118 protein-coding genes, 1 tRNA gene and 3 pseudogenes are annotated in these 103,800 nt (G+C 58.4%); 68 read left to right on the forward strand and 54 right to left on the reverse strand.

Annotated elements, in window-relative coordinates:
• Together AC2FD8_RS17515 and AC2FD8_RS17520 are read left to right on the forward strand one after the other, a co-directional pair.
• Nucleotides 1-77: transfer RNA gene (locus AC2FD8_RS17515), tRNA-Met, on the forward strand.
• 235 nt (nucleotides 78-312) lie between these two features.
• Nucleotides 313-546 carry a hypothetical protein gene (locus AC2FD8_RS17520; protein WP_496874325.1) on the forward strand — a complete coding sequence of 78 codons (234 nt, stop codon included), beginning with the start codon at nucleotides 313-315 and terminating at the stop codon, nucleotides 544-546.
• A 54-nt stretch (nucleotides 547-600) separates the two neighbouring features.
• On the opposite strand, the pseudogene AC2FD8_RS17525 reads toward AC2FD8_RS17520, so the two are convergent.
• The 5 genes and pseudogenes from AC2FD8_RS17525 to AC2FD8_RS17545 all read right to left on the reverse strand — a co-directional run.
• Nucleotides 601-1,620, reverse strand: a pseudogene (locus AC2FD8_RS17525) (recombinase family protein); the annotation flags it as partial.
• 187 nt (nucleotides 1,621-1,807) lie between these two features.
• Entirely contained in the window at nucleotides 1,808-2,650 is an 843-nt protein-coding gene (locus AC2FD8_RS17530) for a tyrosine-type recombinase/integrase (RefSeq protein WP_496874326.1), read from the reverse strand.
• A gap of 232 nt (nucleotides 2,651-2,882) precedes the next feature.
• Nucleotides 2,883-4,562, reverse strand: coding sequence for a tyrosine-type recombinase/integrase (locus AC2FD8_RS17535; RefSeq protein WP_496858253.1), 1,680 nt, complete (start codon nucleotides 4,560-4,562; stop codon nucleotides 2,883-2,885).
• 168 nt (nucleotides 4,563-4,730) lie between these two features.
• Nucleotides 4,731-4,943, reverse strand: coding sequence for a helix-turn-helix domain-containing protein (locus AC2FD8_RS17540; protein ID WP_170429661.1), 213 nt, complete (start codon nucleotides 4,941-4,943; stop codon nucleotides 4,731-4,733).
• Between the two features lie 635 nt (nucleotides 4,944-5,578).
• Nucleotides 5,579-6,076 (reverse strand): hypothetical protein, encoded by a 498-nt coding sequence (locus AC2FD8_RS17545; RefSeq protein ID WP_496858255.1) that lies wholly within the window; start codon nucleotides 6,074-6,076, stop codon nucleotides 5,579-5,581.
• A gap of 136 nt (nucleotides 6,077-6,212) precedes the next feature.
• Here AC2FD8_RS17545 and AC2FD8_RS17550 point away from each other — a divergent pair, with 136 nt between their 5' ends.
• The 3 genes from AC2FD8_RS17550 to AC2FD8_RS17560 all read left to right on the forward strand — a co-directional run bounded on the left by AC2FD8_RS17550 (nucleotide 6,213) and on the right by AC2FD8_RS17560 (nucleotide 9,480).
• A complete protein-coding gene (locus AC2FD8_RS17550) occupies nucleotides 6,213-6,467 on the forward strand; it encodes a helix-turn-helix domain-containing protein (protein WP_496858256.1) in 255 nt (84 codons plus the stop codon).
• A gap of 200 nt (nucleotides 6,468-6,667) precedes the next feature.
• On the forward strand, nucleotides 6,668-7,726 hold the full coding sequence (locus tag AC2FD8_RS17555; RefSeq protein ID WP_496858258.1) for an ATP-binding protein: 1,059 nt from the start codon (nucleotides 6,668-6,670) through the stop codon (nucleotides 7,724-7,726).
• A 143-nt stretch (nucleotides 7,727-7,869) separates the two neighbouring features.
• Complete coding sequence (locus AC2FD8_RS17560; protein WP_496858260.1) at nucleotides 7,870-9,480, forward strand: AAA family ATPase; 1,611 nt, start codon at nucleotides 7,870-7,872, stop codon at nucleotides 9,478-9,480.
• Between the two features lie 338 nt (nucleotides 9,481-9,818).
• Here AC2FD8_RS17560 and AC2FD8_RS17565 read toward each other — a convergent pair whose 3' ends face one another.
• Both AC2FD8_RS17565 and AC2FD8_RS17570 read right to left on the reverse strand, forming a co-directional pair.
• Nucleotides 9,819-10,997: a M14 family metallopeptidase gene (locus AC2FD8_RS17565; RefSeq protein WP_496858262.1), complete on the reverse strand. Its 1,179-nt coding sequence runs from the start codon at nucleotides 10,995-10,997 to the stop codon at nucleotides 9,819-9,821.
• 111 nt (nucleotides 10,998-11,108) lie between these two features.
• Nucleotides 11,109-12,014 carry a LysR family transcriptional regulator gene (locus tag AC2FD8_RS17570; protein WP_496858264.1) on the reverse strand — a complete coding sequence of 302 codons (906 nt, stop codon included), beginning with the start codon at nucleotides 12,012-12,014 and terminating at the stop codon, nucleotides 11,109-11,111.
• 206 nt (nucleotides 12,015-12,220) lie between these two features.
• Between AC2FD8_RS17570 and AC2FD8_RS17575 the strand changes: the two genes are divergently transcribed.
• The 6 genes from AC2FD8_RS17575 to AC2FD8_RS17600 all read left to right on the forward strand — a co-directional run bounded on the left by AC2FD8_RS17575 (nucleotide 12,221) and on the right by AC2FD8_RS17600 (nucleotide 18,190).
• The gene (locus AC2FD8_RS17575; protein ID WP_496858266.1) at nucleotides 12,221-13,270 is read left to right on the forward strand and encodes an ABC transporter substrate-binding protein; all 1,050 of its coding nucleotides are present in this window, start codon (nucleotides 12,221-12,223) and stop codon (nucleotides 13,268-13,270) included.
• 87 nt (nucleotides 13,271-13,357) lie between these two features.
• Nucleotides 13,358-14,407 carry an ABC transporter ATP-binding protein gene (locus AC2FD8_RS17580; protein ID WP_496858268.1) on the forward strand — a complete coding sequence of 350 codons (1,050 nt, stop codon included), beginning with the start codon at nucleotides 13,358-13,360 and terminating at the stop codon, nucleotides 14,405-14,407.
• Nucleotides 14,404-15,246 carry an ABC transporter permease gene (locus AC2FD8_RS17585; RefSeq protein WP_496858270.1) on the forward strand — a complete coding sequence of 281 codons (843 nt, stop codon included), beginning with the start codon at nucleotides 14,404-14,406 and terminating at the stop codon, nucleotides 15,244-15,246. Before AC2FD8_RS17580 ends, AC2FD8_RS17585 begins: the two co-directional genes overlap by 4 nt.
• On the forward strand, nucleotides 15,243-16,034 hold the full coding sequence (locus AC2FD8_RS17590) for an ABC transporter permease (RefSeq protein ID WP_496858272.1): 792 nt from the start codon (nucleotides 15,243-15,245) through the stop codon (nucleotides 16,032-16,034). Before AC2FD8_RS17585 ends, AC2FD8_RS17590 begins: the two co-directional genes overlap by 4 nt.
• Nucleotides 16,035-16,050: 16 nt before the next feature.
• Nucleotides 16,051-17,172, forward strand: a complete 1,122-nt coding sequence (locus AC2FD8_RS17595) for an S-methyl thiohydantoin desulfurase family protein (protein WP_496858273.1) — start codon at nucleotides 16,051-16,053, stop codon at nucleotides 17,170-17,172.
• 16 nt (nucleotides 17,173-17,188) lie between these two features.
• Nucleotides 17,189-18,190: a zinc-dependent alcohol dehydrogenase family protein gene (locus AC2FD8_RS17600; RefSeq protein ID WP_496858275.1), complete on the forward strand. Its 1,002-nt coding sequence runs from the start codon at nucleotides 17,189-17,191 to the stop codon at nucleotides 18,188-18,190.
• A gap of 18 nt (nucleotides 18,191-18,208) precedes the next feature.
• On the opposite strand, the pseudogene AC2FD8_RS17605 reads toward AC2FD8_RS17600, so the two are convergent.
• The 3 genes and pseudogenes from AC2FD8_RS17605 to AC2FD8_RS17615 all read right to left on the reverse strand — a co-directional run.
• Nucleotides 18,209-18,649 (reverse strand): annotated as a pseudogene (locus tag AC2FD8_RS17605) (arginase family protein); the annotation flags it as partial.
• 50 nt (nucleotides 18,650-18,699) lie between these two features.
• A complete protein-coding gene (locus AC2FD8_RS17610; RefSeq protein ID WP_496858277.1) occupies nucleotides 18,700-19,161 on the reverse strand; it encodes a hypothetical protein in 462 nt (153 codons plus the stop codon).
• A gap of 1,086 nt (nucleotides 19,162-20,247) precedes the next feature.
• Complete coding sequence (locus tag AC2FD8_RS17615; RefSeq protein ID WP_496858279.1) at nucleotides 20,248-21,639, reverse strand: aminotransferase family protein; 1,392 nt, start codon at nucleotides 21,637-21,639, stop codon at nucleotides 20,248-20,250.
• A 222-nt stretch (nucleotides 21,640-21,861) separates the two neighbouring features.
• On the opposite strand from AC2FD8_RS17615, the gene AC2FD8_RS17620 reads away from it, so the two are divergent.
• Nucleotides 21,862-23,490, forward strand: a complete 1,629-nt coding sequence (locus AC2FD8_RS17620; protein WP_496858281.1) for an acyl-CoA synthetase — start codon at nucleotides 21,862-21,864, stop codon at nucleotides 23,488-23,490.
• Between the two features lie 6 nt (nucleotides 23,491-23,496).
• Here the strand turns inward: AC2FD8_RS17620 and AC2FD8_RS17625 are convergent, their stop codons facing one another.
• The 3 genes from AC2FD8_RS17625 to hmgA form a co-directional block, all read right to left on the reverse strand.
• Nucleotides 23,497-23,832, reverse strand: a complete 336-nt coding sequence (locus tag AC2FD8_RS17625) for a DOPA 4,5-dioxygenase family protein (protein WP_496858283.1) — start codon at nucleotides 23,830-23,832, stop codon at nucleotides 23,497-23,499.
• 88 nt (nucleotides 23,833-23,920) lie between these two features.
• Nucleotides 23,921-25,177 (reverse strand): fumarylacetoacetase, encoded by a 1,257-nt coding sequence (fahA, locus tag AC2FD8_RS17630; RefSeq protein WP_496858284.1) that lies wholly within the window; start codon nucleotides 25,175-25,177, stop codon nucleotides 23,921-23,923.
• 222 nt (nucleotides 25,178-25,399) lie between these two features.
• Nucleotides 25,400-26,755, reverse strand: coding sequence for a homogentisate 1,2-dioxygenase (gene hmgA / locus AC2FD8_RS17635; RefSeq protein ID WP_496858286.1), 1,356 nt, complete (start codon nucleotides 26,753-26,755; stop codon nucleotides 25,400-25,402).
• Nucleotides 26,756-26,812: 57 nt separating this feature from the next.
• On the opposite strand from hmgA, the gene AC2FD8_RS17640 reads away from it, so the two are divergent.
• The 3 genes from AC2FD8_RS17640 (at nucleotide 26,813) to AC2FD8_RS17650 (ending at nucleotide 29,988) form a co-directional block, all read left to right on the forward strand.
• A complete protein-coding gene (locus tag AC2FD8_RS17640) occupies nucleotides 26,813-27,253 on the forward strand; it encodes a MarR family winged helix-turn-helix transcriptional regulator (RefSeq protein WP_496858288.1) in 441 nt (146 codons plus the stop codon).
• Between the two features lie 59 nt (nucleotides 27,254-27,312).
• Nucleotides 27,313-28,569 carry an adenylate/guanylate cyclase domain-containing protein gene (locus AC2FD8_RS17645; protein ID WP_496858290.1) on the forward strand — a complete coding sequence of 419 codons (1,257 nt, stop codon included), beginning with the start codon at nucleotides 27,313-27,315 and terminating at the stop codon, nucleotides 28,567-28,569.
• A gap of 81 nt (nucleotides 28,570-28,650) precedes the next feature.
• Nucleotides 28,651-29,988: a serine hydrolase domain-containing protein gene (locus AC2FD8_RS17650; protein WP_496858292.1), complete on the forward strand. Its 1,338-nt coding sequence runs from the start codon at nucleotides 28,651-28,653 to the stop codon at nucleotides 29,986-29,988.
• Between the two features lie 3 nt (nucleotides 29,989-29,991).
• Here the strand turns inward: AC2FD8_RS17650 and AC2FD8_RS17655 are convergent, their stop codons facing one another.
• The gene (locus AC2FD8_RS17655; RefSeq protein WP_496858294.1) at nucleotides 29,992-30,801 is read right to left on the reverse strand and encodes a division plane positioning ATPase MipZ; all 810 of its coding nucleotides are present in this window, start codon (nucleotides 30,799-30,801) and stop codon (nucleotides 29,992-29,994) included.
• Nucleotides 30,802-31,181: 380 nt separating this feature from the next.
• On the opposite strand from AC2FD8_RS17655, the gene AC2FD8_RS17660 reads away from it, so the two are divergent.
• Entirely contained in the window at nucleotides 31,182-31,553 is a 372-nt protein-coding gene (locus tag AC2FD8_RS17660) for a VOC family protein (protein WP_496858296.1), read from the forward strand.
• A 71-nt stretch (nucleotides 31,554-31,624) separates the two neighbouring features.
• On the opposite strand, the gene rpmE is transcribed toward AC2FD8_RS17660, so the two are convergent.
• The gene (rpmE, locus tag AC2FD8_RS17665; RefSeq protein ID WP_420586214.1) at nucleotides 31,625-31,846 is read right to left on the reverse strand and encodes a 50S ribosomal protein L31; all 222 of its coding nucleotides are present in this window, start codon (nucleotides 31,844-31,846) and stop codon (nucleotides 31,625-31,627) included.
• A gap of 11 nt (nucleotides 31,847-31,857) precedes the next feature.
• Nucleotides 31,858-32,241, reverse strand: a complete 384-nt coding sequence (gene rplS, locus AC2FD8_RS17670; RefSeq protein WP_039541573.1) for a 50S ribosomal protein L19 — start codon at nucleotides 32,239-32,241, stop codon at nucleotides 31,858-31,860.
• A 365-nt stretch (nucleotides 32,242-32,606) separates the two neighbouring features.
• Here rplS and AC2FD8_RS17675 point away from each other — a divergent pair, with 365 nt between their 5' ends.
• Entirely contained in the window at nucleotides 32,607-33,413 is an 807-nt protein-coding gene (locus AC2FD8_RS17675; RefSeq protein WP_496858298.1) for a glycoside hydrolase family 25 protein, read from the forward strand.
• Between the two features lie 5 nt (nucleotides 33,414-33,418).
• On the opposite strand, the gene trmD is transcribed toward AC2FD8_RS17675, so the two are convergent.
• From trmD to AC2FD8_RS17725, 10 genes are all read right to left on the reverse strand, one after another.
• Nucleotides 33,419-34,219: a tRNA (guanosine(37)-N1)-methyltransferase TrmD gene (trmD, locus tag AC2FD8_RS17680; protein WP_496858300.1), complete on the reverse strand. Its 801-nt coding sequence runs from the start codon at nucleotides 34,217-34,219 to the stop codon at nucleotides 33,419-33,421.
• Nucleotides 34,216-35,031, reverse strand: coding sequence for a hypothetical protein (locus tag AC2FD8_RS17685; RefSeq protein ID WP_496858302.1), 816 nt, complete (start codon nucleotides 35,029-35,031; stop codon nucleotides 34,216-34,218). Before AC2FD8_RS17685 ends, trmD begins: the two co-directional genes overlap by 4 nt.
• On the reverse strand, nucleotides 35,031-35,534 hold the full coding sequence (gene rimM, locus AC2FD8_RS17690; protein ID WP_496858304.1) for a ribosome maturation factor RimM: 504 nt from the start codon (nucleotides 35,532-35,534) through the stop codon (nucleotides 35,031-35,033). The genes AC2FD8_RS17685 and rimM overlap by 1 nt, the downstream gene beginning before the upstream one ends.
• Nucleotides 35,527-35,673 carry a hypothetical protein gene (locus AC2FD8_RS17695; RefSeq protein WP_496858306.1) on the reverse strand — a complete coding sequence of 49 codons (147 nt, stop codon included), beginning with the start codon at nucleotides 35,671-35,673 and terminating at the stop codon, nucleotides 35,527-35,529. The genes rimM and AC2FD8_RS17695 overlap by 8 nt, the downstream gene beginning before the upstream one ends.
• Before the next feature lie 2 nt (nucleotides 35,674-35,675).
• On the reverse strand, nucleotides 35,676-36,311 hold the full coding sequence (gene bluB, locus AC2FD8_RS17700; protein ID WP_496858308.1) for a 5,6-dimethylbenzimidazole synthase: 636 nt from the start codon (nucleotides 36,309-36,311) through the stop codon (nucleotides 35,676-35,678).
• A 12-nt stretch (nucleotides 36,312-36,323) separates the two neighbouring features.
• Entirely contained in the window at nucleotides 36,324-36,713 is a 390-nt protein-coding gene (gene rpsP / locus AC2FD8_RS17705) for a 30S ribosomal protein S16 (RefSeq protein WP_496858310.1), read from the reverse strand.
• Between the two features lie 71 nt (nucleotides 36,714-36,784).
• Nucleotides 36,785-37,081: a chorismate mutase gene (locus AC2FD8_RS17710; RefSeq protein WP_496858312.1), complete on the reverse strand. Its 297-nt coding sequence runs from the start codon at nucleotides 37,079-37,081 to the stop codon at nucleotides 36,785-36,787.
• Nucleotides 37,078-37,632: a GNAT family N-acetyltransferase gene (locus AC2FD8_RS17715; protein WP_496858314.1), complete on the reverse strand. Its 555-nt coding sequence runs from the start codon at nucleotides 37,630-37,632 to the stop codon at nucleotides 37,078-37,080. The genes AC2FD8_RS17710 and AC2FD8_RS17715 overlap by 4 nt, the downstream gene beginning before the upstream one ends.
• Complete coding sequence (gene ffh / locus AC2FD8_RS17720) at nucleotides 37,629-39,137, reverse strand: signal recognition particle protein (protein WP_496858316.1); 1,509 nt, start codon at nucleotides 39,135-39,137, stop codon at nucleotides 37,629-37,631. The genes AC2FD8_RS17715 and ffh overlap by 4 nt, the downstream gene beginning before the upstream one ends.
• Nucleotides 39,138-39,344: 207 nt before the next feature.
• Complete coding sequence (locus AC2FD8_RS17725) at nucleotides 39,345-39,863, reverse strand: hypothetical protein (RefSeq protein WP_496858318.1); 519 nt, start codon at nucleotides 39,861-39,863, stop codon at nucleotides 39,345-39,347.
• A gap of 88 nt (nucleotides 39,864-39,951) precedes the next feature.
• On the opposite strand from AC2FD8_RS17725, the gene AC2FD8_RS17730 reads away from it, so the two are divergent.
• On the forward strand, nucleotides 39,952-40,479 hold the full coding sequence (locus tag AC2FD8_RS17730) for a prolyl-tRNA synthetase associated domain-containing protein (RefSeq protein WP_496858320.1): 528 nt from the start codon (nucleotides 39,952-39,954) through the stop codon (nucleotides 40,477-40,479).
• Nucleotides 40,480-40,630: 151 nt separating this feature from the next.
• On the opposite strand, the gene AC2FD8_RS17735 is transcribed toward AC2FD8_RS17730, so the two are convergent.
• Entirely contained in the window at nucleotides 40,631-41,212 is a 582-nt protein-coding gene (locus tag AC2FD8_RS17735) for an FMN-dependent NADH-azoreductase (RefSeq protein ID WP_496858321.1), read from the reverse strand.
• A gap of 112 nt (nucleotides 41,213-41,324) precedes the next feature.
• Between AC2FD8_RS17735 and AC2FD8_RS17740 the strand changes: the two genes are divergently transcribed.
• The 4 genes from AC2FD8_RS17740 to AC2FD8_RS17755 all read left to right on the forward strand — a co-directional run bounded on the left by AC2FD8_RS17740 (nucleotide 41,325) and on the right by AC2FD8_RS17755 (nucleotide 43,938).
• Nucleotides 41,325-42,203, forward strand: coding sequence for a LysR family transcriptional regulator (locus AC2FD8_RS17740; RefSeq protein ID WP_496858323.1), 879 nt, complete (start codon nucleotides 41,325-41,327; stop codon nucleotides 42,201-42,203).
• Nucleotides 42,200-43,105: a DMT family transporter gene (locus AC2FD8_RS17745; protein WP_496858325.1), complete on the forward strand. Its 906-nt coding sequence runs from the start codon at nucleotides 42,200-42,202 to the stop codon at nucleotides 43,103-43,105. The genes AC2FD8_RS17740 and AC2FD8_RS17745 overlap by 4 nt, the downstream gene beginning before the upstream one ends.
• Before the next feature lie 59 nt (nucleotides 43,106-43,164).
• Nucleotides 43,165-43,440 (forward strand): hypothetical protein, encoded by a 276-nt coding sequence (locus AC2FD8_RS17750; protein ID WP_496858327.1) that lies wholly within the window; start codon nucleotides 43,165-43,167, stop codon nucleotides 43,438-43,440.
• Nucleotides 43,441-43,524: 84 nt separating this feature from the next.
• On the forward strand, nucleotides 43,525-43,938 hold the full coding sequence (locus tag AC2FD8_RS17755) for a universal stress protein (protein WP_496858329.1): 414 nt from the start codon (nucleotides 43,525-43,527) through the stop codon (nucleotides 43,936-43,938).
• A gap of 1 nt (nucleotide 43,939) precedes the next feature.
• On the opposite strand, the gene AC2FD8_RS17760 is transcribed toward AC2FD8_RS17755, so the two are convergent.
• Nucleotides 43,940-44,275 carry a metalloregulator ArsR/SmtB family transcription factor gene (locus AC2FD8_RS17760; protein WP_170463173.1) on the reverse strand — a complete coding sequence of 112 codons (336 nt, stop codon included), beginning with the start codon at nucleotides 44,273-44,275 and terminating at the stop codon, nucleotides 43,940-43,942.
• A gap of 84 nt (nucleotides 44,276-44,359) precedes the next feature.
• Here AC2FD8_RS17760 and AC2FD8_RS17765 point away from each other — a divergent pair, with 84 nt between their 5' ends.
• From AC2FD8_RS17765 to AC2FD8_RS17805, 9 genes are all read left to right on the forward strand, one after another.
• Nucleotides 44,360-45,271, forward strand: a complete 912-nt coding sequence (locus tag AC2FD8_RS17765) for a DMT family transporter (RefSeq protein ID WP_496858453.1) — start codon at nucleotides 44,360-44,362, stop codon at nucleotides 45,269-45,271.
• 185 nt (nucleotides 45,272-45,456) lie between these two features.
• Complete coding sequence (locus AC2FD8_RS17770) at nucleotides 45,457-45,789, forward strand: AtpZ/AtpI family protein (RefSeq protein ID WP_496858331.1); 333 nt, start codon at nucleotides 45,457-45,459, stop codon at nucleotides 45,787-45,789.
• A gap of 2 nt (nucleotides 45,790-45,791) precedes the next feature.
• Nucleotides 45,792-46,550: a F0F1 ATP synthase subunit A gene (locus AC2FD8_RS17775; RefSeq protein WP_496858332.1), complete on the forward strand. Its 759-nt coding sequence runs from the start codon at nucleotides 45,792-45,794 to the stop codon at nucleotides 46,548-46,550.
• Between the two features lie 48 nt (nucleotides 46,551-46,598).
• Nucleotides 46,599-46,823, forward strand: a complete 225-nt coding sequence (locus tag AC2FD8_RS17780) for a F0F1 ATP synthase subunit C (protein WP_005981269.1) — start codon at nucleotides 46,599-46,601, stop codon at nucleotides 46,821-46,823.
• A gap of 86 nt (nucleotides 46,824-46,909) precedes the next feature.
• Entirely contained in the window at nucleotides 46,910-47,461 is a 552-nt protein-coding gene (locus AC2FD8_RS17785; protein ID WP_496858334.1) for a F0F1 ATP synthase subunit B', read from the forward strand.
• Nucleotides 47,462-47,466: 5 nt separating this feature from the next.
• Nucleotides 47,467-48,027 (forward strand): F0F1 ATP synthase subunit B, encoded by a 561-nt coding sequence (locus tag AC2FD8_RS17790; protein ID WP_496858336.1) that lies wholly within the window; start codon nucleotides 47,467-47,469, stop codon nucleotides 48,025-48,027.
• A gap of 88 nt (nucleotides 48,028-48,115) precedes the next feature.
• Nucleotides 48,116-48,931 (forward strand): glycosyltransferase family A protein, encoded by an 816-nt coding sequence (locus AC2FD8_RS17795; protein ID WP_496858338.1) that lies wholly within the window; start codon nucleotides 48,116-48,118, stop codon nucleotides 48,929-48,931.
• Between the two features lie 88 nt (nucleotides 48,932-49,019).
• Nucleotides 49,020-49,871: a glycosyltransferase family 2 protein gene (locus AC2FD8_RS17800; protein WP_496858340.1), complete on the forward strand. Its 852-nt coding sequence runs from the start codon at nucleotides 49,020-49,022 to the stop codon at nucleotides 49,869-49,871.
• A 77-nt stretch (nucleotides 49,872-49,948) separates the two neighbouring features.
• The gene (locus tag AC2FD8_RS17805; protein ID WP_496858342.1) at nucleotides 49,949-50,731 is read left to right on the forward strand and encodes a class I SAM-dependent methyltransferase; all 783 of its coding nucleotides are present in this window, start codon (nucleotides 49,949-49,951) and stop codon (nucleotides 50,729-50,731) included.
• A gap of 4 nt (nucleotides 50,732-50,735) precedes the next feature.
• Here the strand turns inward: AC2FD8_RS17805 and AC2FD8_RS17810 are convergent, their stop codons facing one another.
• Nucleotides 50,736-51,506 (reverse strand): FadR/GntR family transcriptional regulator, encoded by a 771-nt coding sequence (locus tag AC2FD8_RS17810; RefSeq protein ID WP_496858344.1) that lies wholly within the window; start codon nucleotides 51,504-51,506, stop codon nucleotides 50,736-50,738.
• 149 nt (nucleotides 51,507-51,655) lie between these two features.
• Here AC2FD8_RS17810 and AC2FD8_RS17815 point away from each other — a divergent pair, with 149 nt between their 5' ends.
• From AC2FD8_RS17815 to AC2FD8_RS17830, 4 genes are all read left to right on the forward strand, one after another.
• Nucleotides 51,656-52,864, forward strand: coding sequence for an aminotransferase-like domain-containing protein (locus tag AC2FD8_RS17815; protein WP_496858346.1), 1,209 nt, complete (start codon nucleotides 51,656-51,658; stop codon nucleotides 52,862-52,864).
• 35 nt (nucleotides 52,865-52,899) lie between these two features.
• The gene (locus AC2FD8_RS17820) at nucleotides 52,900-53,295 is read left to right on the forward strand and encodes a hypothetical protein (RefSeq protein WP_496858348.1); all 396 of its coding nucleotides are present in this window, start codon (nucleotides 52,900-52,902) and stop codon (nucleotides 53,293-53,295) included.
• A 141-nt stretch (nucleotides 53,296-53,436) separates the two neighbouring features.
• A complete protein-coding gene (locus AC2FD8_RS17825; RefSeq protein ID WP_496858350.1) occupies nucleotides 53,437-56,892 on the forward strand; it encodes a chromosome segregation SMC family protein in 3,456 nt (1,151 codons plus the stop codon).
• 56 nt (nucleotides 56,893-56,948) lie between these two features.
• On the forward strand, nucleotides 56,949-57,299 hold the full coding sequence (locus tag AC2FD8_RS17830; RefSeq protein WP_496858351.1) for a hypothetical protein: 351 nt from the start codon (nucleotides 56,949-56,951) through the stop codon (nucleotides 57,297-57,299).
• Between the two features lie 217 nt (nucleotides 57,300-57,516).
• Here the strand turns inward: AC2FD8_RS17830 and AC2FD8_RS17835 are convergent, their stop codons facing one another.
• Complete coding sequence (locus AC2FD8_RS17835; protein ID WP_496858352.1) at nucleotides 57,517-57,861, reverse strand: hypothetical protein; 345 nt, start codon at nucleotides 57,859-57,861, stop codon at nucleotides 57,517-57,519.
• Between the two features lie 320 nt (nucleotides 57,862-58,181).
• Between AC2FD8_RS17835 and AC2FD8_RS17840 the strand changes: the two genes are divergently transcribed.
• Together AC2FD8_RS17840 and AC2FD8_RS17845 are read left to right on the forward strand one after the other, a co-directional pair.
• Entirely contained in the window at nucleotides 58,182-59,276 is a 1,095-nt protein-coding gene (locus AC2FD8_RS17840; protein ID WP_496874327.1) for a tetratricopeptide repeat protein, read from the forward strand.
• A gap of 9 nt (nucleotides 59,277-59,285) precedes the next feature.
• Nucleotides 59,286-59,735: a hypothetical protein gene (locus tag AC2FD8_RS17845; protein WP_496858355.1), complete on the forward strand. Its 450-nt coding sequence runs from the start codon at nucleotides 59,286-59,288 to the stop codon at nucleotides 59,733-59,735.
• Nucleotides 59,736-59,847: 112 nt separating this feature from the next.
• Here AC2FD8_RS17845 and AC2FD8_RS17850 read toward each other — a convergent pair whose 3' ends face one another.
• From AC2FD8_RS17850 to AC2FD8_RS17860, 3 genes are read right to left on the reverse strand one after another with little or no spacing between them, the layout of a single operon-like run.
• Nucleotides 59,848-61,011 (reverse strand): lytic murein transglycosylase, encoded by a 1,164-nt coding sequence (locus AC2FD8_RS17850; RefSeq protein ID WP_496858357.1) that lies wholly within the window; start codon nucleotides 61,009-61,011, stop codon nucleotides 59,848-59,850.
• Between the two features lie 10 nt (nucleotides 61,012-61,021).
• Nucleotides 61,022-61,942 carry an adenosylcobinamide-phosphate synthase CbiB gene (gene cbiB, locus AC2FD8_RS17855; protein WP_496858359.1) on the reverse strand — a complete coding sequence of 307 codons (921 nt, stop codon included), beginning with the start codon at nucleotides 61,940-61,942 and terminating at the stop codon, nucleotides 61,022-61,024.
• Entirely contained in the window at nucleotides 61,939-62,898 is a 960-nt protein-coding gene (locus AC2FD8_RS17860; RefSeq protein ID WP_496858361.1) for a threonine-phosphate decarboxylase, read from the reverse strand. The genes cbiB and AC2FD8_RS17860 overlap by 4 nt, the downstream gene beginning before the upstream one ends.
• A 181-nt stretch (nucleotides 62,899-63,079) precedes the next feature.
• On the opposite strand from AC2FD8_RS17860, the gene AC2FD8_RS17865 reads away from it, so the two are divergent.
• Nucleotides 63,080-63,442, forward strand: coding sequence for a response regulator transcription factor (locus AC2FD8_RS17865; RefSeq protein ID WP_496858363.1), 363 nt, complete (start codon nucleotides 63,080-63,082; stop codon nucleotides 63,440-63,442).
• On the opposite strand, the gene AC2FD8_RS17870 is transcribed toward AC2FD8_RS17865, so the two are convergent.
• Nucleotides 63,424-64,413, reverse strand: a complete 990-nt coding sequence (locus AC2FD8_RS17870; RefSeq protein WP_496858365.1) for a glutathione S-transferase family protein — start codon at nucleotides 64,411-64,413, stop codon at nucleotides 63,424-63,426. The two genes, AC2FD8_RS17865 and AC2FD8_RS17870, sit on opposite strands and share 19 nt — an antisense overlap.
• Before the next feature lie 213 nt (nucleotides 64,414-64,626).
• Between AC2FD8_RS17870 and AC2FD8_RS17875 the strand changes: the two genes are divergently transcribed.
• Entirely contained in the window at nucleotides 64,627-64,980 is a 354-nt protein-coding gene (locus AC2FD8_RS17875) for a hypothetical protein (protein WP_496858367.1), read from the forward strand.
• A gap of 89 nt (nucleotides 64,981-65,069) precedes the next feature.
• Here the strand turns inward: AC2FD8_RS17875 and AC2FD8_RS17880 are convergent, their stop codons facing one another.
• Both AC2FD8_RS17880 and AC2FD8_RS17885 read right to left on the reverse strand, forming a co-directional pair.
• The gene (locus AC2FD8_RS17880; RefSeq protein WP_496858369.1) at nucleotides 65,070-65,597 is read right to left on the reverse strand and encodes a L,D-transpeptidase family protein; all 528 of its coding nucleotides are present in this window, start codon (nucleotides 65,595-65,597) and stop codon (nucleotides 65,070-65,072) included.
• Nucleotides 65,598-65,600: 3 nt separating this feature from the next.
• Nucleotides 65,601-66,773 (reverse strand): MalY/PatB family protein, encoded by a 1,173-nt coding sequence (locus AC2FD8_RS17885; RefSeq protein ID WP_496858371.1) that lies wholly within the window; start codon nucleotides 66,771-66,773, stop codon nucleotides 65,601-65,603.
• Nucleotides 66,774-66,867: 94 nt separating this feature from the next.
• On the opposite strand from AC2FD8_RS17885, the gene def (AC2FD8_RS17890) reads away from it, so the two are divergent.
• From def (AC2FD8_RS17890) to speB, 6 genes are read left to right on the forward strand one after another with little or no spacing between them, the layout of a single operon-like run.
• Nucleotides 66,868-67,386, forward strand: coding sequence for a peptide deformylase (gene def / locus AC2FD8_RS17890; protein WP_496858373.1), 519 nt, complete (start codon nucleotides 66,868-66,870; stop codon nucleotides 67,384-67,386).
• Nucleotides 67,383-67,877, forward strand: coding sequence for a peptide deformylase (def, locus tag AC2FD8_RS17895; protein WP_496858375.1), 495 nt, complete (start codon nucleotides 67,383-67,385; stop codon nucleotides 67,875-67,877). Before def (AC2FD8_RS17890) ends, def (AC2FD8_RS17895) begins: the two co-directional genes overlap by 4 nt.
• Before the next feature lie 44 nt (nucleotides 67,878-67,921).
• On the forward strand, nucleotides 67,922-68,836 hold the full coding sequence (gene fmt, locus AC2FD8_RS17900; RefSeq protein ID WP_496858377.1) for a methionyl-tRNA formyltransferase: 915 nt from the start codon (nucleotides 67,922-67,924) through the stop codon (nucleotides 68,834-68,836).
• Between the two features lie 6 nt (nucleotides 68,837-68,842).
• Entirely contained in the window at nucleotides 68,843-69,079 is a 237-nt protein-coding gene (locus AC2FD8_RS17905; RefSeq protein ID WP_496858378.1) for a hypothetical protein, read from the forward strand.
• Between the two features lies 1 nt (nucleotide 69,080).
• Nucleotides 69,081-69,317, forward strand: a complete 237-nt coding sequence (locus AC2FD8_RS17910; RefSeq protein ID WP_496858380.1) for a GlsB/YeaQ/YmgE family stress response membrane protein — start codon at nucleotides 69,081-69,083, stop codon at nucleotides 69,315-69,317.
• A gap of 59 nt (nucleotides 69,318-69,376) precedes the next feature.
• A complete protein-coding gene (gene speB, locus AC2FD8_RS17915; RefSeq protein WP_496858382.1) occupies nucleotides 69,377-70,198 on the forward strand; it encodes an agmatinase in 822 nt (273 codons plus the stop codon).
• A 2-nt stretch (nucleotides 70,199-70,200) separates the two neighbouring features.
• Here the strand turns inward: speB and AC2FD8_RS17920 are convergent, their stop codons facing one another.
• The 7 genes from AC2FD8_RS17920 to AC2FD8_RS17950 form a co-directional block, all read right to left on the reverse strand.
• Nucleotides 70,201-70,836, reverse strand: coding sequence for a COG3904 family protein (locus AC2FD8_RS17920; RefSeq protein ID WP_496858383.1), 636 nt, complete (start codon nucleotides 70,834-70,836; stop codon nucleotides 70,201-70,203).
• A gap of 3 nt (nucleotides 70,837-70,839) precedes the next feature.
• The gene (locus tag AC2FD8_RS17925) at nucleotides 70,840-71,463 is read right to left on the reverse strand and encodes a trimeric intracellular cation channel family protein (RefSeq protein ID WP_496858385.1); all 624 of its coding nucleotides are present in this window, start codon (nucleotides 71,461-71,463) and stop codon (nucleotides 70,840-70,842) included.
• Complete coding sequence (gene rnhA, locus AC2FD8_RS17930) at nucleotides 71,460-71,927, reverse strand: ribonuclease HI (RefSeq protein WP_170494091.1); 468 nt, start codon at nucleotides 71,925-71,927, stop codon at nucleotides 71,460-71,462. The genes AC2FD8_RS17925 and rnhA overlap by 4 nt, the downstream gene beginning before the upstream one ends.
• Complete coding sequence (locus tag AC2FD8_RS17935; RefSeq protein WP_496858388.1) at nucleotides 71,920-72,513, reverse strand: class I SAM-dependent DNA methyltransferase; 594 nt, start codon at nucleotides 72,511-72,513, stop codon at nucleotides 71,920-71,922. The genes rnhA and AC2FD8_RS17935 overlap by 8 nt, the downstream gene beginning before the upstream one ends.
• Nucleotides 72,510-72,962, reverse strand: coding sequence for a DUF3429 domain-containing protein (locus AC2FD8_RS17940; protein WP_496858390.1), 453 nt, complete (start codon nucleotides 72,960-72,962; stop codon nucleotides 72,510-72,512). Before AC2FD8_RS17940 ends, AC2FD8_RS17935 begins: the two co-directional genes overlap by 4 nt.
• Nucleotides 72,959-73,909 carry a 4-hydroxy-3-methylbut-2-enyl diphosphate reductase gene (gene ispH, locus AC2FD8_RS17945; RefSeq protein WP_496858391.1) on the reverse strand — a complete coding sequence of 317 codons (951 nt, stop codon included), beginning with the start codon at nucleotides 73,907-73,909 and terminating at the stop codon, nucleotides 72,959-72,961. The genes AC2FD8_RS17940 and ispH overlap by 4 nt, the downstream gene beginning before the upstream one ends.
• A gap of 187 nt (nucleotides 73,910-74,096) precedes the next feature.
• A complete protein-coding gene (locus AC2FD8_RS17950) occupies nucleotides 74,097-74,672 on the reverse strand; it encodes a LabA-like NYN domain-containing protein (protein ID WP_496858393.1) in 576 nt (191 codons plus the stop codon).
• 138 nt (nucleotides 74,673-74,810) lie between these two features.
• Between AC2FD8_RS17950 and folK the strand changes: the two genes are divergently transcribed.
• The 9 genes from folK to rnc all read left to right on the forward strand — a co-directional run bounded on the left by folK (nucleotide 74,811) and on the right by rnc (nucleotide 81,959).
• Complete coding sequence (gene folK, locus AC2FD8_RS17955) at nucleotides 74,811-75,380, forward strand: 2-amino-4-hydroxy-6-hydroxymethyldihydropteridine diphosphokinase (RefSeq protein ID WP_496858395.1); 570 nt, start codon at nucleotides 74,811-74,813, stop codon at nucleotides 75,378-75,380.
• Between the two features lie 96 nt (nucleotides 75,381-75,476).
• A complete protein-coding gene (rpoZ, locus tag AC2FD8_RS17960; RefSeq protein WP_496858397.1) occupies nucleotides 75,477-75,830 on the forward strand; it encodes a DNA-directed RNA polymerase subunit omega in 354 nt (117 codons plus the stop codon).
• A gap of 26 nt (nucleotides 75,831-75,856) precedes the next feature.
• Complete coding sequence (locus AC2FD8_RS17965; protein WP_496858399.1) at nucleotides 75,857-77,989, forward strand: RelA/SpoT family protein; 2,133 nt, start codon at nucleotides 75,857-75,859, stop codon at nucleotides 77,987-77,989.
• 15 nt (nucleotides 77,990-78,004) lie between these two features.
• The gene (locus AC2FD8_RS17970; RefSeq protein WP_496858401.1) at nucleotides 78,005-78,703 is read left to right on the forward strand and encodes a DUF2062 domain-containing protein; all 699 of its coding nucleotides are present in this window, start codon (nucleotides 78,005-78,007) and stop codon (nucleotides 78,701-78,703) included.
• The gene (locus AC2FD8_RS17975; protein WP_496858402.1) at nucleotides 78,696-79,442 is read left to right on the forward strand and encodes a pyridoxine 5'-phosphate synthase; all 747 of its coding nucleotides are present in this window, start codon (nucleotides 78,696-78,698) and stop codon (nucleotides 79,440-79,442) included. The genes AC2FD8_RS17970 and AC2FD8_RS17975 overlap by 8 nt, the downstream gene beginning before the upstream one ends.
• A gap of 56 nt (nucleotides 79,443-79,498) precedes the next feature.
• Entirely contained in the window at nucleotides 79,499-79,963 is a 465-nt protein-coding gene (locus AC2FD8_RS17980) for an ABZJ_00895 family protein (protein ID WP_496858455.1), read from the forward strand.
• A gap of 3 nt (nucleotides 79,964-79,966) precedes the next feature.
• Nucleotides 79,967-80,386 (forward strand): holo-ACP synthase, encoded by a 420-nt coding sequence (acpS, locus tag AC2FD8_RS17985; RefSeq protein WP_496858404.1) that lies wholly within the window; start codon nucleotides 79,967-79,969, stop codon nucleotides 80,384-80,386.
• Nucleotides 80,387-80,442: 56 nt separating this feature from the next.
• Nucleotides 80,443-81,282 carry a signal peptidase I gene (gene lepB / locus AC2FD8_RS17990; RefSeq protein ID WP_496858406.1) on the forward strand — a complete coding sequence of 280 codons (840 nt, stop codon included), beginning with the start codon at nucleotides 80,443-80,445 and terminating at the stop codon, nucleotides 81,280-81,282.
• Nucleotides 81,279-81,959, forward strand: a complete 681-nt coding sequence (rnc, locus tag AC2FD8_RS17995; protein WP_496858408.1) for a ribonuclease III — start codon at nucleotides 81,279-81,281, stop codon at nucleotides 81,957-81,959. The genes lepB and rnc overlap by 4 nt, the downstream gene beginning before the upstream one ends.
• 234 nt (nucleotides 81,960-82,193) lie before the next feature.
• Here rnc and AC2FD8_RS18000 read toward each other — a convergent pair whose 3' ends face one another.
• Nucleotides 82,194-83,570, reverse strand: a complete 1,377-nt coding sequence (locus tag AC2FD8_RS18000) for a multicopper oxidase family protein (protein WP_496858410.1) — start codon at nucleotides 83,568-83,570, stop codon at nucleotides 82,194-82,196.
• A 158-nt stretch (nucleotides 83,571-83,728) separates the two neighbouring features.
• Between AC2FD8_RS18000 and era the strand changes: the two genes are divergently transcribed.
• The 3 genes from era to AC2FD8_RS18015 are packed head-to-tail and all read left to right on the forward strand — an operon-like array spanning nucleotide 83,729 to nucleotide 85,391.
• Complete coding sequence (gene era / locus AC2FD8_RS18005; protein ID WP_496858412.1) at nucleotides 83,729-84,637, forward strand: GTPase Era; 909 nt, start codon at nucleotides 83,729-83,731, stop codon at nucleotides 84,635-84,637.
• Nucleotides 84,634-84,963 (forward strand): DUF1491 family protein, encoded by a 330-nt coding sequence (locus tag AC2FD8_RS18010; RefSeq protein WP_496858414.1) that lies wholly within the window; start codon nucleotides 84,634-84,636, stop codon nucleotides 84,961-84,963. The genes era and AC2FD8_RS18010 overlap by 4 nt, the downstream gene beginning before the upstream one ends.
• A gap of 11 nt (nucleotides 84,964-84,974) precedes the next feature.
• The gene (locus AC2FD8_RS18015; RefSeq protein WP_496858416.1) at nucleotides 84,975-85,391 is read left to right on the forward strand and encodes a SemiSWEET transporter; all 417 of its coding nucleotides are present in this window, start codon (nucleotides 84,975-84,977) and stop codon (nucleotides 85,389-85,391) included.
• 7 nt (nucleotides 85,392-85,398) lie between these two features.
• Here AC2FD8_RS18015 and trhA read toward each other — a convergent pair whose 3' ends face one another.
• Nucleotides 85,399-86,067, reverse strand: a complete 669-nt coding sequence (gene trhA, locus AC2FD8_RS18020) for a PAQR family membrane homeostasis protein TrhA (RefSeq protein WP_496858418.1) — start codon at nucleotides 86,065-86,067, stop codon at nucleotides 85,399-85,401.
• A 123-nt stretch (nucleotides 86,068-86,190) separates the two neighbouring features.
• The gene (locus AC2FD8_RS18025) at nucleotides 86,191-88,476 is read right to left on the reverse strand and encodes a fatty acid cis/trans isomerase (RefSeq protein ID WP_496858420.1); all 2,286 of its coding nucleotides are present in this window, start codon (nucleotides 88,474-88,476) and stop codon (nucleotides 86,191-86,193) included.
• 141 nt (nucleotides 88,477-88,617) lie between these two features.
• Here AC2FD8_RS18025 and recO point away from each other — a divergent pair, with 141 nt between their 5' ends.
• Nucleotides 88,618-89,343: a DNA repair protein RecO gene (recO, locus tag AC2FD8_RS18030; RefSeq protein WP_496858422.1), complete on the forward strand. Its 726-nt coding sequence runs from the start codon at nucleotides 88,618-88,620 to the stop codon at nucleotides 89,341-89,343.
• Here recO and AC2FD8_RS18035 read toward each other — a convergent pair.
• The 3 genes from AC2FD8_RS18035 to AC2FD8_RS18045 form a co-directional block, all read right to left on the reverse strand.
• Nucleotides 89,327-89,719, reverse strand: a complete 393-nt coding sequence (locus AC2FD8_RS18035) for an META domain-containing protein (protein ID WP_496858424.1) — start codon at nucleotides 89,717-89,719, stop codon at nucleotides 89,327-89,329. The two genes, recO and AC2FD8_RS18035, sit on opposite strands and share 17 nt — an antisense overlap.
• Nucleotides 89,720-89,762: 43 nt before the next feature.
• Nucleotides 89,763-90,311 carry a hypothetical protein gene (locus AC2FD8_RS18040; protein ID WP_496858426.1) on the reverse strand — a complete coding sequence of 183 codons (549 nt, stop codon included), beginning with the start codon at nucleotides 90,309-90,311 and terminating at the stop codon, nucleotides 89,763-89,765.
• Nucleotides 90,312-90,519: 208 nt separating this feature from the next.
• Nucleotides 90,520-92,211 (reverse strand): acyl-CoA dehydrogenase family protein, encoded by a 1,692-nt coding sequence (locus AC2FD8_RS18045; protein WP_496858428.1) that lies wholly within the window; start codon nucleotides 92,209-92,211, stop codon nucleotides 90,520-90,522.
• Nucleotides 92,212-92,356: 145 nt separating this feature from the next.
• Here AC2FD8_RS18045 and AC2FD8_RS18050 point away from each other — a divergent pair, with 145 nt between their 5' ends.
• Complete coding sequence (locus AC2FD8_RS18050) at nucleotides 92,357-93,121, forward strand: sulfite exporter TauE/SafE family protein (protein WP_496858430.1); 765 nt, start codon at nucleotides 92,357-92,359, stop codon at nucleotides 93,119-93,121.
• 4 nt (nucleotides 93,122-93,125) lie between these two features.
• On the opposite strand, the gene AC2FD8_RS18055 is transcribed toward AC2FD8_RS18050, so the two are convergent.
• The 3 genes from AC2FD8_RS18055 to AC2FD8_RS18065 form a co-directional block, all read right to left on the reverse strand.
• The gene (locus AC2FD8_RS18055) at nucleotides 93,126-93,590 is read right to left on the reverse strand and encodes a hypothetical protein (protein WP_496858432.1); all 465 of its coding nucleotides are present in this window, start codon (nucleotides 93,588-93,590) and stop codon (nucleotides 93,126-93,128) included.
• 111 nt (nucleotides 93,591-93,701) lie between these two features.
• Entirely contained in the window at nucleotides 93,702-93,995 is a 294-nt protein-coding gene (locus AC2FD8_RS18060) for a hypothetical protein (RefSeq protein WP_496858434.1), read from the reverse strand.
• 353 nt (nucleotides 93,996-94,348) lie between these two features.
• Entirely contained in the window at nucleotides 94,349-95,947 is a 1,599-nt protein-coding gene (locus AC2FD8_RS18065) for a phosphoenolpyruvate carboxykinase (protein WP_496858435.1), read from the reverse strand.
• 61 nt (nucleotides 95,948-96,008) lie between these two features.
• Between AC2FD8_RS18065 and AC2FD8_RS18070 the strand changes: the two genes are divergently transcribed.
• From AC2FD8_RS18070 to AC2FD8_RS18105, 8 genes are all read left to right on the forward strand, one after another.
• Nucleotides 96,009-96,275, forward strand: coding sequence for a hypothetical protein (locus tag AC2FD8_RS18070; protein WP_496858437.1), 267 nt, complete (start codon nucleotides 96,009-96,011; stop codon nucleotides 96,273-96,275).
• 21 nt (nucleotides 96,276-96,296) lie between these two features.
• On the forward strand, nucleotides 96,297-97,001 hold the full coding sequence (locus AC2FD8_RS18075; RefSeq protein ID WP_496858439.1) for a response regulator transcription factor: 705 nt from the start codon (nucleotides 96,297-96,299) through the stop codon (nucleotides 96,999-97,001).
• A gap of 32 nt (nucleotides 97,002-97,033) precedes the next feature.
• The gene (locus tag AC2FD8_RS18080; RefSeq protein WP_496858441.1) at nucleotides 97,034-98,752 is read left to right on the forward strand and encodes an ATP-binding protein; all 1,719 of its coding nucleotides are present in this window, start codon (nucleotides 97,034-97,036) and stop codon (nucleotides 98,750-98,752) included.
• 93 nt (nucleotides 98,753-98,845) lie between these two features.
• On the forward strand, nucleotides 98,846-99,226 hold the full coding sequence (locus AC2FD8_RS18085) for an HPr kinase/phosphorylase (protein ID WP_496858457.1): 381 nt from the start codon (nucleotides 98,846-98,848) through the stop codon (nucleotides 99,224-99,226).
• Nucleotides 99,223-100,104, forward strand: coding sequence for an RNase adapter RapZ (gene rapZ, locus AC2FD8_RS18090; protein WP_496858443.1), 882 nt, complete (start codon nucleotides 99,223-99,225; stop codon nucleotides 100,102-100,104). The genes AC2FD8_RS18085 and rapZ overlap by 4 nt, the downstream gene beginning before the upstream one ends.
• Nucleotides 100,101-100,493 (forward strand): PTS sugar transporter subunit IIA, encoded by a 393-nt coding sequence (locus tag AC2FD8_RS18095; protein WP_496858444.1) that lies wholly within the window; start codon nucleotides 100,101-100,103, stop codon nucleotides 100,491-100,493. Before rapZ ends, AC2FD8_RS18095 begins: the two co-directional genes overlap by 4 nt.
• A 16-nt stretch (nucleotides 100,494-100,509) precedes the next feature.
• The gene (locus AC2FD8_RS18100; protein WP_170380425.1) at nucleotides 100,510-100,779 is read left to right on the forward strand and encodes an HPr family phosphocarrier protein; all 270 of its coding nucleotides are present in this window, start codon (nucleotides 100,510-100,512) and stop codon (nucleotides 100,777-100,779) included.
• 41 nt (nucleotides 100,780-100,820) lie between these two features.
• Nucleotides 100,821-101,720, forward strand: a complete 900-nt coding sequence (locus AC2FD8_RS18105; protein ID WP_496858447.1) for a lysophospholipid acyltransferase family protein — start codon at nucleotides 100,821-100,823, stop codon at nucleotides 101,718-101,720.
• A 75-nt stretch (nucleotides 101,721-101,795) separates the two neighbouring features.
• Here the strand turns inward: AC2FD8_RS18105 and AC2FD8_RS18110 are convergent, their stop codons facing one another.
• Nucleotides 101,796-102,671 (reverse strand): 3-hydroxybutyryl-CoA dehydrogenase, encoded by an 876-nt coding sequence (locus AC2FD8_RS18110; protein WP_496858449.1) that lies wholly within the window; start codon nucleotides 102,669-102,671, stop codon nucleotides 101,796-101,798.
• A gap of 173 nt (nucleotides 102,672-102,844) precedes the next feature.
• On the opposite strand from AC2FD8_RS18110, the gene AC2FD8_RS18115 reads away from it, so the two are divergent.
• Complete coding sequence (locus AC2FD8_RS18115) at nucleotides 102,845-103,672, forward strand: DUF6473 family protein (protein ID WP_496858451.1); 828 nt, start codon at nucleotides 102,845-102,847, stop codon at nucleotides 103,670-103,672.
• A 60-nt stretch (nucleotides 103,673-103,732) separates the two neighbouring features.
• On the opposite strand, the pseudogene AC2FD8_RS18120 reads toward AC2FD8_RS18115, so the two are convergent.
• Nucleotides 103,733-103,800 (reverse strand): annotated as a pseudogene (locus AC2FD8_RS18120) (electron transfer flavoprotein subunit alpha); the annotation flags it as partial.

Here is a 103,800-nt window from a genome sequence, read left to right on the forward strand (position 1 = left end):
CGCGGGATGGAGCAGCCCGGTAGCTCGTCAGGCTCATAACCTGAAGGTCGTAGGTTCAAATCCTACTCCCGCAACCAGCGTCATAGAACCGCCCGTAGCACCAACGCTGCGGGCGTTCTGCTTTGTGCCAAGCGCCAAAAGACCGGCCAAATCCCCAACGAGTTCTATGGTAAGCTGTCCGTCATTGGGCAGCAGTCGAATCTCGGATAACAATCCTCGAATGATGGATGTCGCTTCAGTCTTCGTTGCGGGGTTGTTCAACGCACCGCTCAAGTCCTCCACCTTTTCTTTATAGATGCCAGCGAGACCGGGATGCAAAAGAACGGGTCGCTCATGAGACGAAGCGGACAGTTCTGCTTCCAACTCTTCCTTGCGGGCTTCGAGTTCGTCCATCTTCGCCTTCAAACTGGGATGGAACATACCTTCCGCGATAGCATCAACGATCTTTTTGATTTGCTTGGTGGTCTTGGCCAGTTGTTGTTCGGTTTTGGTTTTGCTCTTGGAAATCTCGACAGTCAGACGATTGAACTCTGTTTGGTACGCTGACACAAACTCGGAGATGAGGTCCGGATGCAGCAGTTGGTCCTTGAGACCCGTGAGCACACGGGTCTCCAAATCTTCCCGCTTTATGGTCAGCCGGTTGTCGCAAGTGCCTTTGTTGCGAGAGTTGGCGCAACCAAAATGGGATTTGCCAACAATGGTGTAGCCCCCGCCGCACTCACCACACTTCAAGAGCCTTGAAAACAGATGTTTGGCGCGGTGTGCGCGTTCTGGGCGGTTGACGCCGCTGCTGATGACAGCACTGCGGGTGGCTGTTTGACGGTCTTTGACTTGGGACCACAGGTTGTCCGAGACAATGCGAAGATCAGGTACTTCTTCAATGACCCATTCTTCGGGAGGGTTTGGTCGCGCTTGTCGCTTACCGGTGTTTGGGTCCTTCACAAAGCGTTGGCGGTTCCAGACGAGGCGACCAATGTAGAGTTCGTTATTGAGTAAGCCGGTGCCCCGACGCCAGTTCCCGTAGATTGTGGACGCGCCCCAGCCTGCACTCCGAGGGCCAGAAACACCCTCATTGTTCAACGCTCCTGCAATGGCGCGAGGGCTGCTACCATTCGCGTAATCCTCAAATACGCGGCGAACAATGGCGGCTTCCTCTTCATTGATGATCCTTTCGCCAGTGGACATCTGACCATCTGGAGTGAAGTTGCGCACGACATCATAGCCGTATGTGATACCACCGGCTGATTTACCTTTGCGCACACGTCCCTCAAGTCCGCGATGGGTCTTTTGAGCCAGGTCTTTCAGGAAAAGGCTGCTCATGGTCCCCTTGAGACCGATATGGAGTTCGGAAATCTCTCCTTCAGCCACAGTAACAATCGGGATGCCCTGAAACCGCATCTGCTTGAAGAAGGCCGCGATATGTTCCTGATCCCGGCTGATCCGGTCGAGACCTTCGGCCACAACAACATCGAACTGGTTGTGGCGCGCATCGTCCAACAGTCTCTGGTAGCCGGGACGCAGATGTGATGCTCCGCTGAGCCCCCGGTCGGAATAGGTCTCCGCTTCCTGCCAGCCATTGCCATTGATCAGACGGAGGCAGAGCCGATGCTGGTCCTCAATGGAGGCATCACTTTGAAGATCGGTGGAGTAACGGGCGTAGATGGCGGCGCGCATGTGTTGGGCCTTTTGGACTGAGAAACGAGTTGGCCCAACCCATTATAGGCATGGATTGGGCTGTGTCTTCCACTTTCGATTGCAACCCGTTGCAATAAAAAATGCACCGATCATAGTTATTTGACCGAACCCACTAGCGCCGTTTGGGCGCGATGGCCGACCGTTTGCCGCCCAAGGTCTTCATCTTTGCCTGCAGGAGAGACTGATAATCGTCACAGGCCGACAGACCAGTGGCACGATTGTAGTGTTTCTGAGACATGTCCATCGTGGCGTGCCCGAGAATATCCCGGATGATGTTGACATGTTCCGGGTCTTTCTCGGCGATTGTGGTCGCTGCAATGTGCCGAAACTTGTGTGTGCGCAATTCTACTCCAAGCAGACGTTTAACTACTTTGGGAAACTCACGCGACAGGCCATCGGGGGTAATCGGGTCTCCATATTGGCTGATCCACAGCGCGTTGGATGTCTTGGGTCCGAGCAGGATCGGGCGATGGACATCCAAATAAGACTTCATCGGTTCCGCCAGAAACTTGGGCAGAGGAAACCACCGCGCTTTTTTGTCTTTGGTGTCTTCCGCCGAAAGGTGAACCTCGAACCCTTCGGCGTTATTGCGCAGATGCTGGTCCGTTGTCAGCGCCAGCAACGTGCGACGACGTACGGGCCGCGAGATCAGAAAGGCGATCATCAAACCCGCGCGAAAGTGAATTGCACGCTTGGTGTCAGTGAGAGACGGATCATTCTCCACGTCTTCGAGCCGCTGCAAACTTTTGTTAAGAATGTCTGCCGCTGAGAGGGCGATTGGCTTCGGCAGGCTTTTCCGGTCCGCCAAATGTATCAGGCGGTTGGACAGTTTGTTCAACCAGTCCCAATTTCCTGCCGGGTGCATAGCCTTTGCAATTACATAGTGATCGCAGATCATGTTCTTGAGAGTCATTGCGTTCACACGCGCCTCAGCTTCTTCCAGAAATCCACGCACGGCATCTTTGGTAATGCGATCCGTCGGGGATTGATCCAAAAGGGCAGGCTGATGACGCGTGACCCACGACAGCCAGTATCCATAGCTCTGGCGCCGCTTCGTGCGGCTGCCTTTAGACCAACTCGCACAAGGGCCTGTGCCGTCAAAAATGTCACCTTCCGCGAACAGGGCCTCCCAGGCGGTTTTGTCCGCCTGGGGCCAGTTTTGATAAAGAAGAACAAGCGGAATGGGATTAGTCATTGGACGTCCCCCGGATCTTCGAAAGTACCACCTCGTCGTAGTGATCATGCGCCCACTGGTTGCTAAGCGAGGCATAAAAATCCATCGTCGTCTGAAGCCGTTTATGTTTGAGCAGGCGGCGGACGGTCTCGAAGTCACCGGGGCGTTCTTCAAGGTACAGCTTGGCTGCGATGTGCCGGAACAGATGCGGGTTAACCTTTAGGCCGGTCTCTCGATAGACCCGCTGGGTGAGTTCACCACCAAAGTTGCTGGGCGCACGAGGCTTTCCATCGCTGCTGCGTGGGAACAGAGCGCGCCCACCCGCTTGCGACACCTGCGGACGGAATTGCATGATATAGCGGTGCAGAAGTTTGGAACTGCGGGTGTTCAGTTTGACCTCAATCGGCTCCCCATTCTTAACCTCGATCCCTTCGATACGGATAGAATAATAGGTGTGTGTCCCCGAGCGGGCAGGGATCAAATGCTTGTCCAAATCAAGGTTCGCGAGGTTTTTGACGCGCATGGGACAGCTCAGGAGGATCGTCAGTGCCGCCGCATGCATCGCCGCCAATGCGCTGTCACGGCGGGTCGGTTTGTCATCCGCCCGTGCCATCAGCGTGTCCGGCAGGCTCAACAACAAGGCCACGTTCTCCCAATCATTGAACTGGGCGAGGCGTTCCGCATTCTTGTTGCTCATACCACGAGGGGTCGCTGCAACTTTCTTGTGAATGTCTTTGAGCGCCTTGATGGCGTCTTCCGGTGCGTTCAGGTGGTGCCGTGCAATGGCGATACGAGTTGCTGCAACATTACTCAGCCCAGACGGCAGACCGTCGGTTCCGCGCCGGTCGATGATCGTCCGGAAGGCCGTTTTGAGATTAGGCACCGTGACCAGTTCCGACAGGCTAACGAAGTGTTCCGGGCTCTGCCCGGCAGACACCAGCGCGTCCAGCATCTGCCGCAGATGGGCTTCGGTGTTGCGTAGACTGGTCTGACGCAGCGGTTTGTCGGGCCCGTCATCGCTGAACAGATCACGTTGCGCCAAGCGGTCGATATAGGCTTTGATCTCTGCTTGCAGGCTTTCCGGGTAGTCCGTCAGCGGGCGGGCCACATAGCGGTCCGACGACAAGCGGTCCAGCCGGGGTAGATCGAGACCGTGTTTGTCAATCACGTGGTTCCATGTATCGATCATGGACTGAATGTACTTGGCCGGTTCACTCTTCAGCAGCGCAGCGTCGAGGACCGTCTGAAACGCCTGAACCACTTCGCTACTAATGTCCTTGGGCGAAATCGACCGGGCACTGCAATATCGTACAAAACGCATCAAACCCCAAACCTGATGGGTGGATTGCACAGTCGTCAGAAACGTGTCCCACTCCGGGGTCAGTTCAGATTTGGCTTCAAAATCCTGCAACACCCCGACTGCACGCAACGCGCTTGCTAGATCGCTTTTGGTGGTGCTGAGGGTGTTGGGCTTCACCCCGCAGGCGGCGGGATGCAACGTTGCCAGCAGTTTGCGCAGTTGCGGGATGTCTGTCGGAATGTCCGACGGAGGACGGTTCATGTATGTACTGATGCGCGAGATCGCGGACAGCTTGGACTGTTGGCGTTTCTTGTCGGGGTCTGGATTGGACGTCAAAACGTCCAGAACCTCGGCCAGCGTTGTTGGTAGTTGGATCTCTTGGTGATGTGTCATGATAAACCTCTTCAGTTTTGAGATTGGGTGCAAAAGGGGACATTTGAGGACATGCAGACCCACGGCGGCGCTCTTGTGGACATTCGGGAAACCAAGGGCGTGAATTTATATCCGAAATCCATGACCCCGTTTTCCCGAACGCCGAAAAAACCGATTTTTATGAAAGCTTTAGAGAACATGGGCCGCTGCCTGATTGCCGCGTTGCTTGGCAAGGGCATGCAAATCACTGCGGGCAACACGCCAATCGCGACCCAGCCGGGTTGCAGGCAGATCACCGGATTTGATCCAGCGGCGAACGGTCTTGGTACTGATGCGGAACAGCGCGGCGACATCGCGCACACTGAGATAGGCGGCATCCTCTGTGATCGGCAGATCAACCATGATCCACCTCCGGGCCTTTGCCGTTGCAACGGGTTGCAAAATTGGACCGCGCAGCCTCGCGCGCCAAAAGGCGAACAAGGCTGACCAGAGGTTCAGGGATCTCGAGTTTGGGCAGGTTGCCCGTGGGAGCAGAAGACGAACACGTCATCGATACGTTCCTTTTTAAGGAACCGCTCGAGACAATAATCGCGGTGTTCTGGCTTAGGAGTGCAGTCCAGACGACAAAACACTGACCTCAAAAGAGATCAGGATCATTGCCATCGAGTGCGTCGAGAACGTAGAGCCGTTCTCTCCAATCCCAATATTGGCGGCCCAGCCATCACGGCTGGTAAGTTGAATGTCCTAGAAGCGTAAGGGCAGTTGCTTGCCTGCCAAGGACGCACGGCGTGGTTACCTCACGGTTACCAATACTGAGATCAGGCTTGACTTCTACATGTTTAACTCAATGAAATTATTTAAATTTTATCTGTTTTGACTTTGGGTGGTTATCCGGACGTGATAGTCTCAAGCGCAAGGGTGCCGGGTGAGTGCCCGGATACCTCCTCTCTCTGACACGCGACGAGGCCACTCCAGTCGGCTAACGCCGATATGTGTCTACCCGGCACCCGATCTCTTCAGCGCAAGTGGTAACAAGATCAATCCCAACCTCGCTTGACCGCGCCGGATAAGGTGACCGTGATCTTCTCAGCGATCATATGGTCTGGGTAGTTTTTGAACATATAAACCTTGCTGAATCCGCACCGTGTTCCAAGGCCGCGACTGTGCTGGATGCGGTAGCCTTGGCTTACGCGTTCGCGGACTTCTCTAACCATGTCGTGGTCATTGATCTTCAAATCGCGGATTGCGTCGTCCTTCAACCGACGTTCACCTAATCGACCATCCAAGCTGGTGGGGCGACGGAAATACTCTGATATCTGAAGCAAGATTTGGTTCGCCCGTGGTCGCAAATGTGACGGCAGGTGACCAACACAGTGCAGGTACGCAGCGCGATCTCGGATGTCATCGCGTAGCTTTTGACAATTGGTCAAATCTACAAAAAACCGCCCGTAGAGTTGAGGCTTGTCCACCGGTGGGGTTCGCTTGCGTGGCACAATATCGAAGGGCGGTTTGGGTGCGCGCGGGTCAAAGGTCATATCAGTCTCCGTTCGTGCAAAATTACAAAAAAACTGCGAATAATCATGGGTGTAGCAGGCAGTGATCACTCCCAATTTGGGGTTAACCCCATAACAGGGGTAGCTGCTTGTGTCTACACGTTAAAGGTCATGAGCAGTGGCAGGTGCCGTAAGAACAGAGGCCTATCAATTCCTGCTGAGCGAACTCGTCAGGCTCAGGCAGGAAGCCGGGCTATCGCAAGCCGGTTTGGCCAAACTGTTGGGCAAGCCTCCGTCTTACGTGGGCAAATATGAATTGGCGGAGCGTCGTTTGGACATCGTGGAAACGATTGTCATACTGAAGGCTCTGAAAGCTGATGTGTCGGCAATCACCTCGACAGTTTCTGACATGGCTCCTGTCAGTTTACGGTGACAAGACAACCGCTGGCTGACATGTCGCTTAGATGCGGTTTGCGCAGAAATCGGACTTTGTAATTTTTGGTGAACGAGCCAAAGCGGTAGCCCCTTTGTATTCTGGATTTCGTTGTGCCGTCCGTTGAAGGAGACATTCAACAATTGTACTTAGAAGTCATAGTCCTCATGAAGAGATTTTAAAGGTTAGGAAATTTGCAGATGAGTTTTGCGTCATGGAAAAAATGTGATTTTCAGCTGCACACGCCTCGCGACCCTAATTGGCAGGGCGAGCGACCTGTCGGGCTAGGAGACGAAACTGAGAGCGGACCTGCAACGCAAGAGCAAGTGGATACTATGCGCCTAGACTGGGCGCGAATGTTCGTTGACCGCTGCGTTGCACGTGGTTTGGAAGCAATCGCCATCACTGATCACCATGAGATGGTGATGTTCTCATACGTCAAACAAGAAATAGCACAACGCAAAGGACGCGATACTAGTTTCAACCTTTGGCTTTTCCCAGGAATGGAACTTACCTGCCGAAACGGCGTGCAGTGTTTGATCCTCTTTGATGCCGACCTTTCCGGTGAATGGCTTCGTGATGCGCAAACTAAATTGGGGATTTCAATAACGAGCTTGAATGAGACGGCAAAGCAAGGGCCGCCTGTGACACAGCTCGAGTATTCGTACCCAAAGATTGCGGCCCGCCTAGATAGTACTCCGGAACTAAAGGGGCGCTACATTGTTCTGCCAAATGTATCACAAGGGGGCCGCCATTCTTGCTTGGTAGAGGGTGGCCATGCAGATTTTAAGGCAATGACATATATAGGCGGGTATCTCGACAGCGGCCAAAACCAAGACAACATTAAAGGCAAAAACAAACGTAGGTTGTCTGGCAAAGAAGAGAAGTGGAGCGACAGGTTCATCTATCCTCTTCCGACATCCGACAGTCGGTCATCTGACCTTTCGAAACTCGGAACTAACGGTTGCTGGATCAAGCTAGGCGAGCCGACTGCTGAAGCTATTAGGCAGGCATTCTTAGGATATCGGTCTAGAATTGCTATCACCGCTCCAAACGTAGCGAAGTTAAGTGTTCGATCCGTCAAGATCGACGGGTCAGCAATCTTGTCTGACGGCCAAACTAACCTAAGCCCAGAACTAAATTCATTTATTGGAGGACGTGGAAGCGGCAAGAGCACACTTTTAGAGTACATCGCGTTTGGTCTTGGAAAGAGCTGTTATGATATTGAAAAAAGGACTACTCAGGTGCAAACAGACTGAAAGATCTCGTCTTAGAAACTTTGACATCTAAGGGAGCCACGCTCGAACTCGAGGTTCTTCAGGACGGCGCACCCTTCGTTGTCCGCCGAGGCGGGGGGAACAGCTACCAGCCTGAACTAATGTACCCAGACAGCAGCAAGCAGATGCTTACAACAAAAGAACTGCGCGACCAGTTTTCTTCTGTGGTCTATAGTCAAGGGGAGTTGTCTGAGATCGGGAAACAAGCTGGTAAACGGGCGGAACTGTCGGATTTGTTGCAATTTGTTGACCCGGAATTCAAAAGAGAAGATGAGCGTCTTTCATCAGACATCGAGGCAGCCCAACTTCTGGTTCGTCAAACTGTTCAAAAACTTGCGATGGCATGGAACCAACAAGCTAAGATAAACAAACTCTCAAAGAGCAAAGCCGCACTTGAACTTCGCATAGGAGCGTTGCAAAGAACACTTCCGGCGCTTTCCGAGGCCAACCAACAAACTGTCGCGCGTTACGAAGGCCTTGTTGCACTGGACGCGAAGCGCGTAAAAGCGACGACCCAGGTGGCTACCGTAGTGGAGGAAGTCACGCAGCTTTGGCATACGTCCCGTGCACCAGTTGACTTGGTTTCTGACTTCCCAGAAGGCCAAGAATTGCAAACGGCATATGCTGCCTTTAACGCTGCCTTTGCAAAAGATATTGAAGCACTTGGTGTGAAGTTGGGTAAGGAGCGCGACGCGCTTAACGAGGCGGGTGACAACCTGACGGAATCTCTCGAACAGGCAAAAGAAGCCCGTGACGCGGTGATGTCTAAATTGACAGAGCATAAATCAGTTACTGGCCAGATTTCCAATTTGCAGTCGGAACTGAAAGAAGTATCGAACCAACTTGGTGAACTGGAGGTCAACCCTATCTCTGTGGATGATGCTTTCTCTTCCTACCAAGCTCATACGGTTGCTTTAAAATCGGCCATTACCCTGCGAGGCGACAAAACGAAGGAATGGGCGGATAAGATCGAAGCCCTATCCAGCGAACGCATTGAGGCGACGCTAAATCGCGACAGTAACTGGTCGGAAATACATGATGCCCTTTCCACTTTAACCGCTAAGTCAGGATCTTCAGAGGCTAAGCGGAGGCAGTGTACCGAAGAACTGCTCGAAGAAAGAGGCGTTTGGGAGGCTCTTGACGCTCTACGGGCTGACGCACTCGCTGCACTGCGCACGAAAGTGATTTCTCAGTTGGATAGCGGAGAGCAACCGTCGCTAGAAACGCTCCGACAAGCTGCGGGCGCTACTGATCGCATTTTGACCCAAACAATAGAATTGATTGATTTGCAACGGGTTGAAGCAATTGCTTCAGCAGTGCCCAGACCAGACATTTCGCTGCACTATCGGGATGGTGAGCGGAAAATCTCATTTGAAAAGGCATCCGAAGGTCAACGCGCAGCGGCGCTGCTCTTTATGCTACTAGAGCAGCCTGGCGGCCCTCTTCTAGTGGACCAGCCAGAAGGTGATCTAGACAACAAAATCGTCTCTGATCTTGCGACTAAACTCCATGATGCCAAACAACGCCGCCAAATCATTTTCGCAAGTCACAATGCGAACATCGTTGTAAACGGATCGTCCGAACTAGTAGCCGGGCTCGATGTCACTGAGGATGCAAAGCGTGCAGTTGTCTGCCAAGGAGCCATCGATACAAGTGCCGTTTGCGACAAAATCACTGAAACCATGGAAGGTGGCGAACAAGCATTCCGAGACCGAAAAGACAAGTACGGGTATTAACCGGCAATAACCGAGCAGAATCAGTTTTGTGCGTACCCTGGAATCTGCAAAGTCTAGATTTAAATGTCAGGCATGGGCTGCTTCCAGTCATAGACACTGGAGGCAGCGAAGGTCGACTACGAGCCCGACTCGGTCAATGTTATTTTGTGCTGCGCGCGCACGCAGCACGAAAATCGCTGCGACCGCATCTTTCTCAGTGTCGCCATGCGCCGCGGAAAACGGCCATTCGTTGTGAGTGCATCAATGGAGTAAGACTGAACTCATAGAACGCAGAAATAACGTCGAAAATCCGCTAGTTGGTCAAGTTTTTCGTTTCTCTTGCCTTTGCTGGCGGCGAGCTAGAGATCGACGTCAGTAAGTGCCGCGATGGTTGCGTTACCAAGTGCCTTGCTTCGTTTAGCGTTCCAGCCCTCGCGAGGATCGGGTTTGGCCTTGTGGTCAAGGAAGGGCAGTTCCAACGTCAGCGAGGTGCATCCGAATTCTTGTGCCACCTTGTTTGCTGCGATCTTCAGATCGGCTGTGCCAGGTGCGTCTGGCTCGTAGCCGTTCTGGATTGAGAAATCATCCGTACGACGTGCAAGGGCTGCACGGAAGGCGCGGTCCCGGTCCAGAATTTCCGGAGTCATGGCCGGTACACCTTCACAACCTGCGGCGAAAGGGAATGCAGTGTCTTCGTCCCCGTGAATGTCCAGAAACAGATCGACCCCGGTGTGCTGCATTTGCCTCAGAACAAATGCGACCTCGGGCGCAGTTTCCGGGTCGGTTGAGCCCCAGGCCCGGTTCAGGTCTACCCCGGCGGCGTTACAGCGCAGATTGCCGAGAATTGAGCCATCAGGGTTGGCGTTGGGGACCAAATACAGACGACAGGTGGTGAGCAGTGCATCGTTTTTGGCGGATCCGGCAATCAGCGCATCAATGACCCCTTCCATGAACCACTCTGCCATGGTTTCGGCTGGGTGTTGGCGGGCGATGATCCAGATGGGTTTGGCCTGCACATCCGTGCTGCCAACGCAAAGCACTTCGACTGGGCGACCCTGATATGACGCGCCAATGGCGGCGAGCGAGAATGCCGAATGGGAAAGCGCGCGTGCAATCAGATCCTGATGACGTTCGTATGAATACGGGCGGTGCAGTGCAACCCAGGTTACAGGACCGTCGGGATGGATTTCAAACAGCAAGGACCCGTTCTGGTATCGTGTGTCGATCCGACGCCAGTTTTCCCGGTCAGATGAGACAACCAGTGTGCAACCGGGCCACGCTTCGGGAAAACTGCTGTCAGAAGCGTTGGTGATTTCGAACCGTATAGGATCATTGCCTGTGGCGATGGCACGAAAGTGGAACCATTGCATGTGATCCGAACCCGTATCGGGCCGGATGCGAAGTTTAATGGCTTTCCGGTCGGAAGCATCATCAACAATGATGTTGCCGCCATCGAAATTGTCGTCAATCCAGAGGCCAGTCGACCCTCCGCACAACAATGAACTGTACGGGGACGAGGTATTGAGTTCAGCACGCATTTTTTCGGGAATGTTCCCAAAGTCGATCAAAGCAAGGCCTGTCTAAATGGAAACGTCGACCAAGAGTATCCCGATCACCCAATGAAAGCATCGGCTCGGATCAATGCTTGCCTAACGCGCTGCTAGCAATGCATCCCTGAATGCGGCGACGGCAGGTTTCAGCGGCTTGTCCTGAAGGCGCACAGCCTGAATCTCCGAGACCACGCGATACGTATCAGGAGCGATCGACACCATGTCGCCCTGCGCAACCCAATGGGCTGCATAATGATGCGGCATCAGCCCAACATGTGACCCGGCCAGAACAAGATGTGCGGTGCTTTCGATATGGCTTTGCGACACTTCTGCCTCTTCATCCATCAGGCGCATATCCAGCGCACCACCAAGAGGATCAAGCACAAAGCTTTGCGCGGAAACGCGCGATTTTTTCAGCGCCTTTTCAATCTCTTGAAGATCATTGGCCTGTGCGCAGGGGTGATCCGCGGCACAGTACAGCCCGCTGACTTCATCATAAAGATGATCGGCATCCAGATCCTCTGCCAACCTTTCTTCAAGGCCAAGAATGACAATATCCAATCGTCCGGCACGCAGCTCGGTCAGACAGTCCAGGTAGTCGTAGATGCCTAGCCGAACGCGCGCCGAACTGAGCTGCGTTTGCGTCTGGCGAATTGCCCGATGGACCGGGCAGGCAGGGTCTGTGACAAGGCAATCAATGACTCCCACCCGAATGACCTGCGTGCTGGTCTCACCGATCTCGTTCAGGCGCTGGGTGTAGCGATCCATGTAGGCCAGCAGCCTGTTGGTTTCGTCCAGAACCTCGCTGCCTGCATCTGTAAGGGAAAATCCTTTTGGGCCGCGATTGCACAGCCGTACGTTCAGGCGGCGTTCAAGGTTGGCGATGTGAGAACTGATCGTAGGTTGGTTGATGCCAAGTATGGGCTGCGCCCTGACGATTCCCCCTGCTTCAGCGACTGATTTGAAAACGCGTAGCAGACGCAGGTCGATGTCGGATAACCGCATTGGCGCCTCTCTTTCCCTAGCACAAGGCTGAAATTATAGGGTTTTAGCCGCTTCGCAAGCGTCAAGTTCCTACACCGAGAACGTGGGTATTGCTTTTTATTGAGGGGGCGGTTAGGCCTACTTGCGATCAAGCACGCATTTTCTCTGGACTGTTCCGGTCGAATTCGAACGGAGCACTATACCTGTTTCTACTAGGGAGAGAGAAAATGAAAACGATCCTGACCGCATCCGCCGTGGCGGCTGCGATGACCCTCACCACCAGTTTTGCCCAGGCCGAGGAAATCACCGTTAGCGCCTGGGGTGGCTTTTTCGAAGAAACCCTGCGCGATGTCATCTATCCCGGTTTCACCGCAGAAACCGGCATCGAAGTGAAATCCATCGCCCAACCGGTGGACGAGGCCTGGTTGACGCAGTTGACGAACGCGGCACGCGCAAAAACCGCACCGGCCGATCTGTCACTGGTCGCAGATGAAGTGCTGGCGCGCGGTCAATCCATCGGCCTATGGGCCAATCTGGACAGTGCCGCGATGCCAAACATCGAGAACCTGCGGGATGGCTTTGTTCGGGCGGACGATGAGGGCAATACCTACGCTGTCGGTGCGCTGACCTGGTATACGACCTTCGTCACCAATACTGATTTCGCCGGTGACGCGCCCACAAGCTGGCGCGATCTATGGGAAAAGGACTGGGACGGCAAGATCGGTATCGTATCGTTGCCGAACTCGGGTCTGCTGGAGGCGACAGCTGTTACCTTCTTTGACGGCTATGAGATCATGGAAACGCGTGAAGGGCTTGAGAAAGTGATCGCGAAGGTGGCCGAGCTGAAGCCGCAGGTCAAACTTTGGTATCGCGACGAAGGTCAGTTTCAGCAGGGTCTGGAAGCGGGTGAATTTAACGCCGGCCTTTATTATCACGACGTGACCACCTTATCGTCCTGGGATGGCAACCCGGTGCGCTCAACCTTCCCGGAAGAAGGCGCAATTCTGGGCGACGCCTATTGGATCGTACCGCGTGACAGCGACAAGGTTGAAGCTGCGCAAAAGTTCATCGACTACATGTCGCGTCCCGAAGTACAGGCGGAAATGTCGCGCAATCTGGGTATCGCACCTGTTGCCAAGCTTGATCTGACCGGTCTGACCGATGACGAGTTGCAGGCTGCGGGTCTGGATTCCAACCCCGTGCGCGTCCAGACCCACATCCACCTGCGTGAAGGCGATTGGCTGTCTGACAAGTATCTGGAAATGATCTCTCAGTAACTGCTGACAGATCAATGGGTGGGCCTGTTCTGGCCCACCACCCCTACTTCTTCTGGCCCACCACATCTACTTCAAGGATCGCGTTGCATGGCTCAGGTCTCTCTTCAAAACATCGGCAAATCCTATGGCACCGTCTCGGCGTTGAAAGATGTCAATCTGGACATCGCCTCGGGCGAGTTCATCTGCCTTCTGGGCGGGTCCGGTTGCGGCAAGACAACCCTGTTGCGCATCCTTGCAGGGCTTGAGGATAAAAGCAGCGGTCAGATGACCGTGGATGAGCAGGACTGGTCTGCTGTCCCCTGCCACAAACGCGACGTGGGCATGGTGTTCCAAAGTCTTGCACTGTTTCCGCATCTGAATGTTGGCGACAACATCGCCTACGGGCTGGACATTCGCGGTATCGACAAGGCCACCCGTCGCGTCCGAGCTGAAGAACTGTTGGAAACCGTCGGCCTGCCGGGACTGTATGACCGCCCCGCCGATGCACTGTCAGGCGGTCAAAAGCAACGTGTGGCCATTGCCCGCGCACTGGCAATCAAACCGGTATTGTTCCTGATGGACGAACCGTTCAGCGCGCTGGATGCAGGGTTGCGCGAGCATTTGCAGATCGAGGTCAAAAAGCTGCAACGCAAGCTGGGTGTGACCACGATCTTCGTCACCCATGACCAACAAGAGGCGATGTCGATTGCGGATCGTATCGTCATCCTGAACGAAGGCAGAATCGAACAGGCCGGCACCCCGACCGAAGTTTATGCCCGTCCGCAAACCGAATTCGTGGCCGACTTCATGGGCACCAACAACCTGCTCCAGGCTGATTTCACCCCCGGTCAGGATGTGATGCTGGATGGGATCTCTCTGGGTCGCCCCACAGGTGCGATGGCCGAATTATCCGGACGGCATACCGTTTCGATCCGCCCGGAGTATTTGCGCCTGTCCAAAGCGCCCGAAGACGGGGTCGGGTTGGTGGGCACCGTCAATTTTGTGCGTCTGCTGGGGTCATCGGTAGAAACCGAACTCAGCATCGGGGACCGGATGTTCATCCACACGATGATCTCGGACCGTCCTCCGGAATTCGCCGTGGGCGAACGGGCGATGATCAGTTTCGATCTGGACCACGCCTGGGTGATCCCGTCATGAGACATCGTGCCGTTCCCCATCTGATCGGGCTCTATCCGCTTGCGATGATGAGCCTGTTCTTTCTGGCTCCGCTGGCCTTCATGGTCGCCGTCAGCTTTTATGAACGCGACCCGCTGGGTTTTTTTAAGGTCTCGTTTGTCTGGGATAACTACGGCAAGTTCTTTTCGAACTTCTACTACACGGTATCGCTGCGCTCACTCTGGTCAGCATCTCTGGCCGCGGTCCTGACCGTGGTGCTGGCCTTTCCGGCGATGTTCATCATTGCCGACATGACCCGCCGCTGGCAGCTGTTCTGGGTGATCCTGCTCTTGTCGATGATGTGCCTTAGCGAGGTCATCATTGGTTTCGCCTGGCTGATCCTGCTGTCGGAAAGCGCGGGCATTCCCAAGTTTCTGGGCGTGGTGGGTCTGTGGTCTGATCCACGGTCTTTGTCACCCAGTTTCGGGGCCATGCTGATCGGCCTCATTACGTTGGGATTTTCGCTGGTGGGGCTGATGTTCTATCCGCAGATCGCACAACGCGACCGTGCCATTGAAGAGGCCGCGCGAACATTGGGCACCCCACCGACGAAAGTGTTCTACAAGGTGGTTTTGCCGAATTTCACCTCATCCATCCTGTCCTCGGTGGTCACGATGTTTGTGTATTATCTGGGTGTCTTCGTGATGCCCACGATGTTGGGCCGCCCGCAGGACTGGAACATGACGGTGATCATCACCGACAAGGCGGTAGGCAATTCGAACATGCCACTGGGGGCCGCGCTGTCGGTCATCATGCTGATCTTTACCATGCTGATCATTGGCGGCCTGTTGTGGCTGTCACGCAGAGGGGCACGGTCATGAACACCATCGCCAAACGTCTGTTCATCTGGCTCATCGCGGCCGCGCTGATTCTGCCCTTTGTGATCGTTGCTGGCGTGTCGCTGAGCGCGGACAAGAACATCTCGTTCCCGCCGTCCGGCCTGTCGCTGGAATGGTACACAATGCTGGTCACGCAAAGCGACTGGCTGATCCCAATTCGAAATTCCATCGTGATCGCGATCCTTGCTGCGCTGTTGGCTGTCAGCATCGCACTGGCCGCAAATTACGTGCTGTGGCGGCTGAAATCCGGGTTCGGCAAGCTGGTCTTTGCTTTGGGCGTCGGCCCCTTCATGCTGCCGCCGATCATCATCGCAATGGGGGCCAGCGTGTTCTGGGCCGAGATGGGGTTCTATGGTCGGATCGAGGCCACGATCATCTCGCACGGGATCTTTTTCGTGACCATTCCGCTGGTGGTGATCGCACGCGGCTTTGCCGCGCTGTCCGATGACGTGATCGAGGCATCGCGCACCATGGGGGCAAGCCCCTGGCAGACATTCGCCAAGGTCATCTTCCCGCTGATCCTGCCTTATGCGATCACCGGATTTGCGCTGGTGGCGATCATTTCGGTGAATGAATACCTGATTTCCTATATGGTCTCGGGCTTTGCCGTCGAAACCCTGCCGATCCGCATCTTCAACAACGTGCGCTATGGCTACACGCCGGTGGTGGCGTCGGCAGCCATGGGTTTTGCCCTGCTGACGATCTTCGTGCTGGTCGCGATTTCCTTGAAAACCGATCTTCTGAAACTGCTTGGCGCAAAGCGCGGGTAAGGGCGAAGGATAACCAATGAAAAAACTGTCACGTCAGGACCTCGAAGATATTCTGTATGGTGCGGCCATCCTGGGCACCGGTGGAGGGGGTGAGTTGGATGAAGGTTTCGGCCTCATCGACGACGCACTGGATAAGGGGAAAGAGTTCATTCTGGTCGATATGGACGAGGCGCCAGATGATGCCTTGGTCTGCACACCCTACATGCTGGGTGCGATCTCGGCCCTGCCAGAAGAGGAAGAGCGGCGCTATGACCGCCTGCCACGCGCGCAGGAGCCTTCGATCCTGATCGCCTATCGCCGGTTTCAGGAATATCTGGGTCGCGAATTCTATGGCACGATTTCTTGCGAACTGGGTGGCTCGAACACTGCGATTTCCTTTTATGCGGCGGCGATCAACGGCCATTACATCATTGATGCCGACCCGGCAGGGCGGGCGGTACCGGAAATCACCCATTCGACCTATTACATCAACGGGCTACCTGCGGAACCCATCGTGATGGCCAACGAATTTGGCGAAAGCATCATCTGTGAAAACGTCATGGACGACATGCGCGCCGAAAGCGTTGTGCGGGCGTTGGCCATGGTCAGCCGCAATGATATCGCCGCCATCGACCACGCGCTGGAGCTGCATCAGATTCGGCCCGCCGTGATCCCCGGTGCGATCTCGATGGCGATGAATATGGGCTATCGCTGGCGCGAGGCCCGCACGGGCGGGCAGGACGTGGCACAGGTGATTGCCGAGGTCGGCGGTGGTTTTGTCGGGTTTCGCGGCACGATATCCGACTGCGACTGGAAGACCGAAGACGGCTTTACCGTCGGCAATATCCGCATCTCCGGTGCAGGGGAATTCACAGATGATCACTATCGGATCTGGCTGAAAAACGAAAACCTGATCGGCTGGTTGAACGATATGGTGCACACCACCATTCCCGACATGATCTGCCTGATCGACAGCGACACCGGCCTGCCGATCACCAACCCCAATTATCAGGCCGGGCAAAACGTGGCGGTCATCATCCTGCCCGCGCCTGCGGCCTTTACCACCCCAAAGGGGTTGGCCGCTTTTGGTCCGTCATATGTGGGATTGAGCCAACCTTATGAACCGGCGGTCGCGAAACACGCCGCAAACGCCAAGTAAGCAACAGGACGATACAATGCCCAAGGCGCTGATATTAAGGGAATTCAAAGAATACGGCGATCTTTCAGCGTTAAATCTGGAAGAGATCGAAACCCCGACACCCGGCCCCGGCGAATTGCTGATCGATGTCGATGCCTTTGCGCTGAACTATGGCGATTTCGAGCTTTTTACCGGTGCATATACATTCACGCTCGATCTGCCAGCCCGAGTGGGTGACGAATGCGCTGGCCGGGTCCTGGCCGTTGGACAAGGGGTCGAAGGGTTTTCCGTGGGTGACCGGGTGTCGACCATGCCTGCCATCTACGGCAAGAACGGCGTCAACGGTGAGGTGTCACTGTACGAAGCAAAATACTGCGCCCATGTGCCCGACAATATCACAAGCGTCGAAGCGTGCGCCGTCTGGGTCAGCTATTTCACCGCCTATGCAGCCATGATTGAGGTCGCAGATGTGCAACCCGATGACTACGTGCTAATCACGGCGGGCAGTTCCACCGCCGCTATCGCCGCGATGGAGATTTGCCGCAAGATCGGCGCCACGACAATCGCCACCAGCCGCACCGGCTCCAAGCGGCAGGCGCTTTTGGATCTGGGCTATGACCACGTCATCGCGCAGGATAGCGACGACATGTCAGAGGTTATCAACCGGGTGTCATCGGGCCAAGGCGCAAGGGTGATCTATGATCCGATCGGCGGGCGCATTGTGCAGGACTATAAGGATGCGCTGGGGCAGGATGCGGTCATTTTCCTCTATGGTGGCATGGATCAGAGCGAAACGGTTCTGCCCGAAATCGAGATGACCCAGAAAAACGCCTGCCTGAGGCCGTTCTCCGTGTTCAACTACATCAACAAGGATGACCTGCGCGCCCGCGGCGTGGCGTTTGTCCAGCAAGGGCTGGCCGATGGCTGGCTGCATCCGCAAGTGGGTGATGTCTATGACCTGGCCGATTGGCGGCAGGCAATGGACGATCAGTTCAATTCGAACACCCGACAGGGCAAGTTGGTGATCCGGGTCAAATGATGGATCTGGGCAGCACGCTTAAAGCGCGTTGCCCGCCATGACACACAGCAATTCGAACATGATCGATACCCCCAGAAACGCGGTGTTCCTGGATTGGTCAAAGGGCGGCGAGACTTCGACAAGGTCGGCGCCGACAATGCGAACACCCTCCAGCGCCTGAACCACCTGTATCGCCTGGTATGAGTTCGAACCGCCGATTTCGGGTGTGCCCGTTCCCGGGGCAAAAGTCGGGTCGACAAAGTCGATATCGTAAGAGATATAGGTGTCCGTCTCGCCCACGATCTCACGCGCTTCGGACATGACATCGTCGACACCGCGTGCGTGGAATTCTTCGATTGCGATGACCCGAATGCCCACCGCGACGGCGAAATGGCGGTCTTCACTGTCATAGGTCGAGCCGCAAATGCCGATTTGAACCACCCGTTTGGGGTCCAGCAGGTTTTCTTCGACAGCACGCCGGACGCCGCCGCAGGCGCTTCAAGCGGCGAACCAACTTGATGAGCCTGTGCCTATCGGGCCAAACCGAACACCTTAGCCCAATTCTCGGCAGTCATTCCCTCACGATAATCGCGCTGCATTTCGGCATCGAGCAGCTCGACCAGCAGTCGATTTTCGAGCCAAACTTCGACACATTCGAAGGGACCACGATTGCAAATGCGCGCAAGCCAACCCCGTCCTTCGGCAAGAGAAACGATCTTCGAGCGGTCCAGCGTCGCGCACACCGCCACATGAGCAAAGGTGGATTTTGCATCACGCTCCTTGATTTCACAGGAGATTTGTTCTGTGCCCGCCGCCAGCACAAGTGTTGTCGGATATACTTCGATTGCGGTGCCATCATCCTGTTCTGCAAAGGCGATCCAGCAGTCGGGGAACGGCGGAAAGGGCATGGCTACGCCCCCCATGACTTGCGCGAGAAAGGTCGCGACATCTTCCGGTGTGTCGGCGCTGATGGATAGATGAAGAAGGCTCATGCCAATTCGATATTACAAAACCACGAACTGCAACAAAGTCCGCTCCGCGATGTTCGGTTCTGGCTACGGCGAAGGGGCGGTATGAATTTCTTACTTCAGACTGGTTTTAAATGACCGCTCTGGCGACACCGACGGCAACTCAGCGAAGAGTGCGCTGCACTTGCGAGCAAATGCTGCGTCAACAAACGCCGGGAAGGGCAATGTCGGCAGAGTCCCGCAACTCGGAACTCTAGTAGTAGAAAATATGATGTCCGCTTCGCGCATTAAATCCGACATTTCAACTGCGTTCGGCAACGGTGGTTGCGTCCTCCCGCAACCAGCGTCAGAAAATCTCAGAACAGCCCGTTCAGACTACAATTGATCCACTGGATCAATTGCTTAACGTCTTCACCTCGTTAGGCTCATAACCTGAAGGTCGAAGGTTCAAATCCTACTCCCGCAACCAAATTTAGAGCCAGATAACAAAAGCTTACAAGCCGCCCCCGGGCGGTGTTTCTATTTGCACCGCCACCACTGGAAGCACTGTGGAAGCAAACGGGATGTGGAAACCCCTGCAGCAGCACCGCAACAGAACCAGCCCGCACAATTCCACGCAATTAGATAGCTAAGAGCCGAGTATGTGTGAAAACTCCGGCCCATGAGCTCTCTCGTCGCGCTCGTTTTTGGTTCGGTGGAGACGAAAAGATGGCGGGAGTAAAGAAAAGTGGAATTTCTAGCGCAAAGGCACTCAAAGACAAATTGGACCACGATCTTCCTGACGCTCTGCGCGGCTTGATTGATGTCTCCAAGCAGATTTAGGTCATCCAGTGCTTGCAGTGTCGAACACAGACATTCACTACCACCTGCGCCAAAGTTGTCATTTGGCCGAAGGGAGACAAATATGAGTTTCCGTATTGGCGCGTAGCGCCAATAAAGGCCTTAGATGCCTTTGCCGGAAGACGCCAATTGGGGGGCTAGATGCAATGCTTACGGCTGCTGGATATAGATCAAACTAAAATCGAAGTGCTTTATTCCGCCAAGATGTCGTTAGACGTAAAAAAAACCGGCGCATTCAGCGCCGGTTTTTACAGGTTTTCGTAGGGTGTTTTACCCGAACACTCGCCCTAGCGCGCCGTCGACGGCGTCGGTGATCTGGTCGATGTCATCTGCCGTTGCTATCAGTGCAGGCGAGAAGCACAGCGTGTTGTTGCGGCTGGGGATCGAGCGGTTGGTAGCGCCGATGATGACGCCTTGCGCCATACAATCCGCTACGACCGCCTGAACGCGTTTCTCGTCCATCGGATCCTTTGTGGCCCGGTCTGTGACCAGTTCAGCACCCAGGAATAGGCCCTTGCCACGCACGTCGCCGATGACCTTGTGCTTTTCCATCAGTGCCTGCAGGTTGCCCAGCATACGATCACCCATGTCGGTGCAATTGCCCAGCAGGTTCTCGTCTTCAATGATGCGCATGTTCTCGATCGCGGCCGCTGGACCGGCGGTGCAGCCGCCAAAGGTCGAGATGTCGCGGAAATAGCCCATCGGGTCCGACGCGTCGTCCTTGAACATGTCAAAGACTTCTTCGGTGGTGACCATCACGGCAATGGCTGCATAGCCCGAAGCCACGCCTTTGGCCATGGTCACGAAGTCCGGCTTGATGCCGTATTGCTGGTAACCGAACCATGTGCCGGTCCGGCCTACGCCGCAGACGACCTCATCAATATGCAGCAGCACGTCGTACTTTTTGCAGATTTCCTGCACACGCTGCCAGTACCCTTCGGGTGCTTCGATCACGCCGCCGCCTGCGGTCACCGGCTCAAGGCACAGCGCGCCAACGGTGTCGGGGCCTTCACGCAGGATGACCTCTTCGATCTGGTCTGCGGCCCACTCGCCAAAGTTCTCCTCGGGTGCGCCGTCCAGCTCGTGCTTGCGGTATTCCATGCAATGCGGCACGCGGACAAAGTCAGGTGCAAAGGGGCCGTACTGCGCGGTGCGCTCGTCCTGACCGCCTGCCGACATGGTCGCCAGCGTCGAACCGTGATAGTCGCGGTCGCGATACAGGATCTTTGTTTTCTTGCCGCCGTATTTCTTGTGCGCAATCTGGCGCACCATCTTGAAGGCCTTCTCGTTCGCTTCGCTACCTGAGTTGGTGTAGTATACGCGGCTCATGCCTGGCATCTTGTCGATCAGCTTTTCTGCGAAGATCGAACCGGGAATCGAGCCTGCGGTGTTCGCGAAATAGCACAGCTTCATCAGCTGGTCATAGACCGCCTTGCAGATGGATTCGCGGCCATAGCCTACATTCACTGTCCAGACGCCACCGGAAACCGCATCCAGATGCTCTTTGCCTTTCTGGTCCCAGACACGCATGCCTTTGCCTTCGACAATGATGCGAGGATCGTTTGTTTCAAAGGGTTTATGCTGGATCAGGTGGTGCCAGATATGGGCGCGGTCGGCCTCGACCACACGGGAAAGATCGTTTTCGTTGAACGTGCCGTCCATGACATGTCCTTTCAGTCTGATGCGGTGTGTAGGATGCGGGATCGTTCCCACAATAGCATGAATTTGCGATAGCTCAGAACACCTCGAATGGCCCTTCAAATATAGGGCCAGATGTTGCGATATCGTATCTCCAGAGCGGGCCAACGGAGTATTTCTAGGGGTTTGTCAGCGGACTGTGTTTATGATCAAGTCGCGACATACACGAATTGAGAGGGCTGGCAGATGCAAGCAACCAATATGTACGAGCGTCATCTGGATAAGAGCCGTGCGAATTACACGCCGCTATCCCCGCTCAGCTTCATCGAAAGGACGGCGGCGGTGTACCCCGATTATCCGTCCGTCGTCTATGGAGACCGCCGCTATAGCTGGGCGCAGACCTACGCACGCTGCCGCCGTCTGGCCAGCGCGCTGACGGCCCGTGGAGTGGGCAAGGGGGATACCGTCTCGATCATTGCCGCCAATATCCCCGAACTCTATGAGGCCCATTTCGGTATTCCCATGGTCGGCGCTGTTCTGAACGCAATCAACACGCGCCTTGATGCGCCGATCATCGCCTTCATCCTCAACCATGCCGAGGCCAAGGTGCTGTTGGTCGATCCTGAGTTTTCCGCCGTCGTCAAAGAGGCGCTGCTGCAGGTTGATCATGACCTGCTGGTGATCGATATCGAAGACCCTAGCTTCGATGGCGGTGAACGCCTTGGCAGCGTGACCTATGACGCCCTGCTGGACGAAGGCGATCCGGAGTTTGACTGGTCTCTGCCCGCAGATGAGTGGGATGCGATCACGCTCAACTACACTTCTGGCACGACCGGCAACCCCAAGGGTGTGGTCTATCACCACCGGGGCGCGGCCCTGAACGCGCAGTCTGATCTGCTGGATTGGGGTATGCCGAAACATTCCGTCTACCTGTGGACCCTACCAATGTTCCATTGCAATGGCTGGTGTTTCCCCTGGGCCATGGCGCTGAATGCCGGGGTCTCGGTTTGCCTGCGCGCGGTTCGGGCCGAACCGATCTATGCCGCGTTCCGAGAGGAGAAAGTCACCCATTTCTGCGGCGCGCCCATCGTTTTGAACATGCTGGCGCATGCCCCCGACGCCCTCAAGGATTTCGACCACCAGATCAAGGTGATGACTGCCGGTGCCCCGCCGCCCGCCGCCGTAATCGAAGCGATGGAGGGAATGGGCGTCGAGGTGACCCATGTCTACGGCCTGACCGAGACTTACGGCCCTTCAGTCGTCTGCGCCTGGAAGGATGAGTGGAACCAGAAGGATGCCGCCGAACGGGCCGCCCTGAAAGTACGTCAGGGCGTGCGCTATTCGGCGCTGTCGGGCCTGATGGTGGCCGATCCCGAAACGTTGGAGCCGGTGCCCGCCGACGGAGAAACCATGGGTGAGATCTTTATGCAGGGCAATGTGGTGATGAAAGGGTACCTCAAGAACCCCGACGCCACCGACAAGGCCTTCAACGGCGGCTGGTTTGCCTCGGGCGATCTGGGGGTGATGCACCCTGATGGCTATATCGCGCTAAAGGACCGCTCCAAGGATATCATCATCTCAGGCGGTGAGAATATCTCATCCGTCGAGGTTGAAGGTGTCCTCTACAAGCATCCCGCCGTCATGGAGGCCGCAGTGGTTGCCCGCCCGGATGAGAAATGGGGTGAAACCCCCTGCGCCTTTGTTGAACTCAAGCCTGAGGCCAGTGCGACCGAGGCCGATCTGATTGCGTTCTGCCGGGACAACATGGCCCATTTCAAAGCGCCAAGGACGGTGGTGTTCGGAACCTTGCCCAAGACATCCACCGGCAAGGTTCAGAAATTCGTGCTGCGGGATCAGGCGCGGGCGTTGGGCTAAAACGATCTAGGCCTTGTCGAAGATCGACAGGTCCAGATCCAAAAGCTCACCCATCCACACGGCGTGATCCCGGTGGTCGGCCAGGTGATCGCCGGTTTCAGCATGGGTGAAGATCGTCAGGCCCTGCCGGTTGAGCATCAACCACGGAATGACCTGATCAAACGCGTCAGCGGCAAAGCCCAGCTGGCAGCTCGACCTCGGATGCGGGCCGACCGGGCGCGCGTGCATGCGTCCCATCTGCACCGGAAAAAGGCGGGCCGCCTCTTCGCAGATGTGTTGCGCCACATCCTGTGTGTCGGCGTCGAAATAGACATGGGCGTGGTAGCCGGTGATCTCAGACATCGGGGTCCTCATTGCTTGGATGCAATGAACCTAGGCGGTCTTTCCCCTCGATCCTACCAACACCGGCACACAGGTGCTGTGCGGCGGCTCAGGGTTTGAGGGGGTCCTCCAGCGCTGGAAGTAAAGTGCCATGGCAGGTCCCAAACCCGATTGTATAGTCATCCCCCTGCGCAGAGCCGGACAGGGTTAGGGTGTCTCCGTCTTCAAGGAAGCTACGGACCTCACCAGTCTCAAGGTTCAACGGGTCCTTACCGCCCCAGCTGAGTTCCAGCAGTGAGCCTCGGGTGTTGCGCGTCGGTCCGGAAATTGTGCCAGACCCCAGCAGATCACCGGTATTCATCGGGCAGCCCGAGCTGGCGTGATGGGCCAGTTGTTGCGCGGCGGAATAGTACATTTCGTTGTAGTTCGTGCGGGTGATTGTGGTCGCCGCCTGGCCTTCGGGGGCCAGTTTCACCTCAAGCGACAGGTCATAGAGCATCGGGCCGCAGTCTTTCAGGTGATCCAGCAACTCGAATTCGCGCTCGGGCGTGTCGCAGCGAAAGGGCTCCAGCGCCGGTTTGGTCACGATCCATGGGCTGATGGATGTGGCCGTGGCCTTGGCTTGGAACGGCCCAAGGGGTTGATACTCCCATGCCTGAATGTCACGGGCGGACCAGTCGTTCAGCAATACGTAGCCGAAGATATGATCGTCCGCCTGCTGCACCGAGATCGGGCCGTCGGACGGAGTGCCAACGATTGCCCCCATCTCAAGCTCAAAATCAAAGCGGCGGCTGGGCAGGAAGGTGGGTTTGTCCTGATCGGGCGACTTCAGCTGCCCCCACGGGCGGCGGATATCCGTACCCGACACCATGACCGAGGATGCCCGGCCATTATACCCAATGGGAATATGAAGCCAGTTCGGCGGCAGCGCGTTTTCGGGGTCCCGGAACATCGAGCCCACGTTGAAGGCGTGATGCCGGCCTGCGTAGAAATCAGTGTATTCGCTGACCGCGAAGGGCATATGCATGACAACCGCGCTTTGCGGTACCAGCAGGGGCTCCACCGCCTCTTGCTCCGCCGCGCCTTCAGACAACAGCACCGTCAGGCGGTCGCGCAGGGCGGCCCAGACGGCGGGGCCTTGTTCCATCAAAGGGTTCCAGAAGGGCAGGTCGAACAGCGGCTCATCGGTCAGGGTGATCAGCCCCTCGGCCTCGGCCGTGGTGACATCCAGGATCATATCGCCGATGGCGACGCCGCATCTAGGCTCTTCTTCGCCAAGGGCAAATACGCCGTAGGGCAGGTTGTTCAACGGAAACGGATGGGTCGCGTCATTGGCCGAGGCAACCCAGGATTTCAAAAGGGTCATTGGTGTTCCTTGTCGTCTTTACCAGCGTGGCCCGTGGCGGGGCACGTGTTTCTCTCGGTTAGTCACTTGGACCAGCCTCGTCGGATGAGCCGTATTGTCGGTGACCGGGCATAGGATTGTGCTTGTAGTCGTCTTGCTTACCGTTCCAGCGTCCGCGCCGACCCCAAAGAAACAAGCCGACGAAGCCCAAGAAAACAGCAATGACTATGTAGCCTGCATCCATCACTTTTTCCCCGGTGTTCCATCGAACTTTTTCTCAAGAGAGGTCCAGCAGTCAATATAGTCGTCCTGCAAAGGGGCCTCGGTCGCGGCAAAAGCGGTCAGATGCTGCGGGAAGCGGGTTTCGAACATGAAGGACATGGTGTGATCCAGCTTGTCCGGCCCCAGATTGGCGTTTGAGGCTTTTTCGAACGCTTCGCGGTCCGGTCCGTGCGGGATCATCATATTGTGCAGGCTCATGCCACCGGGAACAAAGCCCTGCGGTTTGGCATCATACTGGCCGTAGATATTGCCCATCAGCTCGGACATGATGTTCTTGTGGTACCACGGCGGTCGGAACGTATCCTCGGCCACCATCCAACGCTCGCGGAACAGGACGAAATCGATATTGGCCGTGCCGGGCTGGCCCGAAGGGGCCGTCAGGACGGTGAAAATCGACGGATCCGGGTGGTCGAACAAGATTGCGCCGACCGGGCAATAGGTGCGTAGGTCATATTTGTAGGGCGCATAATTGCCGTGCCAGGCCACCACGTCCAGCGGGCTGTGACCGATCTGAGTGACGTGGAACTGCCCGCACCATTTGATTGTCACGGTTGAGGGAACCTCTCGGTCTTCGAATGCCGCAACCGGGGCTTTGAAATCGCGCGGATTGGCCATGCAATTGGCACCGATCGGTCCACGCCCTGGCAGTTCGAATTTCTGCCCGTAATTCTCACAGACAAACCCGCGTGCCGGACCTTCCAGTACTTCGACACGGTAGAGCAGCCCACGTGGCAGGATCGCGATTTCCTGCGGCTCCAGATCAATGATCCCAAGCTCGGTCACAAAGCGCAGGCGACCGTCTTGCGGAACTACCAGCAGCTCGGAATCGGCCGAGAAGAAATAGTCGTCCACCATCGAGTCGGTGACCAGATAGACGTGGCTGGCCATGCCGACCTGCGTGTTCACATCCCCTGCCGTCGTCATGGTGCGCATGCCGGTCAACCAGGTCAAAGGGGTGTCAGAATGCGGAACCGGGTCCCAGCGATACTGGCCCAGGCTGATTACATCCGGGTCTATACAAGGCGCGGATTTCCAGTAGGGCAGGTCAATTTTCTCATAGCGATGCGAATGTTTGACCGACGGGCGGATGCGGTAGCACCACGTCCGTTCCGGACGATCTGCGGTGAACGCCGTGCCGCTGAGCTGTTCGCCATAGAGGCCATAATTGCATCGCTGCGGGCTGTTCATACCCTGTGGCAGCGCGCCGGACAGCGCTTCGGTTTCGAAATCATTGCCGAAGCCCGGCATATAGCCGGGATGCGTTCCGACAGGTGTGACAGCCTGCGTCAGACCATGCGGTTCAGTCTTTTGGGACATCGTGAACTCCTCGGTTTTCTGCTTGTGAGATATTAGTTGTTTTTGTAACTAACAAGCATGACCCACGAAAAAGACGATTTTGATCTGCAGAATTTTCTGCCGTTTTTGCTGAATCAGGCGGCCGAGGCAGCCTCGTTAGAGTTTCAGCGCCTTTACAAGGAACGCTATGGCATGCTGCGCAGCGAATGGCGGGTGCTGTTTCATCTGGGTGTCTTCGGCTCTCTGACCGCGAAAGAGATCGGCACGCGTGCGAAGCTGCACAAAACCAAGATCAGCCGCGCGGTTCATAAGCTGGAACAAAACCGCTACCTCAAACGCACAAGGGATGAGGACGACCGAAGGGTCGAATGGCTGACGCTGACACCTGCCGGTCAGACCGTCTATCGCGAGTTGAGCGGTATCGCTGAGCGCTATGATGCGAAACTGGCTGGCGCATTTTCGGAAGAAGAGGCCGCCCTGCTGAGGAAAATGCTGCGACGGCTGGCGGGGATGGTGTAAGGTCTGGTAATTTCAATCACACAACCCACATTCAGGGAAGTATTGCCACGGACTCTCCTATGACCTCTTCAGACCCCATCATTGAACTTATCGACTGGCTCGTTTCCAAAGGGCTTGAGGGCGCAGGTCAGGAAGAATTGTTGGAAGGCTTTTGCAACCGCCTGATTGATCTGGGCCTTCCCCTGATGCGATTCCATGCGGCGCAATCGACGCTGCACCCGCTTTATGGCGGCACCGGGTATAGCTGGCATCGGGACACGGGCGGAGAATCCGAGCGGTTCGCAAACACCGACACCCCAAGCGAGGTCTGGCAACGCAGCCCTCTTTATGCGTTGTTGCATGAGGATATGGAAGAGTTGCGCGTGCGGCTGGTGGACCAGAACGAACCCAGCCGGTTTCCTCTGCTGAATGACCTGCGCGAGATCGGGGCGACGGATTACTACGCAACGGGCGTGTCGTTTGAACGCTCTGAACAGGTGCGTCCGGCCAGCGAGAAAAAGATCGGTGACGGGGTGCTGATGTCCTGGACCAGCGACGCCCCGACCGGTTTCGATGACAGCGATCTGGGGAAAATACACGTTGCGCTTCCGCATCTTGGACTTGCGTTGAAATCGGCCAAGAACCAGACCATGGCCAAGGACCTGATGCGCGTCTACCTGGGGCGTGACGCGGGGCGGCGTGTGCTGTCCGGCGAAATCCGTCGCGGGTCGCTGCAGCAGATTGATGCGGTGATTTGGAATTTCGACCTCGAAGGGTTCACCACCCTGTCCGAGGATATGCCGGGTCACGAGATCATCGACATGCTGAATGACTATCTGGCCGTTGCCGTGGGTGTGGTGCATGACAATGGCGGCAACATTCTGAAGTTCATGGGTGACGGGCTGATGGCCATGTTCGACGTGGGCGAGATCGACGCTGATGCGCGCGCAGCTCTGGCCGCTGTGCCGATGCTTCAAAGCCGGATGGAGGAGTTGAACGCGCGCAGATTGGCGAATGGGCAGAGGGTGGCGAATTTCACTCTGGCGCTGCATTCCGGTGAGATCCTTTACGGAAATATCGGGTCCGAAACCCGACTGGATTTCACCGTGATCGGTCCGGCGGTCAATCAGGCCGCCCGGATCGCCGGGATGCACCGGTCCTTGGGCCAGAGAATACTCGTTTCCGATGACGTCGCCCGCGCCGCCCGGCCCTGCGCGCAGGAGCTGATCTCGGTCGGGCGCTACATGTTGCGCGGTGTGAATGAACCGAAAGAGCTGTTTACGATATACAGCCCAGCGGCGGCCCCGGGCGAGGCCGCGGTCAAGAACGCAACGTAACGGTGGCGCAGTGCGCGCGGTGGTGAAACCCTCGGATCAAGTGAACAAAAGAGGCGGGCCGTAAAGGTCCGAAGGGGGCGCATGTTCGGGAAGGTTCTGAAATACGCGGCGGGCGCATTGGCGCTGGCTGTTGTCGCAGCAGGCGGTTACCTGTGGATTGCGCCACCGGATTTGTTGAAGGTGGGCACAAACTATTCGGCCAAGATCGTCTGTTCGAACGTGTTCCTTGCCGGGCGCGATGCCGAGACCGTGCTGCAAAGCGACGTACAAGCGCCGGGGCATCCCTTGCTGAAGCAGGTCTCGGTCAGCGTAGACGAACAGGGCCAATCGGTTGAGGCGCGGATGTTTCGCTTCTTTGCTCCGGCTACATCCCAGTATCGCCCCGGTTTGGGATGCACCAATGTTCACGCGACAAAGCTTGCAGATCATGCGCTGCCTGAACCCGCGCCCATGCCGAACGGCCTTTGGCCGCATGGAAACGAGGTTGTTCTTTCCCAAAACCCCGAGCTGACTGACGCTCTGGCTGACCCGTCCCTGCTGGGCGAAGGCTACCGCGCTGTCGTGGTTGTCAAGGACGGACGCATCATTGCCGAGGCTTATGCTGATGGCTTTGACGCCGAAACCCCGCTGTTGGGCTGGTCCATGACCAAAACGATCACCGCAGGGCTGATTGGCACGCTGATCCAATCGGGCGACATGGCGCTGGGCGATGACCTGACGGATGTCTTCCCCGATTGGGCCGAAGACTCGCGCCGTGACATCACGGTCGAGGACATGCTGGCCATGTCCAGCGGCCTGCAATGGGATGAGGAATATGGCGACGTCTCGGACGTGACGCGGATGCTGTATCTCAAGGATGACATGGTTGAATTCGCCGCCGGGCGCCCCGCCGCCTATCCTACCGCGACCGAGTTCAGCTATTCCTCGGGCACGTCTACAGTTCTGTCGCGTGTGTGGCAGGGCCAGCTTGAAGAGGGCGACCTCGGCTACCCCCGCACAGCATTGTTCGATCCTCTGGGCATGCACTCAGCTGTGATGGAGACCGATGGGGCGGATACATTCGTGGGTTCAAGCTACATGTACGCCACGGCGCGCGACTGGGCGCGTTTTGGGCAGTTTCTGCTGCAAGGCGGCGTGTGGAAGGGGCGACAGATATTGCCCGTAGGTTATACCGATTGGATGTTCGAACCTGTGGCCATTTCGGATGGGGCCTATGCCAAAGGGCATATGTGGCTGGACGGCCCACGTGGTGAGCCGCAGTTCGAAGACACCGTCTGGCTGCAGGGACATGACGGTCAATCCGTCGGGATTTTCCCTTCGCAGAATATGGTCGTGGTGCGATTGGGGCTGACACCGTCGCGGTTGGGATACTCGCCACTGCCTTTGGCCAAGGCTCTGATCACCGCGCTGGGCGACTGACGCCTAAAAGTCGATCTCGACGCCCGGCAGGTTCAACTCGCGCATCATGTCGCGCAGTTCCTGACGCGCGGCGATGTTCGAGATGTTCAGTTGTTTGACGCCGATATCTTTGAGGTCCAGCAAAGTCAGGCCACGGGGGAACAACTCACGAAAGATGACCCGCTCGGAAAAGCCCGAGGCGACGCGGAACCCGATGCGTTGCGACAGCATCTCGATCGCGCGTTGCATCTTTTCCTTGTTGACCATGCGCTGGGTGCCGACCCGGTTGCGCACGACGACCCAGTCGATCGGCTTCAAGCCAGCCTGCGCCCGCAATTGCCGCGCGTTCCAAACCATTTCGGAATAGACCGACGGGCCGAGGATCTTCTCACCCTTGGAGTCAATCCGCGCGAGCAGGTCGAAATCAATGAAACTGTCGTTCAGAGGCGTGATCAACGTATCGGCCAGTGAATGCGCCACCTGGCTGAGGCGGGTGTGCGAGCCGGGGCAGTCGATCAGGATGAAATCGCTGTCATTCTCAAGCTGTGAAACAGCCGCCGAAAGGCGATGGTCATAGATGTTCTCGCCCGGTTTCAGTGTGCTGGCGTCGATTTCGGGCAGGTCGTGGTGACGCGGGCTGGGCAGGGTCGCCTCAGCGCTGTTCAGAAAGTTCAACCTGTTTTCGAAATAACGGCCCAGGCTGCGCTGGCGCAGGTCCAGGTCCAGCGTGCTGACCTTGCGGCCCAGACGCGCCAGAGCGGTGGCCACATGCATGGAAACGGTCGATTTGCCTGCGCCGCCCTTTTCGTTCCCCACCACGATGATATGTGCCATGCTGTCGTTCCCAAGCCCTGCCGTGTTTGTCCACACGTTGTTGTCGGCCACTATATGTTGTGTCGGCGGGGAAGAAAAGAACCTCTGGGCGCTGTTTCGATCAATATCAGGCTCTAATTTGGAAAACAGCGCGCCGCTGGGGGGGTGCGTTGCATAGCTTTTCCCGGCTTTTGCCCTGTTTTTGCAGTGATCCGCTGTGCAGTCAGGGAATCCGCGCAGGTTTTGCGAGCTGGGTCTGAGGGTTTCCAGCATGGCGCTAACCATCAGTGGCGCGCCGGGCGGGCCTGCAATCGATGCCGGTTTCGTGATTTGTATGCCCCGGTCACCTGACTGACTATGCCCCGAAAATTGCTCATCATTCGAAAAAAAGGAGTCCGCAAATGATCGGATACGCAACCATTGGTGTTTCCAACATGGACAAGGCCAAGGAATTCTACACTGGGCTGTTTGCCGACAAGGGCGCGCAGGTTCTGATTGATGCAGGGCGTATTGCCTTTATCGGTAACGATCCGACCGCCCCGATGGTGGCCGTGTGCGAACCTTATGACGGCAATACCTGTGCGGCTGGCAACGGCAATATGCTGTCCTTTCCGGCAGACAGCAAAGAAGCGGTCTCAATCCTGTACAACAAGGCGATCAGCCTGGGTGCAACCGATGAGGGCGAGCCCGGGCAGCGTGTGCCGGATCGGTTTTACGGCGCATATGTGCGGGATCCGGATGGCAACAAGCTGTGCTTTTACGTCTTCGGCTAAAAAACTTGGTTGCACCAAAGAAAAAGGCCGCTCGGGATTGAGCGGCCTTTCGAATGTGAACGGGGCAGGGTTCAGAAACCCAGACCTTCGTATTTCTTCTTGAACTTCGACACGCGGCCGCCGGCGTCCATCAGGCGTGCGCCGCCACCGGTCCATGCGGGGTGCACGGAGGGGTCGATTTCCAAAGCCAGCTGGTCGCCCTCGGCGCCCCAGGTGGATTTCATCTGAACCACGGTGCCATCGGTCAGTTTGACGTCGATGACGTGATAATCGGGATGGATGTCTTTTTTCATCTTTCCGCTCCTTACGCCTCGGCGCCAGCCTTGGGCTTGTAGTTGGTGACCTCTGCGATACGTGCGGATTTACCACGACGGGTACGCAGGTAGTACAGTTTGGCGCGACGGACGCGGCCACGGCGGACAACGGTGATGCTGTCGATGTTGGTCGAATGCAGCGGGAATACACGCTCCACGCCTTCGCCAAACGAAATCTTGCGAACGGTGAACGAACCGGCGATGCCGCTGCCACCTTTGCGTGCGATGCAGACGCCTTCGTAGTTCTGCACACGGGTACGCGACCCTTCGGTCACTTTAAAGCCGACACGGATGGTGTCACCGGCTTTGAAATCGGGGATGTCTTTCCCCAGGGCGGCAATCTGTTCCGCCTCAAGCTGTGCGATCAGGTCCATCGCATTCACTCCTATCTGCTCGTGGTTGGTCCACGAAGTTTGGGCACGGGCTGAGAGCTCTTGGTCTTCACCGGGTCCTGCGAACAGCCCGCCAGAGGTCAGATCGAATGTTCCTTTGGTCCGGTCTGCCCTGACACGCGTTGGCCGAAGAAAGCCAAGCGGTGCGCCATGAAACAAACCAAAACACCGGAGTCGCATTTCGCGGCACCGGATTGCGCTGCTTTAGGGGGTTTGCGGGCAAGGATCAAGCCTAAATCGCAGGCGTGAACGGTGTGATTTTGCCAATCCGCAAATGCATCGTTGCCTTGTGCGTCGGATCAGGCATTCTGAGGTCAATTACAAGAGCAGTTTTTCAGGCTGAAACAATGACCCGATTTGTAATCATGCTGGCCCTGGCGGCCGCTGTTTTGATGTCCTGCGGACGCAGAGGGCCCCCGCCTCAGGTCGTCGAGGCCACGCCGGGCGTAGACCGGACCGCGCCCGCCGTGATCTATCCCGACTTTGGCGACGCCGACCCCCATGACTGGGACGGGCGACATCCCGGCCTCTATCCGGTTCATGGGCTGGATGTGTCGCGCTGGCAGGGGCCGATTGACTGGCGTCAGGCCAAGGCCTCGGGCGTCAGCTTTGTGTTCATGAAGGCGACCGAAGGTGGGGATTTTATCGACCCGATGTTCGATGAACATCGTCGCGGCGCGCAGGTGGCGGGTGTGCCATGGGGGGCATACCACTACTATTATTTCTGCCGACCGGCCCGCGAACAGGCGCAGTGGTTCATTCAAAATGTCCCGAAAGGCGCGGACCTGCCGCATGTGCTGGACATGGAATGGACGCCGCATTCGAAAACCTGCACCCTTCGCCCCGATGGCAATACCGTCCGGGCCGAGGCGCAAAAGTTCCTTGATATTCTCGAACGTCACTATGGCCGCCGACCCATCGTCTACACGACAGTTGATTTCTATCAGGATACCGACATCGGACGTCTGTCAAAGACCGAGTTCTGGCTACGCTCGGTCGCGGGACATCCCCGTCAGGTCTATCCCGGCGCGGTCTGGAGGTTCTGGCAATACACTGGCACCGGGTTGGTGCCCGGGGTTCAGGGAAAAGTCGACATAAACGTCTTCAGCGGCCCGCCCGAGATTTGGGCGCAGTGGAAAGGTGGCCCATCCTGACCGGCCTAACTGTCGCGTGATTTCGTGTAGTCATCCCAAACATCAGGCCGCCGTTCCTGCGTTATGTCCTCGGCCATCTGTTGGCGCCATTTGGCGATGCGGCCGTGGTGGCCGGACATCAGCACCTCGGGGATCGGGCGGCCGTTCCATTCTGCGGGGCGGGTGTATTGCGGGTGTTCCAACAGGCCCGAGGAAAAGCTCTCTTCCTCGGTCGAGGCCTGATTGCCCAGCACGCCGGGGATCAACCGCACGGTGGCGTCGATCAGAGCCTGCGCTGCAATCTCTCCGCCGGTCATGACAAAATCGCCGAGGCTGACCTCTTGCACGCCGTAATGCTCCAACACGCGTTCATCCACGCCCTCGAACCGACCGCAGAGCAAGGTCATCCCATCGCAGCGCGCGAGGTTCTGCATCATCCGCTGGTCCATGCGCTTGCCGCGCGGGCTGAGGTAGATCAGGGGCCAGTTGCCCCGGATACCGGCCATGGTTTGTTCGATAGCAGGTCCCAAAACATCGGCGCGCAGCACCATGCCCGCGCCGCCGCCTGCAGGTGTGTCATCCACATTGCGATGTTTGCCGATCCCGAACTGCCGCAGATCGACCGTTTCCAGCTGCCAAAGCCCCTCTTGCAAGGCTTTGCCGGTCAGGCTCTCGCCCAGAACACCGGGGAATGCGCTCGGAAACAGGGTGATGATCTTGGCCTTCCACACGCCATGCAGATCCGGCGTCGGCGTCATCAACTCGCGCGGTTGTAGGGTGGGACGGATGGCCTTGCGACCGTGGGATTTGCTTGGTGTATCTGTCATGACGGGGAAACCAGATCGTCCTTGGCGCGTTTGATGAGGGCCTTCTTTTGCGCCATCAGGGCCGCGTCGTCCAGCGCGGAACGGTTCAGCGCCAGCAGTTCCAGCAGGGCATCATCAGCCGGGCGGGCCTTGTGCGGGTCCGGCGCGACCAGTTTAAACATCTTGTCGCGTGGCAGGTTCAGGAATGCCGCAAACGGAGCGCCCGGACCAAAGCGCCGCTTGCGCAGGTCCTCCATCCATTCGGTCTGGACCTTGACCAGCGGCAGCCGGTCCTGAAGCATATCCGCCGTCTCCTTGGGGGAGGGCAGGTGGTTCAGCGCCTCCCGGAACGTGTCATAGTCCTGCACCAGCCGCGTCCGCCGCAGGTCATGCGCCCAGAGGCTGCGCATCCAATCCTCACGCTGTCGCAGGGACAGATAGATCGTAAGATCGACCGACTCGGCCCCCAGCCGAGCGTTCAACTGATCCACCAGCGTCGTCGCCAATTCCGGAGCCGCCCCGTACCCTTCGACGCTGTTGCGACTGGGGCGCAGGCCAGCAAAGTTTTCCTCGCTCAGGATGAGGCCGCGACTGGTGCCAAAGTCGATCGGTTCCAGCAGCGCATGCACACCTGTTTCGAATTCGGTCAGGGTGCTGTTCATACGATAGATCGAATGCCGCGTGGCCGCGTCTGCAAGGCCGGTTTTTCGGGTCTTGTAAGGTAGGATCAGTGAAAAATGCGGCCAGATCAGCTGACGGTTCTTGTAGAGAAACGACTGCGCAACGGTGGTGCCGGTCTTGTGCAACCCCAGATGCAGCAGAACGCGCCGCATCAGATCAGGCCTTCTGGCGGATCAGCGACGATGCGACCGGCCTCCAGATCAATTGTCGGTACAGCGTCCAGGGTGAAGGGCAGCAGGACAGTCGATTTCAGGCCCGGCCCGTGTAACTCCAGTAAGTCCGCCGCGCCGTGGTTCTGGACCGATTTGACCCGACCCAGCAGGGTGCCGCCGGTGTCGTAAACCTCCAACCCGATCAGGTCGGTGTGGTAGAATTCGTCGTCGGGAAGAGAGGGCAGCTGCTCGCGCCGCGCATACAGGCGCAGGCCGTTCAGGGCGTCGGCCTCTTCTTTGGTCTCAACCCCACCCAGCCGGGCGGCAAAGCCGTTCTTAATGGCACGGGTCAGGACCACGGGATAGCGTTTCTGCCCGGTTTCGTCGGTCAGGGGGGAATAGCCCTCGATATCCTCGGGCACGGCGCAAAAGCTTTTCAGCCGCACCTCGCCGCGCACACCGTATGATCCCGCAATGCTGCCAACGCAGATCAGATCACTCATTTGAGCCTTCCGTTATACATAGTCCGTTCCGCCATTGCCCGATCCCCTCGCAGGCTTCGCGCTGGTTCGAGCGTTCAAAGAACACGCCGACAATAAATGCGATCAGCAACAGGATGGGAAGCCGTAACAATCCGAACATGTCTAGCGCACCTCGATTGGCAGAGTCGCATCGCGGTCTTCCCAACCGGCCCGTTCCAGCTCGGGCGTGTCGGAGTCTTCTTCCGGCCAGCCGACGCAGAAATAGCCGATCAGCCGCCAGTTGTCCGGGACATTCAGATCTCGGTTCATCTGTTCAGGGTTCAGGATCGAGACCCAACCCAGCCCCAACCCCTGCGCGCGCAGGGCCAGCCAGAACAGGGTGATGGCTGAGACAACCGAATAGCGCCGCATCTCGGGCATGGTGCCCGCGCCCAGACCCTGACCTTTGCTGGTGGTGTCATCGCAGAACACCGCCAACTGCACCGGCGCTTCCTGCATGCCCGAAAGTTTGAGGCTGCTGTATAGCTGTGCTTTCTCACCGGAATATCCGGTCAGAGCGTCCGCATTGGCGGTTTGGAAATTCTTGAGAGCCGCGTCGCGCGCGGCCTCACTTTCGACGCGGATCACGCGCCAGGGTTCGCTGAGCCCCACCGATGGGGCCAGCAGAAACGCGTCGAGGCAGCGCGTAAGCACTGCCTCGTCCACAGGGTCGGCGCGGAACCGACGCACATCGCGCCGGAGCCGCATCAACAGATCGAACTGCGTGCGAAAATCGTCGGTGAAAGCCTGATCCTGCACGCGCCCGCCTGCTTATTCTTCTGCTGCAGCTTCTTCAGCCGGTGCAGCAGCTGCTTCGGCAGCTTCAGCAGCCTTTGCAGCTTTCTCTTCCGCGCGCTCTTGAGCTTTCTTGCCCGGAGCACCCTTGTTGGGGTTGTTGCGCTCGGCCTTGTCACGGGTGCCCGCAGCTTCCAGCATGCGTGCGATACGGTCGGTGGGCTGAGCGCCCTGATCCAGCCAGTACTGAACACGCTCCATGTTCATTTTCACGCGCTCTTCGCTGTCTTTCGGCAGCAGCGGGTTGTAGGTGCCCAGTTTCTCGATGAAACGGCCATCGCGCGGCATGCGGCTGTCGGCAGCCACGATGCGATAGAAGGGACGCTTTTTCGAGCCGCCGCGGGCGAGACGAATTTTCATTGCCATGGTGGTATCTCCTTTAAATGGCATCACGCCTTTGGGGCGTGTCTTTTGGGGGTGCCGGGCTGAAGCCCGGCCTACGATTGGTGTTTCTTATGGTGTCGGATGACTTCCTGAATGATGAAATTCAGGAAAGCCTTGGCAAAATCGGGGTCCAGATCGGCCTCTTTCGCCAGGTCTTCTAGCCGTGCGATCTGCGCTGCCTCGCGCGATGGATCGGACGGGGGAAGGTCGTGTTCGGCCTTGAGCTTGCCAACAGCCTGCGTGTGTTTGAACCGCTCGCCCAGCGTATAGACAAGGATCGCGTCCAGCCGGTCGATGCTTTCGCGATGCTCTTTCAGCAGCGTTGCAGCCTGTGTCACGGGGTTGGTCATACGTAGGCCTCCATGCCGCCATTCACCAGATCGCCGGGCGCGCGGTGACGCCAGATCTCGGTGGTGCCGAATTTCGGGTGTTCATAGTGATAATCGAATGCAGCGCCCAAACGCTTGGCGACGGCCTTGCTGGCGTGATTGTCCGGGTCGATCAGCGAAATCGCCGTGGTCCAACCCAGAACGTCATAGGCATAGGCGCGCGCGGTCAAAGCGGCCTCGGTCGCGTAGCCCTTGCCGGTGGCGTTGTTCATCAAGGTCCAGCCGATTTCGGGTTCCGGCCAGCCTTCGGGGAACCAAAGGCCGATGCGGCCCACATAGTTGCCCGTTTCTTTTTCCTCGGCGCTCCAGAACCCAAAGCCGCGCAGCGACCAGTGCCCGAGGATCGAGGCAATCACCCGCCATGCCTCATCCCGGCGCAACGGACCGCCTACGAACTTTGCCGCATCCGTGGCAAAGAACGCGGCGTCCGCGTCCAGATCCGCGCCGGACGGAGCGCGCAGGATCAGGCGCTCAGTCTCAAGCCGGGGGATATGTTGGGCGATCAGGTTCACTTCTTCTTGCCAAATCCGCTGAGACCCTGAGGCAGGCCCATGCCGCCACCCAATCCGGGCAATCCGCCGGGCATTTTGCCGCCCATGGCCTTGGCGGCCTGTTCCAGTGCCTTGGGGTCCATGCCTGCGGCCATGTCTTCGGGGCTGGGGCCGCCTTTGCCAAACATGCCCTTCATGGCCTGTTTCAGCATCTTGCCTTTGCCCATCTTGCCCATTTTCTTCATCATGTCCGACATCTGCCGGTGCATCTTGAGCAGTTTGTTGAGGTCGCTGACCTCCATCCCAGAACCGGCGGCAATCCGTTTCTTGCGGCTGGCTTGCAGCAACTGCGGGTTGGCGCGTTCGCGTTTGGTCATGGATTGGATCAACGCGATCTGCTGGCGCAGGACCTTGTCGTCCAGACCGGCCTGATCCATCTGCTTGGCCATCTTGCCCATGCCCGGCATCATGCCCATCATGCCCTGCATGCCGCCCATCTGGATCATCTGTTCCAGCTGCATTTTCAGGTCGTTCATGTTGAACTGACCTTTGACCATGCGCTTCATCATGCGCTCGGTCTGTTCCATCTCCATCGTTTCCTGGGCCTTTTCGACCAGAGCGACGATGTCGCCCATGCCCAGAATACGACCGGCGATCCGGTCCGGCTCGAAGGTTTCAAGCGCGTCCATCTTTTCGCCCAGACCGACAAAGCGGATCGGCTTGCCAGTGACCGCGCGCATCGACAGCGCCGCACCGCCGCGCCCGTCACCGTCCATCCGGGTCAGGACAACGCCCGAGATGCCGACCTTGGCGTCGAACTCTTCGGCCACTTCAACGGCGACCTGACCGGTGAGGCCGTCGACCACCAGCAGCGTCTCGCGCGGATCGACCGCGTTGCGGACCTGCTCGACCTCGTCCATCAGCACTTCGTCGATATGCAGACGACCCGCAGTGTCGAGCATATAGACGTCATATCCGCCCAGCGTTGCCTGCTGCTTGGCACGCTTGGCAATATCGACAGGCTTCTGGCCCGGTACGATCGGTAGAGTATCCACGCCAACCTGAGTGCCAAGAACCGCCAACTGATCCATCGCCGCCGGGCGGTAAACGTCCAGCGAGGCCATCAGGACCTTCTTGCCCTCTTTTTCCTTCAGGCGCTTGGCGAGCTTACCGGTGGTGGTCGTCTTACCCGAACCCTGCAGACCGACCATCAGGATCGGCGCGGGCGGGTTGTCGATCTTCAGCGCACCGGGGTCATCCTCGCCCCGCAGGGTGTCGACCAATGCGTCATGCACGATCTTGACGACCTGCTGACCGGGAGTGATCGATTTGGTGACGGCCTGACCGGTCGCCTGTTCCTGCACCTTCTTGACGAACTCGCGCGCGACGGGCAGCGAAACGTCGGCCTCAAGCAGGGCAACACGAACCTCGCGCAGGGCGGTTTTGACGTCTTCTTCGGACAGGGCGCCCTGTTTGGTCAGCCGGTCAAAGACGCCAGAGAGGCGTTCGGATAGATTTTCAAACATGCCTTCGGCCTCCTGTGCCGGTTATCTGATGGCGTGCCCTACATAGGATGCGCCGGTTAAATGCACAAACGCCCCCTCCCACTGAACTACACGTGGGGGTCATGCCAAATGGCATTGCCCCCACGGGCGAAACTCGCTGGTGGGGGGCGATCCCTGAACGACTCAAGGGACCGGAAGATCATACGCTTCCGGATGTTGGGAGGGGCTTTAGGCGGATTGGCTGCCAGAGTCAACCTTGCGGGCCGGAAGCCAGCCATTGACCGCATCGACCATCCGTTGCGCACCGCCTCCGCTGACATAGGCTTGGACAATGGGGTGCCGCCCTGCGCTCATGCCCTTGTCAAGGATCAGGACCGGGCGATGCATCTTGGACGTGTTCCCATCGCGGCTCGAGGTGGTGGTTTCCACCTCGGCATGGGACAGGTTCGACAGCTCATGTTCTACTGCGTCATATCCAAAGATGGATTGGCGGCGGATCAGGATGCTGTTGTTTTGACGGTCCAGTATCACCTGCACACGCCGCACAAAGACGCAGAAGGCGCCAAAGCCCAATCCGCCACCGAACAGGGCAAAGAAAATGCCGAACAAGATGCCTTCACCCCCTTCGGTGGCCATGAAGATGCCTGCGCCAACAAAGCAGAGGATGAAGACAACCAGCATGAGGCCGATCAGCCAGGGCGTATTGGACAGGATCAACTGATCCGGGGTGTTGCGCGTCACTTTCATGGCGGCACGCTAGCATCGAATTTGTGGGCTGTCGTGGCTTGAATTTGCCCACGTGTTGGGCGATGAGCGCGTCAAACAGGAGGGTCTCATGGACGCATCATCTGCCTTTCAGGATACATTGCCGCTCAGCTCTGATGCGTTATTGGCCCAGTTGGATGCCTGGGGACTGGAATATCGGCTGCATTCCCATGTGCCGCTGCGCACAGTTGAGGAGGCGAAGGCGGTCGAGGACCAGTTCATGGTGCCGGGTGAAAATGCCCTGCGGTTGAAAAACCTGTACCTGCGAGACAAGAAAAAGCGCAACTATCTGGTGACGCTGGAACAGAGCCGTGAGATCGATCTCAAGGCTTTGGGGGCTGAGCTGGGGATTGGCAACCTATCCTTTGGGTCCGCAGATCGGTTATTGCAGAACCTTGGTATTCGCCCCGGTGCCGTTAGCCCTTTGGCGATGATCAACGGGGTTGAGAATGGTGTGCAGTTCTTTATGGACGCCGCTGCGCAGCAGGCGGATGTGATCTATATGCATCCTTTGGTGAATGATCGCACCGTTGCGATGCCGCGTGCAGATTTGGTTGCGTTCTTCGAGCGGATCGGGTGCGAGGCGACCTGGCTATAGTGCCGAAACGCGCCCAGAAGGGCGCGTGCCTCCGGCGGAGGTATTTTTGAACAGAAGAAGAGCGGGCGCTGCGCCTTGATTTCTGGCACGCGTGCCGTAGTGGGGCATCGGGTCGTTTGGCTGTGACCCGATGCGCAGACTTGTATTCAGGTCAGGCGGCCAGATCCGCGATGGCTTTGTGGGCGTTTTCGACCGAAGACGCAGCGTCGAGGGCCATTTGATCTGCGGCCACCACATCGACGTCAGTGATACCAATGAAGCCCAGAACATGTTTGGCGTAGTTGGTGGCGAAGTCGATCTCGGACCCGACAGCGGTGCCACCTGACGCAATGGCCAGAACGGCGCGTTTGCCGGTCAGAAGGCCTTTGGGACCGTTTTCGGTGTAGGAGAATGTCAGACCAGCCCGGGCAACCAGATCAATCCATGCCTTGAAAACGGCGGGGACCGAGAAGTTGTAGATCGGCAGGCCGATCACGATGGTGTCGGCGCGTTGAAGTTCGTCCACCAACTCGTCGGACAGGGCCAGTTGATCGCGCTGAACGGCATCGCGTTTGTCTGCCGGGGTAAAGTTTGCGGCGATCCAGTCCTCGGTCAGCAGGGGCAGGGGGCTGGCCAGATCGCGGCGGATGATGCGTTCCGCGCCAAGATGCTGGACGACGCGATGCGACAGGTCACGGGTTGCTGATCCGGTGCGGCGGGCCGAGGCGTCGATATGCAGGATTGTTTTGGTCATGATGTCCTCATTGGGGAAATTTCGCTCTGCTCCCAATATGAGCGTTGCGTTGACGAACAAAACTCGGCTAAGTCAACATTGATTGTTTGAAATTGCACATTAAGAGGTCGTGATGGACAATTGGGACGAAGTCAGAACCGCGTATCAGGTGGCCCGCATGGGAACGGTCAGCGGCGCGGCCGAGGTTCTGGGCGTGCATCATGCGACGGTCATTCGCCATATCGACGCCATCGAGGCGCGTCTGGGCGTGAAGCTGTTCCAGCGTCATGCGCGGGGGTACACGCCGACCGAAGCGGGTGAGGACCTGTTGCGCGTGGCCCAAGCGACCGAGGATCAGTTCAACCAGCTGGTCGGTCGCATGAAGGGCCGCGGCGATGATGTCTCGGGTGAGCTGGTCGTGACCTCGCTGGCGTCGCTGGCGCCGCTGGTCGTGCCGACATTGACCGAGTTTCAGCGGTCGCATCCGGGCCTGATCGTGCGCTATTTGACCGGCGATCGCCTGTTCCGGCTGGAATACGGTGAGGCGCATGTGGCCATCCGCGCCGGTGCCGCGCCCGATCAGCCAGACAATGTTGTACAGCCTTTTGTCACGCAGGAGGTCGGGCTGTACGCCAGCAAGGACTACATCGCCCGGCGCGGCAAACCCTTGGGGGTGGAAGATTTTGGCAAACACGCCTTTGTGTGCAATGACGATGAAAACAACCGCGCGCCGTTCTCGCGCTGGTTACGGGCAAATACGCCAGCCGAGGCGATGACCTTTCTGTGTTCCAACAACTTCACCTGTGGCGAGGCGGTTTTGGCCGGGGCAGGGATAGGCTTCATGGCCCGGTGGGAGGCCGCGCGCCATCCTGAACTCGAAGAGGTCATGGAGCCCCTGCCGGAATGGTCCGGTAAGCTGTGGCTGGTGACCCATGTCGATCTGCATCGCACGACCAAAGTGCAATCATTCCTGCATTTTCTGAAAGACCAGTCCAAGGGCTGGCTGCCATGAGCCCACAGACGCGTGGCCATCTGGCCATGCTGACGTTCTCGGCTCTGGTCGCGGGCAGTTTTTCACTGGGGTCGATCATCGCCAATGAGATCGCCCCGGCGGCGCTGAATGCGGTGAGGTTCGGGATCGCCGCAGGTGTGATCGGTCTTGCCGCGTTGGCCACCACCGGTTTGCCGCGCAGCGCCGCACAGGCACCTTGGCGGTATCTTGTGCTGGGTGGGCTGTTTGGGACCTATTTCGTGCTGATGTTCTACGGGCTGCAGACCGCCCCTCCGGTCAGCGCGGCTGCGGTGTTCACCTTGACGCCCGTGATCGCCGCCATCGCCGGGTGGGCGCTGTTGCGTCAGATCATAACGCCCCGGATGGCGCTAGCCTTAGTGGCCGGTGCAGTAGGTGCACTTTGGGTGATCTTTCGCGCGGATTGGCAGGCGTTCCGGGTGTTTTCGATTGGCGGGGGCGAGATCATCTATTTCTGGGGCTGTGTCGCCCATGCGATCTACACCCCGATGGTGCGGAAACTGAACCGGGGCGAGCCAGCTGTTGTCTTTACCTTCGGCACGCTCGTCGCCGGGTGCCTGTTGCTGACCGGCTTTGGCTGGCGCGATATCCTTGCAACCGATTGGGCCAACCTTCCGGGTATCGTCTGGTTGGGCCTGTTCTACCTGTCTTTCTTTGCAACCGCCGTCAGTTTTGTACTGGTGCAGTTCGCCGCTTTGCGCCTGCCTTCGGCCAAGGTGATGGCCTATACCTATCTTGTCCCAAGCTGGGTGATCCTGTGGGAGATGGCGCTGGGCAACGGCATCCCGACGGGCCTTATTCTGGGTGGGGTCGGGCTGACCATCCTCGCGCTTCTCATGCTGTTGAAAGACGAAGCGCCCGCTCCGCAAACAGCGCCAGAATGACCCTGGCGCCTGATCCCAGCCGTGGCAGAATTCGACCATTGCACGAAAGGAACGCAAAAATGACCCGAGTTTTCGTGATTGGAACGGTGCTTTTTCTTTGTGCCTGTGCCCCAACCGTCTCTGACCAGAAGGGATCAGATCTGCAGGCCAGTTGTGAGGCGCTGGTCTCGGCGGAAACAGGGGTGGCATCTGGCGATGTTCAGGCGACCTCAACGCAGTCAGAGGCAACGGGAACGATCGTGAGCCTCTCTGTGACAGGTGCTGAAGCGCCCTGGATTTGCCGGGCCGATGCGACCGGTGTGATCACCGGTGTAGAATACAGTCAGGAGGGGTAAACTGGCCCTTTTGCGGGGTTGAGCCAGATCAAGGCCCCAAATTGCGTTGTCCTCTAGTCTCAAACTCGGAGAGAGGAGGACATCATGTACAATCACATCATGATCCCTGTCGACTTGCACATGCCGCCTGAGGTCCAGAAGGCAACTGCAGTCGCGGCTGAAATCGCCAAATGGCAGAGCGCCAAGGTTACCCTCGTCAGCGTGACGGGTATGCAGCCTGGTGAGGCCTTGCAAACGGATGAGGCGATTGCCGAAAGCCTTTCGGCGCTGGCAGACGAGATCGGCAAACTGAGTGGCACTGAGGTTGAGACGCGCAATATCCACTCTGTCGATGTGGCCGCGGAAGTGGACGGGGACCTTGCGAAAGCTGCTGACGACATTGGCGCGGATCTGATCGTCGTCGGCACCCATGCCCCGCGGATCACAGACTACATCTTCACGAGCCATGCCGGGAAACTGGCGCAGCATTCGAAGATGTCGGTCTTCGTGGTCAGATAACTTAGGGATCTTCCCCCGAAGGCAGCTCGACTTCCAAAAACCGTTCGAACGCGTCCAGATTGACGGGTTCGAACTGCCCGAAGCCCTGCATCCAGACCGAGGCGGCGCGCAGAGCGTCCGGCTCTAGCTTGCACCATTTCACCCGCCCGCGTTTTTCCTGGCTGATCAGCCCGGCCCGGGTCAGAATGACCAGATGTTTCGAGATCGCGGCCAGCGACATCTCGAACGGTTCGGCCACATCGGTGACGGCCATGTCATCCTCCAGCAGCATCGCAAGGATGGTGCGTCGGGTCGGATCGGCCAAAGCGGCAAAAACAGTATCGAGATCGCTAGACATGGCACGTTCCTAATACGCAGGAACCGGTTTGACAATTTGCAGCCCATCGCGATGCTGCGACGTGACTTGCAAATGGGTGTCGGAATGCCGCTGAAATACTGGCTGGTGATCTGTATCCTCGGCATTGGCTGGGGCATGTCCTTCATGTTCAACGCCATTTTGCTACGCGAACTCGGGCCGCTCTCCGTGTCCATGGGGCGGGTCGGGTTCGGAGCGTTGGGATGCTGGATCTATGTGATTGGCGCTCGTCTCAATGTACGCCTGTCAGTCAACCGCGCGATTGCCTTGCTGGGGTTTGGTGCGCTTAGCTATGCCGCGCCATTCGCGTTTTACGCGCTGGGCCAGCAGCATATCGGTGCCGGTGTGGCGGGTATCGTGAATGCAACGACGCCTGCCTTCGCGGTCATCGTCTCGCATTTCTGGCCGGGGGGTGAGCGCGCGACCGTCTTGAAGTCTCTGGGCGTGGTCTGTGGGTTCGCCGGAATTGTCGTGCTGTCGCTGCCGGTTCTTTACTCCGGGGCAGGTTCCCAGTTCTGGGCCATTTTGCTGATCCTGCTGGCTCCGGTTTGCTATGCCTTCTCTGTCAACTTCGCGCGTGCGTTCCGGGATATGCAGCCCGTGGTTCTGGTTGCCCTGGCTCTGACCGGAGCAACACTGGCAATCACTCCGCTGGCCCTCTGGCAAGAGGGGGTACCTCAGGTCACCCGGTTTGAGACCTGGGCGTCTCTGCTGATGATCGGATTTGTCCTGACCTCGGCGGCGTTCATCGTGTTTTATTGGCTGCTGCCCAAAGTGGGTCCAACGAATGTTTCGACGGTCACCCTGATCGCGCCGATATCGGCACTGGTGCTGGGAACATGGGTGCTGCAAGAGGCCCTGCGCCCCGAGCATTTGCTTGGTATGGCAGCGATCCTTGCCGGGCTTTTGCTGATCGATGGGCGCATTGTTCGGCGGATGCGCCAAGGCGCGGAAGTCAAAGATCAACCAAAGGGTTGAATATGGTATTTTAGGCGGAATGCCTGATTTAGTCCTTCGTCTGTGCGGCTTAGTGAATCCGAAGGGTCACATTTTGACTTTAAAAACAAATGCTTAACCTGCGTCAATTCGGGCGCGCAAGCCCGTTGACTCTGCGCCCCTTGCCCCTTAGCACCTAGCCTCAAGACTGTACGAGGGAAACGCCCGTGACCGACAATGACCAAAAGCAGCGTATGGCGCAGCTTGAGGCCAAGATCACGGCGGCGAAAAAGGCCAAAGCGCCCAAACCTCGCGCAGATGCTGACGTATCCGGAGGCGAGCTTGCCTGGAGGATGGTCATCGAAATGGTATCCGGTCTGGGGATCGGATTTGGCATCGGATACGGGCTGGACAGCCTGCTCGGGACAATCCCGATTTTTCTGGTGCTGTTCACATTGCTGGGCCTTGTCGCGGGCGTGAAGGTTATGCTCCGCAGCGCGAAAGAGGCCCAAGAGAAACAAATGGCGGCGACGGCTGCCAAGAAGGACGAGAGGGACTGAACGTGGCAACTGAGACCACCGCAGCAGAAGGCAGCAGCCTGGTATTCCACCCAATGGACCAGTTCATCGTCAAACCGCTGTTTGGCGACGGCGCTGTTGGCATGTTCACCATCACCAACGTGACCCTGTGGCTGTTTCTGGCGATTGTTGCTGTGATCCTGCTGCTGGTTCTGCCGACATCGAAGCGCGCGATTGTTCCGACACGCACGCAGTCCATCGCGGAACTGACCTACGGGTTCGTCTACAAGATGCTGGAAGACATCTGCGGCAAGGAAGGCGTTAAATTCTTCCCTTATGTCATGACCCTGTTCATGTTCATTGTCTGCGCCAACTTCCTGGGCCTGATCCCGACCTCGTTCACCACAACCTCGCATTTCGCGGTCACCATCCCGCTGGCGCTGGCCGTGTTCCTGACCGTGACCATTCTGGGTTTCGTCAAAAACGGTGCTGCGTTCCTGGGCCTGTTCTGGGTTTCCAGCGCGCCTCTGGCCCTGCGCCCGATCCTGGCGATCATCGAGCTGATCTCGTACTTCGTGCGCCCGGTCAGCCACTCTATTCGTCTTGCCGGTAACGTCATGGCGGGCCACGCGGTTATCAAGGTTTTCGCGGGCTTCGCTGCGGTCGCCGTGATCTCGCCTGTGTCCGTTCTGGCGATCACTGCAATGTATGGTCTTGAGGTCCTGGTGGCCTTCATTCAGGCCTACGTATTCACCATTCTGACCTGTGTTTATCTGAAAGATGCGCTGCATCCGTCGCACTAAGGTCCGATACCCAAACATCGAAACTTCCAATTCGTAAGGAGAAACATCATGGAAGGCGATCTCGCACACATCGGCGCAGGCCTGGCAGCAATCGGTTCCGGCGCAGCCGCAATCGGGGTGGGCAACGTTGCAGGCAACTTCCTGGCCGGCGCCCTGCGCAACCCTTCGGCGGCTGCTTCGCAGACCGCAACCCTCTTCATCGGTATCGCGTTCGCAGAAGCCCTGGGGATCTTCGCATTCCTGGTCTCGCTGCTGCTGATGTTCGCCGTATAATCTGCGGAACCTGATCCTTACGCGCAGGTGGGCCCAAGCCATAGCGGCCCATCTGTTGTAAAGACAAGTTTCCGACGGAGGATATCATGGCGACTGAACCCCTTACAGAAGAGGTAGCCGGCTCGTGCGTCGACTCCTATGGCTCTGCCATCGGGATGCCACAGCTCTGCTTCGATTGGTTCCCCAACCAGATTTTCTGGCTGGTCATTACGCTGGTCGTCATCTTTCTGGTCTTGTCCCGCGTGGCTTTGCCCCGCATCGCGGCAATCCTGGCTGAACGTCAGGGGACCATTACAAATGACCTGGCTGCGGCCGAAGATCTGAAGGCCAAAGCGGTCGAGGCCGAAGAGGCCTATAACAAGGCGCTGGCCGATGCCCGTTCTGAGGCACAGCGTATCGCAGCGGAAGCCCGCGCAGAAATCCAGTCTGGTCTGGATGACGCGATTGCCAAGGCGGATGCGGAAATCGCTGCAAAGGCGGCTGAATCGGAAAAGGCAATTGCCGACATCCGTGCCAGTGCGCTGGAAAGCATTCAAGTGGTTGCCAAGGATACGGCGGCTGAACTGGTAACTGCACTGGGCGGCGAGGCGGATGCCAAAGCCATCGACAATGCTGTTGACACGCAGATGAAAGGATAAGTGACATGCGGAACACTCTTGCCCTTATCCTGACCTTCGGTGCTGCCAGCCCCGCATTGGCAGCCAAAGGCCCGTTCGTCTCGCTTGGCAACACTGACTTTGTCGTTCTTCTGGGCTTCATTGTCTTCATCGCGGTACTGTTCTACTTCAAGGTCCCCGGCATGATCGGTGGTGCCTTGGACAACCGCGCCGAGGGCATCAAGTCTGAACTCGACGAAGCCCGCGCCCTGCATGAAGAAGCGCGCAGCTTGCTGGCCTCGTACGAGCGTAAGCAGCGCGAAGTTCAGGGTCAGGCCGACGCCATCGTTGCCGCCGCCAAGGAAGATGCAGACCGTGCGGCCGAGCAAGCCAAGGCCGATCTGGAACAATCCATCGCGCGCCGTTTGGCAACTGCGCAGGATCAGATCGCGTCGGCAGAAGCGTCGGCAGTGAAAGAAGTTCGCGATCAAGCGATCTCGGTTGCGGTTTCCGCTGCCAACGCCGTTCTGGCGAAGCAGATGACTGCGACGCAGGCGAACAAGCTGATCGACGAGTCGATTGCGGATGTCGGCGCCAAGCTGCACTGACATTCCCATGAATTTTGCCCTTTGACCCGGAAGCTTGCTTTCGGGTCAATGCGTTTTTAGGGCCCTTTTTCTGGCGATTGGATTCTTGATGAACATACTTGGTGTGGTCCGGAACGGTGGCAAAGCCCTTGGCGAGACGTTGCTTTGCATTGAACGACTGCGGGAGCGCCTTGAAGGCAGTCGCGTCATTATTGCGACAAACGATAACACAGACACCACCGATGAAACGCTCCAGCGATACGCCGCCCAAAGCTTCAGTGTTGAAATACTTGTTCTGGACGGTTTGGTCGAGCAGATCACAGAGCGGGTCGAGCGTATTGCGTCGGCCAGAAACGCCGCGTTGACACATCTGTTTTCCGGCCAGCCCTTGTATCCGCTTACGATGGTCCTGGACATGGATGGCCCGAATGCGCGGCTAGATGCGGATCAGGTTCTGAGGGCTGCGGCGCGCCAGACACCAGACTGGGACGCGGTCTTTGCGAACTCGCAGCCTGCCTACTACGACCTGTATGCGCTGCGCCGGGCGGGTTGGTGCGAAACCGACCCTTGGCAGCAGGTGACTTCGCTCAAACCTCCCAGAATACTGCGCAGTGTTTGGTGGCGGCACATGTTGCGCAAGTGGATCTATAACCGGCAGTACGAAATCCCCACAAACTCTCCGCTGATTGAGGTCGATAGCGCGTTTGGCGGGCTGGGAATTTACAAGACCGAAGCTCTGAAGTCGGCACGATACTACGCACGGGACGAAATGGGTCAAATCACCTGCGAACATGTTATGTTGCACCGGGCAATGCGGAAGGCGGGCAACCGGCTGTTTATCGACCCGGGTCTTCTGACACTTGCCCAGACCGAACATATGGGCCGCGGCAGTGGGCGCCGTATACCTAAAGCGTTGCTGAAATGAGACCTTTGCCATTCCGAGCATCTGCGGGCGATACCCACGACGCTGAGATTCAGAACGGGTTCGAGCAGAAGGATTAAAGCCAATGGACATGCCCAAGATCAGTCTGGTTATCCCAAACCTGAACTGTGCCGAGTTTCTGGAACAAACCATCATTTCGGTCCTTGATCAAGCCTATCCCAACCTTGAACTGATCCTGTCGGACGGCGGCAGCACCGACGGGTCACTTGACATCATTGCGCGCTATCGCAACGCGTTTGCGCATATCATTTCAGAACCCGACACGGGGCAGGCCAACGCGGTCAACAAGGGGTTTTCCTTTGCTACTGGTGATGTCATGGGGTGGATCAACTCAGATGATATGCTGATGCCGGGGGGGCTTGATCTGGTTGGCTCGCTTTTCGCGCTGAAGCCAGACCTGAACTGGATTACTGGCAGGATCACCACAATTGACGAGGCCGGGGCCATTCTGCATTCGCATCGGCCCAGACCGGTCTCGTATCAACGGTTTCTAGCCGGTGACTATCAATGGATTCAGCAGGAATCGACCTTTTGGCGACGCAACCTTTGGGAGCAGGCCGGGGGCGGTCTGGACGAGTCACTGAAGCTTGCCGTCGACGGCGAACTTTGGTTGCGTTTCCTGCGCCATACTGCGCTTGTCCCCGTGCATGCCCGCATCGGCGCCTTCCGTTTTCGCGCCGGACAGCGATCCGAGTCGATGGACGCTTACCATGCGGAAATGCGCCGCGTAATCGAGGCGGAACGCCAAAACCCTGTTGTTCTTGATGAAATCAGCCGCCGAATAATTTCTGAACCTTTGAACTTGCGAGGGGAACGAGAGACACAGAAAGCTTTCCCGGGTTTGAAATACTATGATACCAAGCCGCTGAATCCTAGAAACCTCTGGATTAGCAACGTGATCCGAAAGTTGCGCGGCCTTTGACCAACAGGCCGCACTCCACTGGAACAGGTCGTCAAGTTGTGCGAAATGCGTCCAAAACCGAAAGGAGTCCTACATTTATGACATTGTCTCCGCTGACCGGGCGCACTGGACGGTTTCTATTTGAAACCAAGGTTATCGGGCGTCACCATGCCAAGTATTTTTTGGATGAAAGCTGTGGCTATATCTGGGCGGACAGCCCGGATTGGTTAGATGAAGCTTATAGTGACGCGATTGCCTTAACAGACACCGGCATTGTCGCTCGAAATCTTGGAAATATCGAAACTGTTTCGACTGTCATGCGGTCCAACGGTTTGGAAAACGCCCGTGGTATCGACCTTGGTGGAGGGTATGGGTTGCTCGTCCGCGGGCTCAGGGACAGAGGTTTGAATTTCTATTGGTCAGACCCTTACGCGGACAATCTTGTAGCTCGTGGCTTTGAGGCGATCGAAGGTGCCTATCAAATTGCGACGGCATTCGAAGTACTTGAGCACTTGCCCAACCCTTTATCCCATCTGCAAGCAGCACGAGAGGAATTCGGTTTCGATACGGTTTTCTTTTCGGCAACGTGTTTCGACCCTGACAATACTCCTGGAATGGATTGGTGGTATTGGGCATTTGAAACCGGTCAGCACATCAGCTTTTTCTCAGAAAAATGTTTGGATTTTATGGCGGAGCATTTGGGCATGAGAAAGGTTCATATTCGAGGCGATATGTATGCTTTCACTACCTTGGAGGAACTAAATTGGCCCCGCGGTTGGAAGCGACGCAGACTAAAGAAACAGTTTCACGGTGTTAGTCTGACTCAGCAAGACTATGAAGACATGAAACGTCAAGTTTCAGCGCGTCACCCGAAGGCTTAAGAATTTATCCCGCACTCGTCTCTTGGGCCAATCGCATCTGGGCAATTCTTTCGTTCCGTTCGGCCTTGAGGTGATCGGCCATGCTGCTTTCGACGAAGTTCAAATGCCGTTCAACCGCGTCCCGCGCCGCAGCCGGATCTCTGGCTTGCAGGGCGCTGTTAATCGCCCGGTGCTGGTCAAGGATGGCGTCGCGGGTTGTGCGCTGCTGGAACATCATTTGGCGATTATAGAAGACACCCTGACGCAGCAGGTCATACATCGACCGCATCATATGCAGCATGATGACGTTGTGGCTGGCCTCGATGATGGCCATGTGGAAATCCGCGTCCAGTTGCGCCTCATCTTGGGTGGCGTTGTGTTCATGGGCGGCCTCCATTCGGTCAAAGATCGCCTGAACGACCTTCAGATCACTGGTCGATCCCAGACGCGCGGCACGCTCGGCCGCCAGCCCCTCGAGGTCGCGGCGGAAGGAGAGGTAGTCGAAGACCGCCTCTTCGTGGCTACCAAATAACCGGATCAGCGCTGGCGAAAAGGCAGATCCCAGCACCTCGGCCACGTAGATCCCCGATCCGGCTTTTGCGGTCAGCAGGCCCTGCTCCTGCAATTCGGCGATGGCGTCGCGCAGGGACGGGCGCGAGACTCCCATCCGTTCGGCCAGTTCTCGTTCCGACGGCAATCGCTCACCGGGGCGCAGGATGCCACGCAGGATCAGCAACTCGATCTGCCGGACCACAGCAATCGATAGCTTTTCGGTCTGAATTTTCTGAAAGGGCATAGGGTCGTCCGAAATTGGTCAAAACATATGACCACAGGGCGTGCGCGGGTTCAAGAACAGGGCTTCACATCGTGTGAAACATTAGGTCAGCATTATTGACTTTACTTGGTGTCTGCATAGGCTGCGCGCATTGAGATCGGAGGAGCCCAATGACCACAAATCCGCTATTCGCCACTCGGACGCAGAACATGAAAGCGTCCGAGATCAGGGAGTTGCTGAAACTCCTGGATCAGCCGGATATCATCTCATTCGCCGGCGGTATCCCCGATCCTGCCCTGTTTCCGGCGGACGCGTTTGCGCAGGCCTTTCAGGCAGCCCTTGGTCCGAACCGGCAGGCGCAAGCGCTGCAATACTCAGTGAGCGAAGGATACGCACCGCTGCGCGAATGGCTGGTCGACCATATGGCCTCAATCGGGGTCGTGTGTGATATGGACAACATCCTGATAACTTCGGGCTCGCAGCAGGCGCTGGACTATTTGGGCAAGCTGTTTCTATCTCCGGGCGATACCGCTCTGGTCGGGTGGCCGACCTATCTTGGGGCGATCTCTGCGTTCAAAGCGTATGAACCGCGTTTCGACCAGCTCCGCATTCCCGGCAATCAGGGGGCCGAGGAGTATCGAAAAGCCGCAGGCGCGAGCAGGGTCAAATTCGCGTATCTTTCGCCGGATTTTTCCAATCCCACGGGTGAAACTGTCGATTTGCGCGGGCGTGAGGCGCTGCTGGATCTGGCCGAGGATCTGGACTGTGCGGTCATCGAAGACGGGGCCTATCAGGCGCTGCGCTATGATGGCGCGCCAATCCCTCCGATTCTGGCGCTGGAGCAAGCGCGGAAGGGATCGATTGAGGCCTGTCGGACGATCTATTGCGGTAGCTTCTCGAAAACTCTGTCGCCGGGGTTGCGGGTTGGTTGGGTTGTGGCGGCCAAACCCATCATCTCGCAGCTGGTGCTGATGAAACAGGCGGCGGATCTGCATTCGGCCACAATCAACCAGATGGCCGTGCATGAGGTGGCGCAGGCCTGTTTCGAAAGCCATATCCCCAAGGTCCGGCAGACCTATCGCGCGCGTCGTGATGCCATGTTGACCGCGTTGCAGGCCAATATGCCCGACGGGGTCTCTTGGACGAAACCCGAGGGCGGGATGTTCGTGTGGCTGACGCTTCCCGCAGGGAATAGTGGTGCAGCGCTTTTGGCCCGAGCTCTGGACACGGTCAAAGTGGCCTTTGTTCCCGGTCAGGCGTTTTTCCCGGATGGCAGTGGTGAAAATACCCTTCGGTTGAGTTTTTCAAATTCCGATGAGGACACCATCCGCGAGGGTATTCGACGCCTTGGGCAGGTCCTGCGCGTTGGTGATCGGTAAGGCTTCGTTAACCATATCACCGTTAGAACGGCAGCATGATGCGCCTGCTCCCTGTCCTGCTGCTTGCTGCCTGTTCCGGTGGCTCGCCTCATTTCCGCGATATGCCTGCAACGCGGGTTGCGGTGAATGGCAGTGTCTTTGACGTGCGCGTGCGCGGCCCATTGGCCGAGGCGGTGCGGGTGAACTCTCAATACGCGCCGCGCCTTGGGCCGATGCGCGATCGGGCGGCGCTGGCCATGGCGCAGGTCTCGGGCTGTCCGTTGATGGATGTTCTGGGGGATGCGGCGGTGACGGTAGGCGTGTTGGGCTGTGATCAGGAACTGGGGGAAAAGCTGATCTTCGGCGCGCTGCTTTTGCGGTCTTATGAATGTGTCAACTATGGTTATTCCGGCAGTTCCGGCTATCAGGTCTTCGAATGCACACCCTACTAGCGCGCGTTACATTGCGCGTGAAATTGCCAAGATGTTGTGGATAACTCGGGCCCATCGCCCATATCCTGCGTATATCCGTTGACTCGGCCCCAATCCGTTGCGCAGACTTCCCTGTATTAGGAATCATGGGACAGGCCGCCTTTGCGCTTTAGCAAACTCAAACTGACCGGCTTCAAAAGCTTTGTTGATCCGACCGATCTGATCATTGCGGACGGGTTGACCGGTGTGGTGGGTCCCAATGGCTGCGGTAAATCCAACCTTCTTGAGGCTTTGCGCTGGGTGATGGGCGAAAACCGTCCCAAATCCATGCGCGGTGGCGCCATGGAGGATGTGATTTTCGCCGGGGCGGCCACGCGACCCGCGCGCAACTTTGCCGAAGTGGTCCTGACCATGGACAACTCGGAACGTCTGGCGCCTTCGGGCTTCAATGACAGCGACCAGTTGGAGATCATCCGCCGCATCACCCGCGATGTGGGCAGCGCCTATAAGACCAACGGCAAGGACGTGCGCGCCCGCGATGTGCAGATGCTGTTTGCTGACGCTTCAACCGGGGCCCACTCGCCGGCACTGGTCGGGCAGAACCGCATTGCCGAACTGATCAACGCCAAACCCCGCGCTCGCCGCCGCATTCTGGAAGAGGCTGCCGGGATATCGGGCCTCTATCAGCGGCGGCATGAGGCCGAGTTGAAGCTGAAAGGCACCGAGGCCAACCTGACCCGTGTCGATGATGTGTTGGAGCAGTTGGGCGGCCAACTTGCGCAGCTGGCGCGTCAGGCGCGTCAGGCCGCACGCTACCGCGAGATCGGAGATCAGCTGCGTCAGGCCGAAGGGATGTTGCTTTATCGCCGGTGGAAAGAGGCCGACATCGCCCGCCAGGTTGCCGAAGACAAGCTGCGCGACCGGATTACCGAGGCCTCGCGCGCCGAGGCCGCCGCCCGCGAGGCCGCCGCCAAACGCGTCGAGATCGAGGAAACCTTGCCCCCGTTGCGTGAGGAAGAGGCCATCGCCGCCGCCGTCCTGCAACGCCAGCAGGTGCAGCGTGATCAGCTCTCGGATCAGGAAACCCGCGCGCGCCAGACCATTGAGACGCTGACAAACCGCATTCAGCAGCTCGGGAACGATATCGAACGCGAAACGGGCCTGAATCGCGATGCAGGCGAAATGATCGAGCGCCTGGAATGGGAAGCCCGCGAGCTGATCAAGGCTGCGGAAGGTCATGATGAGAAGGTCGCCGAGGCCGCCGAGGTGGCGCGCGAAGCGGCCTCGATCCTGCAGGAACGCGAAGACCATCTGTCTCAACAGACCGAGGATATGGCCCGCTTGGTCGCGCGCCACCAGTCGGCGCAGCGTTTGGTTGAAGACAGCCGTAAGACACTAACCCGGTCCGAGGGCGAAGAGGAAAAAGCGCGGCTGGCGGTGGACGAGGCCAAGTCCGCCCTGACGCGCGCGGATGACGCATTTGAAGCGGCGCAAGAGGGTGAAGAAGAGGCCCGCGAAGCTGCCGAAGCAGCCGAGGAAGCGCTGGCCGCCGCAGATGAGATGCGGACCGAGACGCAAGCGCGCGAGGCTGAGGCCCGCGCCCAACGGTCCGAGGCTGAGGGTGAATTGGGGGCCATCCGGGCTGAAACCATCGCGCTGGCCAAGCTGGTCGAACGGGACACCGCCGAAGGGGGGCAGGTGCTGGACCTGCTGCGCGTCGCGCCGGGCTTTGAAAAGGCGCTGGGGGCCGCTTTGGCCGACGACCTGCGCGCACCGTTGGTTGAGGGCGATGGGCCATCAGGTTGGGTGCAGGTCGCGGGTTATGACTCGGATCAGCCTCTGCCCGAAGGGGCCGAACCTTTGGCGCTGCATGTCTCGGGGCCGGATCGCCTTGGCCGCCGGATCGCGCAGATCGGATTGGTGGATGCTGAGCTTGGCGCACGGTTGCAGGTGTCGTTGAAACCGGGCCAGCGTTTGGTGTCGCGCTCGGGTGATCTGTGGCGCTGGGACGGGTTCCGCGCCTGGGCCGAAGATGCCCCCAGCGCAGCCGCTTTGCGGTTGGAGCAGCTGAACAAGCTGGAGGCCCTAAAGCAGGAACTTGCCCGCACCGAAGCGCAGGCCGACGGTGCCCGCGCCGCGCATGAGGCCCTGTCGCGGCAATTGGCCGATGTCACCGAAGCCGACCGCCGCGCGCGCGAGGCCCGCCGTGCTGCCGATCAGCGCATGGCCGAAACCGCCCGCGCCTTGTCGCGTGCCGAAGCAGATCGCAATCTGGCGCAGGGCAGGCTGGAAACCCTGACCCTGTCCGTGGATCGCCACAAGGACGATGCCATGTCTGCCCGCGCGCAATTGCGTGAGGCCGAAGCCGCGCTGGCCGAACTGGGCGACCTCGACAGTGCGCGCGCGCAGGTCGAAGACATCAAACAAACGGTCGAAGCCGCGCGGATCACCATGCTGACCCACCGCTCGACCCATGATGAGTTGCGCCGCGAAGGTGAGGCTCGGACACGTCGCAGCCAGGAGGTGACGAAAGACCTCAGCGGGTGGAAGCACCGGTTGGAGACCGCCGAGAAGCGGATTTCCGAACTGGCCGACCGCAAAGAGGGGTCCGAAGAGGAACTCTCTGAGGCCATGGCAGCGCCCGCCGAGATCGCTGAAGCACGGGAAGAACTGAACGAGATGATCGAAGCTGCCGAAGCCCGCCGGGCCGAGGCCGCCGATAAGCTTGCTGAGGCCGAAGCTCAGCAGCGCGAGGTTGTCATGGCCGAACGTGACGCGGAACGTCTGGCATCAGAGGCGCGTGAAACCCGTGCGGCCGCCGAGGCACGCTGTGATGCAGCCAAGGAAAGCGTCACGGCAGCGGCCGAGCGGATTGCCGAAGATCAGCAGCTGACTCCGAACCAGTTGCTGAACCAGTTGGACGTGAACCCGGATCAGATGCCTGCCGCCGACGCGCTCGAGGCCGAGGTCAATCGCCACAAACGTCAACGCGACGCGATGGGTGCGGTGAACCTGCGGGCTGAAGAGGACAGCAAAGAGGTTCAGGAAGAATTCGATACTCTGAATGGTGAAAAGGCTGATCTGGAAGAAGCGATCAAGGCCTTGCGCAGCGGCATCGCCAGCCTCAACCGCGAAGGGCGTGAGCGTCTTTTGACGGCGTTTGAACAGGTGAATTCGAACTTCGCCATGCTGTTCAAGCATCTGTTTGGAGGCGGCGAGGCCAATCTGGTCATGGTCGAAAGCGACGATCCGCTGGACGCGGGGCTTGAGATCATGTGTCAGCCGCCGGGCAAGAAGCTTTCGACCCTCAGCCTGTTGTCGGGTGGCGAGCAAACCCTGACCGCAACCGCGCTGATCTTTGGCGTTTTCCTTGCCAATCCCGCCCCGATCTGCGTGCTGGACGAGGTCGACGCGCCGCTGGATGATGCCAACGTCACCCGGTTCTGCGACCTGCTGGACGAGATGTGCCGTCAGACCGAAACGCGGTTCCTGATCATTACGCACCACGCTGTGACCATGGCGCGGATGGATCGGCTGTTCGGCGTCACCATGCAGGAACAGGGCGTCAGCCAGCTGGTCTCGGTCGATTTGAAAAAAGCCGAGCAGATGGTCGCCTGACCCCCCTCACTGCAACGTTATGCCTGTTTCACGATGCTTCGGGCTAGGGTGTCTGTATGATACGTTTCCTGCTGCTCGCCCTGCTATCCGCCAGCCCGCTATCTGCCGCCGAATGGGCCGTAAAGCCCGGAGACGCGCCTTTGTCCGCTGAAGAGCTGAATGGCTTGGCTGGCCAGACTTTGACCTTTTTTGACGACGGTCAGTCTAAATATTCGGCCGGAGGGGCCTATTCCTACACTTACGCCAGCGGAGAATCCGCCTTTGGAACCTATTCCATTGCCGAGGATGGCAGCGTCTGTATCGCCTATCGAAACGGATTCAGCCGATGTGACCTCTATGTGCGCAGCGGGGGAAGGCTGGTTTTGATTGATGAAAAAGGGGATCGGTATCCTGTGCGTGCGGAGTGAGGGAGGAAGTGCGCAATTAGCCGTTCTCACCAGTGGCTGCAATGCGGGGCTTTGCAGACATCCAACCTCGCGACACTGACTGTTTTCACTCCCGTGCGGCATCAGAGAAGTTCGGGATTTCCCGATGCTCAAATATTGCCTTTGGCTCGCAGCTACCTTTAGCTGCGATTAGCGCCATCCGTGTGGGCAATTCCGCCATTTGCGCCAATATTGACGTTCATTGGATGTTGTCCGGAGTTTGGCTGAGTCCGTTAGCTCTGTTTGGAGCGAACATAAACATCATGACTCTCAATACATGTTCTTCGCTGGGACCTGCACCGCGCACCAAGTTGAGAATTGCGTTTTCAAGGTTGATTGCGTCGTCTTCGCGTTTGTCGATCATCGCCAATATGAATTCGTGGGCTAAACTCTTTGGTTCGATCAAAGATCCAGGTTTTACCAGACTCAACTCACTGAGCATAAATTCGAGCAAGAATGCGATTTCGTTCCGCCGGTCATGCGAACTTTCCGCGTCCGTCAATTCCGCCAGTTGTCCGTATGTTTCTGTAAGAATAACCGTCATCGACAACGGTTCTTTAGCATCGGGCTTTCGTGGTTTTGCAAAAAACGATTTCAGTCGGGCAAGGGCGATTGGAACTTCCTTCCATCTGTTGGACCACTGGCTTCAGTTCAAAGAGATTTCGCAAAATTTCAGCATTTTTGCCAGCGCAATAGATCATTTGTCGATCTGGTTGCTGCACTCCCATCCATTTTTTTTCAAGTACCGACCGCAATCCATTTGGCGCGCTCGCATAGTGAGGCAAACACGAACAAGTGTGTCTTTTCAATAACATTGAGGGCAATCACAGTCAGGAAATGCAATTTGCTGTTGGGTGAGTTGATTTGGTCACCAAAGATGATCTCAACCTAGATTGGCTTTCCAAAGGTCCAAGAATGCGAAGAACGATCCTTTCGTCTATCCTTGCTATGTTCGCTGGCATCGCGCACGCGCAGTCGTCCGAGTGCAACAGACTCTGCTCTCGCGATTTTATGTTCAGCCTAGAAGCTGGGCTCGATGTTATCCCGCTTGTCGCTGAAGGCGAGGTCGCGGATGGCTTCATGGAAGATGGTAGGACGCCCCTGATCTGGGCGGCTCTGGATCCAGACGAAGTGGATGCTCTCTTTTTCACTTCGTCTCTTATCTTTGCGGGTGGCAATGTAAACAGGCCAGATCAAACATTGAAAATGACACCGCTTCATTGGCATATTTTGCGCGAAGGGGGCCCAACTCTTCCTGTTGTATCTCTCCTGATTGAAGAGGGGGCCAATGTTTTGATTGAAAATAACGACGGCGCCTCTGTCTATGATTTTGTAAACGGAGCGGTTGCCGATGAGGTTGTCATCAGCCCAGAGATTGTCGAATTGATTGAAAAGGAAGCGCGCTTTCAAGAGGATTATGAATTTGCATCAAATCAGTACTTAAAAATGAATTACTCTAAGGCTGAACGTCTTCTTTTGGATTTGGCTAATTCGGGATACCCCCCGGCCCAATTTACGCTTGGTTTGATGTATCAAAGTGGAAAGGAAGGGCTTCTTGAAGATGTTGAAAAGGATCTAGAGGCATCAAAGTACTGGTTTAAGCGGGCGGCCGAAAATGGCAATGAAAATGCGATCTATGAGCTAGGTCGAGGGCACTATAAGAAAGGTGAATTCGGGCAGGACAACGGAGAGGCTTTCATGTGGCTTTCTCTTGGGGCCCGCAAGGGGCACGCGCCGTCTCAGGGCCTCTTGGGAGCCATGTATGCGAATGGTGTTGGCGTTGAGCAAGATCTGAAGAAAGCCGTCATGTGGGTCAGTATCTCACTCAGAGATGGGAAGGAGCACCCCGTCAGATACGACTTTATGAACAGGGTTGCCTCAACGCTGAGCCCTCAAGAGCTCTCTCATGTGCGAAATATGCGAGCAGAGTGCATCATGGCATTTTTCGAGCACTGCTAAGGAAAGAAGATGAGAAATATTGTAACGCTGGCTACTCTGTTGTCTGCATTGGCGCACTCAGCTCCTGCTGACGAGGTTTGGCCGCCGGAACCCTTCATTCGCGATCGCGAGCCTTATGTCTTGAAGATTGATGATGATACAATGCTCTGTGAGGTCCAGTGGGATGGCCACAAAGAGAATGGGGAGGTTCTGGATATTGCTCCAGAGGCGGACTTCTATATCGAAAGTGTTTTGATACCCATCTCTGGAGAGATGGTATTCATCAGTTCTGATCCGGTTCAGGTGTTCGGGCCAACGCAGGTGTTTCAATACATCCAAGACGGCGTAGAGATTGAGCTCACGCTTTTTGGGCACGTGTCAGACAATGGAGATAAGATTCTTGAACTTGTTGAGGTTGAGCACTTGTCTCTTGAACAGAAAAACGTGCACGAGTTCTGGGGGCGCCTATTCTGTCCATAGCCGCTTTCAATCATACATAGATCCTTTTGAGACCTTAAATCTGACGAGTTGATTTAGATTTGGATCGAAAAATAAATGGACTTTCCATTTTGGGCTATAAGCGGGCGCTGTCTTACAACCGCCCCAACAACTCCGCCGTTGGCCACGCATCTGCGGGCAGTCCCAGCCGCACCTGCTCCGCTTGCACCGCCGCTCGCGTGCCTGCGCCTAGAATGCCGTCGATCTTGCCCACGTCATAGCCACGCGCCTGCAGTTTGCTCTGCAACTGTTTCATCTGAGCGCCCGACAGGCCAGTTGCCGAATTGCCCGCGTCGTAGATCTGTGCGCCCTCCAGCCTTGTGCCGAAATAGGCTGCTGTCAGCACGTAGGTGAAGCTCTGGTTCCATTCGAAATAGACGTCGAAATTCGGATAGGCCAGAAAGGCCGGCCCCTTGTGCCCCTGCGGCAGGATCAGCGAGGCAGGCAGGTTGGACAGAGACCCGCTACGCGCCTGGACACCCATGGCCTGCCAGTCGGACACGGCACGCGGTTTGCCCGGTCCGGACAGGGACCAGTCCATTTGCGCGGGCACTGTGACCTCTTGCAGCCAGGGCTGGCCCGGTTGCCAACCCAGATGGGACAGCATCTTGCCCCCCGACATCAGCGCATCCGGGGCCGAGGTTTTTAGTGAGACTTTGCCGTCCCCATCCCCATCCATGCCGTTTTCCAGAATGTCGCGGGGCAGCATCTGGACCATGCCGATTTCTCCGGCCCAGGCGCCCGTGGTGCGGGCGGGGTCGAAATTGCCCTGACTGTACAGCTCCAGCGCGGCGAAGATTTGGGGTCGAAACAACTCAGGGCGGCGGCAGTCATGGGCCAGCGTGACCAGTGCGTTGCGGGTGTTGAAATCGCCTTGAAACGCGCCGTAGTCGGTTTCGAACGCCCAGAAGGCCAGCAGGACCCCGCGTGAGATGCCATATTCGCGCTCGATCCGGTCGAAGACTGCGTCGTATTTCTGCGACATGGCCTTGCCCCGGTCGATCCGGCTCTGCGAGATCAGACGGCGCGAAAAGTCGATGAAGGGTTTCTGGAATACCCCTTGCGCACGGTCGGCTTTCAGAACGGCGCTATCCTGCTGTACGCCCTTGAAGAAGGCGTCGACAGTCGGTTTGTCGAACCCTTGCTGAACGGCCTCGGCCTTCAACCCTTTGACGAAGGAATTGAACCCTCCACCACATTGCGCAAAGGCGGGTGTGGTCAGAAGGGCGGCGGCAACGAGGCCGGACAGAAAGCGCATGGGGCGTCCTTTAGAAGATCACGTTGACCCCAACCCACACTGAGATGAGGCCAAGCGCAAGCCCCCAGACACGCCAGAGCATGTCGCATGCGCGGAAAACCTCTGCCGCGCCGATCTCACGGCGCGCATTGCCATTGACCCAGGCCAGGTCGCGCAACTTTCCGTCATAGCTGCGCGGCCCGGCCAGTGCGACGTCCAGCGCGCGCGCCATGGCGGCCTCGGGCCAGCCTGCATTGGGTGAAATATGGCGGCGGGCATCCTGCAGGATATCCCTCCAGCGCGCCCATTGGCCTGACAGCGCCACGATCATCAGGCAAGTCAGGCGGGCAGGGATCAGGTTCAGCAGGTCGTCGAACCGGGCCGAGGCCCAGCCAAAGTCACGGTGTTTCTCGGTCCGGTAGCCGATCATGCTGTCAGCGGTGTTCACGGCCTTGTAGACCAGCACCCCCGGCAGGCCCGCCACCAGAAACCAGAAAGCGGGCGCGACAACGCCGTCGCTGAGGTTCTCTGCCGCGCTTTCGATCGCGGACCGGGCGACCTGTTCCTCGGTCATGTCGCTTGTGTCGCGTGAGACGATCATAGCCACCTGCGCCCGCCCGTCAGCAAGCGAGGCGTGTAGCCCTTCGCCGACGGCGCGGACATGGGTCACAAGCGACTTCTGCGCCAACAGGATCGCACAGATCAAAATTTCCACCACACCGCCCAGCTGCGCTAGCCCCCAGCCGATCCCTAAGGCTGCAATGACCAACAGGATCAGCGTGCAGACGCCCTTGGCGCGCCGCGCCGCGCCGTGGTTCAGCCGATTGTCCAGCCATCCAATGGCATTGCCGATCACCACCGCAGGGTGCCGGATGCGGGACCAGAGCCAGTCCGGCTCGCCCAACGCAGCGTCCAGACACATGGCGCAGACCAACAAGAAGGGGATGCTCACAGCGCAGCCTCCAGCCGGTCCCATCCGTGTGCAGGGGGCAGACCGAGGCGTAAAAAGCGTTGGGAGTAAGGGAAGATGCGGCTCCACATCTGTGCCTGTGCCAACCGGTCTTGCCAGAGGGCGGCATCCTCGACCTCGTAGAGGCGGAAAAGGCTTGTGCCTCCGACCAGCCGCGCGCCTTTATCAATAACCTTAGCGTCCAGCCGGGTGGCCTCGTCCTCCAGACGCATGCGGGTCTCGTTTGCCCAAACCGTGTCCTGCAGGGCTTTTGTTCCGACCCGCAACGCTGGACCCGAGACAGCCCACGGGCCAGTCAGGTCGTTCAGGCGGGCAATCAGCTTTGGCGCACCGATGGCAAAGCCCAACCGCATCCCGGCCAGCCCCCAGAATTTGCCAAAGCTTTTCAGCACGATCACGCCGGGCTGTCCGGCCAGATGGATCAGCGAGGCATCGGGCATCACATCGCAAAAGCTTTCGTCGATGATGGTCAAAGGCGCGTTGGCGTCGCTGGCCTGCCACATCCGGCCATCCGGGTTGTTCGGGTGTACGATCACACGCGTATCAGCAGGGCCGGTTTCCTGCACCGACCAGCCCTGAGCGACAAAGGCAGCGGCGTGTTCGTTATAGGTGGGCATCGTGATCTGCACCCGGCCTTGCGCCGTCAGTGCGGGAATACGTGCAATCAGAGCCGAAGCTCCGGGCGCGGGCAGGATTGCTGCCTCCGCCGGGACATTCCAGAATTGGCGGGCGGCAGTGCTGAGCCGCTCGAACGCGCCGTGATCGGGCAGTTCGGTCCAATCCGAGGGCTGCAGCCCTGCGATCGGGTAGGGATGCGGGTTGATGCCGGTGGACAGGTCGATCCAATCGCTGCGCGCGCCGCCATATTGCGCGATGGCCCCATCCAGACCGCCACCATGGTCGCGTTTCGCACGAGGATTCAATTCGGTATCGTTCATCCCAACGCATGCCCCAAATGTCGTATTCGCCCCGCTTCAAGCGGATTTTCGCCGTTTTGACAAGCAAATCCGCGTGATCAGACCCGTTAGCAGGCAGAGTTAACACTTTGTTAAGGAAATGACGTGATCACGGGTCTTGGGGGTCGGCACCACTCACCACACCAAGTGCCGAGGTTGTAGTATGAAAGTTTTGATTGTTGAGAGTAACCCCGATCTGGGTCGGGTCTGGCAAAGGCATCTTGAACGTCAAGGGGCCGAGGTCACGCTTGTGGCCGGGCAAGAGGCCGCGATACTGGCGCTCTATGGCTCAGAATTCGAGATTATCGTGCTGGATCTGGTTCTGGAAACCGGCAGCGCGCTGGCCGTGGCCGATTTCGCCAGCTACCGCCGCCCCGAGGCGCGGGTGATTTTCGTCACCAACACCACCTTTTTCTCGGACGGGTCGATCTTTGCCCACAGTCCCAATGCCTGTGCCTATGTGCAAAGCGGCACCCCGCCCGAGGATCTGGCGGCGATGGTAGAACACTACGCAGCGGGGCGCTGATCCCGTCCGTGCGGTTCAAGATATTCGAGCGCCGGGTTCACCGGGATGATCCGGTGCGGATTAATGCTGTCGTGGCTGTAGTGATAGTGCCGCACGATATGGTTCATGTTCACGGTCTGCGCGACGCCCGGCCATTGATATAGCTCACGCGTATAGGCCCAGAGGTTGGGATAGTCGATCAGCCGGCGTTTGTTGCACTTGAAGTGCAAGTGATAGACCGGATCGAACCGGATCAGCGTGGTGAACAGCCGCCAGTCGGCCTCGGTCACGCGGTCACCCATCAGGTAGCGGTTTCGGGCCAGCCGGTCCTCGAGCCAGTCCAGCGTCTCGAACAGTGCGTGGACGGCGGCATCATATGGCTCTTGCGAGGTGGCAAAGCCGGATTTGTAGACACCATTATTGACGTCCGAATAGATCCGCGCGTTGACCTCTTCGATCTCGTCGCGCATCTCCTCGGGCCAGTAGTCATCGTGATTGCCCGTGATCCCGTCAAAGGCCGCATTGAACATGCGGATGATTTCCGAGCTTTCGTTCGAGACGATCGTCTCCTGCTGTTTGTCCCACAGGATCGGCACCGTAACCCGGCCGGAATAGGCGGGGTCGGCCTTGGTGTAGATCTGATGGGCGTAGTCCAGGCCGTAAAGATCATCTCCGGTCGCGCCGTGATCATCGGTTTCAAAAGTCCAGCCCTTGTCCAGCATGTCCGGATGCACCACCGAGACCGAGATCAGATCGCTTAGCCCTTTGAGCTCCCGAAAGATCAGCGTCCGATGGGCCCAGGGGCAGGCATGGCTGACATAAAGGTGATAGCGTCCGGGTTCGGCCTTGAACCCGGCTTTGCCGGACGCGCCAGCGCTGCCATCGGCGGTCAGCCAGTTGCGGAATTGAGCGGCGCTGCGCTTGAACGCGCCGCCGGTGGATTTGGTATCATACCAGGTGTCGTGCCAGGTTCCGTCGACCAGCAGGCCCATGTCGCGTCCTCCGTTTCTGCGTTTCGGCAAAGATAGGGCGCAGAACCCGGCCTTCCTATGACAGCCCGCGCGCATGCAGCCTGCACCTGCGCACATCTGCGGCCTGAGATGTGCGCGCAACATCTGCGCGCGCTGTGGTGCCGATGTGATCAGCTTCACTGGATTTTTACGGTATTGCCTTCACAATAAGAGATATCGCAGGGGGGAGATTTTATGAGTACCTATGTTTCTAAGGAAATGAGCGCTGAGTTGGAGGCCGCGCGAATCGCCGCTTTGAAAAAGACCAGCCGTTTGCGGGTGGAAATGGGCGACAATTACTTCAAAATTCTTAGATTGTGGAAAGATGGTTTTACAGTCGAGGCTGAGACCACGCCGCGTCTGCGCGGGCTGGTCGACATCCATGACGGCGCGAACCATCTGTACCAATGCCTGATCGTCGCGGACGAGGAAGAGGCAGGCGAAATGCGCTATGAGTTCAAGCGCAATACAGCTGCTTCCGACAAGGCTCCGCTGGATTTCTACCGCGCGCCGGATGCTCCGATTGCTTTGCTGGGGCACGAGGACTAAGGCGTTTTGCCTGAATCAAGACCATCGAAAGTCGCGTTCGGCCGCAGTGAGAGGCTGTATATGGCGGTTCAAGCCAAACGCTGGGCGATCTAAGGTCGAATTTCGACGGTTGTACCGGTCGGCGTCAGGCGCCACAGGTGGGCCATCTCTTCGTTGGACAAAGCGATGCAGCCCAGCGTCCAATCTCCCGGCAGGGTGAGGCCGACAACGCCATTTGGTTGCCCGTGAATGAAGATATCTCCGCCGGGGTCGATGCCCTGTTGCTGTGCGCGGGCGATGTCATCGGGTTGAGGGTAGTCGATCCCAAGTGACAGGTGGTACGCACTGTTCGGGTTGCGCCGGTCGATGGTGAACAGCCCGACGGGCGTCTTTCCGTCGCCTTCCTGTTCCTTGTCTCCTTCCGGCGCGAAGCCCAGTGCGATCTCGCTCTGCAGTACGATGGCGCCGTCCAACGTTGCGGTCAGACGGCGGGCAGATTTTTCGATTAGAATGTGGTCGATCTGCGCGGCCTCAGGCGCGATGGCAGGCGCGGGAGGGTGCGGCCCGTATCTCTGCCATCCGATCCAGCCAAGGGCTGCGATCAGAAAGACCAGCGCGATCCGGGCCAGCAGGCGCATCTGCTATTGCAGATCGCCGAACGCCTGTTTCAGCCGCGCGCAGGCCTCTTCGACGCGGGAGCGTTGGGTGGCAAGGTTGAAGCGTTCGAAAGTCTCACCACCCGCACCAAATCCGGGGCCTGACGAGGTTGCAATCCGCGCGTCCTGACGCAGACGCCGGACAAATTCATCATGGTTCATGCCGGTGCCCGAGAAATCGACCCAGGCCAGATAGGTCGCCTGCAAAGGCATCGACCAAAGGCCGGGAATCTCGGCGATGGTGGCATCAAAAAGTTGGCGGTTTCCATCCAGATGCGCGACCTGAGCATCAACCCATTCCGCCCCTTCGGACGTGTAGGCGGCGGTGATCATGGCCACGCCCAGGGCGCTTGGTTCATAGTCAAGCGTATCCAGCCGGTGGCGCATCGCCGCGCGCAGTTTCGGATCGGGGATGATTATGTTGCCTGTGCGCTGTCCGGCAATGTTGAACGTCTTCGACGCCGCCGTAAGGGTCACGGTCCAAGGCCGTGCCTCGGGCGCCGCGACATCCATCGGGACAAACTTCGCCCCGGGGTAAACCAGATCATGGTGGATCTCATCCGAGACCAGAATCAGCCCGTTGCGCCCGGCGAATTCAGCCACCGAGCGCAGCTCCTCAGTTGTCCAGACCCGGCCCGACGGGTTTTGCGGCGAACACCACAGCAGCAGCTTCTCGGACCCATCCAAGCGCGATTGCGCGTCGTCCAGATCAATACCGTAGCTGTCGCCCTCGCGCACCAATGGGCATTCCACCACGCGGCGTCCGGATTTGTTCACCTTGTGGGCAAACTCATGATAAACGGGCGTGAAGATTACCACGCCATCGCCTGGTTCGCTCCAGACATCGAGGCTTAGGGCGATTGCATTGCCCAACCCTTGCGAGGTCAACACCCAATCGGTGTCGATCTGCCAGTCATGACGGGTTCGCATCCACCACTGAACTGAAGCCAGATATTCGGGGTGTTTCCACGAATAGCCAAAGACCCCATGTTCAGCTGCGCGGCGTACCGCATCAATCACGCAAGGCGCGGTCTGATAGTCGGAATCTGCCGTCCACATCGCCAGCCCATCATCGGGGGATACGCCGTAGAGTTGCTCCATCTTGTCCCATTTTGAACTGTGGGTGCCGCGTCGGTCGGTTGGGGTATTGAAAGTCATGTCTGCTCCATCTGTCGAGGCGAAAGCTAACTACAAATCAGGCGGGTGCAAGGGGGGCGTTGCGGCGACGGTCGGGATGCCCTAAATCAGCCTCATGAAACGCACTATTCTGATCCATCCCGATCCTCGCCTGAAAAAGGTCTGCGCCCCGGTTGCTGATCTGTCAGATGATCTGCGCAAGCTGGCCGATGACATGCTTGAGACCATGTATGACGCGCCAGGCATTGGTCTGGCTGCGCCGCAAATCGGTGTGCTGGATCGCCTGATCGTCCTCGATTGCGTCAAGGAAGAAGGCGAGGCCCCCCGTCCGCTGGTCATGTTCAACCCCGAGATCATCGCATCGTCGGATGAGACCAATGTCTATGAAGAGGGCTGCCTGTCGATCCCGGATCAATATGCCGAGGTCACGCGGCCCAAAGCCGTCGACGTGGCCTGGATGGACGAGAACGGCAACGCGCAGCAGGAAAGTTTTGATGGGCTCTGGGCCACCTGCGTGCAGCATGAGATCGACCACTTGGATGGCAAGCTGTTCATCGACTACCTCAAGCCGCTAAAACGGCAGATGATCACGCGTAAGATGCAAAAGCTCAAGCGTGAGAAGGCCCGCACATGACCGTCCGCACTTGCCTGCCGTGGCCGGACAAACGCCTGCGGACCAAGGCCGAGAATGTCCCAGAGATCACCGATGAGATCCGCGCTATCTGGGACGATATGATCGATACGATGGAGGCGATGCCCGGTGTAGGCTTGGCCGCGCCTCAGATCGGGGTGATGTTGCGTCTGGCGGTCGTCGATGGTTCGGCCGAGCGGGGGCGGGTGATAAGACTGGCGAACCCGGAGATCCTGCACAGCTCGATCGAGTTGCGCGAACATGATGAGGCCAGCCCGAACCTGCCGGGCGTATCGGCCAAGGTAAAGCGCCCTCGGGCCGTGACGGTCAAATTCCTGAACGAACAGGGTATCATTGATCGCCGCGATTTTGTGGGGATCGAGGCCACCAGCGTGCAGCACCAGATCGACCATCTGAACGGCCGGATGTATTTCGACCGCCTCAGCAAGGTCAAACGCGACATGCTGCTGCGCAAAGCCAGGAAACAGGGGTAGGTCGGGCTTCAGCCCGGCACCCGGAAATCGTACCGGAGCGGAACATGCGACTAATCTTCATGGGTACGCCCGATTTCTCGGTCCCGGTATTGGATGCTCTGGTCGATGCGGGGCATGAGATCGCCGCCGTCTATTGCCAACCTCCGCGCCCGGCTGGCCGGGGCAAGAAAGACCGCCCGACACCCGTGCATGCGCGGGCTGAGGCGTTGAGGCTAGAGGTCCGGCACCCTGTCTCGCTGAAATCGCCCGAAGAACAGGCCGCATTTGCCGCACTGAACGCGGATGTGGCGGTGGTTGTGGCCTATGGCCTCCTTCTGCCGCAAGCCATTCTGGACGCACCCGCACAGGGTTGTCTGAACATCCATGCGAGCCTGTTGCCGCGCTGGCGCGGAGCCGCGCCGATCCATCGCGCGATCATGTCGGGCGACGCGGAAACCGGGATATGCATCATGCAGATGGAGGCCGGTCTGGACACGGGCCCCGTCCTGATGCGTCAGGCCACGCCGATTGAACGTGAGGAAACAACCGCACAGTTGCATGACAGGCTCTCGACCATGGGGGCCGCTTCGATCACTGATGCGTTGGCCCAGCTGCCGAACCTCACACCTCAGCCACAACCCGAAGAGGGCGTCACCTACGCATCAAAGATAGACAAGGCTGAGGCGCGGATCGACTGGACCCGCCCAGCGGTTGAGGTCGATCGCCAGATCCGGGGCCTGTCGCCCTTTCCCGGAGCGTGGACCGAGATGGAAGGCGACCGCCTCAAGCTGCTGGCCTCGCGCGTGGCAGAGGGGCAGGGCACACCGGGCGAGGTCCTGACAAGTGATCTGCATGTCGCCTGCGGGCAAGGCGCGGTTGAACTGTTGCGCTTGCAACGGGCAGGCAAAGGCGCGCAGGATAGGGAAACCTTTTTGCGGGGTTGGCCTATCCCGGTCGGCACCCGCCTGACGTCGGAGTAGAGACAGATGTTCATGGTCCTGATGGGCACCGTCGTGATTGCCGGGATAGTTGGCTACCTCTCTGAGAAGACGGAATTCACCCATAACGGCTACCTTCAATCCATCATCATCTGCGTCGGCGGCGCGTTTCTGTTCTACTTCGCCCGCGTCATGTTCGGCATCAGCTTTGGCCCTCCGGGGTTGGATGCGATTCTTTCCTCAATCGGTGCGTTGATCATCGTGCCGACTCATTGGAGGCGATAACATGCCCATCGTCGCCCTGATCGTGATCGGTGCTGCCGCAGGCTTCCTCGCTACCCGCCTGATGCGGATCGAGGCCGATATTCCCACCACCATGCTGATCGGTATTGTTGGCGCTTTGGTCGGAGGGTTTTTGTTGCGTATGCTGATCACCGTTGCCGGCTGGTTGTCCGGTTTTGTGGGGGCAGTGCTGGGCGCGTTGCTGGTAATCTGGATCTGGCAGAGCCTAAAGCGTCGTTAAGGCTTGACCTTTCCCTTGGGTCGCCACCAGATCAAGCCGAGTTTTCAAACAGGTGACCCATGTCTTATGATCTGAACGCTGGTGATGTTGCCCTGATGGGCGTTCCACTGGATTTGCATTCCTCATTTCTGCAGGGCCCCGCTTTTGCGCCCGGTCGCATACGCGAGGCGCTGCATTCCGGTGCGGCCAACCTGACGGCCGAGGATGGCACCGATCTGGGGGCCACGGATCGGTTCAAGGATACCGGTGATCTGGATGTGTTCGAGATGCGCGGGCAAGAGCCGATCGACCGGATCGAGGCCGGGGCCGCCGCGCGGATCGAAACCGGCGCGCGGCTGTTGTCTCTGGGCGGCGATCACTCGGTCGCTTTCCCGCTGATCAGGGCCCATGCCGAGCGCTATGAGGGGCTGAACATTCTGCATATCGACTCGCATCCCGACCTGTATGACACGCAGGATATCGGGCCTCTGGGCCATGGCTGCCCTTTCGCGCGGGTGATGGAAACCGGCAAGGTCAAACGTCTGGTGCAGGTCGGTATCCGCACCATGAACAAGCACCAACAGGAGCAGGCGGACAAGTTCGGGGTCGAAGTGATCGACATGCGCAATTGGCATTCTGATCTGGAGATCAGCTTTGACGGGCCGGTCTACCTGTCGCTGGATCTGGACGCGCTGGACCCGGCCTTTGCACCGGGTGTTTCACATCACGAACCCGGCGGGCTCAGTACGCGCGAAGTGATCGACCTGATCCATCGATTCGAGGGGCAGTTGGTCGGCGCGGATATTGTCGAACTGAATCCCCATCGCGACCCCTATGGCATGACCGCAATGGTGGCTGCGAAATTCGTCAAAGAGATCGGCGCACGGCTTTTGTCGCGCTGAAGTCAGCGCGTGTCACAGGCCGCCGTTGATCCCAGCCGCGCCACCCGCGTGGTGACCATGTCGTAGCTGTTGGCCTCGGCGGCTGTCATCCAGTGCATTTCGTCCTCCGAGGCGACCTCTAACGTGTACCAATAGAAATCCTCGGACACGCCGATATCTTCATAATAGTCCAGATACCGGTCGTGTTCGGGGTCGTCCTTAGGCAGTTCGGTAGCGATGATGCCCCCACCGCCCCAGCTATGAACGCCGACGCAGGCGCCGGGCTGCAAGGTACGCCTGTTGCCCGCCAGAAACAGGTCCGTCCCGCCCGAGGCGACCATGCCATCGGACGGTACCACCGTGTCAAACCCCCGGTTGCGCACTTCGCGTGAGAATATCACGTTGGCGTCGTCATCCACCGATCCTTCGATGTTTTGCAGGACAAGCGTTTTTATTTGAGGGTTGTCGGCGGTCACTTTGCGGAAGGCATCCAGGGTGGTGTGGTCGATGGCTCCGGTGACAACGATCTGATCGCCCTGGGCCACGAATTGCGTCGGGCTGTAGGGTTCCGCGCATGAGGCGAGACAAAGCGCACTGGCGGCGAGCAAAGACAGGGCAGGTTTCACAAATGGGCTTTCGGTTTGTTTCGGGCGGATCACGCGCTACTGGCGCGGGGGGCGGGCTTTGTAGACGGGAAGTCTCCAGCCAAAGATAAGCGATCCGGCGCGCAAGGCCCAGCAGATCGCGGCACATAGCGCCAGCGCGGGCAGGCCCTCGAGCCCAAAGCGTGTCGCGACCACCGCCGTCAACGCGCCTGCAAACGCGCATGAGACGTAAAGCTCACCCTGTTTCAGCACTAGGGGGACCTCATTGCAAACAACATCGCGCATCAATCCGCCCAGACATCCGGTGGTGACGCCCATCAGCACCACGATAGTGCCGGATTGATCCAGCGAAAGTGCCGCCCCGGTCCCCGCAGCAACGGCAATGGACAGAGCGAAACTGTCCAGCCAGATCAGCCAGTTATAGCGGCTTTCGACCAGATGCGCGGTTAAGAACACCAGAACGGCGGCCCCGACAGCAATCAGGATGTAGTCCGGCTGGCCGACCCAGAAGACGGGGTGCCGATCCAGCAGCAGGTCGCGCACGGTGCCGCCTCCGACCGCAGTCAGGCAGGCGATGAAGGCAAACCCGACCAGATCAAGCTGCGCCCGGCTGGCCACCAGCGCCCCGGTCAGCGCAAAGACCAGAACCGAGGCATAGTCCAGCAGGGCAAGCGCGCTCATTCCTGCGCCTTTGCGGGTTTGAACGGGGCCATGCCAGCGCGCGCCAGTTCATCGGCTTTTTCGTTCTCGGGATGGCCTGCATGGCCTTTGACCCATTCCCATGTCACGTCATGACGCCCCTGCGCCTCGTCCAGTCGCTGCCATAGGTCAACATTCTTGACGGGTTTCTTGTTCGAGGTTTTCCAACCGTTCCGCTTCCACCCGAAAATCCAGCCCGTCACGCCGTTTTTCACATAGGCGCTGTCTGTCACAACGGTGATCTTGGACGCGCGCTCCAGCGCCTCCAGCGCGTTGATGGCGGCCAGCAGTTCCATTCGGTTGTTGGTGGTTTCGGCCTCACCGCCCTTGAGTTCCCGTTCCTTTAGAACCGAATCCCCCTGCATCGCGCGCAGCAGCACGCCCCAGCCTCCGGGGCCGGGATTGCCGGAACAGGCCCCATCGGTATAGGCAAATAGCTCAGGCATGGGCGGCAAGCCCGATCCAGTTCGAGACCGAACCATCCAGCCCGGTGCCGCTGCCAAGTCGTCGTGCGGTGACGGTAAAGCCCGCCTTTTGCAGATATGTTTTCAAGTCGTCCTCGGAATAGTAACTGTAGAAGCGCCCCAAACGATCCGGCCCTTCACCCTGTCCCAGCTTCATGGCGATATAGAACGCCCCCTTTGGTTTCAACGCCCGGTGAATGGCGGCCAAATGGTTCGGGAAATCCGCGCGTTTGGCGTGCAGCAGGCTAAAATTGGCCCAGATGCCGTCATAGACATCCTCGTCCTTCAGGTCCGAGAACGCTGCTTGGCGGGCGGAAACTCCTGGGTGGGCCGAAGCCAGCCGAACCATTTCGGCCGAGGCATCCATGGCCTCAACCTCCAGCCCCGCCTGCGCCATGATCGAGGCCGAGGCACCGGGGCCGCAGCCCAGATCCAACACCTTGCCGCCCGCAGGAACCGCCTGAATGAATCGGGTCAGTTGCGGGTCTTCGGTGTTGGCCTCATCGGTCAGGTCGGCATAGCGCGTAGCCTGTTCGTCATAGACGGAGATCGTCTCACGGTCGCTCATAGATATACTCCGACAGCCAGGCACAGCAGCACGATGGCCGTCAGTAGGATGCGCAATCGCAACCACCAGCGCGGCGCGAGGCCCCAATACCAGAACAGGGCGTCCAGCACCAAAAGCCCCGCAAAACCGATCATCAGATTGGTACCGGCGCTGATCGGCCCGCCGCCTGTCATGAAGAAGGCCCAAAGTGCGGGTAGGACCGACAGAGTATAGCCCACAGTCGCCTTGCTGCCCGAGGTCTTGGTGGCAAAGCCCCACAATACTCCGGACATGAAACTCAGGATAACCGAACCATAGAACAGCTGGATGTAAGGTCCAACGAAGCGAGAGCTCAGCTCGCGCCTGCCCAGATCGTGGAGATCCGAGTTCAGATAGGTCAGCGCCCCCCAGATGAATGGGATCAGCCCCGCCAACCCCAGATACAGAGCGGATTTGGGGACGCCGTTCATGCTGGTTGCCTCAACACGCGGGGGACTTTGAACTCAACGTTTTCGACGGCGGTTTCCACAAGGTCGACTGTGACGTCGTAGTGATCGCTGAACGCGTCGATGACCTCATTGACCAGCACTTCGGGGGCTGAGGCCCCGGCGGTGATGGCAATGGTGGAAATCCCCTCAAGCGCGCGCCAGTCGATATCGGTGGCGCGTTGCACCAGTTGCGCATAGTTGCATCCGGCGCGCGAGGCGACCTCGACCAAACGTCGCGAATTGGACGAGTTCGGCGCGCCCACCACCAGCAGCGCATCCGCTTTCGGCGCAACAGCTTTCACGGCCTCTTGCCGGTTTGTGGTGGCATAACAGATGTCTTCCTTGTGTGGGCCGACAATCTTGGGGAACCGCTCTTCAAGCGCTGCGATGATATCCTTGGTGTCATCGACCGACAGGGTGGTCTGGGTGACAAAGGCCAGCTGATCCGGATCGCGGACCTGAGCCGTGGCGACATCTTCGACGGTTTCGACCAGCAGCACCTCACCTTCGGGCAGTTGCCCCATGGTGCCGATGGTCTCGGGGTGGCCTTTATGGCCGATCATGATCATCTGCAGGCCATTGTCCGAATGGCGCTGCGCTTCGACATGGACCTTCGAGACCAGAGGGCAGGTGGCATCGACATAGATCATCTCGCGCCGGGCAGCGGTGGCAGGGACGGATTTCGGGACCCCATGGGCCGAGAAGATCACCGGCCGGTCATCGGGGCATTCATCCAGTTCCTCGACAAACACGGCCCCTTTGGCGCGCAGCCCGTCGACCACGAATTTGTTGTGGACGATCTCGTGCCGGACATAGACCGGTGCACCCCATTTCTGTAGCGCCATCTCGACGATCTTGATGGCGCGGTCCACGCCTGCGCAGAACCCGCGCGGCGCGGCAAGGTACAAAGTCAATGGCGGCTTGGTCATGTCGCTGTCTCCTTGCGCCACAGGTAGGTCTTTTCTCGGCCTTGGTCCAGACAGGGCGGCGTCATTGATCTGACATGAATCACTGATAGCCGCTGGGTGTTTCAGTACCAAACCTTAGTTAAAGAAGCGCGGCCAGGGTTACATACCCTGACCGCGCTGATTTCATCCCCAAATTTGCAGTCGAGGGCTAGTTCGCCCCGGCGGCCGCAACGCTGCGCGGCTCGGCCGGCATTTCCCGAGGTGGGCGGCCGATCACGTCGCGCAGGTCTTCCAACTCGATGAAGTTGTCGGCCTGGCGGCGCAGCTCGTCCGAGATCATCGGCGGCTGGCTGCGGATGGTCGACACGACCGAAACACGCACGCCCTGACGTTGCAGGCTTGCAATCAGCGGGCGGAAATCCCCATCGCCCGAGAACAGCACGATATGATCGACGCGTGGTGCCAGTTCCATGGCATCGACGGTCAGTTCGATATCCATGTTGCCCTTGACCTTCCGACGCCCCATGCTATCGGTGTATTCCTTGGCCGGTTTGGTCACCATGGTGAAGCCGTTATAGTGCAGCCAGTCAACCAAAGGCCGGATCGGAGAGTATTCGTCATTCTCCAGCAGCGCAGTGTAGTAGAAAGCACGCAGCAGCTTGCCACGGCGCATGAATTCCTGCCGCAGAAGCTTGTAGTCTATGTCGAAGCCAAGTGCTTTCGCGGCGGCATAAAGATTCGAGCCGTCGATGAACAGCGCTAGCCGTTCGTCCTTATAAAACATAAATAGGTCCTTCCGGTATAATCCAGCCCGCTGCGCGTTTAAGAGTGAGTGGTGGAAAAATAAGCGCGCTGGTTTGACTATAATTAGGGCTTTTAGTGCGTATCGCAAGTATTCAATTGGCCATATATGGGGGTATTCATGGGCAAAACCACGTCAAATGCAGTTGTTGCGCTGGGGGCAAATCTCAATCTGAGCGGACTAGGGCCCAAGATGACACTTCGCCGGGCGTTAGAGGCGCTTGCCGAACGTGATGTGGTGATTCGCGCCGAAAGCCGGTTTTTCGAAACTCCGTGTTTTCCTGCGGGTGCGGGCCCCGACTATGTCAATGCCGCTATTCTGATCGAGACCACGCTTTCGCCTGCGGAGGTATTGAAGCTTCTGCACGAGGTCGAACATGAATTCGGTCGCGAACGGGTGCAGCGCTGGGGGATGCGGACGCTGGATCTGGATCTGGTTTGCTACGATGATCATTTGCTGCCCGACCCCGCCACCTTTGATCGCTGGCTGACCCTGCCGGCCGAGGCGCAGCGGCACGAGGCCCCGGAGCAGCTGGTTTTACCCCATCCCCGCTTGCAGGACCGGGCGTTTGTGTTGGTGCCCATGGCTGATGTGGCCCCTGATTGGCGCCACCCGGTGCTGGGTCGGACCGTTCAACAAATGCTCGAGGCGCTGCCGCCTGATGACATCGCGGCGGTCACACCTTTGTAGATCGGTGGAATTGCGCCATTTCCTGCTTGTCAAGGCGCTCAATCGGTCTTAGATACAACGCTTCCTGATATGGACTCAGCAACGGAGTAGCGTTCCATGGCCCGCGTGACGGTTGAAGACTGTGTAGACAAGGTTCCCAACCGGTTCGAACTGGTGATGCTGGCGGCCCACCGGGCGCGCGAGATTTCTGCTGGTGGACCGATCACAGTGGATCGTGACAACGACAAGAACCCCGTTGTATCTCTGCGTGAAATCGCCGACGAAACCCAGAGCGCGGACGAACTGCGCGAGCGCCTGATCGAGGCCAACCAGACCCAGATCGAGGTTGATGAGCCGGAAGACGATCAGATGGCTCTGCTGATGGGTGCCGAATCGGACAAGCCCGCCGAAGATGACATGTCGGAAGAAAAACTCCTGCGCGCTCTGATGGAGGCTCAAGGCCAGGGGTAAGCCCTCAAAACGAAGGTGCGGACCGGATGATTTCTGCTGACGACCTGATTGCGCTGGTCCGCAATTATAACCCCAAGACAAACGCTGAACGCCTCGCCAAGGCCTATGAATTCGGCCAGCAGATGCATGAAGGGCAGTTCCGCCATTCCGGCGAGCCCTATTTTTCCCATCCCGTTACCGTTGCCGCCATCCTGACCGAACAGCGTCTGGATGATGCGACCATCATAACGGCGCTTTTGCACGACACGATCGAAGACACCAAAGCCAGCTATGGCAAAGTGGCCGAGCTGTTCGGCGATGAGGTCGCCAAACTGGTCGATGGCGTGACCAAGCTGACCAATCTGCAACTCTCCAGTCGCGAAACCAAACAGGCGGAAAATTTCCGCAAGCTGTTCATGGCGATGTCCAAGGATTTGCGGGTCATTCTAGTCAAGCTCGCTGACCGTCTGCACAACATGCGCACGATCAAGGCGATGCGTCCCGAGAAGCAGGTTCAAAAAGCGCGCGAGACGATGGATATCTACGCGCCGCTTGCGGGCCGGATGGGGATGCAGTGGATGCGCGAGGAACTCGAAGACCTCGCCTTCCGTGTGCTGAACCCCGAAGGTCGTCAGTCGATCATCCGCCGTTTCATCACTTTGCAGCGCGAAACCGGCGACGTGATCCACCGGATCACCGGCGACATGCGCCATGAGCTTGAGAAAGCGGGCATCGAGGCCGAAGTCTTCGGTCGCGCCAAGAAACCCTATTCGATCTGGCGCAAGATGCAGGAAAAAGATCAGGGCTTTTCGCGCCTGTCCGATATCTACGGGTTCCGCATCATCACCGACACCGAGGAAGACTGCTATCGCACCCTCGGCGCGATCCACCAGCGCTGGCGCGCGGTGCCCGGAAGGTTCAAGGACTATATCTCGCAGCCGAAATCCAACGGCTACCGCTCGATCCACACCACCGTATCGGGGCGTGACGGCAAACGGGTCGAAGTACAGATCCGTACCCGCCAGATGCATGACGTGGCCGAAACCGGTGTGGCCGCGCACTGGTCTTATCGCGACGGTGTCCGGACCGAAAACCCGTTTGCGGTTGATCCGGCCAAGTGGATTTCGAACCTGACCGAGCAATTCGACAATGAGGAAGATCACGAAGACTTCCTCGAAGCCGTCAAGCTTGAGATGTACTCGGACCAGGTGTTCTGCTTTACGCCCAAGGGCGATGTGGTGAAATTGCCGCGCGGGGCGACACCGATTGATTTTGCCTACGCCATCCACACGCGCATCGGGCACGCTTGCGTCGGGGCAAAGGTCGATGCGATCCGCGTTCCTCTGTGGACGCGCCTGAAGAATGGTCAGTCGGTTGATGTCATCACCGCCGATGGCCAGACCCCGCAGGTCACCTGGCTTGAGATCGCTGTCACCGGCAAGGCCCGCACTGCAATCCGCCGTGCCCTGCGCGAGGTGGATCGCGAACGCTTCATCAAACTGGGCAAGGAGCTTGCCCGTTCCGGTTTTGAACATGTTGGCCGCAAGTCCACTGACAAGGCGCTGGATACAGCCGCCAAACACCTGCGCCTGAAAGACCGGCATGAGCTGCTGGCCCGTTTGGGCAGTGCAGAACTGACAGCCCATGAGGTGGTCAGCGCCGTTTATCCCGAACTGACGCAGGATGATGGCGATGCGATCCCGCTGCGGCGCGCTGTCATCGGCCTTGAGCCGGGCCAGAAATTCGATCGCGCGCCCTGCTGTCAGCCGCTACCGGGCGAGCGGATTGTCGGCATCACGCACCGGGGCAAAGGCGTTGAGGTCCACGCCATCGACTGCAACCGTCTGAGCGCGTTCGAGAACGAGCCCGAGCGTTGGGTCGATCTGCACTGGCACTCTGGCACGCACCCTGCGGTCTATGGCGCGACACTTGACCTCACCATTGGCAACGACGCCGGGGTGCTGGGGCGTATTTGCACATTGATCGGCGAGAAAAAGGCCAATATCTCGAACCTTGAGTTCGTCGACCGCAAACCGGATTTTTACCGATTGCTGATCAATGTCGAACTGCGGGACCTTGAACAGCTGCATTCGCTGATGCTGATGCTCGAGGCGGAAAGTGACGTGGCCGCCGTCGAACGGTTTCGCGAACGGGAAAACGCCGCCCCGTCGGCTGTTTAGATGAGGTGATCAGGAGTGGTTTTCAAGCGCCGAGATCGACGCTCTCCCATTCAGGCCGCATCTGAGTTTGTCTATCCGCGTGGCGGATGGACCCGCGCCTTTCACTATGTCAAACACCGCGTTCGCCGCTTGCCGGATTCGCCGGAACGGATCGCGCGCGGTATCGGGGCAGGGGTGTTTGCAGCGTTTACCCCCTTCTATGGGTTGCATTTTCTGGTCGCCGCTATCGGCGCGCGTCTGATCAACGGCAATATCGTGTCGGCCCTCAGTGGCACGTTCTTCGGCAATCCGCTGACCTATGTTCCAATCGGCGTCATCTGCCTGCAGACGGGGCATTTCCTTCTGGGTACCGAATTCGAGAAAAGCGAGACCCGCGGCCTGATGGGGAAATTCGCGGATGCGATGGGCGATCTGAAAAACAACTTTCTCGCCATGTTCACAGATCGCGTCGCGGATTGGCACGGCCTGGGCATATTCTACCGCGAGGTGTTCTACCCCTATATGATCGGCGGCATTCTTCCCGGTCTTGTGGCGGGGGTGGTTTGCTTTTACCTGAGCCTGCCGTTGATCCGCACCTATCAGCAACGCCGCCGCGCGCGGATCAAAGCGAAGTTTGATCAAATCAAACGTCTTGCGCAGGCAGAGGCTGACGTTCCGACGGCAAAACCACTAGGCTCCTCTACAGGGACAATGAAGGATTCGAACGATGTCTGATACCCACCTGCGTCTGGGCGTGAATATCGACCACGTGGCCACCATCCGCAATGCGCGCGGTGGTGCATACCCGGATCCGATCCGGGCCGCGAAACTGGCCGAAGAGGCCGGAGCCGATGGGATCACCGCTCATCTGCGCGAAGACCGTCGCCATATTCTGGATGCTGACATCGAAGGGCTAATGGATGCGCTGAGCGTGCCGCTCAACTTCGAGATGGCCGCGACGCCAGAGATGCAGAAGATCGCCCTGCAGCACAAACCCCACGCGGTCTGTATCGTGCCGGAAAAGCGTGAGGAACGCACCACCGAAGGCGGGCTTGAGGTCGCGCGCGAGGAAAACAAGCTGGCGCATTTCATTGCCCCCCTGCGCGATGCCGGCTGCCGCGTTTCGATCTTCATCGCCGCCGACCAACGCCAGATCGAAGCCGCACACCGCATCGGCGCCGAGGTGATCGAGCTTCACACAGGCGCCTATTGCGACTCCTTCGCCGAAGGCCACATGGAAGAGGCCGAGCGTGAGCTGGAAGGGCTGCGCCAGATGTCGACCTTTGCGCATTCGCTGGGTCTCGAAGTTCATGCAGGCCACGGGTTGACCTACGAGACGGTGAAACCCGTTGCGGCCTTCCCCGAGGTGCGTGAGTTGAACATCGGCCACTTCCTGATCGGCGAGTCGATCTTTCTGGGCCTCACCCCTGCCATTCAGGAAATGCGTCGCCTGATGGATGAGGCACGGGCTTAGTACCGGCTAGGTCTTTACCGATGCGACAATTGGATTTGAAAAGGGCTCAAGACGAAATGCACAAAGTAAGCATAGTTAGATTTACTCTTTGGTTGTTTGCAATCCGATTGGTTTATCCTCTGTTGGCGATGATTGTTGCCGTGTCCTTGAATTTCGACCTTGGGTCATCTGGAATCACGGTTGTTGCCCCTATGTTCGCTGCAATGATAGCGGGGCAGAGCTATGCGAAGCGATATGGAGAATTAATACCGAACTCTGAAGTGAAGAGATTTGCAAATTTTGCCCTTGTAGTTGCAATTGCCGTTGAAATCACCGTTTCACTGTTTTGGGGTTCTGTTTTAATGGGGCTTGGTTTTGTTGAATTTATTTCGGTTTTAGCGGAGGCAGAAGGTAAAACTCTGTTGGCATTTGTTTTCGGTTTCACATTTGTGCTTTCTTATTTGGGTATACGATGGGGGGTATCGATGGGTGCCAAAGGCGCGTTGAAATCAAGGCTCAACAAGAGCACTTTGGGGCAATAATTATTGATCCTCGGCGTTGGCACAGATCTCGCGAATATCGAGCGCATCCAGGGCACGCTTGACCGTTTCGGCGACCGTTTCCGCAATCGCGTCTTCACCGAGACCGAGCAGCGCAAGGCGGAACGTCGCCACGACACCGCAGGCACCTATGCCAAACGCTGGGCCGCGAAAGAGGCCTGTTCCAAGGCGCTGGGCACCGGTTTGCGCATGGGCATTGCGTGGAAGGACATGGCGGTCAGCAACCTGCACACTGGCCAGCCCGTGATGCATGTAACCGGCTGGGCCGCCGACCGGCTGCGCCAGATGACGCCTGCGGGTCATGAGGCGATCATCCACGTCACCCTGACCGATGACTACCCCTGGGCGCAGGCCTTTGTGGTGATCGAGGCGCGCCCGCTTCAAGAAGCCGGTACGCAGCCTTGACTTGCCCCCGCATGGCCCGCATGTAGCACCCAGCAAACCAAGGAGCAGATAGCAGTATGGCCGAGGACGTCAAAACCGGAAATCCCATCTGGGAGACGATCAAAACCATCGTCTATGCCCTGTTGATCGCAGGCGTTTTCCGCACCCTGTTCTTCCAGCCCTTCTGGATCCCCTCCGGCTCGATGAAGCAGACCTTGCTGATCGGTGATTTCCTCTTCGTCAACAAGATGGCCTACGGCTATTCCTACGCCTCCTGCCCCAGCCTGATCATCCCCAGTGTCGGCCTGAATGTCGACGCCGAGGATATCTGCGGCTGGCTTCCAGGCGACGACGATACCCGCATCTGGGGCGGAGATCCCGAACGCGGCGATGTCATCGTCTTCCGCCACCCTGTGACGGGACGCGACTATATCAAACGCCTGATCGGTCTGCCGGGAGACCGCGTTCAGGTCCGACAGGGGCAGATCATCCTGAATGGCACACCCGTTCCGCAGCAAGCCGATGGCGTGTTTACCGAAGTGGCGGCGCCGCAAGGCCCGCAGCGTCTGCGCCCGCGCTGCTCCAACGGTCCGGTCGGTGTCGGTGGTGTCTGCGAGAAAGAGCGTTTTGTCGAAACCCTGCCCAATGGCGTGTCCTATGACGTGCTGAACATCGGCAATCAGGGGTCCGACAACACCGGCATCTACACGGTGCCCGAAGGCCACTATTTCTTCATGGGCGACAACCGCGACAATTCCGCCGACAGCCGCCTGCCGCAATCTGCTGGTGGGGTAGGCTATGTTCCCTACCAAAACCTGATCGGTCGCGCCGACCGGATCATGTTCTCGTCTGCCGGCCGATCGATGCTGTTCTTCTGGACATGGCGCGGTGATCGCTTCTTCAAGGCGGTCAATTGAAGGTATCGGCCGATATAAAGGCATTTCAACACCGCTTGGGGTACGAATTCTCGAACCCTGAGCTGTTGGTGCGGGCACTGACCCATGGCTCTGTTTCGTCCGCCACCCGGCCCGATAACCAACGGCTCGAATTCCTGGGCGACCGCGTTCTCGGCCTCGTAATGGCAACGGCCTTGCTGGAAGCGGACAAGAAAGCCTCCGAAGGCCAGCTCGCCCCCCGCTTCAATGCCCTTGTGCGCAAAGAAGCCTGTGCCGACGTTGCCCGTCAGATTGACCTGGGCGAAGTTCTCAAGCTCGGCCGGTCCGAGATGCTGTCCGGTGGCCGCCGCAAACAGGCGCTTCTGGGCGACGCGATGGAGGCAGTGATTGCAGCCATCTACCGCGACGCCGGGTTCGAGGCCGCCCGCGATGTCATCCTCGCCCTCTGGGGGGACCGCATCCACACGGTCGAATCCGACGCCCGCGACGCAAAAACCTCGTTGCAGGAATGGGCGCAGGCCCGCGGCCAGAAACCCCCCAGCTATATCGAGGTCAAACGCAGCGGCCCCGACCACGCCCCGGTTTTCACCATCGCCGCCCGCCTGCAGAATGGGACCGAGGCACAGGCAACCGCCGGATCAAAACGTCAAGCTGAACAAGCGGCGGCAAAGGCCCTTCTGGACTCTTTAGCAAAATAACCCCCCGCTTGCCTTCCAAAACCTGATCCGCCCTTCATCTGGCTAAAAATACCTCGGGGGTGAGGCCGGATGAAATCCGGACGAGGGGGCTGGCCCCCTTTCGGTCGGATTGGCGCAGCCGATCCGACCCCTATGGCCGTCCAGGATAAGCCTTTGACACGAATACACTGCCACGCTTTCAACGTTCTCGGGACATTCATGTCACTTGATGTTTCAGGTGAAACCCGAAACGCTCTAAACCACCCGGATATACCCGGTCAGACCGGTTTTCTGATGCTCGATCACATGGCAATGAAATGCCCAGTCACCGGGATTGTCCGCGACCAGAGCGATCTCGACCACCTCATCCTTCAGCAGCAGCATGGTATCGGTCAGCAAAGGCGGCAGCTTGCGCAGGTTCGATTTCAACGGGGTAAATACAAGCCCATGCAAATGGATCGGATGCAGGTTCGGCGATTCGTTTCGTAGCCGCAGAACATAGCTTTTGCCCATCTCCAGCACGGCCAGAGGGCCGACTCCTTTGGCGGCGTCGCCCGCCCACGGCGTCCGGTTAATCGACCAGAAATTATATCCCAGAGAGCCACAGAACCCATTTTTCGGCTCTCCACCTTCGGGTGTCCAGCCAAAGACGAACTCGTGCAGCTCGGCCTTGGCCAGATCTGGCCGTGCAACCGGGTTCGGGGGCAGTGGCTTCAACTCCCGCAATCCACGCGCAACATCTGCGCCAGCGGCCCGAAGACTTGCCATCGGGCGATGCGGTTGACCTGGCAGCTTCGCGACCAAATCCACCACCTGTCCCTCGCCTGAGGGCATCGCCACCGCGAAATCCACCCGTTGGCCCGGTCCGACGAGCAGAGGGTCTTCGGCACTTGGCAGGGGAACCTCGACATCAACCGGGTGTCCGTCCCACGCGATGATCTTGGCCTTGGCGCCCTCAAGATGCAGCCGATAGATCCGGGTCGTGTCCGTGTTCACCACCCGCAGCCGCACCAGACCGCCCGAGATGTGGTCGTACACAGGCGTATCCAGCCAATTTGCGGTTTGCAGATTGCCGAATGTCCCGGCTCGTGCTGCGCCGCGCTGGGTGTAGGCGGGCAGGAACTGATCTTCGTCATCCAGACGGAAATCGCGCAGGTTGATGACTTGTTCGCTGTCAAATCCGGGGTCTTCGGCCTCGGAAATGACCATCACGCCGGTCAGACCATGGGCCATCTGTTCCATCGTCATGCAATGGGGGTGGTACCAATAGGTTCCAGCATCGGGGGGCGTGAACTCATAGTCGAAAAGCTCATTCGGCCCCATTGGCATCTGGGTCAGATAGGGCACGCCATCCATTGCGTTGGGAATGCGCAGCCCGTGCCAATGCATCGCGGTGTAGTCCAGTGTCGAGTTGCGCACCGGCAGGCGCATCGCCTCGCCCTGACGGCCCCGCAGCACCGGCGGCGGCGCATCAGAGGATAGGCTGACCATCCCGGTCGTCACCTGATCGCGCAGTGCAAAACTGGCCGATTGGATCACCAGTTCAGGCGTGGCTGAGGCCAGACCGAACCCTCCCAATCCGATTGCCCCTGCAGCGGCGCTGCTGCCCAAAAGGAACTCGCGACGTTTCATGATGTGCCTCTTTGATGAAATCCTCGCCTGGCTGTCATCGGCGTGGCGTGTGGCCACAGTTTCACTGCAAACGACGGATCGCAATGCGACAAAACCCTCTGGCCCGCGCGGGCTTTCTGCTATAGGGGTGCGCACTTGCAAACAGGATCGCAGCACACATGACCACACGCGCCGGATTTATCGCCCTGATCGGAGAGCCCAACGCAGGCAAATCCACCCTCTTGAACCGCATGGTCGGGGCCAAGGTCTCGATCGTGACGCACAAGGTGCAGACCACCCGCGCCCGCATTCGCGGTGTGGCGATGGAGGGCGATGCGCAGCTGGTCTTTGTGGACACCCCCGGCCTTTTCAAGCCGCGCCGCCGACTGGACCGGGCCATGGTTGCCGCCGCCTGGGGCGGGGCTGCGGATGCGGATGTGGTTGTCCTGATGATCGAAGCGCACCGCGGTATCAGCGAAGGTGTTGAACGGATACTCGAAGGTCTCGAAGAGATCGGACAGGGCCGCACCATCGCGCTGGCCATCAACAAGATCGACAAGGTGCCCTCCGAGAAGCTGCTGGCGCTGACCAGCGACCTGAACGCACGCTATCCCTTTGCCGAGACCTTCATGATCTCGGCTGAGAAAGGCCACGGCGTCGATGACCTGCGCAAATGGCTGGCAGGTGAGCTGCCCGAAGGCCCGTGGCTCTATCCCGAAGACCAGATCGCCGACCTGCCCCTGCGGATGATCGCGGCCGAGATGACGCGTGAGAAGCTGACCCTGCGCCTGCATCAGGAACTGCCCTATCAGCTGACCGTCGAGACCGAGAACTGGGAAGAGCGCAAAGATGGCTCGGCCCGGATTGATCAGATCATCTACGTCATGCGCGACGGTCACAAAGGCATCGTGCTGGGCAAAAAGGGCGAGACGATCAAGGCCGTCAGCCAATCCGCGCGGGCCGAACTGGAAGAGTTCCTCGACCGCAAGATTCACCTGTTCCTGCAGGTCAAAGTCCGGCCCAACTGGCTGGAGGAATCTGAGCGCTACTCGGAAATGGGTCTGGATTTCAAAGACGGCAACGCATGACCCGTCTGACCGCAGACTTCTGGGTCCATGCCTATCTGGCACGGCTGCGGTTTCAGGAAATTCCGGCCTTCGTGGTTGCGCATGGCGATGACACGGCGGGCGCGGTGCTGGTCAAGCTCAACACTCTTGATGGTCACGCGGTGGCTTTGCAACGCAGCTTTGACCTGATGAGCGGCGCGCGCACATGGGTAGAACTCTCTAGCGGAGCGGAGCGCGACGTGGATGCCGCCATCCAACGCCAGCGCAGTTTTGACCCGGACCTTTGGGTGATTGAGGTCGAAGACCGGCAGGGGCGGCATCTGTTGGGCGAAGAAGGGCTGGAGTAAACAGTCAGGCCTTGGACAGGCTGGCCAAACCGCCTAAATTAACCCGCACCGGGTTGGTGCAAACCGCACTTTCCATCATAGACGTACACAGACAGGGTGCTCGTGTGGCTGAAACAATCGCAGAGAAATTTGAGAAATCGAAACTCGGGCATTTGATGCAGCGGTTCGAGGCGTTCATGGTTATTGTTGGTGTTGTCGGACCGTTCGCAACGCTACCGCAGTTGATCAAACTGTTTTTCACCCATTCGCAACATGCCACGGGACAATCGCTGCTTACATGGTCGCTATATGCTGTGCTGTCTTTTCTGTGGTTTGCCTATGGGCTGGTAGTTGGAAAGCTGCCGATTTACGTGGGCAATGGGATTTCTATGTTCCTCAACCTGCTGATGGTGTTGGGCATCCTGATCCATGCGGGTGTGACGTTTTGAGCGGGCGTTAGCCCAGTACCAACGGCTCCAGCGATACCCGCAGAGACACGGCGGCGAAGAACAGAACGCTGCCTGCCAGAACGAAAACATGCCAGATCGTGTTGTGATAGGGCATCCAGTCGGACAGGTAGAAGATGACGCCTGCGGTGTAGATCACCCCTCCCGCGATCATCAGGGTCAGAACCGAGGGTGGAAGCTCGGCCAGCAAGGCATGCCCGCTCCAGACGGCGGCCCAGCCCATGCCCAGATACAGGGCCAATCCGATCCAGCGGAAGCGGTGCGGGTCCACCATCTTCAGCACCGATCCCAGCGTGGCCGAGGACCAAAGGCCGATCATCAGCCCCGGGGCTTGCGCGCCGGACAGCAGCAGGAAGGGCGTGTAGGTGCCTGCGATCTTCACATAGATGCCCGAGTGATCCAGCCTGCGCAGAACCTCGGACCATCGGTCGCTGACGACCATGTTGTAAAGCGCAGAAAAGCTGAGCATCAGGATCAGCGTCACACCATAGATCGACGCGCCCATGACCGCGTCCGGGTCGGCGCGATAGACCATCGTCATGACAATCAGAATAGGAACCGCGACAAGGGCCAAAAACAAGCCCAGAACATGTACAACCCCGTCACTGATGCGCTCGGCCCGGCTGTAGGCGGGACGGATATCTGCAAAAGACCGCATAGTTTAAAGCCTAGGGCGGTCATGCCTTTCGGGCAAGCCCGGCGGGTTGAAATTACCGTGTCATCCCTGGCCCAGCGGACCAGTCACGCGGTTCTTCATTGACCTTTCATCAATCCGCAACCTTCAAGTCGGATCATCGTCGGGCTTTGGGTCCTTGTACCGGTTGAGGTCAAGAATGCCTGCCTGAATTGGTTCGTCCTTCAGGAAAAGGGTGTGAAGCTGATCGCTGATGGCCCAAAATTCTTCACTGGTCCGGCGCACTCCGAAATTGGCGACCAGCTGCATCCAGTCCTCTTGCGTGGCAACCGATTTCAAGGCCTTCACAAAGCCGGGCAATTGCGCCTGAGTCAGTTTGAAGAAAAAGTTCGGATAGCTTCCAATCATCTCAGGCAAAATAGTCAGAACGTCTTTATCGGGTTCTCGCCGGGCGGATTCGTCGAACAGAAAGGCTATGTTGGTATGGGCCTTGTCGTGGATCAGCGTGAAAACCTCGGCCCTGTCGTCGCTTGTTTCGACTACCAGCAAGGAAAGGTCCGGCAGGAACTTGACCCAAGACCCGGTCTGATTGGCCAGAGCTGTCAGGGCATCCCGCGCGCATTCCGCGCCATCGCATCGGTTGATCGGATCGGAGAGCGGCCATAGCCCGTCGCCGCGGGCCAGAAGCTGCAAAAGAAACTCCTGCTTGGGCGTGTTCGTTTCAAATGTGATCCCGGTGGGCATTGTGTCGTCGATACGGCGGGTGTGCCAGAAGGAGTGCAACCTGGCCAGTGCGCCCCGATACCAGCTTTGGTGCATCCCAGGCCGCAGATTGCGCGGCATGAAGGTCAGGAAGTTGTCCTCGCTCTCCATCCGCAATTCGTCCATGTAAATGCGGGTCGCCAGTTGGTGTTCGACACGTCCGAACACGTCAAATCCAGCGACCAGATTGTAGTAGATCCGCTCAAACACTGGATAGTCGATGACCCAGGCGGTTTCCGGGATGTCGCCGTGAAATCCGGTCAGGGCCGATGCGTTATCGAAGTGCCGAAACACGGTGATCAGGGCGTTCGGGTTGGATCCATCTCCATCCCATATCGCGTCATAGCCCCATCCGGTTTGATGTGCGGGGCTGTTGCGATAGCGGGCATCGCGGAACTCAAGGTATTGCGCCTGGTTCTGGTGCGAGAACATGTGCAGGTCAGCCAAGTTTCGATCCACCTGCGCGACGGGCAGTTCAAGAAGCGCAGCGCCCTCGGCCAGAAAGCTTGGGTCGTTGATCGAGAGGTCGGCGTCGGGGTCAAGGAAACTGACCCAGAACCGGTCCTCGATGACGTCAACGGCAGTCTCTCCGTGGCAGACGGGGCCGCGGATGAAGCTGCGGACAAAGAACAGCGCGTCGTCCAACAGGAATTGATAGCGGCTGCGCGCAGGGATCGCCGCAAAGGTCGAGAACGGGTCTCCGCCTTCGGCATTGCTATAGGAGGGTAGGTCGGACAGCGCCCAGTTTGGCCGCAGGAACAGCGCCTGAAACCGCGCCATGCGATCAGGGCTCAGCGTATAGACCAGATGTTCTTTATGGACGATGGTTTCATTGACCGGTTGCAGACGATAGTAGAACGGCCCTTCGCCGGGATCGTCAAACGGGCGGCGGGTCGCGATGATGTCGATCTCTTCTCCGTTGGGCGTTCTGGATCGGACGATTTGAAAGAACCGCCGTGGGTCATCGCCTTCAAAATGCAGGCGGGCCAGAAACAGATGTTCGAACAGATACCGGTTCATCAATTGCGCGCGCGGGTCGGGGGCGTTCAGAAATGCCTCCCACACGGTAACCTGCTCTTGGATATCGTCAGGCAATGGCGTGGTCGCCTCAGGCAAAGCCGCTCCGCTCTGCACCCAGTCCATCAACAGCGCATGCTCCGAGGTCGTCAGTGGAGCAGTCCCATAGGGCATTCCCGCCATCGGATGACTTTCGCGGAAGGCGTCGAACTCCTGATCGTTTGGGCAGACCAAGGGGCGGTCAAGCGTCAGCCCCAACGAGTCCGGAAGGGGTGCGTTGGGAGGCAGTGGGTTCTCGGCCCCCAGTGCCAGATAGCGTTCCAGCAGGCTGGTCTCGCCTTTTGCCTGTGGAAGAACCGGATGGAACCCTAAATCCCGCCACCCCTCGACCGTTGTGGCATCCTGCCCCAAACGGGTGGGCTGGGCATCTTCCAGGCGCTGCGAATGATAAACCGCCAGCTTGCTGCCACCGCGCAACAGACCCTCGGGCGAGGTCAGCTTGACCTGACAGGGCGCGTCGTAGCAGCCGTGGCAAACCACGCAGCGCTTATCCAGAACCGGTTTGACCTGCGACCAGTCTGCCTGAGCAAAGGCGGCAAAGGGGCTAAAGCTGATCAAGCTTGCAAATAGCGTAACCCAAGTTCTGGCTGGCATTATTGTCCTCCTGCCCATCGCGCGCCCAATCATAATCTTGGTCCAAGCGCCCGGTTTGTCGAGTCCCTCATCCCGCTTGCGCCCGCCGCACAGTTGCGCTCTTGTGAGGCGAGCGATTTCCAACCCCGACCGGAGCTTGCCTTGGACTGGCGCGATCACGGCATCTTACTGACCACGCGCCGCCACGGTGAGACGGCTGCGATCATTGAGGTCTTCACCGAGGCCCATGGCCGTCACGCGGGCGTGGTGCGCGGTGGAACCAGCCGGAAGATTGCGCCGATCCTGCAGCCCGGCGCGCAGCTGGACGTACTGTGGCGCGCGCGGCTTGAGGAACATATCGGCACTTTTCAGGTTGAACCCCTACGCTCGCGCGCGGCAGCGGCGTTCTCGGGGCGGCTGGCGCTGGCGGGGCTGAACGCGGTGGTGTCTCTGTTGTCATTCTGCCTGCCCGAGCGCGAGCCGCATCCTGCCATCTACACCCAGACCGAGCAGTTGATGGACCTGCTGGGGCAGGACGAAATCTGGCCACTGGCCTATCTGCGCTGGGAACTTGCGCTGCTTGAAGAGCTGGGCTTTGGCCTCGACCTGTCCTCCTGTGCTGTGACCGGCGCGACCGATGGGCTGGTCTATGTCTCGCCCAAAACGGGTCGGGCCGTCAGTGTTGCGGGCGCCGGAGAGTGGGCCGATCGTCTATTGCCCCTACCGCCCTGTCTGCGAGGCGAAGGGACGGCCTCGGATGCCGAGATCGTTCAGGGGCTGAACACGACGGGGTATTTCATGGAACACCGCGTTGCGCCGGCGCTGGGCCATCATCCACTGCCCGAGGCACGAGCGCGGTTCGTCGAGAGGCTTACTCGGCAGCCTTGAACACCATCTCGTGCCCGTCCTCATTGCGCAGGATCAGAACATCGCCCGAAACCTCGGATTGGGTCATTGCCAAAAGGGCAGCGAAATACATGCCCTCGGCCTCTAGCCCGGCACAGGCGGCGCGGGTAGCGGCAAGGTTTGTGACTTCAAACCACGGGTAGGGCGCGTTCAGCGTGCCATTGTAGCTGTTGCAGGGGGCATTGCCCGCGATCTTGCCCTCTTGCGGGAATTGCAGAAGGGCGCTGGCCTCAAAGGGCTGCCCGTCAATCTCTTGCAGCACCCAGGATCGATCAGACGCGCCATGGGCCGCCACGGTTTCGTCGCGGTCGCATTGAAACAGCGCCATCAAGGGCAGAACGAGGGTCAGGCGTAGCATGGGTGCAATCTAGCGTGTCTTCGGGTGCAGTTGAATCGGAATCTCAGCTGCCCGCGCTGGCCGAGATCAGCTCTTCGCGCACCTCCAGCCGGGGCCGCCAGTTGTAGCGGTCGTCTTCTGCGATCTCGCCCCAGAACAGGTCGCCGCTCTGCCGCCAGGGATCAAGGATCACACCGTCCTCCAGGCTATCCCCCTGCGCGCTGATCGCAGCCGAATGGTGGATGATGCGGAACGTGGTCGGAGGGGAGGTGGCCCAATGCACGTCAAGCGTTCGAAAGTTTTCCTGTTGCAAGCGCCGGGTCATGGCCTGCGCCCAGTCATTGCACAGGCCATATTCGCGAAAGCCGTTGATGACCTTGGCGTTGTGAACAATCGGCGAATCCGTCATGTTCCAGTCGCGCTTCAACTGCTGCGAATAGCTATACGAGATTTCTGCGGCGCGGCGGGCTTCGGTCGGGTCGACATTGGGGCCAAGGTTGCGGATCTCAAGCGCCAGTCCATCGACATCCCCCTTTGTGACGGACGAAGACGGAGCGCAGGCCCCAAGGGTCAGCATCACCAAGGCAGCCAGCAGCGCGGTCAGGCGTATCACGTTCGTCTCTCCGTCCGGGTTTCGAGAGGTCGTGTAAGTGATCTGCGCGGGATCGGGAAGGGGGAAGTTGCAGTGACGAGTGTTCAGAATTGGTTCTGTACGCCTTCTTGGATGCGCGGTGTGCGCCGCGCCCAAAATGAGCAGTTCAAGAAAAAAACCCGGCGCGGGCGCCGGGTTCAGTTGGGGAAATGAAGTTGCCGAATTTCGGTCAGCCCAGCAGACGCCGTGCGATGACCTGTGCCTGAATTTCGGCAGCCCCTTCGAAAATGTTCAGGATGCGCGCGTCGCACAGAACGCGGCTGATCTTGTATTCCAGCGCAAAGCCGTTGCCGCCGTGGATCTGCAAACCATTGTCGGCTGCGGCCCAGGCCACACGGGCCCCCAGCAGCTTGGCCATGCCGGCCTCAAGATCGCAGCGCTGGCCGTGATCCTTTTCCCAGGCCGAGAAATAGGTCAGCTGACGCGCGATCATGATCTCAACCGCCATCATCGCCAGCTTGCCGGAGACGCGCGGGAAGTTGATCAGCGACTTGCCAAACTGCTTGCGGTCCTGCGCATATTGCATCGCGATATCCAGCGCACTTTGCGCCACGCCAATGGCGCGGGCGGCGGTCTGGATGCGGGCGGACTCAAAAGTCTCCATCAACTGCTTGAAGCCTTTGCCTTCTTCGCCGCCCAGAAGGTTCTCACCCTTCACGTGGAAGCCGTCAAAGCCCAGTTCGTATTCTTTCATGCCGCGATAGCCCAGCACCTCGATCTCACCACCGGTCATGCCGGGCGTAGGGAAGGGGGCCTCATCCGTGCCGGGTGTCTTTTCGGCCAGAAACATCGACAGGCCCCGGTGGTCGGTGCTGTCAGGATTGGTGCGCGCCAGCAGGGTCATAACATGAGTACGGGCCGCGTGAGTGATCCACGTTTTGTTGCCGGTGATCTCATAGTCGCCATCGGCGTTTTTGACCGCACGGGTGCGCAGGCTGCCCAGATCCGAGCCGGTATTGGGTTCGGTGAACACAGCCGTCGGCAGGATCTCGGCGCTGGCCAGTTTCGGCAGCCAGTTTGCTTTTTGCTCATCCGTGCCGCCTGCGATGATCAGCTCGGCCGCAATCTCGGAGCGCGTGCCTAGTGAGCCAACGCCGATATAGCCACGCGAAAGCTCCTCGGACACCACGCACATCGAGGCCTTGGACAGGCCAAAGCCGCCGAATTCTTCGGGGATGGTCAGGCCAAAAACGCCCATCTCGGCCAGTTCTTCGATGACCTCGATCGGAATCAGCTCATCCTTGAGGTGCCAGTCATGGGCGTGCGGTTCGACCTTTTCGATGGCATAACGGCGGAACTGGTCGCGGATCATCTCAAGTTCTTCGTCCAGACCCGACGCGCCGAACATGGTGGCACCGGCCTGATCTTCCATAAGGGCGACAAGGCGCGACCGTGCGGCTTGCGTATTGGCCTGCGCCATCAGCGTCTGAATCTCAGTGGTCTGGAACCCGGACAGAGCGTCCCAGCCCAGCCCCAGATCCTGCAGGCGCACAACTTCACCCTGGTTCATCGGGATACCACCAGCGACCTGATGCAGATACTCACCAAAGGCAATCTGGTGCAGCAGCTGCTCAATCTCGCCAAACTTGCCGTCCGCCTCAAGCGCTTCGGCCCAGCGTTGCATCTGAGTAAGGGATTGATGATAGGTCGCCAGCCATGCCAGCCCGTGGGCCGCTGTCTGGTTCGCCTCGATTAACGCGCCCGAGATGCGGCCGTCAGCCTCGACCATGGACCGCACCGAATCGCGCGCGCGCTCAAATACGGTTTCGACCGCTGGTACGGCGGCCTTTGTCAGGGCCAGAAGGTTCGGCAAAATCGCAGCTGTCGTCATCTGGGTCATATCCTGTCCGTCATGGGCCATGAATCACGTCCTCTTTTTGCGTTGTCTGGTCATATCATGCTGCACGTGCAGCGCAACAAAAATACATATTACGTTGCGAAAAAGTTCAAATATTACCTTGGCATTATTGCAGTGCAGAGAGCGCACGACGTGATATCTAGGCGGCATGACGCTGTTTTCCACTCTCTCTCCGACTGATCTTGCCCTGGCTGCCGCGATTGCGTGTCTTGCCGGATGGGTCAAGGGCATGGTCGGGTTTGCGATGCCGATGGTTCTTGTGTCCGGCCTGAGCATGTTTCTGTCGCCCGAGCTTGCTGTTGCCGGTCTGATCTTTTCGACCGTGGTGACCAACGGCGTTCAGGCGCTGCAGGAAGGGGGGCGGGCGGCGATTGCCTCGATCCGGCGGTTCCGGGTCTTTCTGAGCGTCGGTCTGATCTTTCTGCTGATCGGAGCGCAACTGGTGACGCTGGTTCCGGCCTCGACCTTCCTGATGCTGATCGGCATTCCGGTGACAGGTTTTGCATTGCTGCAGATCCTCGGGGTCACGTTTTCCCTCAAGGAAGCATCAGCGCGTGCCGAAGGGATTTTCGGTGCAATTGCTGGATTTGTCGGAGGGATGTCGGGCGTGTGGGGCCCGCCGACCGTCGCCTATCTGACGGCCCTGAACACCCCAAAGCAAGAGCAGTTGAGAGTGCAGGGCGTGATCTATGGTTTGGGTGCTGTTGCTTTGACCGTGGCACATATCGGCTCAGGGATATTGAACCGCGATACGGCACCGTTCTCGGCCGTTTTGGTCGTGCCAGCCCTTGCAGGGTTGTGGCTGGGGATGCGGTTGCAGGACCGCATTGATCAGGCCCTGTTTCGCAAGATCACCCTTGTGGTGCTGCTGGTTGCCGGGCTGAACCTTGTTCGTCGTGGTCTGTTCGGTTAGCGGATCACGTCCGCTTGTCCGCAAAGCGAAACGCGAAATAGAGGCCGAGCATAAGGAAGAACAGGCCCGAGACATCTCCGATCAGAAAGGCGATGTATTCCGCCGTTGCGCTGCCGAAGGCAAGGTTCGTCAAACCCGAGACCAGGAACGAGGTCACAACGCCGACGCCCATGATGCAGATCCAGCAGGGCTTGCGGTCGGCGCGTGGGAACAAATCCCAGCCGAGCCATTTGCAGAGATAGAAGACCGCAGGAACCGTTATTACGGCGATTGCCATCGCCATAAGACGGCTGGGCAGGAAGACGTCGCTGCCGCCGAGTGCTGCGAAAACGATGAAAACGCCGGGAAGAAGGGCAAAAATCGCCCTCCAGCCCAATAGCCACGCGGATAGAACGCGCACGCCGTGTGGCAGAAACAGCAGACTTGCCCGACTTGGATATTCGGGAAAAAACAAGTTCTGCAAAGGCATCAGGACCTCAAAGGTGAGGAAGGATGCGATTACATAGGCCAAAGAGGCAAAAAAAGTTTCCGAGGCCCACTTGCGCACGTTGATCAGCCGTTGATCAACCGGGGCGCGGCGTCACCGTGGTGCATGTACGATATACCGTCCGCGATTAGCTGTGCCGCTTTGCGACAGATAGCCCTTTGCGACCAGCGACTTCAGCGCGCGGAAAAAGGTGGGCCGCGAAACGCTCTGGACCAGAGTGTGTTCGATCAGGCCGAATGTCCGGACTTCCTGATCGGCCTTCGAAAGTTCTTCGGCTGCGCAATAGATATCGCGCTCGACCGGAGAAAGCTGTTCAAGGCCAAGGGTGCGTTCCATGCTTTGCATAAGCTTGCGAAGTTCGGTGAGTTGCGAGATTTCGGTGGTCATATCTTACCTGTCATTTCCGTGCCAACCCGACGATTGTCGAAACCTGAAAAAATTTTCCCAAACACCGGAGTGTTCAGTTGGTTTCATATTGACACTTTACCCCATCTACATAGACTTGCTTCGTGATTAGGTTGCCCAATTCGCCGGTGTGAGTGTCCGCGCATGAGCTGCCCAAAGGTTATTTCAAGGTTCGGCCCGGTGCAAAAGCGCCGGGCCAATTTAATATATCGACTGTAGCTTATCGTAATATTCGGAACAACGCATTTGTTTTGCTGTTTCTGCGATCTCACTACAAGGTGATCGAGTTGTATCTGCAGGTGCAGAAAAGGGTGCCGTAGCACCCTTGTTCCAGTTCAGCCTATGGCAACAGCCTTGATGTCGTCGTCGATGAACGGAATATACTGTTCAAAGTTCTCTGCAAACATCTGCACCAGCTTCTCGGCCTGTTTGTCAAAGGCCGCCTGATCATCCCAGGTGCGTCGCGGGTCCAGCAGAACCTCGGCGACGCCAGGAACCGAGACTGGAACGTCGAAGCCAAAGTTGGCATCCTTGCGGTATTCGGCATCGGCCAGCGATCCGTCCAGCGCAGCGGTCAGCAGGGCGCGGGTTGCCCGGATGGGCATCCGGCTGCCGATCCCGTATGCACCACCGGTCCAACCGGTGTTGACCAGCCAGCAGGTGGCACCATGCTGGGCGATCTTGTCACGCAGCAGGTTGCCATAGGCCTCGGGGCGACGCGGCATGAAAGGTGCGCCAAAGCAGGTCGAGAAGGTCGGCTGCGGCTCGGTCACGCCCCGCTCGGTGCCCGCCACTTTTGAGGTGAAGCCCGACAGGAAGTGATACATGGCCTGCGCCGGTGTCAGTCGCGCGATCGGAGGCAGCACGCCAAAAGCGTCACAGGTCAGCATGATGATGTTCTTGGGGTGACCGCCCAGAGCGCTGCTGGACGCGTTCGAGATATACTCGAGCGGGTAGGCGCAGCGCATGTTGGCGGTCAGCGAGTCATCGTCGAAATCCAGTTCCTTGGTTTCGGGGTCGAAGACCATGTTCTCGATCACGGTGCCGAATTTCGAGGTCGTCGCGTAGATCTCGGGTTCGGCCTCAGCGTTCAGGTTGATGGTCTTGGCATAGCAGCCGCCCTCAAAATTGAAGGTACCGCGATCCGACCAGCCATGTTCATCGTCACCGATCAGCACGCGCGCCGGATCGGCGGACAGGGTGGTCTTGCCGGTGCCCGACAGGCCGAAGAAGACGGCGGTGTCGACCGGGTTGCCAACCGCGTGGTTGGCCGAGCAGTGCATCGGCATCACGCCTTTTTCCGGCAGCATGTAGTTCAGCAGGGTAAAGACGGATTTCTTGTTCTCGCCTGCGTATTCGGTGCCGCCGATCAGGATCATTTTGCGGTCGAAGTTCAGGGCAATCACGGTCTCGCTGCGGCAATTGTGCTTGGCAGGGTCCGCCTTGAAGCTGGGGCAGTTGATGATGGTGAAATCAGCCGTGAAATCATCCAGATCTTCGCGATCCGGGCGGCGCAGCAGGTGGCGGATGAACAGGTTGTGCCAGGCCAACTCGGTGACCATACGCACGTTGATCGAATAGGTCGGATCGGCCCCACCGACGAGGTCCTGCACGAAATAGTCGCGGCCTTTCATATGGGCCAGCATGTCTTCGTACAGTGCGTCAAAGCCTTCGGGGCTCATGGCGGCGTTGTTTTCCCACCAGATGCTGTCGGCGACGCTGTCGGTTTTGACGACGTGTTTGTCCTTGGGCGAACGGCCGGTGAACTTGCCGGTGGTAACCAGAAAGGCGCCGCCATTGCCAAGGGTACCTTCGCCGCGCTTCAGCGCCTCTTCGATCAGCGCCGGTTCCATGAAGTTGTAATAGACATTGCCCAGACCCTCGATGCCCTGATCTTCGAGGCGGAATTGCGGGTTAACCCGTCCAGATGTCATGTGTGTCTTCTCCTGTGGCGGCGCGGGAGGCGGTTCGGCCCGGTGCGCTCTTGGGGCAATCATGCCGGACGACTCCGGCGGACAGGCGTCCTCTTATCATGGTCGTTTGGGGCATGAACAGGAGGCTTTGCCGCAGTTAGCGCAACCAAGTTCAGGTTTAGCGCCATCAAGAATTTCCTGTCGGAAAACCGGGCAGCTTTTTGCGGTCAGCAAGGCAATTTTGTCGCAGAACTGCCGCAAGAATGGCTTGATTCGGGGTTACGGATTGATTCGGCGCCTTAAAACCGCCAACAATATCCTACAAAAAAGCGTATTATTGCGTAAGTGAGCAGGAATAGGGGTGAGCCCAATGTCAAAGATTGCACTGGTGGATGACGATAGAAACATTCTGACGTCGGTATCCATGACGCTCGAAGCCGAGGGTTTCGAGGTTGAAACGTATAATGACGGTCAGGCTGCGCTGGATGCTTTCAATAAAAAGCTGCCGGATATGGCTGTTCTGGATATCAAGATGCCGCGCATGGATGGGATGGACCTGCTGCAGCGGCTGCGCCAGAAAACCCAGATGCCGGTGATCTTCCTGACCTCCAAAGATGACGAGATTGACGAAGTTCTTGGTCTGCGCATGGGCGCGGATGACTATGTGAAAAAGCCCTTTTCGCAGCGCCTTCTGGTCGAACGTATTCGCGCCCTGCTGCGGCGCCAGGAAGCAACCGACGGCGATAGTGCTACGGTCAGCACCGGTGATGCGAAGGTCATGGAACGCGGTGAGCTGCGGATGGACCCGCTGCGCCACGCGGTGACGTGGAAGGGCAATGATGTCTCTTTGACTGTGACCGAGTTCCTGTTGCTACAGGCGCTGGCGCAACGCCCCGGTTTCGTCAAAAGCCGCGACCAGCTGATGGATGTTGCCTATGACGATCAGGTCTATGTCGACGACCGCACCATCGACAGTCATATCAAACGTCTGCGCAAGAAAATGCGGGCTGCTGATTCTGAGTTCTCGGCCATCGAGACCCTCTATGGTATCGGCTACCGCTACAACGAAGAATAGGCACGCGCCCCGTTTAAAGGTATTGTGGTCCCGTGCGTGACACTGACCAATCTGACGAGCTGCACGACGGTGATGTCGTCATCGGGGATGACTGGGTTATCCCGCAAGACCCCGAGTCTGCCGAACTGCGAGAGAAGCGGTCGCGGAGGAACCTGTTTTCTCTGCGCGGCTCGCCTTTGGCGCGCAAGATCGTCACCTTCAATTTGATCGCCTTGGTCATTCTGGTGACCGGTCTTCTGTATCTGGACGATTCCCGGAAGGAACAGGTTCAGCAGACTGCGCGCAACCTGATGGGTGATGCGCAGCTGGTCAGCAACGTATTCGAGGCTCAGATCCGTCAGAACGCGGCTGCGGGCGTGCAGAACCCGCGTGTGCTGGATGTGGGTGATACGCTGGCCGGGCTCAGTCTGCCTGCAGGTGGTGAGGTCTTCGTCTATGATGCCAGTGGTACGTTGATCGGCTGGACACGGGGTGCATCTTCTGTCGGGGATTTGCCGGCCATCCTGCAGTCAGAGGCTGACATCCAAACCGGAAGTACCGTAATCAGCGACGCCTTGAATGCGGTCTGGAACGGGGTGTCCAAAGTATTCAACTGGTCTTCGGCAGATGAGGCGCCGACGCTGGCGCAACGGGTCCAATCCATCATCCCGGATACGCTTGCTGGCCGAAACCAGGTGCAGGCGGTCCTGGATGAGATGGACGAGACGGTGATCGTCGCCGCCTCTCCCATCGTGTTCAACGACGCATCGGTCGGAGCCGTCGCCATAACCGGTCCGGCGGGTGAGATTGACGCACTGGCCCGGCGCGAGCAGGAGCGGATCCTGCAGATGTTTGTTGTCGCTCTGCTTGTCTCGGTCGGTCTCAGCCTTGTTCTGGCATCGACCATTGCAAACCCGCTGGCCGATCTGGCCGCGGCTGCCGAGATGGGCAAGGACCGGGGCACAGGTGTGAACCCCGGCCGTATCCGCATCCCGGACCTAAGCGCGCGCCCCGATGAGATCGGTCGCCTCAGCCTGGCGCTGCGCGGCATGGTCACGGCGCTTTACAATCGGATTGACGCGAATGAGCAGTTCGCGGCGGATGTGGCGCATGAGATCAAGAACCCGCTGGCCAGCCTCCAATCCGCTGTGGGAACGCTGCGAATGGTCAAGCGCGACGATCAGCGCGAAAAACTCATGGGCGTCATCGAACATGATGTGCGGCGTCTGGACCGCCTGGTCAGCGATATCTCGAACGCTTCGCGGCTGGACGCTGAACTTGTGAAAGAGGCCGAACAGCCCTTTGATCTGTTGAACCTGCTGGGCAATCTGGGCCAGTTCCTGGGCGAGGACGCCAAGTCCAAGGGCATTGACTATGCCACCGACCTGCCTTCGGACCCGATCGTGATCAATGGGCTCGAGGCGCGCCTGGCACAGGTTTTCGTCAATCTGATCACCAATGCGATTTCGTTCTGCGAAGATGGCGATGCGATCCGCGTCTGGGTGCGCCAGCGCGACCAACGCGTGCTTGTCGTTGTAGAAGACACAGGTCCCGGCATCCCGGAACAGGCGCTGACCAAAGTGTTCAAACGCTTCTATTCTGAACGCCCCGAGGAGCATTTTGGAAACAACTCGGGCCTCGGGCTGGCGATCTCGAAACAGATCGTCGAGGCGCACGGGGGTGTGATCTGGGCCGAGAATATTCGACCCACCGAAGCCGATATCACCTCGGACCCGCTGGGCGCGCGTTTCGTCGTGGGGCTTCCTGTCTAGTACATGTGCAGTCAGGCGCTTTCAGACATCGCGGACAAAGACAGCGCTTGCGTTCACGCGACCTGTGTCGCGGTTCAGGGGCGGGGGCTTCTGATTGTTGGGGCCTCAGGGTCGGGAAAATCCTCACTCGCCCTTCGCATGATGGCTCTCGGGGCCGATCTGGTTGCCGACGACCGTATCAATCTGCGCCGGGGCGAGGGCGCGGTGATCGCCGAAGCACCGCCACAGATTGCGGGCTTGATCGAGGCACGCGGCATCGGACTGTTGCGCGCTGCCCCTTGCGGCCCCGTGGCTTTGAATTATGTGATCGACATGGATCAGACGCAGCCTGCCCGCCTGCCAGAGCCTGCCACATTGCAGCTGTTGGGGCAAAGTATCCCCTTGCTGTTTGGTGCAGGTGTACCCAGTGTGGCCGAAGCACTGATACAACTGCTTAGAATGGGGCGCGTAGACCCGGAATGGACCAGCTCATGACAACGCAACGGCGGATCGTTCTGGTGACCGGGCCGTCCGGGGCAGGTCGATCGACTGCCATCCACGTGCTAGAGGATCTGGGGTTCGAGGCGATAGATAATCTGCCCATGGGCCTGCTAACGCGCCTGCTGGAAGGGGCTGGGGATGATCGGCCCATGGCGTTGGGGATCGATGCGCGCAACCGGGATTTCTCGACCATCGGCTTCATCGAACTTGCTGCCAAGCTGGGCCGCATGGCGCATGTTGACCTGACCGTTCTCTATCTGGATTGCAGCGATGAGGTTCTTGTTCGCCGCTTTTCAGAAACCCGCAGGCGCCACCCAGTGGCAAAGGACGCAGGCCCAGAAACCGGCGTGCGCCAGGAAAAAGAGCTGCTCGCCCCGATCCGCGAAATTGCCGATACCCTGATCGACACCAGCGCCCTGAATGTTCACCAACTGCGCGAAGAGGTCGAACACTGGTTCGCTCCTAAAGGTGGTCGCCATCTTGCGGTTTCGATCGAGTCTTTCTCATATAAGCGCGGTTTGCCGCGCGGCCTCGACATGGTGTTCGATTGCCGTTTTCTGGCCAATCCCTACTGGCGGCCCGAATTGCGTGCTGCTGATGGTCGAAACGCTGACGTGGCGCGCTATGTCCAGTCCGATAAGAACTACGGACCGTTTTTTGATCGGGTTGTCGGCATGCTGGACCTTCTGCTGCCTGCCTTTCGCGCCGAGGGTAAAGCGCACCTGTCGGTTGCTTTCGGGTGTACCGGCGGGCAACACAGATCCGTTGCTTTGGCCGAGGCTGTTGCAAAAGCCCTTGCAGACAGGGGCCAGCAGGTGGCAATTAGGCACCGCGAAATGGAACGACGCGCATTGAATGTGAGGCCGGATTGATCGGGATAGTGATCGTAGCGCATGGTGGGTTGGCCAAAGAGTATCTGGCCGCCATGCAGCATGTTGTCGGGCCTCAGCCCGGCATCGTCGCGATTACGATCGAACCCGATCATGACCGCGCTGAAAAGCAGGCCGAAATCTGCCGTGCCGCAAACGACGTTGATCTGGGTGACGGAGTGGTGATCGTCACGGACTTGTTTGGTGGCAGCCCGTCGAACCTCAGCCTCCGGGCCTGCGCACCGCAGGATCGGCGTATTTTGTACGGCGCGAACCTTCCCATGCTGATCAAACTGGCCAAAAGCCGCCACTTACCGGTGGCCGAGGCCGTGCGTCACGCGATGGAGGCTGGACGCAAGTACATCAATGCGCAAAATGTGACATTGGACTAAGACCGGACGTATTGAAATGACCAATCGAAGCTTGAAAATCATCAACGAAAAGGGCCTGCACGCCCGCGCCTCGGCCAAACTGGTTGAGGTGGTGGAAGGTTTCGATGCCAGCGCCGAAGTCTCCAAAGACGGACTTTCTGCATCGGGTGACAGCATCATGGGCCTTTTGATGTTGGCAGCCTCGCGCGGAACCACTATTGACGTCGAGACTTCCGGGCCGGATGCTGAGGCATTGGCAGAAGCCTTGGAAACGCTTGTGAACGACAAGTTCGGCGAGGGGTTCTAAAAGCCACCCCGCCGGGACAGGAAGAACGGGAAGACCAGGAATTGGCGGAAACAACGCACGACACCAAGACAGGCCCCGTTGTCGACGGGACAGATGATCAGGGCGAGGTCTACGACCGTAGAACCCTGACCTATGCCAATTCGTTCGACGATGTCTGGACCTCGACGGCAATCCGCGCCATCGAATGGTGTACCGGCAAGCTGACCATTCTGCGTATGGTCAACAAATTCGAAAAGAAAAACGAGCAGTATCGCGGCCAGCGGTTCTGGAGTGGTGCGCTCAAGACCATGGGTATCACCCTCACCACGCCCGAGGACCAGATCGCGCGTATCCCCAAAACCGGCCCAGTTATCGTTGTTGCCAACCACCCGCATGGCATGGTGGATGGCATGATTTTCGCCGAGCTGATCGGACGTGTCCGCAGCGACTACCGTATCCTGACCCGTTCGGTTCTGACGGGTCTGGACGAAGCCGCGACCTCTTTCATGATCCCAGTGCCCTTCCCGCACGACCCCGAAGCGCAAGCCAAAATGCTGGAAATGCGGACCAAGGCGATGGACCACCTGAAAGAAGGCGGCGTGGTTGCCCTGTTCCCCTCGGGTGTGGTGATGTCCTCGGATGACTGGTTCGGACCGGCGATTGAGCGTGAATGGAACGTCTTCACCGCCAAGATGATCCGCCGTTCGGGCGCGACCGTGGTGCCGATCTACTTTCCCGGTCGCAACTCGCGCGCCTACCAGATCGCCAACAAAATCTCGCCGATCCTGCGGCAGGGCCTGTTGCTGCACGAGATCGTCCGCTCTTGCAACAAGCCCCAATCCCCGGTGATCGGAGAGCCGATCTCGGACGAAGACATGCAGCTGCTCGAACGTGATCCGCGTGGTTTCATGGCGTGGCTGCGAAACCACACGATGTCATTGGACAGCACAGCAAAGGGCTGATCCGCCTCTTCATCTGGCCATAAATATCCCGGGGGTGAGACCGGATGAAATCCGGGCGAGGGGGCTGGCCCCCTCTTAGCGCGTTGGAACCGGAACGTCGCCGCGATAGTCGTAGAACCCGCGCTGGGTCTTGCGCCCTAGCCAACCAGCCTCCACATATTTCGTCAGCAACGGGCAGGGACGATACTTGGTATCCGCCAACCCATCATGCAGCACGTTCATGATCGCCAGACAAGTGTCGAGCCCAATGAAGTCGGCCAGTTCCAAGGGCCCCATCGGATGGTTGGCCCCCAGTTTCATTGACTGATCAATGGACTGAACATTCCCAACACCTTCATAAAGCGTATAGACCGCCTCATTGATCATCGGCATCAGGATGCGATTCACGATAAAGGCGGGGAAGTCCTCAGCGCTGGCGGAGGTTTTGCCCAGCTTGTCAACAACGGCCTTACAGGCATTGAAGGTCTCTTCGTCAGTGGCAATCCCTCGGATCAGTTCGACCAGTTGCATGACAGGCACCGGGTTCATGAAGTGGAACCCCATGAACCGTTCCGGCCGGTCGGTCCGGCTGGCCAAACGCGTGATCGAGATCGAGGATGTATTCGAGGTCAGGATCGTATGCGGCAGCAAATGCGGCTGCAAATCCTCAAAGATTGCCTGCTTGATCGCCTCGCGCTCGGTCGCGGCCTCGATCACCAGATCGGTCTGACCCAGGCGCGGCAATTCCAGCGTGGTGTTGATCCGCCCCAAAGCTGCCTGCACGGCCTCGTCCGAGATCTTCCCGCGTGAGGCCTGCCTGGCCAGATTGCCTTCGATCGTTGTGAGGGCATTGTCCAGGGCGTCCTTGTTGACGTCATTGACCAGAACGTCATAGCCCGCCAATGCCAGAACATGCGCGATCCCGTTGCCCATCTGGCCTGCGCCAATCACTCCGACCGATTTGATTTCCATGCTCTGGTGCCTCTGCTTTCAGCTTGCCGCGACATTACCGGCAGTTTGGGGCGGGCGGCAAGGGGCATCGACGGCTTCGGGAGCGGTCAAATTTGCCTCAAATCCGCGCATTAGCAATTTCTCAAGACTTGGGACGGCAAGATGGCAACCGGGTGAAAAATTGGGTGAGTGATATGAGCTATCATCAAACGGGCGCAGCTGTGCCTGAAGACAGCATCTGTCAGTATGGGGTGTCAAAACTGCGGTTCCGAGGGCCGTCGCGCGCGTTGGGCGGCTCTTATCTGGCCTGTATCGGAGGTGACGAAACCTTTGGTCGTTTCGTTGATCGCCCATTTGCCGCGATTCTCGAAGGTATGCTGGATCGCAAATGCGTCAACTTTGGCAGTCTTCTAAGTGGGGTTGAGGCGCTATGTGGCGATGCCACGTTGGTCCAGCTGGCGAATGACGCGGATCTTTGCGTGCTGCAATTACCGGGGGCGTTGGGGCAATCGAATCGCTTTTACAAAGTGCATCCGCGCCGCAATGACCGCTTTCTAACGCCGACGCCGGACCTGCTGTCGCTCTACCCTGAGGTGGATTTTACGGACGTGCATTTCGTTCGTCATCTGCTGGGGCTGCTGCATTCCTTTTCGGATGCGCGATTTGAAATCGTCGCCCACGAACTGCGCATAAAGTGGGTCGAGACGCTCGGCGCTTTTCTAAAGGCGATCCGGCCTCCGGTCGTTCTTCTGAACCTGCAATTCGATGGCGAAATCGCCCATGAAGTTGCCGGGCCGCTGGGCTGTGAGCCGGTCTTTGTTGATGCCGAGATGATTGAAACGCTACAATCCTACAGTGCGGATGTCGTCTCGATGTCGGTCCGGATCTCCGGCGAATCGGATGAGTTGGAGGATATGCTGTTCGGCACCCTGCAACAGCCCATGGCCGAGCATATGATCGGCCCGGCGACACATCGTCGGATCGCGGAATCCCTTTTCCGTTCGATCCGGGATTTGAATTGAAAAGGCCCGCCGAGGGGGCGGGCCTTCCATCAGTTTTCCAAGAAACCGGTTTATCCGATATCAGCCGAGTTTTTCAGTCAGTTCGGGCACGGCCTGGAACAGGTCTGCAACCAGACCAAAGTCGGCGA

Source organism: Ruegeria sp. YTSC192 (assembly GCF_059609705.1).

Coding starts and splice junctions, on each gene's coding strand:
- AC2FD8_RS17965 (WP_496858399.1), top strand. CDS start 75,857: ATGATTTCTGCTGACGACCTGATTGCGCTGGTCCGCAATTATAACCCC.
- AC2FD8_RS17590 (WP_496858272.1), top strand. CDS start 15,243: ATGAACACCATCGCCAAACGTCTGTTCATCTGGCTCATCGCGGCCGCG.
- AC2FD8_RS18055 (WP_496858432.1), bottom strand. CDS start 93,590: ATGCCTTTGCAGAACTTGTTTTTTCCCGAATATCCAAGTCGGGCAAGT.
- AC2FD8_RS17695 (WP_496858306.1), bottom strand. CDS start 35,673: ATGTTCGGATTGTTACGGCTTCCCATCCTGTTGCTGATCGCATTTATT.
- AC2FD8_RS18060 (WP_496858434.1), bottom strand. CDS start 93,995: ATGACCACCGAAATCTCGCAACTCACCGAACTTCGCAAGCTTATGCAA.
- AC2FD8_RS17925 (WP_496858385.1), bottom strand. CDS start 71,463: ATGAGCGCGCTTGCCCTGCTGGACTATGCCTCGGTTCTGGTCTTTGCG.
- AC2FD8_RS17820 (WP_496858348.1), top strand. CDS start 52,900: ATGATGCGCCTGCTCCCTGTCCTGCTGCTTGCTGCCTGTTCCGGTGGC.
- AC2FD8_RS17615 (WP_496858279.1), bottom strand. CDS start 21,639: ATGGACGGCACGTTCAACGAAAACGATCTTTCCCGTGTGGTCGAGGCC.
- AC2FD8_RS17815 (WP_496858346.1), top strand. CDS start 51,656: ATGACCACAAATCCGCTATTCGCCACTCGGACGCAGAACATGAAAGCG.
- AC2FD8_RS17800 (WP_496858340.1), top strand. CDS start 49,020: ATGCCCAAGATCAGTCTGGTTATCCCAAACCTGAACTGTGCCGAGTTT.
- AC2FD8_RS17595 (WP_496858273.1), top strand. CDS start 16,051: ATGAAAAAACTGTCACGTCAGGACCTCGAAGATATTCTGTATGGTGCG.
- rpsP (WP_496858310.1), bottom strand. CDS start 36,713: ATGGCAATGAAAATTCGTCTCGCCCGCGGCGGCTCGAAAAAGCGTCCC.
- AC2FD8_RS18000 (WP_496858410.1), bottom strand. CDS start 83,570: ATGAAACGTCGCGAGTTCCTTTTGGGCAGCAGCGCCGCTGCAGGGGCA.
- fmt (WP_496858377.1), top strand. CDS start 67,922: ATGCGACTAATCTTCATGGGTACGCCCGATTTCTCGGTCCCGGTATTG.
- AC2FD8_RS17625 (WP_496858283.1), bottom strand. CDS start 23,832: ATGTCTGAGATCACCGGCTACCACGCCCATGTCTATTTCGACGCCGAC.
- AC2FD8_RS17520 (WP_496874325.1), top strand. CDS start 313: ATGCAAAAGAACGGGTCGCTCATGAGACGAAGCGGACAGTTCTGCTTC.
- AC2FD8_RS17780 (WP_005981269.1), top strand. CDS start 46,599: ATGGAAGGCGATCTCGCACACATCGGCGCAGGCCTGGCAGCAATCGGT.
- rimM (WP_496858304.1), bottom strand. CDS start 35,534: ATGAGTGATCTGATCTGCGTTGGCAGCATTGCGGGATCATACGGTGTG.
- AC2FD8_RS17650 (WP_496858292.1), top strand. CDS start 28,651: ATGTTCGGGAAGGTTCTGAAATACGCGGCGGGCGCATTGGCGCTGGCT.
- AC2FD8_RS17660 (WP_496858296.1), top strand. CDS start 31,182: ATGATCGGATACGCAACCATTGGTGTTTCCAACATGGACAAGGCCAAG.
- AC2FD8_RS17620 (WP_496858281.1), top strand. CDS start 21,862: ATGCAAGCAACCAATATGTACGAGCGTCATCTGGATAAGAGCCGTGCG.
- AC2FD8_RS17735 (WP_496858321.1), bottom strand. CDS start 41,212: ATGACCAAAACAATCCTGCATATCGACGCCTCGGCCCGCCGCACCGGA.
- AC2FD8_RS17765 (WP_496858453.1), top strand. CDS start 44,360: ATGCCGCTGAAATACTGGCTGGTGATCTGTATCCTCGGCATTGGCTGG.
- AC2FD8_RS17830 (WP_496858351.1), top strand. CDS start 56,949: ATGATACGTTTCCTGCTGCTCGCCCTGCTATCCGCCAGCCCGCTATCT.
- AC2FD8_RS17975 (WP_496858402.1), top strand. CDS start 78,696: ATGTCTGATACCCACCTGCGTCTGGGCGTGAATATCGACCACGTGGCC.
- AC2FD8_RS17885 (WP_496858371.1), bottom strand. CDS start 66,773: ATGACTTTCAATACCCCAACCGACCGACGCGGCACCCACAGTTCAAAA.
- AC2FD8_RS17535 (WP_496858253.1), bottom strand. CDS start 4,562: ATGACACATCACCAAGAGATCCAACTACCAACAACGCTGGCCGAGGTT.
- AC2FD8_RS17935 (WP_496858388.1), bottom strand. CDS start 72,513: ATGAGCGACCGTGAGACGATCTCCGTCTATGACGAACAGGCTACGCGC.
- trhA (WP_496858418.1), bottom strand. CDS start 86,067: ATGCGGTCTTTTGCAGATATCCGTCCCGCCTACAGCCGGGCCGAGCGC.
- AC2FD8_RS18100 (WP_170380425.1), top strand. CDS start 100,510: ATGACCAATCGAAGCTTGAAAATCATCAACGAAAAGGGCCTGCACGCC.
- AC2FD8_RS17785 (WP_496858334.1), top strand. CDS start 46,910: ATGGCGACTGAACCCCTTACAGAAGAGGTAGCCGGCTCGTGCGTCGAC.
- rplS (WP_039541573.1), bottom strand. CDS start 32,241: ATGGACCTGATCGCACAGCTTGAGGCGGAACAGATTGCCGCCCTGGGG.
- AC2FD8_RS17555 (WP_496858258.1), top strand. CDS start 6,668: ATGAGTTTTGCGTCATGGAAAAAATGTGATTTTCAGCTGCACACGCCT.
- AC2FD8_RS17640 (WP_496858288.1), top strand. CDS start 26,813: ATGACCCACGAAAAAGACGATTTTGATCTGCAGAATTTTCTGCCGTTT.
- ispH (WP_496858391.1), bottom strand. CDS start 73,909: ATGACCAAGCCGCCATTGACTTTGTACCTTGCCGCGCCGCGCGGGTTC.
- AC2FD8_RS18115 (WP_496858451.1), top strand. CDS start 102,845: ATGAGCTATCATCAAACGGGCGCAGCTGTGCCTGAAGACAGCATCTGT.
- AC2FD8_RS17805 (WP_496858342.1), top strand. CDS start 49,949: ATGACATTGTCTCCGCTGACCGGGCGCACTGGACGGTTTCTATTTGAA.
- AC2FD8_RS17545 (WP_496858255.1), bottom strand. CDS start 6,076: ATGACCTTTGACCCGCGCGCACCCAAACCGCCCTTCGATATTGTGCCA.
- AC2FD8_RS17740 (WP_496858323.1), top strand. CDS start 41,325: ATGGACAATTGGGACGAAGTCAGAACCGCGTATCAGGTGGCCCGCATG.
- AC2FD8_RS17540 (WP_170429661.1), bottom strand. CDS start 4,943: ATGGTTGATCTGCCGATCACAGAGGATGCCGCCTATCTCAGTGTGCGC.
- def (WP_496858373.1), top strand. CDS start 66,868: ATGAAACGCACTATTCTGATCCATCCCGATCCTCGCCTGAAAAAGGTC.
- ffh (WP_496858316.1), bottom strand. CDS start 39,137: ATGTTTGAAAATCTATCCGAACGCCTCTCTGGCGTCTTTGACCGGCTG.
- AC2FD8_RS17580 (WP_496858268.1), top strand. CDS start 13,358: ATGGCTCAGGTCTCTCTTCAAAACATCGGCAAATCCTATGGCACCGTC.
- AC2FD8_RS17865 (WP_496858363.1), top strand. CDS start 63,080: ATGAAAGTTTTGATTGTTGAGAGTAACCCCGATCTGGGTCGGGTCTGG.
- AC2FD8_RS17655 (WP_496858294.1), bottom strand. CDS start 30,801: ATGGCACATATCATCGTGGTGGGGAACGAAAAGGGCGGCGCAGGCAAA.
- speB (WP_496858382.1), top strand. CDS start 69,377: ATGTCTTATGATCTGAACGCTGGTGATGTTGCCCTGATGGGCGTTCCA.
- AC2FD8_RS17685 (WP_496858302.1), bottom strand. CDS start 35,031: ATGCGGCGCGTTCTGCTGCATCTGGGGTTGCACAAGACCGGCACCACC.
- AC2FD8_RS17845 (WP_496858355.1), top strand. CDS start 59,286: ATGAGAAATATTGTAACGCTGGCTACTCTGTTGTCTGCATTGGCGCAC.
- AC2FD8_RS17940 (WP_496858390.1), bottom strand. CDS start 72,962: ATGAACGGCGTCCCCAAATCCGCTCTGTATCTGGGGTTGGCGGGGCTG.
- fahA (WP_496858284.1), bottom strand. CDS start 25,177: ATGACCCTTTTGAAATCCTGGGTTGCCTCGGCCAATGACGCGACCCAT.
- AC2FD8_RS18065 (WP_496858435.1), bottom strand. CDS start 95,947: ATGACATCTGGACGGGTTAACCCGCAATTCCGCCTCGAAGATCAGGGC.
- AC2FD8_RS17585 (WP_496858270.1), top strand. CDS start 14,404: ATGAGACATCGTGCCGTTCCCCATCTGATCGGGCTCTATCCGCTTGCG.
- AC2FD8_RS17905 (WP_496858378.1), top strand. CDS start 68,843: ATGTTCATGGTCCTGATGGGCACCGTCGTGATTGCCGGGATAGTTGGC.
- AC2FD8_RS17725 (WP_496858318.1), bottom strand. CDS start 39,863: ATGAAAGTGACGCGCAACACCCCGGATCAGTTGATCCTGTCCAATACG.
- AC2FD8_RS17755 (WP_496858329.1), top strand. CDS start 43,525: ATGTACAATCACATCATGATCCCTGTCGACTTGCACATGCCGCCTGAG.
- rapZ (WP_496858443.1), top strand. CDS start 99,223: ATGACAACGCAACGGCGGATCGTTCTGGTGACCGGGCCGTCCGGGGCA.
- AC2FD8_RS17710 (WP_496858312.1), bottom strand. CDS start 37,081: ATGACCAACCCCGTGACACAGGCTGCAACGCTGCTGAAAGAGCATCGC.
- AC2FD8_RS18110 (WP_496858449.1), bottom strand. CDS start 102,671: ATGGAAATCAAATCGGTCGGAGTGATTGGCGCAGGCCAGATGGGCAAC.
- AC2FD8_RS18035 (WP_496858424.1), bottom strand. CDS start 89,719: ATGCTACGCCTGACCCTCGTTCTGCCCTTGATGGCGCTGTTTCAATGC.
- AC2FD8_RS17860 (WP_496858361.1), bottom strand. CDS start 62,898: ATGAACGATACCGAATTGAATCCTCGTGCGAAACGCGACCATGGTGGC.
- AC2FD8_RS18025 (WP_496858420.1), bottom strand. CDS start 88,476: ATGCCAGCCAGAACTTGGGTTACGCTATTTGCAAGCTTGATCAGCTTT.
- AC2FD8_RS17835 (WP_496858352.1), bottom strand. CDS start 57,861: ATGACGGTTATTCTTACAGAAACATACGGACAACTGGCGGAATTGACG.
- hmgA (WP_496858286.1), bottom strand. CDS start 26,755: ATGTCCCAAAAGACTGAACCGCATGGTCTGACGCAGGCTGTCACACCT.
- AC2FD8_RS17575 (WP_496858266.1), top strand. CDS start 12,221: ATGAAAACGATCCTGACCGCATCCGCCGTGGCGGCTGCGATGACCCTC.
- AC2FD8_RS17790 (WP_496858336.1), top strand. CDS start 47,467: ATGCGGAACACTCTTGCCCTTATCCTGACCTTCGGTGCTGCCAGCCCC.
- AC2FD8_RS17910 (WP_496858380.1), top strand. CDS start 69,081: ATGCCCATCGTCGCCCTGATCGTGATCGGTGCTGCCGCAGGCTTCCTC.
- rnhA (WP_170494091.1), bottom strand. CDS start 71,927: ATGCCTGAGCTATTTGCCTATACCGATGGGGCCTGTTCCGGCAATCCC.
- AC2FD8_RS17880 (WP_496858369.1), bottom strand. CDS start 65,597: ATGCGCCTGCTGGCCCGGATCGCGCTGGTCTTTCTGATCGCAGCCCTT.
- AC2FD8_RS17675 (WP_496858298.1), top strand. CDS start 32,607: ATGACCCGATTTGTAATCATGCTGGCCCTGGCGGCCGCTGTTTTGATG.
- AC2FD8_RS17565 (WP_496858262.1), bottom strand. CDS start 10,997: ATGCGTGCTGAACTCAATACCTCGTCCCCGTACAGTTCATTGTTGTGC.
- era (WP_496858412.1), top strand. CDS start 83,729: ATGACCACACGCGCCGGATTTATCGCCCTGATCGGAGAGCCCAACGCA.
- def (WP_496858375.1), top strand. CDS start 67,383: ATGACCGTCCGCACTTGCCTGCCGTGGCCGGACAAACGCCTGCGGACC.
- AC2FD8_RS17875 (WP_496858367.1), top strand. CDS start 64,627: ATGAGTACCTATGTTTCTAAGGAAATGAGCGCTGAGTTGGAGGCCGCG.
- AC2FD8_RS17795 (WP_496858338.1), top strand. CDS start 48,116: ATGAACATACTTGGTGTGGTCCGGAACGGTGGCAAAGCCCTTGGCGAG.
- AC2FD8_RS17750 (WP_496858327.1), top strand. CDS start 43,165: ATGACCCGAGTTTTCGTGATTGGAACGGTGCTTTTTCTTTGTGCCTGT.
- AC2FD8_RS17645 (WP_496858290.1), top strand. CDS start 27,313: ATGACCTCTTCAGACCCCATCATTGAACTTATCGACTGGCTCGTTTCC.
- AC2FD8_RS18075 (WP_496858439.1), top strand. CDS start 96,297: ATGTCAAAGATTGCACTGGTGGATGACGATAGAAACATTCTGACGTCG.
- AC2FD8_RS17980 (WP_496858455.1), top strand. CDS start 79,499: ATGCACAAAGTAAGCATAGTTAGATTTACTCTTTGGTTGTTTGCAATC.
- folK (WP_496858395.1), top strand. CDS start 74,811: ATGGGCAAAACCACGTCAAATGCAGTTGTTGCGCTGGGGGCAAATCTC.
- AC2FD8_RS18050 (WP_496858430.1), top strand. CDS start 92,357: ATGACGCTGTTTTCCACTCTCTCTCCGACTGATCTTGCCCTGGCTGCC.
- AC2FD8_RS17760 (WP_170463173.1), bottom strand. CDS start 44,275: ATGTCTAGCGATCTCGATACTGTTTTTGCCGCTTTGGCCGATCCGACC.
- AC2FD8_RS17560 (WP_496858260.1), top strand. CDS start 7,870: ATGCTTACAACAAAAGAACTGCGCGACCAGTTTTCTTCTGTGGTCTAT.
- AC2FD8_RS17570 (WP_496858264.1), bottom strand. CDS start 12,014: ATGCGGTTATCCGACATCGACCTGCGTCTGCTACGCGTTTTCAAATCA.
- lepB (WP_496858406.1), top strand. CDS start 80,443: ATGGCCGAGGACGTCAAAACCGGAAATCCCATCTGGGAGACGATCAAA.
- trmD (WP_496858300.1), bottom strand. CDS start 34,219: ATGACAGATACACCAAGCAAATCCCACGGTCGCAAGGCCATCCGTCCC.
- rpmE (WP_420586214.1), bottom strand. CDS start 31,846: ATGAAAAAAGACATCCATCCCGATTATCACGTCATCGACGTCAAACTG.
- AC2FD8_RS17850 (WP_496858357.1), bottom strand. CDS start 61,011: ATGCGCTTTCTGTCCGGCCTCGTTGCCGCCGCCCTTCTGACCACACCC.
- rpoZ (WP_496858397.1), top strand. CDS start 75,477: ATGGCCCGCGTGACGGTTGAAGACTGTGTAGACAAGGTTCCCAACCGG.
- AC2FD8_RS17610 (WP_496858277.1), bottom strand. CDS start 19,161: ATGAGCCTTCTTCATCTATCCATCAGCGCCGACACACCGGAAGATGTC.
- AC2FD8_RS17730 (WP_496858320.1), top strand. CDS start 39,952: ATGGACGCATCATCTGCCTTTCAGGATACATTGCCGCTCAGCTCTGAT.
- AC2FD8_RS17950 (WP_496858393.1), bottom strand. CDS start 74,672: ATGTTTTATAAGGACGAACGGCTAGCGCTGTTCATCGACGGCTCGAAT.
- AC2FD8_RS17600 (WP_496858275.1), top strand. CDS start 17,189: ATGCCCAAGGCGCTGATATTAAGGGAATTCAAAGAATACGGCGATCTT.
- AC2FD8_RS17745 (WP_496858325.1), top strand. CDS start 42,200: ATGAGCCCACAGACGCGTGGCCATCTGGCCATGCTGACGTTCTCGGCT.
- AC2FD8_RS18070 (WP_496858437.1), top strand. CDS start 96,009: ATGCCGGACGACTCCGGCGGACAGGCGTCCTCTTATCATGGTCGTTTG.
- AC2FD8_RS17870 (WP_496858365.1), bottom strand. CDS start 64,413: ATGGGCCTGCTGGTCGACGGAACCTGGCACGACACCTGGTATGATACC.
- AC2FD8_RS18045 (WP_496858428.1), bottom strand. CDS start 92,211: ATGGCCCATGACGGACAGGATATGACCCAGATGACGACAGCTGCGATT.
- AC2FD8_RS18010 (WP_496858414.1), top strand. CDS start 84,634: ATGACCCGTCTGACCGCAGACTTCTGGGTCCATGCCTATCTGGCACGG.
- AC2FD8_RS17810 (WP_496858344.1), bottom strand. CDS start 51,506: ATGCCCTTTCAGAAAATTCAGACCGAAAAGCTATCGATTGCTGTGGTC.